At 41.7% G+C, this 115,343-nt stretch carries 97 protein-coding genes and 1 pseudogene (1 of these 98 running past the window's edge); 46 read left to right on the top strand and 52 right to left on the bottom strand.

Features of this window, described 5'->3' with window-relative positions; translation table 11 throughout:
• Positions 1 to 317, top strand: the 3' end of a protein-coding gene (locus G626_RS0111110; protein ID WP_022932861.1) for a DNA gyrase subunit A. Its footprint begins 2,200 nt before the window's first position; 317 of the gene's 2,517 nt are visible here — the last part of the coding sequence; its start codon lies beyond the left edge, outside the window; the stop codon is at positions 315 to 317.
• A 1,427-nt stretch (positions 318 to 1,744) separates the two neighbouring features.
• Here the strand turns inward: G626_RS0111110 and G626_RS0111105 are convergent.
• From G626_RS0111105 to G626_RS0111095, 3 genes are all read right to left on the bottom strand, one after another.
• Positions 1,745 to 2,242: a GNAT family N-acetyltransferase gene (locus tag G626_RS0111105; RefSeq protein ID WP_022932860.1), complete on the bottom strand. Its 498-nt coding sequence runs from the start codon at positions 2,240 to 2,242 to the stop codon at positions 1,745 to 1,747.
• Positions 2,229 to 3,788 (bottom strand): glycoside hydrolase family 43 protein, encoded by a 1,560-nt coding sequence (locus tag G626_RS0111100; RefSeq protein ID WP_022932859.1) that lies wholly within the window; start codon positions 3,786 to 3,788, stop codon positions 2,229 to 2,231. The genes G626_RS0111105 and G626_RS0111100 overlap by 14 nt, the downstream gene beginning before the upstream one ends.
• 189 nt (positions 3,789 to 3,977) lie before the next feature.
• Positions 3,978 to 4,625: an HAD family hydrolase gene (locus tag G626_RS0111095; RefSeq protein WP_022932858.1), complete on the bottom strand. Its 648-nt coding sequence runs from the start codon at positions 4,623 to 4,625 to the stop codon at positions 3,978 to 3,980.
• A gap of 65 nt (positions 4,626 to 4,690) precedes the next feature.
• On the opposite strand from G626_RS0111095, the gene G626_RS0111090 reads away from it, so the two are divergent.
• A complete protein-coding gene (locus G626_RS0111090) occupies positions 4,691 to 6,424 on the top strand; it encodes an ABC transporter ATP-binding protein (protein WP_022932857.1) in 1,734 nt (577 codons plus the stop codon).
• A gap of 10 nt (positions 6,425 to 6,434) precedes the next feature.
• Here G626_RS0111090 and G626_RS0111085 read toward each other — a convergent pair whose 3' ends face one another.
• The 3 genes from G626_RS0111085 to G626_RS0111075 form a co-directional block, all read right to left on the bottom strand.
• Positions 6,435 to 6,740 carry an AzlD domain-containing protein gene (locus tag G626_RS0111085; RefSeq protein WP_022932856.1) on the bottom strand — a complete coding sequence of 102 codons (306 nt, stop codon included), beginning with the start codon at positions 6,738 to 6,740 and terminating at the stop codon, positions 6,435 to 6,437.
• A 41-nt stretch (positions 6,741 to 6,781) separates the two neighbouring features.
• Positions 6,782 to 7,501, bottom strand: a complete 720-nt coding sequence (locus G626_RS0111080) for an AzlC family ABC transporter permease (RefSeq protein WP_196800485.1) — start codon at positions 7,499 to 7,501, stop codon at positions 6,782 to 6,784.
• A gap of 148 nt (positions 7,502 to 7,649) precedes the next feature.
• Positions 7,650 to 8,576 carry a DHH family phosphoesterase gene (locus tag G626_RS0111075; protein WP_022932854.1) on the bottom strand — a complete coding sequence of 309 codons (927 nt, stop codon included), beginning with the start codon at positions 8,574 to 8,576 and terminating at the stop codon, positions 7,650 to 7,652.
• A 190-nt stretch (positions 8,577 to 8,766) separates the two neighbouring features.
• Between G626_RS0111075 and mnmA the strand changes: the two genes are divergently transcribed.
• A complete protein-coding gene (gene mnmA, locus G626_RS0111070) occupies positions 8,767 to 9,942 on the top strand; it encodes a tRNA 2-thiouridine(34) synthase MnmA (protein WP_022932853.1) in 1,176 nt (391 codons plus the stop codon).
• Here the strand turns inward: mnmA and G626_RS0111065 are convergent.
• The 3 genes from G626_RS0111065 to G626_RS0111055 are packed head-to-tail and all read right to left on the bottom strand — an operon-like array spanning position 9,932 to position 12,133.
• Positions 9,932 to 10,714 (bottom strand): amidohydrolase family protein, encoded by a 783-nt coding sequence (locus tag G626_RS0111065; RefSeq protein WP_022932852.1) that lies wholly within the window; start codon positions 10,712 to 10,714, stop codon positions 9,932 to 9,934. The genes mnmA and G626_RS0111065 overlap by 11 nt on opposite strands.
• Positions 10,715 to 10,740: 26 nt before the next feature.
• The gene (locus G626_RS0111060; RefSeq protein ID WP_022932851.1) at positions 10,741 to 11,646 is read right to left on the bottom strand and encodes a hypothetical protein; all 906 of its coding nucleotides are present in this window, start codon (positions 11,644 to 11,646) and stop codon (positions 10,741 to 10,743) included.
• Positions 11,639 to 12,133: a deoxycytidylate deaminase gene (locus G626_RS0111055; RefSeq protein WP_022932850.1), complete on the bottom strand. Its 495-nt coding sequence runs from the start codon at positions 12,131 to 12,133 to the stop codon at positions 11,639 to 11,641. Before G626_RS0111055 ends, G626_RS0111060 begins: the two co-directional genes overlap by 8 nt.
• A gap of 130 nt (positions 12,134 to 12,263) precedes the next feature.
• Here G626_RS0111055 and G626_RS0111050 point away from each other — a divergent pair, with 130 nt between their 5' ends.
• Positions 12,264 to 12,638 (top strand): desulfoferrodoxin family protein, encoded by a 375-nt coding sequence (locus G626_RS0111050; RefSeq protein ID WP_022932849.1) that lies wholly within the window; start codon positions 12,264 to 12,266, stop codon positions 12,636 to 12,638.
• Between the two features lie 31 nt (positions 12,639 to 12,669).
• On the opposite strand, the gene G626_RS16435 is transcribed toward G626_RS0111050, so the two are convergent.
• From G626_RS16435 to G626_RS0111025, 5 genes are all read right to left on the bottom strand, one after another.
• Positions 12,670 to 14,931, bottom strand: a complete 2,262-nt coding sequence (locus tag G626_RS16435) for a transglycosylase domain-containing protein (protein ID WP_081647534.1) — start codon at positions 14,929 to 14,931, stop codon at positions 12,670 to 12,672.
• Positions 14,932 to 14,933: 2 nt separating this feature from the next.
• Positions 14,934 to 21,053 carry an alpha-2-macroglobulin family protein gene (locus G626_RS16430; RefSeq protein ID WP_022932847.1) on the bottom strand — a complete coding sequence of 2,040 codons (6,120 nt, stop codon included), beginning with the start codon at positions 21,051 to 21,053 and terminating at the stop codon, positions 14,934 to 14,936.
• A 33-nt stretch (positions 21,054 to 21,086) separates the two neighbouring features.
• Positions 21,087 to 22,211 (bottom strand): GGDEF domain-containing protein, encoded by a 1,125-nt coding sequence (locus G626_RS17620; protein WP_022932846.1) that lies wholly within the window; start codon positions 22,209 to 22,211, stop codon positions 21,087 to 21,089.
• Positions 22,212 to 22,295: 84 nt separating this feature from the next.
• Positions 22,296 to 22,805: a hypothetical protein gene (locus tag G626_RS0111030; RefSeq protein WP_022932845.1), complete on the bottom strand. Its 510-nt coding sequence runs from the start codon at positions 22,803 to 22,805 to the stop codon at positions 22,296 to 22,298.
• Positions 22,805 to 23,737: a DUF2156 domain-containing protein gene (locus tag G626_RS0111025; RefSeq protein ID WP_022932844.1), complete on the bottom strand. Its 933-nt coding sequence runs from the start codon at positions 23,735 to 23,737 to the stop codon at positions 22,805 to 22,807. Before G626_RS0111025 ends, G626_RS0111030 begins: the two co-directional genes overlap by 1 nt.
• A gap of 230 nt (positions 23,738 to 23,967) precedes the next feature.
• Here G626_RS0111025 and G626_RS0111020 point away from each other — a divergent pair, with 230 nt between their 5' ends.
• Both G626_RS0111020 and G626_RS0111015 read left to right on the top strand, forming a co-directional pair.
• Complete coding sequence (locus G626_RS0111020; RefSeq protein ID WP_022932843.1) at positions 23,968 to 25,140, top strand: type III PLP-dependent enzyme; 1,173 nt, start codon at positions 23,968 to 23,970, stop codon at positions 25,138 to 25,140.
• Positions 25,141 to 25,504: 364 nt separating this feature from the next.
• Entirely contained in the window at positions 25,505 to 26,236 is a 732-nt protein-coding gene (locus G626_RS0111015; RefSeq protein WP_022932842.1) for an epoxyqueuosine reductase QueH, read from the top strand.
• Positions 26,237 to 26,244: 8 nt separating this feature from the next.
• Here G626_RS0111015 and G626_RS0111010 read toward each other — a convergent pair whose 3' ends face one another.
• The 3 genes from G626_RS0111010 to G626_RS0111000 form a co-directional block, all read right to left on the bottom strand.
• Positions 26,245 to 26,547, bottom strand: a complete 303-nt coding sequence (locus G626_RS0111010; protein ID WP_022932841.1) for a hypothetical protein — start codon at positions 26,545 to 26,547, stop codon at positions 26,245 to 26,247.
• 59 nt (positions 26,548 to 26,606) lie between these two features.
• On the bottom strand, positions 26,607 to 30,107 hold the full coding sequence (locus G626_RS17960) for a DNA translocase FtsK (protein WP_231365114.1): 3,501 nt from the start codon (positions 30,105 to 30,107) through the stop codon (positions 26,607 to 26,609).
• Between the two features lie 84 nt (positions 30,108 to 30,191).
• Positions 30,192 to 31,589, bottom strand: coding sequence for an MATE family efflux transporter (locus G626_RS0111000; RefSeq protein WP_022932840.1), 1,398 nt, complete (start codon positions 31,587 to 31,589; stop codon positions 30,192 to 30,194).
• 103 nt (positions 31,590 to 31,692) lie between these two features.
• Here G626_RS0111000 and G626_RS0110995 point away from each other — a divergent pair, with 103 nt between their 5' ends.
• The 4 genes from G626_RS0110995 (at position 31,693) to G626_RS0110980 (ending at position 38,005) form a co-directional block, all read left to right on the top strand.
• A complete protein-coding gene (locus G626_RS0110995; protein ID WP_196800484.1) occupies positions 31,693 to 33,201 on the top strand; it encodes a hypothetical protein in 1,509 nt (502 codons plus the stop codon).
• Between the two features lie 155 nt (positions 33,202 to 33,356).
• Positions 33,357 to 35,426 (top strand): beta-1,3-glucanase family protein, encoded by a 2,070-nt coding sequence (locus tag G626_RS17615; protein WP_022932838.1) that lies wholly within the window; start codon positions 33,357 to 33,359, stop codon positions 35,424 to 35,426.
• A 134-nt stretch (positions 35,427 to 35,560) separates the two neighbouring features.
• A complete protein-coding gene (locus G626_RS0110985; RefSeq protein WP_022932837.1) occupies positions 35,561 to 36,928 on the top strand; it encodes an MATE family efflux transporter in 1,368 nt (455 codons plus the stop codon).
• Positions 36,929 to 36,991: 63 nt separating this feature from the next.
• Complete coding sequence (locus G626_RS0110980; protein ID WP_022932836.1) at positions 36,992 to 38,005, top strand: 2-hydroxyacid dehydrogenase; 1,014 nt, start codon at positions 36,992 to 36,994, stop codon at positions 38,003 to 38,005.
• Positions 38,006 to 38,166: 161 nt separating this feature from the next.
• Here the strand turns inward: G626_RS0110980 and G626_RS0110975 are convergent, their stop codons facing one another.
• The 7 genes from G626_RS0110975 to G626_RS18125 all read right to left on the bottom strand — a co-directional run bounded on the left by G626_RS0110975 (position 38,167) and on the right by G626_RS18125 (position 41,353).
• A complete protein-coding gene (locus G626_RS0110975; RefSeq protein WP_022932835.1) occupies positions 38,167 to 38,754 on the bottom strand; it encodes a hypothetical protein in 588 nt (195 codons plus the stop codon).
• 28 nt (positions 38,755 to 38,782) lie between these two features.
• Positions 38,783 to 39,658: a hypothetical protein gene (locus G626_RS0110970; protein ID WP_022932834.1), complete on the bottom strand. Its 876-nt coding sequence runs from the start codon at positions 39,656 to 39,658 to the stop codon at positions 38,783 to 38,785.
• Positions 39,659 to 39,686: 28 nt separating this feature from the next.
• Positions 39,687 to 39,872, bottom strand: coding sequence for a hypothetical protein (locus tag G626_RS0110965; RefSeq protein WP_156003311.1), 186 nt, complete (start codon positions 39,870 to 39,872; stop codon positions 39,687 to 39,689).
• A 14-nt stretch (positions 39,873 to 39,886) separates the two neighbouring features.
• Entirely contained in the window at positions 39,887 to 40,204 is a 318-nt protein-coding gene (locus tag G626_RS0110960; protein ID WP_022932832.1) for a hypothetical protein, read from the bottom strand.
• A 5-nt stretch (positions 40,205 to 40,209) separates the two neighbouring features.
• Positions 40,210 to 40,575, bottom strand: coding sequence for a hypothetical protein (locus G626_RS0110955; RefSeq protein ID WP_022932831.1), 366 nt, complete (start codon positions 40,573 to 40,575; stop codon positions 40,210 to 40,212).
• 90 nt (positions 40,576 to 40,665) lie between these two features.
• On the bottom strand, positions 40,666 to 41,157 hold the full coding sequence (locus G626_RS0110950; protein WP_022932830.1) for a hypothetical protein: 492 nt from the start codon (positions 41,155 to 41,157) through the stop codon (positions 40,666 to 40,668).
• Between the two features lie 19 nt (positions 41,158 to 41,176).
• Positions 41,177 to 41,353: a hypothetical protein gene (locus G626_RS18125; RefSeq protein WP_022932829.1), complete on the bottom strand. Its 177-nt coding sequence runs from the start codon at positions 41,351 to 41,353 to the stop codon at positions 41,177 to 41,179.
• 167 nt (positions 41,354 to 41,520) lie between these two features.
• On the opposite strand from G626_RS18125, the gene G626_RS17610 reads away from it, so the two are divergent.
• From G626_RS17610 to G626_RS0110930, 3 genes are all read left to right on the top strand, one after another.
• On the top strand, positions 41,521 to 41,841 hold the full coding sequence (locus tag G626_RS17610) for a helix-turn-helix transcriptional regulator (RefSeq protein ID WP_022932828.1): 321 nt from the start codon (positions 41,521 to 41,523) through the stop codon (positions 41,839 to 41,841).
• Positions 41,842 to 41,940: 99 nt separating this feature from the next.
• Positions 41,941 to 42,282: a type II toxin-antitoxin system MqsR family toxin gene (locus G626_RS16400; RefSeq protein ID WP_022932827.1), complete on the top strand. Its 342-nt coding sequence runs from the start codon at positions 41,941 to 41,943 to the stop codon at positions 42,280 to 42,282.
• Positions 42,275 to 42,748, top strand: a complete 474-nt coding sequence (locus tag G626_RS0110930; RefSeq protein ID WP_022932826.1) for a type II TA system antitoxin MqsA family protein — start codon at positions 42,275 to 42,277, stop codon at positions 42,746 to 42,748. The genes G626_RS16400 and G626_RS0110930 overlap by 8 nt, the downstream gene beginning before the upstream one ends.
• 126 nt (positions 42,749 to 42,874) lie before the next feature.
• Here G626_RS0110930 and pheT read toward each other — a convergent pair whose 3' ends face one another.
• Positions 42,875 to 45,187, bottom strand: a complete 2,313-nt coding sequence (pheT, locus tag G626_RS16395; protein ID WP_022932825.1) for a phenylalanine--tRNA ligase subunit beta — start codon at positions 45,185 to 45,187, stop codon at positions 42,875 to 42,877.
• 116 nt (positions 45,188 to 45,303) lie between these two features.
• Here pheT and G626_RS16390 point away from each other — a divergent pair, with 116 nt between their 5' ends.
• Positions 45,304 to 45,699: a NusG domain II-containing protein gene (locus G626_RS16390; protein ID WP_022932824.1), complete on the top strand. Its 396-nt coding sequence runs from the start codon at positions 45,304 to 45,306 to the stop codon at positions 45,697 to 45,699.
• On the top strand, positions 45,683 to 46,783 hold the full coding sequence (locus G626_RS0110915; protein WP_022932823.1) for a Gx transporter family protein: 1,101 nt from the start codon (positions 45,683 to 45,685) through the stop codon (positions 46,781 to 46,783). Before G626_RS16390 ends, G626_RS0110915 begins: the two co-directional genes overlap by 17 nt.
• Here G626_RS0110915 and G626_RS16385 read toward each other — a convergent pair.
• On the bottom strand, positions 46,780 to 47,904 hold the full coding sequence (locus G626_RS16385) for an FAD:protein FMN transferase (protein ID WP_022932822.1): 1,125 nt from the start codon (positions 47,902 to 47,904) through the stop codon (positions 46,780 to 46,782). The two genes, G626_RS0110915 and G626_RS16385, sit on opposite strands and share 4 nt — an antisense overlap.
• Positions 47,905 to 49,833, bottom strand: a complete 1,929-nt coding sequence (locus G626_RS17605) for a M48 family metalloprotease (RefSeq protein ID WP_022932821.1) — start codon at positions 49,831 to 49,833, stop codon at positions 47,905 to 47,907.
• A gap of 165 nt (positions 49,834 to 49,998) precedes the next feature.
• Between G626_RS17605 and G626_RS18300 the strand changes: the two genes are divergently transcribed.
• From G626_RS18300 to G626_RS16365, 7 genes and pseudogenes are all read left to right on the top strand, one after another.
• Complete coding sequence (locus tag G626_RS18300) at positions 49,999 to 50,664, top strand: SAP domain-containing protein (RefSeq protein WP_022932820.1); 666 nt, start codon at positions 49,999 to 50,001, stop codon at positions 50,662 to 50,664.
• A pseudogene (locus G626_RS18295) lies at positions 50,643 to 50,708 on the top strand (hypothetical protein); the annotation flags it as partial. The gene G626_RS18300 and the pseudogene G626_RS18295, both read left to right, overlap by 22 nt.
• A 27-nt stretch (positions 50,709 to 50,735) precedes the next feature.
• Positions 50,736 to 51,071 (top strand): MGMT family protein, encoded by a 336-nt coding sequence (locus G626_RS16370; protein WP_022932819.1) that lies wholly within the window; start codon positions 50,736 to 50,738, stop codon positions 51,069 to 51,071.
• Between the two features lie 9 nt (positions 51,072 to 51,080).
• Positions 51,081 to 51,623, top strand: a complete 543-nt coding sequence (locus G626_RS0110890; protein ID WP_022932818.1) for a DNA-deoxyinosine glycosylase — start codon at positions 51,081 to 51,083, stop codon at positions 51,621 to 51,623.
• Between the two features lie 96 nt (positions 51,624 to 51,719).
• Positions 51,720 to 52,166: a zinc ribbon domain-containing protein gene (locus tag G626_RS0110885; RefSeq protein ID WP_022932817.1), complete on the top strand. Its 447-nt coding sequence runs from the start codon at positions 51,720 to 51,722 to the stop codon at positions 52,164 to 52,166.
• An 86-nt stretch (positions 52,167 to 52,252) separates the two neighbouring features.
• On the top strand, positions 52,253 to 52,804 hold the full coding sequence (locus tag G626_RS0110880; RefSeq protein WP_022932816.1) for a ClbS/DfsB family four-helix bundle protein: 552 nt from the start codon (positions 52,253 to 52,255) through the stop codon (positions 52,802 to 52,804).
• Between the two features lie 16 nt (positions 52,805 to 52,820).
• On the top strand, positions 52,821 to 53,387 hold the full coding sequence (locus tag G626_RS16365; RefSeq protein WP_022932815.1) for a GNAT family N-acetyltransferase: 567 nt from the start codon (positions 52,821 to 52,823) through the stop codon (positions 53,385 to 53,387).
• On the opposite strand, the gene G626_RS0110870 is transcribed toward G626_RS16365, so the two are convergent.
• The 3 genes from G626_RS0110870 to G626_RS0110860 form a co-directional block, all read right to left on the bottom strand.
• Positions 53,332 to 54,285, bottom strand: a complete 954-nt coding sequence (locus G626_RS0110870) for a fructosamine kinase family protein (RefSeq protein ID WP_022932814.1) — start codon at positions 54,283 to 54,285, stop codon at positions 53,332 to 53,334. The two genes, G626_RS16365 and G626_RS0110870, sit on opposite strands and share 56 nt — an antisense overlap.
• 18 nt (positions 54,286 to 54,303) lie before the next feature.
• On the bottom strand, positions 54,304 to 56,760 hold the full coding sequence (locus tag G626_RS0110865; RefSeq protein ID WP_022932813.1) for a glycoside hydrolase family 2 TIM barrel-domain containing protein: 2,457 nt from the start codon (positions 56,758 to 56,760) through the stop codon (positions 54,304 to 54,306).
• A 157-nt stretch (positions 56,761 to 56,917) separates the two neighbouring features.
• The gene (locus G626_RS0110860) at positions 56,918 to 58,528 is read right to left on the bottom strand and encodes an alpha-amylase family glycosyl hydrolase (RefSeq protein ID WP_022932812.1); all 1,611 of its coding nucleotides are present in this window, start codon (positions 58,526 to 58,528) and stop codon (positions 56,918 to 56,920) included.
• A gap of 109 nt (positions 58,529 to 58,637) precedes the next feature.
• Here G626_RS0110860 and G626_RS0110855 point away from each other — a divergent pair, with 109 nt between their 5' ends.
• From G626_RS0110855 to G626_RS0110845, 3 genes are all read left to right on the top strand, one after another.
• Positions 58,638 to 59,843, top strand: coding sequence for an MFS transporter (locus tag G626_RS0110855; protein ID WP_022932811.1), 1,206 nt, complete (start codon positions 58,638 to 58,640; stop codon positions 59,841 to 59,843).
• Between the two features lie 282 nt (positions 59,844 to 60,125).
• Complete coding sequence (rsgA, locus tag G626_RS16360; RefSeq protein WP_051142230.1) at positions 60,126 to 61,214, top strand: ribosome small subunit-dependent GTPase A; 1,089 nt, start codon at positions 60,126 to 60,128, stop codon at positions 61,212 to 61,214.
• Positions 61,215 to 61,297: 83 nt separating this feature from the next.
• On the top strand, positions 61,298 to 62,212 hold the full coding sequence (locus G626_RS0110845; RefSeq protein ID WP_022932809.1) for a GNAT family N-acetyltransferase: 915 nt from the start codon (positions 61,298 to 61,300) through the stop codon (positions 62,210 to 62,212).
• Positions 62,213 to 62,243: 31 nt separating this feature from the next.
• Here the strand turns inward: G626_RS0110845 and G626_RS0110840 are convergent, their stop codons facing one another.
• Positions 62,244 to 63,104 (bottom strand): hypothetical protein, encoded by an 861-nt coding sequence (locus G626_RS0110840; protein ID WP_022932808.1) that lies wholly within the window; start codon positions 63,102 to 63,104, stop codon positions 62,244 to 62,246.
• 469 nt (positions 63,105 to 63,573) lie between these two features.
• Here G626_RS0110840 and G626_RS0110835 point away from each other — a divergent pair, with 469 nt between their 5' ends.
• From G626_RS0110835 to G626_RS16355, 11 genes are all read left to right on the top strand, one after another.
• A complete protein-coding gene (locus tag G626_RS0110835) occupies positions 63,574 to 63,927 on the top strand; it encodes an arsenate reductase family protein (protein WP_022932807.1) in 354 nt (117 codons plus the stop codon).
• Positions 63,924 to 64,439: a dTDP-4-dehydrorhamnose 3,5-epimerase family protein gene (locus tag G626_RS0110830; protein WP_022932806.1), complete on the top strand. Its 516-nt coding sequence runs from the start codon at positions 63,924 to 63,926 to the stop codon at positions 64,437 to 64,439. The genes G626_RS0110835 and G626_RS0110830 overlap by 4 nt, the downstream gene beginning before the upstream one ends.
• A gap of 25 nt (positions 64,440 to 64,464) precedes the next feature.
• Positions 64,465 to 64,896 carry a GNAT family N-acetyltransferase gene (locus G626_RS0110825; protein WP_022932805.1) on the top strand — a complete coding sequence of 144 codons (432 nt, stop codon included), beginning with the start codon at positions 64,465 to 64,467 and terminating at the stop codon, positions 64,894 to 64,896.
• Positions 64,897 to 65,038: 142 nt separating this feature from the next.
• Entirely contained in the window at positions 65,039 to 65,245 is a 207-nt protein-coding gene (locus G626_RS0110820; RefSeq protein WP_022932804.1) for a hypothetical protein, read from the top strand.
• 41 nt (positions 65,246 to 65,286) lie between these two features.
• On the top strand, positions 65,287 to 65,976 hold the full coding sequence (locus G626_RS0110815; protein WP_022932803.1) for an HAD family hydrolase: 690 nt from the start codon (positions 65,287 to 65,289) through the stop codon (positions 65,974 to 65,976).
• Between the two features lie 20 nt (positions 65,977 to 65,996).
• Positions 65,997 to 67,442 carry an NAD-binding protein gene (locus tag G626_RS0110810; RefSeq protein ID WP_022932802.1) on the top strand — a complete coding sequence of 482 codons (1,446 nt, stop codon included), beginning with the start codon at positions 65,997 to 65,999 and terminating at the stop codon, positions 67,440 to 67,442.
• A gap of 3 nt (positions 67,443 to 67,445) precedes the next feature.
• Positions 67,446 to 68,891 (top strand): TrkH family potassium uptake protein, encoded by a 1,446-nt coding sequence (locus tag G626_RS0110805; RefSeq protein ID WP_022932801.1) that lies wholly within the window; start codon positions 67,446 to 67,448, stop codon positions 68,889 to 68,891.
• On the top strand, positions 68,892 to 69,566 hold the full coding sequence (locus G626_RS0110800; RefSeq protein WP_022932800.1) for a DUF3261 domain-containing protein: 675 nt from the start codon (positions 68,892 to 68,894) through the stop codon (positions 69,564 to 69,566).
• Between the two features lies 1 nt (position 69,567).
• Entirely contained in the window at positions 69,568 to 70,860 is a 1,293-nt protein-coding gene (locus tag G626_RS0110795) for a beta-ketoacyl synthase N-terminal-like domain-containing protein (protein ID WP_022932799.1), read from the top strand.
• Between the two features lie 15 nt (positions 70,861 to 70,875).
• Positions 70,876 to 71,364 (top strand): hypothetical protein, encoded by a 489-nt coding sequence (locus G626_RS0110790; RefSeq protein ID WP_022932798.1) that lies wholly within the window; start codon positions 70,876 to 70,878, stop codon positions 71,362 to 71,364.
• Between the two features lie 82 nt (positions 71,365 to 71,446).
• Positions 71,447 to 73,780, top strand: a complete 2,334-nt coding sequence (locus G626_RS16355; protein ID WP_022932797.1) for a glycoside hydrolase family 3 C-terminal domain-containing protein — start codon at positions 71,447 to 71,449, stop codon at positions 73,778 to 73,780.
• Between the two features lies 1 nt (position 73,781).
• Here the strand turns inward: G626_RS16355 and G626_RS0110780 are convergent, their stop codons facing one another.
• Together G626_RS0110780 and fabG are read right to left on the bottom strand one after the other, a co-directional pair.
• Positions 73,782 to 76,190, bottom strand: a complete 2,409-nt coding sequence (locus tag G626_RS0110780; protein WP_022932796.1) for an HD domain-containing phosphohydrolase — start codon at positions 76,188 to 76,190, stop codon at positions 73,782 to 73,784.
• Positions 76,191 to 76,333: 143 nt separating this feature from the next.
• Positions 76,334 to 77,086 carry a 3-oxoacyl-ACP reductase FabG gene (gene fabG / locus G626_RS0110775; RefSeq protein ID WP_022932795.1) on the bottom strand — a complete coding sequence of 251 codons (753 nt, stop codon included), beginning with the start codon at positions 77,084 to 77,086 and terminating at the stop codon, positions 76,334 to 76,336.
• Between the two features lie 306 nt (positions 77,087 to 77,392).
• On the opposite strand from fabG, the gene G626_RS0110770 reads away from it, so the two are divergent.
• Positions 77,393 to 78,961 carry a putative bifunctional diguanylate cyclase/phosphodiesterase gene (locus G626_RS0110770; protein WP_022932794.1) on the top strand — a complete coding sequence of 523 codons (1,569 nt, stop codon included), beginning with the start codon at positions 77,393 to 77,395 and terminating at the stop codon, positions 78,959 to 78,961.
• 172 nt (positions 78,962 to 79,133) lie between these two features.
• On the top strand, positions 79,134 to 80,402 hold the full coding sequence (locus G626_RS0110765) for a beta-ketoacyl-ACP synthase (RefSeq protein WP_022932793.1): 1,269 nt from the start codon (positions 79,134 to 79,136) through the stop codon (positions 80,400 to 80,402).
• A 97-nt stretch (positions 80,403 to 80,499) separates the two neighbouring features.
• Here G626_RS0110765 and G626_RS0110760 read toward each other — a convergent pair whose 3' ends face one another.
• The 4 genes from G626_RS0110760 to G626_RS0110745 all read right to left on the bottom strand — a co-directional run bounded on the left by G626_RS0110760 (position 80,500) and on the right by G626_RS0110745 (position 83,925).
• On the bottom strand, positions 80,500 to 81,960 hold the full coding sequence (locus tag G626_RS0110760; RefSeq protein ID WP_022932792.1) for a competence protein CoiA family protein: 1,461 nt from the start codon (positions 81,958 to 81,960) through the stop codon (positions 80,500 to 80,502).
• Between the two features lie 126 nt (positions 81,961 to 82,086).
• A complete protein-coding gene (locus G626_RS0110755; protein ID WP_022932791.1) occupies positions 82,087 to 83,214 on the bottom strand; it encodes a hypothetical protein in 1,128 nt (375 codons plus the stop codon).
• Positions 83,215 to 83,284: 70 nt separating this feature from the next.
• Complete coding sequence (locus G626_RS0110750) at positions 83,285 to 83,722, bottom strand: type II toxin-antitoxin system HicB family antitoxin (protein ID WP_022932790.1); 438 nt, start codon at positions 83,720 to 83,722, stop codon at positions 83,285 to 83,287.
• Entirely contained in the window at positions 83,722 to 83,925 is a 204-nt protein-coding gene (locus tag G626_RS0110745) for a type II toxin-antitoxin system HicA family toxin (protein WP_022932789.1), read from the bottom strand. Before G626_RS0110745 ends, G626_RS0110750 begins: the two co-directional genes overlap by 1 nt.
• A 465-nt stretch (positions 83,926 to 84,390) precedes the next feature.
• Here G626_RS0110745 and asnB point away from each other — a divergent pair, with 465 nt between their 5' ends.
• From asnB to purF, 4 genes are all read left to right on the top strand, one after another.
• Positions 84,391 to 86,247: an asparagine synthase B gene (gene asnB, locus G626_RS0110740; protein ID WP_022932788.1), complete on the top strand. Its 1,857-nt coding sequence runs from the start codon at positions 84,391 to 84,393 to the stop codon at positions 86,245 to 86,247.
• Positions 86,248 to 86,404: 157 nt separating this feature from the next.
• Positions 86,405 to 91,075: a glutamate synthase large subunit gene (gene gltB, locus G626_RS0110735; protein WP_022932787.1), complete on the top strand. Its 4,671-nt coding sequence runs from the start codon at positions 86,405 to 86,407 to the stop codon at positions 91,073 to 91,075.
• 178 nt (positions 91,076 to 91,253) lie between these two features.
• Positions 91,254 to 92,873 (top strand): glutamate synthase subunit beta, encoded by a 1,620-nt coding sequence (locus G626_RS0110730; protein WP_022932786.1) that lies wholly within the window; start codon positions 91,254 to 91,256, stop codon positions 92,871 to 92,873.
• 2 nt (positions 92,874 to 92,875) lie between these two features.
• Positions 92,876 to 94,366 (top strand): amidophosphoribosyltransferase, encoded by a 1,491-nt coding sequence (gene purF / locus G626_RS16350; RefSeq protein ID WP_022932785.1) that lies wholly within the window; start codon positions 92,876 to 92,878, stop codon positions 94,364 to 94,366.
• 71 nt (positions 94,367 to 94,437) lie between these two features.
• Here purF and G626_RS0110720 read toward each other — a convergent pair whose 3' ends face one another.
• The 5 genes from G626_RS0110720 to G626_RS0110700 all read right to left on the bottom strand — a co-directional run bounded on the left by G626_RS0110720 (position 94,438) and on the right by G626_RS0110700 (position 102,536).
• Positions 94,438 to 95,004 carry an ANTAR domain-containing response regulator gene (locus tag G626_RS0110720; RefSeq protein WP_022932784.1) on the bottom strand — a complete coding sequence of 189 codons (567 nt, stop codon included), beginning with the start codon at positions 95,002 to 95,004 and terminating at the stop codon, positions 94,438 to 94,440.
• A gap of 79 nt (positions 95,005 to 95,083) precedes the next feature.
• Positions 95,084 to 96,292: a glutamine synthetase family protein gene (locus G626_RS0110715; RefSeq protein ID WP_022932783.1), complete on the bottom strand. Its 1,209-nt coding sequence runs from the start codon at positions 96,290 to 96,292 to the stop codon at positions 95,084 to 95,086.
• Positions 96,293 to 96,318: 26 nt separating this feature from the next.
• Entirely contained in the window at positions 96,319 to 97,920 is a 1,602-nt protein-coding gene (locus tag G626_RS0110710; RefSeq protein WP_022932782.1) for a CTP synthase, read from the bottom strand.
• Entirely contained in the window at positions 97,913 to 101,287 is a 3,375-nt protein-coding gene (carB, locus tag G626_RS18290) for a carbamoyl-phosphate synthase large subunit (RefSeq protein ID WP_022932781.1), read from the bottom strand. The genes G626_RS0110710 and carB overlap by 8 nt, the downstream gene beginning before the upstream one ends.
• Before the next feature lie 19 nt (positions 101,288 to 101,306).
• Complete coding sequence (locus G626_RS0110700; RefSeq protein ID WP_022932780.1) at positions 101,307 to 102,536, bottom strand: carbamoyl phosphate synthase small subunit; 1,230 nt, start codon at positions 102,534 to 102,536, stop codon at positions 101,307 to 101,309.
• A gap of 423 nt (positions 102,537 to 102,959) precedes the next feature.
• Between G626_RS0110700 and dapF the strand changes: the two genes are divergently transcribed.
• The 3 genes from dapF to G626_RS0110685 all read left to right on the top strand — a co-directional run bounded on the left by dapF (position 102,960) and on the right by G626_RS0110685 (position 107,425).
• A complete protein-coding gene (dapF, locus tag G626_RS0110695) occupies positions 102,960 to 103,895 on the top strand; it encodes a diaminopimelate epimerase (RefSeq protein WP_022932779.1) in 936 nt (311 codons plus the stop codon).
• Positions 103,892 to 105,094 (top strand): LL-diaminopimelate aminotransferase, encoded by a 1,203-nt coding sequence (locus tag G626_RS0110690; RefSeq protein ID WP_022932778.1) that lies wholly within the window; start codon positions 103,892 to 103,894, stop codon positions 105,092 to 105,094. Before dapF ends, G626_RS0110690 begins: the two co-directional genes overlap by 4 nt.
• A 225-nt stretch (positions 105,095 to 105,319) precedes the next feature.
• Positions 105,320 to 107,425, top strand: coding sequence for a glutamine synthetase III family protein (locus G626_RS0110685; RefSeq protein WP_022932777.1), 2,106 nt, complete (start codon positions 105,320 to 105,322; stop codon positions 107,423 to 107,425).
• Positions 107,426 to 107,510: 85 nt separating this feature from the next.
• Here the strand turns inward: G626_RS0110685 and G626_RS0110680 are convergent, their stop codons facing one another.
• The 5 genes from G626_RS0110680 to G626_RS16340 all read right to left on the bottom strand — a co-directional run bounded on the left by G626_RS0110680 (position 107,511) and on the right by G626_RS16340 (position 110,184).
• Positions 107,511 to 108,608: an acyltransferase family protein gene (locus G626_RS0110680; RefSeq protein WP_022932776.1), complete on the bottom strand. Its 1,098-nt coding sequence runs from the start codon at positions 108,606 to 108,608 to the stop codon at positions 107,511 to 107,513.
• A 278-nt stretch (positions 108,609 to 108,886) separates the two neighbouring features.
• Positions 108,887 to 109,024, bottom strand: coding sequence for a hypothetical protein (locus G626_RS18120; RefSeq protein ID WP_156003306.1), 138 nt, complete (start codon positions 109,022 to 109,024; stop codon positions 108,887 to 108,889).
• A gap of 49 nt (positions 109,025 to 109,073) precedes the next feature.
• Complete coding sequence (locus tag G626_RS0110670) at positions 109,074 to 109,433, bottom strand: RidA family protein (RefSeq protein ID WP_022932774.1); 360 nt, start codon at positions 109,431 to 109,433, stop codon at positions 109,074 to 109,076.
• Positions 109,434 to 109,529: 96 nt separating this feature from the next.
• A complete protein-coding gene (locus G626_RS0110665) occupies positions 109,530 to 109,835 on the bottom strand; it encodes a helix-turn-helix domain-containing protein (protein WP_022932773.1) in 306 nt (101 codons plus the stop codon).
• On the bottom strand, positions 109,804 to 110,184 hold the full coding sequence (locus G626_RS16340) for a type II toxin-antitoxin system RelE/ParE family toxin (RefSeq protein WP_022932772.1): 381 nt from the start codon (positions 110,182 to 110,184) through the stop codon (positions 109,804 to 109,806). The genes G626_RS0110665 and G626_RS16340 overlap by 32 nt, the downstream gene beginning before the upstream one ends.
• A gap of 245 nt (positions 110,185 to 110,429) precedes the next feature.
• Here G626_RS16340 and G626_RS0110655 point away from each other — a divergent pair, with 245 nt between their 5' ends.
• Positions 110,430 to 110,711 (top strand): DUF2442 domain-containing protein, encoded by a 282-nt coding sequence (locus G626_RS0110655; protein ID WP_022932771.1) that lies wholly within the window; start codon positions 110,430 to 110,432, stop codon positions 110,709 to 110,711.
• A 4-nt stretch (positions 110,712 to 110,715) separates the two neighbouring features.
• Here G626_RS0110655 and G626_RS17600 read toward each other — a convergent pair whose 3' ends face one another.
• The 5 genes from G626_RS17600 to G626_RS0110630 form a co-directional block, all read right to left on the bottom strand.
• Entirely contained in the window at positions 110,716 to 111,129 is a 414-nt protein-coding gene (locus tag G626_RS17600) for an NUDIX hydrolase (RefSeq protein ID WP_196800483.1), read from the bottom strand.
• Positions 111,130 to 111,321: 192 nt separating this feature from the next.
• Positions 111,322 to 112,173, bottom strand: coding sequence for a YARHG domain-containing protein (locus G626_RS17595; RefSeq protein ID WP_022932769.1), 852 nt, complete (start codon positions 112,171 to 112,173; stop codon positions 111,322 to 111,324).
• A 102-nt stretch (positions 112,174 to 112,275) separates the two neighbouring features.
• Positions 112,276 to 112,614 (bottom strand): hypothetical protein, encoded by a 339-nt coding sequence (locus tag G626_RS0110640; protein WP_022932768.1) that lies wholly within the window; start codon positions 112,612 to 112,614, stop codon positions 112,276 to 112,278.
• Positions 112,608 to 113,267 carry a hypothetical protein gene (locus G626_RS0110635; RefSeq protein ID WP_022932767.1) on the bottom strand — a complete coding sequence of 220 codons (660 nt, stop codon included), beginning with the start codon at positions 113,265 to 113,267 and terminating at the stop codon, positions 112,608 to 112,610. Before G626_RS0110635 ends, G626_RS0110640 begins: the two co-directional genes overlap by 7 nt.
• Before the next feature lie 841 nt (positions 113,268 to 114,108).
• Positions 114,109 to 114,966 (bottom strand): hypothetical protein, encoded by an 858-nt coding sequence (locus G626_RS0110630; protein ID WP_022932766.1) that lies wholly within the window; start codon positions 114,964 to 114,966, stop codon positions 114,109 to 114,111.
• Between the last annotated feature and the right edge of the window lie 377 nt (positions 114,967 to 115,343).

Genomic DNA, 115,343 nt, shown 5'->3' with positions numbered 1-115,343 from the left:
ATGCAAACATGATTTTGCTGACAGAGAAGGGTGTAGGAAAGAGAATTTCTTTCGACCTGTATTCAGTTCACGGACGTGGAACAGGCGGACAGCGAATCTTTGGAAACACAGAATCTAAGGGTGAAATCATCGGAGCTATCAACGTTAAAGATAAAGATGAAGTTGTCTGCATGACAAGCCAGGGAAAGACACTGCGCTTTAAGGCAACAGACATAAAAGAGCAGGGAACAGGAGCTTCGGGTGTAAACGTAGTTCGTGTTACCGAGCCAGACTTCATTGTTGGACTTGATAAGGTTCAGGCTGACGAAGAAGACTAAAGAATGTCACAGAGGCAAGCTGTGCTTGCCGACTAAAATCCGTCATCCTGAACTTGTTCCGGATCTACATTTAGTATTTAGATTCCGAAACAAGTTCGGAATGACACTAGATATAAATAACTAACGAAAGTTAGTAAAAACAACTAACAATCGTTAGTTAGAAAAAAATAAAATATTGTTGACAAAATATTTTTTTTGCTTAATAATAAAAGAAAGGGTATGAGCTATTAATAAAAGTTTTTAGTTCTAGGGTGATTACATATATACATCAGGCAGAAGGGCAGACCGAATTAATCGGTCGCCCTTTTTTTTGTATCTATTCTATTTTGTTCCACGTGAAACACAAAATATAGTTATCCACATAATCTACAAGTTATCCACAATTTTGATAATTAATGTGGATAACTTTGTTACTGTTGTGGATTAATAAAATTGATGCTGGTCAGTTCAATTTGTTTCATGTGAAACAATCAAAATCATTGAAGCATATATATTTCAAACCTTCGCAGCACAGCTGCTCGGAGATTCGCTTAAAATGCTCCACTGGAGCATTTTACCGGTCTTCGGCCGTCGCTCCCTATGTTTCATGTGAAACATAAAATTAAAATACGAAATCAAATAGTGTAGGGTAGGGGAGTGGGAATTACAATTACGTGTTTCACGTGGAACGTTATTTATAATTTGTTTTTTTGTAAATGGTTTTGATTTCAGGGAGATACTTGGTGTGTTAGAATGTTTCATGTGAAACATAATTCTTTTTAAGATTTTGTGAAAAAGTAAATATAAAGTAAAGTATTGAATAAAGAATGAGATAACTAAAAATTGTGTATTTATAAGGTCTCATCAAAAAAAATCTCAGACTGATTTGTAGAAATAATCTTGTTTCACGTGGAACAAATGTTTGTTTTTATTGAATCTCATTAAAAGAACTTTATAGTAAAATTTTTTAGTTTAATTATATATGTTTCATGTGAAACATTTGATGGAATAATAGAATGATTTATTTGTAAGTTGTAAATAAGAAATAATAAAGTTTTGTTCCACGTGAAACAAAGTTTAAACTGACAAACGGTTGTTAACTTTAAAAACTAATAACTGGTCGTTAACTTTAAAACATTACGACCGTTTGTATGTTAATATAGGCTGTTTGGAAGTAGACACGACAAGTTTTGCATTGATATTTGATTCAATTGTTTTTAGTTAGAAATAATATTTATATTGGGGCTATAATGTCATTTTTAGGAGAGAAGTGATCTGAAGGTCCAAGCTGGATATGAATAATATGGATTGCTTCGCTTTCGGCTTGCAATGACGGGGATTTAATGAGGTAATTATCTGAAAATGAATTATTTGCAATGGATTGCTTTGTCTTCTGCTCCCAATGACAGAATTTATAGTCATTGCGGGGAGCGGAGCGACGTGGCAATCTATTTTAATACCTTTTCCCGGAGTTCAAAGCGGCCTTTTCGCCAATCTGCGTATCCAGTAATGGAATATCCGGCTTTATCATATAATTTCTGAGAATATGGATTCTGAGTAAAACAATCCAGGCGAATGGAGTCATATCCCTGGTCTTTACATAGGTTTTCAATATATTTAAGGGTTTCTGCTGCTAATCCCTGATTCTGAAAGTCTGGAGATACACATAATCTGTGAATTACGCAGAATTTTGCATCAGGCAACAGCCATTTACCATTTTTATATTCTTCATCGAATTCTTCACTTAAAACAAAGCAAACTGCAGGCTTTCCATCCTTTTTACCAATATACATCTGGTTTTTGCTGATATCTTCTGAAATTATCTGCAAATCAGGATATATCTCGTCCCACTGGTGGATTTTCAGTTCTTCCATATGTTTTATTGCTGCAGAGAATATCGAGAATACTTTTTCAATGTCTTCTGTTTTTGCTTTAGAGTAAATCAAGCTTAAACTCCTTAAATGTGGCTTCTCCGCCAGCATTTTCTGTAGAATAACAGAATAAGGCAAATCGAACGCCTACAAACTGATCCAGAGTATATCTAAGCTTTACCGGGGCTCCAAAATCTTCGAAAGCAGCATTATCACCCAGATTTTGAGAAAAAGCAAACTGAACTTGCTCTTTTGTATGTTCCAGATTAAAAGTCGCCTTTAATTTGAGTTTTGGTGAAGAAATCTCCTTTTCTGCTTTAATAACAGGGTCTTCATTATCAAATACTCCCATAGACCATGGACTATATGGAATTTTGTGTTCTGCGACAATTAGTTTATATTTACCATTCTTTTTTGTGATTCCGATAAATCCGTATTCTCCTTCAAGTGCACAAAGGCCAGCAATATCACCTTCATTTATTGTAGATGCGTCAATTTCGACAGATCCTGCACAATGTTCTGTGAAAGTTCTTTGTGTAAGAGTGTTTGCGGCCTGAACTACGTTTTTACAGGTTTTTGCGGTTTTTACGGTGAAAGTATCAGAAGTCAGGGAAATCAGTTTCTTATCCGGAATATGATTCCACTGCCAGGCCGGATTTGTAAAGTCATTACTGTAAAGCGGCTTATACTGATAATCCGGGCGCAGATCCGGAACGTTTACTTCTCTTGGCGCAAAACCTGCAGCTCCGAATACAGGGAAGTCATCTACAAACTTTACAGGAACTAAAACCGGTATTCTTCCCAGCGCTCCATGGTCCTGGAAGACGATTGAATACCAGTTTCCGTTCGGAGCCTGAACAATTCCGCCTTGGGCAGTTCCGCTATTCCATCCGGCTAAATCTGAACATAAAACATCTTTTCCAGTGTAAGGTCCATCAATTCTATCAGAAACATAGCAGGCTTCCGTACGCATCTTTCCTTTTGGCATATGAATAAAGAAGATGTAGTATTTTCCGTTAATCTTATAAATATGGCATCCTTCGTAGCCTAAAATTACATTTTGTGGATTATCGTGGATTATTACTTTATTAATTCCTCCAGCTTTGGGTCCAGACAGATCTGCCTCCATTTCTGTAAGAGTTATATTCATATTTCCGCTCACACAGTAAACACGGCCATCATCATCAAAAAGTAGCGACATATCATGATAAAAGCCTTTTATTTCTGAACGCTGCCATGGACCTTCGATTTTTTCAGATGTAAACAAATAGGTCTTTCCTGTGTCATTCGCAACAAAAGAGATATAGAATTTGCCATTGTGATGACGAATACAGGCAGCCCACATGCCTTTACCATATGCACCTTTATTGTCTGCCAGAGTCTCTTTTTCTGTGGCTTCAAGTTCATCGTAAACGTAAGCTGCATGTTCCCAGTCTACAAGATTGTGAGAGCGTAGGATAACGCAGCCTGGCATAAAGTGCATTGTGGTGCTGACCATATAGTAGGTGTCATTTACACGGATAATATCGGGATCCGGAAAGTCTGCTGGGATGATGTAGGAGGAGGATTTCTTCATTGTGATAGGATTCGATTCGGCAGATTTTATGGAATTGTTTTTCATTTTTTGATTCCTTACAATTGTTAGTATAATAAGGATTGTGATGACTAAAATTATAACTAACATTCGGTAGTTTTTAAAGAATTTTTTCATTATTTAATAAAAGAATACAGTTAAATTAAAAGCTTGTAAACTTACTAACGTTAGTTAAAATTTGTTAAATTGATTTCCAGTAATTAGTCTTAGAAAAATTTATTGTCTGCAGATTTTGTCTAATCGTGAAACATTTTCTGCAATAAAGTCGGCTCCGGCTTCTTCGAGTTCTTCTCGGCTTCCATAGCCAAAGAGAACTCCGCAGGATTTGAGGCCGATTTTTTTTGCGCCCAGAATGTCGTGTTTGCGGTCGCCAATCATGAGGATTTTTGATTTGTCTGATATATGATTGCGTTCTATGGCGTAAGCGATAACTTCGTCTTTTTTGCTGCGGCTTTCGTCCATAAGGCTGCCACAGACATTTTCGAAATATTGTGCCAGGCCAAAGTGTTCTATAATGCGGACAGAATATTCTTCCGGCTTTGAAGTAGCCACGACTAACTTTTTACCTGCCTGTTTAAGCCCGGCAAGAAGCTCCGGGATTCCAGGGTAAACTGAATTTTCTAGCAGGCCTTTTGTTGCAAAATATTCTCTGTATTTTTTTACACCTTCTGCAGCTTTCTGGTCATCAAAGCCAAACTGGGTTTTAAAAGTATCAGGTAATGGCGGTCCGATAAATGAGCAAAGCTTTTCGTAGGATGGGATTTCTATTCCAAAATATTTTAGTGCGTGAATAAAAGAATTGGTGATTCCCAGGGCCGGGTCTGTTAATGTGCCGTCGAGGTCAAAGAAAAGATAATCGAACATAAGGTATTATAGGTGCTGTTCTGGTAAGTTGCAATACTTAGATTCCTTCTGTTATTATTGTAATAATGGACTTTTCTAAAAAACCGCTTAAGATATTTTTCTCTTATTACAAACCGCACATCGGGCTTTTTATTGCAGATATGCTCTGTGCTTTTTTTATGGCCGCTATTGATGTTGCTTTTCCTATGTTTTCACGATATGCACTCAATACACTCATTCCAAATCATCAGTTAAAAACTTTTTTGACGCTTGTTGGGATTCTGCTCGTAGGCTTTTGTATTCATAAAATGTGTAACTGGTTTGTCGCCTACTGGGGACATGTTTTTGGAAACCGCGTTGAACAGGATATGAGACGGGATGTTTTTGATCATCTGGAAGAATTGCCTTTCAGCTTTTATGACACAAACCGCACGGGGAAAATCATGTCTCGGGCAACTACTGACTTATTTGAAATTACAGAGCTTGCCCATCATGGACCTGAAGATTTTTCAATTGCCATGCTGAATCTCATTGGTTCTTTTATTCTTCTTCTGACAATTCGTTGGGAGCTTGCAATTATTGTTTTCATCATGCTGCCTGCAATCTTCTTTATTGTTTTCACTTCCCGACGTAATCTTTCTAAAGCATCTGCAAAGGTAAAAGAAACAACTGCTGAAGTAAATGCCGGTCTTGAATCCAGTATCTCAGGTATTCGTGTAACAAAGGGTTTTACTAACGAAGATTATGAGCGTAAACGTTTTGCTCTTTATAATCAACAGTACAGTGCTGCAAAGCAGAGCCGCTTCCGCTATATGGCAAGCTTCTTTTCAAATGTTGAATTTTGTAATAATTTACTTTCTCTTCTTACACTGGCTGTTGGTGGATACTTTATTATGAAGGGTAAAATGACTCTGCCAGACTTAGTTGCGGCAAACTTGTTTATTGCAAGCTTTGTTGGACCTATTAAAAAATTGAACAATTTTGTTGAACAGTTTGCAACAGGCATGGCTGGTTTCAATAGATTTATAGAAATCATGAGAACTGAGCCTGAGCCTGCGGATAGTCCGGATGCTGTAGAGATTCTTTCTGCTCGAGGTAATATCAGTTTTAAGAATGTTGATTTTTCTTATACTCCTGATTTTCCTGTTTTGAAAAATATAAATCTTGATATTCATTCAGGGGAAAAGTTTGCTCTAGTCGGGGCCAGTGGCGGTGGAAAATCAACAATTTGTAATTTGATTCCACGTTTTTATGAAATTACAGGCGGTTCAATCAGCCTTGATGGAATTGATATTCAAAAGATAAAAAAGCATTCGCTTCGCAGTCAGATTGGAATTGTTCAGCAGGATGTATTTTTGTTTGCCGGAACAATCCGGGAAAATATTGCTTATGGAAAGCCGGATGCTACAGATGAAGAAATTATACTTGCTGCTAAACGTGCCGAAATCCATGATGACATTATGCTCATGCCTGACGGCTACAATTCTGTGGTGGGCGAGCGCGGAATAAAACTCAGCGGTGGTCAGAAACAGAGAGTGTCCATTGCACGCTGTTTCTTAAAAAATCCACCGATTCTGATTCTTGATGAAGCAACTTCTGCTCTGGATACTGCAACAGAAATTAAGATTCAGCATTCTTTTGATGCGCTTTCGAAAGGACGAACTACTCTTGTCATTGCACACCGCCTTTCTACAATTAAGAATGCCGACAAGATTGCTGTAGTAAATGACCATGGAATTGTGGAGCTTGGAACTCACCAGGAGCTTATGGCAAAGCAGGGTGAGTATTATAAGTTACAGAGTGCACAGATTACAGAGTAATTAAATCCGCTTATAAAAAGAACTCTGCAATAAAAACTACTGCACAGCAGGCGCAGGCTACAGGGAAGAGGCCAAGCCCGAAATAAGATAAAAGGATACCAACAATCAGTGCAATAATTCCAGCGACAGGTGACTGTGTTGCTTCGATGATTGCAGGAAAAGTCATTACTGCGAGTGTAATGTAGGGCACATAATAAAGAAATGATCTTATAAATCTGTTTTTAATTGGTTTGCGGATTAGAGTAAGAGGAAGTACGCGAATCAGATATGAAACAAAAAAAGCAGTGAAAATAGATAAGTAAATATATGTATTCATAATTTAATCTCCAAAAAGGTGATTTCGATTTGCCCTTCGGGCTACTCAATCACCGAATCATTGTTTTCATCTGGAATTGGTTTAATCAAAGCAACAATACTTGAAATTACAACTGTAAGGATAATGGTTCTTGTTCCACCCGAAAGTTGGCTAACTAACGGTAGTTTGGTAAAAGCAAAGCTTGCTGCAAAGCTGATTAAAACAGAAATCATAATTACAATATTCTTCTTAGCAGGAGGAACAATAATTGCAAGGAACATTCCGTAGAGAGCAACTGAGAGGGCGCTCACTACGCGTGCCGGTAAAAAGTTTCCGGCAATGATTCCGAGAGAAGTTCCAATAGACCACAATGGAACCGCAACAAAAATTGCTCCATAATTATAGATTGGATTTATATATCCCGGGCGGGCAATTGTAATTCCAAAGATTTCATCTGTAATACCGAAGCCTATAAGGAAGCGGTGAATCAGGGAAGTTTTCGAATCAAAGCGCTGGGTAAGGGCTGTACTCATAAGAAGGTAGCGGGCATTTACTACAAGTGTAATTAAAGCAATTTCGAGAAAGCTTGCTGCGGCCTGAATAGATGTAAAGAGAGCATATTCACCAGCAGAGGCTACACAGAAAAAGCTTGCAATAAAACCCTGAATTGGAGTAAGTCCTGCATTACGTGCAACAATGCCTAATGAAAAGGCAACTGCAAAATACCCAAGACCTATAGGAAGGCCGTCGCGCATGCCTTCGAGAAAGACTTTATTTTTCATATTATCCTTTATTGTCATTGCCGCACTTGATGCGGCAATCCAGCTATAAAAAAAGATTGTCGGGTCAAGCCCGACAATGACACGAGAAGTTAATCCCGAGAATGATGTTTGAGTTATACTATCATATTATTGATTTTTTGCCAAATAACTAAGCGTTAGCCATAGCCTTCAGTTCAGCAAGCATTTTTGGCAGGTCACTTTCCATGTTCTCATTTGTGAACTGGCAGGTACCTACTTTTTCGTGTCCGCCGCCACCGTATTTAAGCATAAGACTTCCGACATTTACTTTGCTTGTCTTGTTGAGGATGCTGTAGCCTACTGCTGCAGAACAGCCCTGACCGCCGCGTCCGCTTACAATCCATGCAGAAATATTCTGTTCAGGATACATAGAGTAAATCATAAAGCGGTTTCCGGTATAAATAGGATCTACGCCGCGCAAATCAGAAATAATAAGATTTCCTTCAACAGTGGTATGAGCCTTAACCATCTCTTTGAATTTCTCTGTCTGCTCGTTGTAAACTTCGATTCTTTCTTTTACATCCGGCATTGAAAGAATTTCATCAGTTGATTTATCGCGGCAGGCAACCATAAGCTTTTCCATCAGCTGGTAGTTAGAAACTGTAAATTCACGCCAGCGGCCAAGACCAGTACGTGGGTCCATAAGGAAGCCTACGAGTATCCAGCCTTTTGGATTCTGGATTTCATCGATTGTAAGATTTCCTGAATCGACTTTATCTACAGCTACCATAATATCATCAAAGTTAGGGAATTTTTCTTTTCCGCCGTAATATTCATAAATAATGCGCGCGCAGGAAGGAGTAATGCGGCTTTCTCCTTTGTATTTTCCTTCAAGCTGATTTCTTTCAAATTCACTTGAGTGGTGGTCGAACCAGAGTCCGCAGCCTTCTACAAAAGGAACGTTAGCAAGACAGTCGTTGCTGTCAATTGGAACGAGTCCATCCTGTAAATCTTTTGGATGAGCGAATTTCCAGTGATCTATAATTCCTGCTTCAAGAAGTAAAGCACCACAAGCAAGACCATCAAAATCAGAACGTGTAACAAGTCTCATTGCCATATTTTTTTCCTCGAATATAATTTTTTGTTTTCATATCTATTTTAACCCATAATTGTTAAAAAAGATATTTTTAAATTTACTTTTATATTATTTAACCTTGTGATATAGTAGGGAAAAGAGTTTAATAAGCAGGTGGTTTCGATACGGCTGTCGCCTACTCAACCACCGTGTGATTTTATGTAGGTTTTTTATGAATTACGTTATGCAGGAAATGCCAAAGGCTGGCGATACAGTTGTTGTTGGAATGTCGGGCGGGGTAGATTCTACGCTCACAGCTCTTCTTCTTTTACAGAAGGGATGCAAGGTTATTGGAGCAACAATGTCTCTTTGGGATGGAAGTCTCCCGGAAATCAATACTGGAACAAAAACCCGTGAAGCCTGCTTTGGTCCTGGCGAGGAAGAAAACATTGAAGAGTGCCAGCGTTTCTGCGATGCGCACGGAATTGAATATCATGTTATTGATGTAAAAGAAACCTATAAGAAAGAAATTCTCGAATATTTTAAATCTGAATATAGAAGCGGCCGCACACCAAATCCTTGTATCCGCTGTAATATGCTGATTAAGTTTGGTGCCCTCCTGGCCGGAATTGAAAAGCTTGGTATTAAATATGATTATTTTTGTACCGGCCATTATGCAAAAATAGTTCGACCGGATCAGGGCCTTTTTGGAACTGATGCCCGTCCCTGCATGATTTCTACTGCTACTGATATTTCAAAAGATCAGACATACTTTTTGTATCGTGTTTCATCTGAAACTCTGGAAAAGGTTCGTTTCCCTCTGGCGGCTATGAAAAAGGCAGATGTTATTGCTCTTGCAAAAGAGGCAAATCTTGAAGCAGCAAACCGCGAGGAAAGCCAGGACTTTGTAGGTGAAGAATATTTTGATGTTCTTTTTGCAGATAAGCCAAGTGTTCCTGGAGATATTATTGACCTCGACGGGCATGTACTTGGTCAGCACAGAGGAATTGAACATTACACTGTTGGCCAGCGTCGTGGACTTGGAGTTGCAGTAAATTATCCGGTTTATGTTCATTCGATTGATGCAAAAAACAATGTTGTAGTTCTGGCTCCAAATGAGGCACTTAATTCAAATGCACTGATTGCTGATGATTTTGTGTGGCCTGGAAACATTGAGCCAAAAGAAGCCTTTGATGCTATGGTAAAAATCAGACTGGCAAGTAAACCGGCCGCAGCACGTATTGAGAAATATATTCCTGGAGAAGATGATAAAACTGAATACCGCGGCCAGCCGTGGAAGATCACTTTTGAACAGCCACAGCGGGCTGTGGCACCGGGCCAGTCGGCAGTGCTTTATATTGATGGTGTGATTGCCGGTGGCGGTGTGATTTATAAAGCTATATATTAAGGAGTTTTTCTGCGTTCTTGTGCAGAATCATTTCGCGCTCTTCGTCTGTTAAATCCAGGCGGTTGAAGCGTTCCAATTCTTCTTCGTGATCCCACATAGGAAAATCTGACGCAAACAAAAACTTTTCAACGCCGTGGGCACGAATCATTTTGTTAGCTTTTTCTAACGGAAGCCATTCCAGTGTACTCGAAGTATCAAAATATATGTCCTGGCCAACAAGCCATTTCATAGATTCATCCCATTCAGTGTAGCCGCCAAAATGTGCTGCAATTAAAGTCAGTTTTGGATGCTTTTTATGAAGATTTAAAATTCGTTTGGGACCTGAAAAATCATAGCGGTAATCACCGGCATGCATAATCAAAGGTAAGTTCAGGTCGGTCATTATGTCATAAACATTGTCCATGCGGGCTGCATCTATCTGAAATTTCTGGAAATCAGAATGGAGTTTAATTCCGCGAAGTCCTGCATCTTTTATTCTGTGGAGTTCAGCTTCATAATTATCATAATCCGGATGCATGGTTCCAAAGCCAATAAATTCCGGATGTTCTTCACATTGTTCGATAGTAAAATTATTGGAAGGTTCAACCTGCATTGCTTTGGTAGCAACCGGCAAAATTACATATTTTGAAACACCGATTTTTAAACCGCTTTCAAGAAGCTCTTCCGGGCTTCCGTGATATTTCATTGGATAGTTGTAAAAATCTCCTACACTTTTAGAAGCTTTTTCGGCAATTTTTGCAGGATAGATGTGGCAGTGGAAATCAATTATCATAATGAAAAAAGAATAATGATTTAGACTTATTGTGTCAAATATTCAGCAAATTCTTCATTTTCATTTACAAATTCTTTAGCGGCTTCAAGATAATTAGACCAGGTAGAATAAAAGAGTGGAGTCATGCCTGGAATCAATGAAAGATCTGTAACATTGAGATAATCATATTTGATGTTATGCTCGTCAAAGAATTCGGCTACGCTTTCAACATTATTATAAAGTACATAGCCTATGAAAGTAGAACAAACAAATCTATTTAGATAAGATTTTTCATCATCCTGATCAATTTTTACATTTTTTGCACTTCTAGGATATTTTTGTGTTGAAAACTGTTTATGTTCTTTTGAAGTAAAAAACTTTTTCTTAATACTGAATAGAGCCAATTTAACGTTTAAACCTGAAGCGTATTTGACTTTTGTTGACTTCAGATAATGATCGACAAATTTCTGTGTGTTATTGTATTCTTCTTCGGTAACTTTGAGGGCGTAAGTAATCTGTTCTGATTTTTCAGGATTACAATGTTTCATGTATTTATGACCTTCTACAGTCAGACAGTTTTCTTCAGCAAAGTTGTATTTTCCGCCTAAGGTTAAGCCATAAAAAGTATCATTCAAATTAAAATTGATAGCTGAATGACTTAAATCTGGTACGTCTTCTGTTTTAGTAGCAGCAAGGCCATTCTTTAAAATATTTGCTATATACACAGGACTGTTATAAACAGGATTATATAAACGTATAAAAAGATATTTATAATCTCCTTCAATTTCCTGAAATTCTACATCTGGTGCAAGAACTATCTGGGCATCTGCAGGAGCAGAAGGTGAAATTGATTCTTTTACAAGAGAGTTTGTTGTTTTACAACTCTGAAAAGAAAAAGCGAGAAGAAGAAGTAAAAGAAGAGGAAAGTATTTTTTAAGAATTCTATTAAACATTTATTTCCAGCTTTTTACCTGTCGGCTGATACTGGTAATAACGTACGCCGGCTGCATTCATTAATTTTTTAGAGGCTTCGACAGATGGGGTTCCGTCATATTTATTTTCTGCAAAAACAACTGTTTTTATACCGCTCTGAATAATTGCTTTTGCACATTCATTACATGGAAAAAGAGTAACGTAGATTTTACAGTTTTCAAGAGAGCCGCCACGGTAGTTTAAAATTGCATTGAGTTCGCTGTGTGTTACATATGCATATTTTGTTTCAAGGGTATCTCCTTCGCGTGCCCATGGAAATTCATCGTCAGAACAGCCGCGGGGAAAACCGTTATAACCCATAGAAAGAATTTTGTTATCAGCATCAACAATGCAAGCCCCTACCTGGGAATTAGGGTCTTTGGAACGTAAACTTGCAAGTTTAGCAACACCCATAAAATATTCGTCCCATGAAATATAATCAGTACGTTTTTTTATGATTTGTCCCATCTTTTTCTCCTGTTATTATTTTATAAAATATTTGCAAAACTGTCATTAGATACAATTAAATAAAATTTGTGTAAATAAGAAATTTGACAAAAGAAGATTGTTTATGTACCCTTTATAAAGGAGGCAAAAAATGGAAGTTAAATTTTTTGTTTGTAAGCATTGCGGAAAAATTATTGTTATGGTTAAAGAGTCTCTTGCACCAACTGTATGTTGTGGTGAAGATATGGTGGAACTTGTTCCGGGAACTACAGATGCAGCTGTAGAAAAACATGTTCCTGTTGTAAACGTTGAAGGAAACAAGGTTACAGTAAGTGTTGGCTCAGTTACTCATCCTATGCTGCCTGAACATTTTATTGAGTGGATTCTTCTTGTAACAGATAAGGGTATTCAGAAAAAACAATTGAAGCCAGGTCAGGAACCTAAGGCAGAGTTTGCTTTGCTTGATGGTGAAAAAGTTACTGGAGCTTATGAGTTCTGTAATCTTCATAAGCTGTGGAAGTGCTAGATTTCGAAACCAGTTCGGAAAGACAGTTTTACTATTTTACAGTAAATGAAATTGTGATTTCTTCTTTGCCGCATAGCATGTGGCAGGAATGTTCGCCACGATCAACTGGAATAGAAAAAATAAAAGGCCGGTTGATTGTGGCGAATTTTTTTTCATCATAATAAATTTCAAGTTGATTTGAAGAGCCACCGGTAACTTCAAAAGGTATAGCCTGCTTTTGTGAATTTAAATTACTTATAAAAAATAAAGAATTATCTTTTGGAGTAATAAGCTTAAGTGGAGAATTAGAGTATTCGATAAAGCCTGAATCTGCTTTTCTTCTAAGCCATTGCTGATATTCCGCAGGATAAATTGTCTGATTTTTTCCATTGATTTTTTGATGCCAGGAACAGCTTTCTAATCTGGTATCGTTTCTGACATATTCGTAAACTGTTGAATTACAATGGGGGCCTGCTTTTAAGCCTGAAAGAGAACAGATTTTTTCTTTGTGATAATTTTCAGGTTCTGGGAATGATTGTGATGTGGAAAAATCTGAAGGATCTGTGATGTTATCTAAAACATTTTTTGCAACCCAGGCAGGAAGAGAAGCTCCGGTTTTTCCAATTACAGTATTTCCAGAGAAGTTTCCCATCCAGACACCAATTGTGTATTTTTGTGTTGCTCCAAGGGCAATAATATTTTGAAATTGATTTGATGTGCCAGTTTTAAATATTGATGGGTAAGAGGTCTGAAAGGTTTGTGTATATCCGAAGCCAAGAGCCCGTGCCCCCTTATCAGAAAGGATTGAAGTTATTATGCGGACTGTGTCAGAGGAATATAGCTGACGAACGTTAGTTAGTTTTTGATTTTTAGTTAATGAGATAGGAATATAATTTCCATCTCTGACAAATACTGAAAATGCAGGTACAAGTTCATAAAGCGAAACTGCACCGGCACCGAGAGCGAGTCCCAAATCTGCTTTTAATCCGGTATCGTTTTCTTTGAGTGAGTCGAAACCAAGCTCGTAGAGTTTTTCCAGATAATTCTGGACGCCGACTTTATTAAGAGTTTCTACAGCCGGAATATTGAGGCTGGAGGACAGGGCTATGCGTGTACGTACAGGTCCGTTATAACGGTTGTTAAAGTTTTCAGGGATGTAGAGTTTTTCGTTTCCAAATTCAGAAGGAACATCTGCAAGTACTGTTGAAGGACCAAGAATATTCCGGTCAATTGCGAGGGCATAAAGAAAAGGCTTCATTGAAGAGCCGGGCTGATTTTTTACGAGTACACCATCAATTTGTCCGCTGTTATCATCGTCAAAAAAATCACCATTTCCAATCCAGGAAATTACAGAAGCATCTTCGTTATTAATGAGGAGGAGAGAGCCGTTAGTAATACGGTCATTTCCAGCCTGCTCAAGTGCCTGACGTAAAAAGCTTTGAGACATTTCAGAAATTTCTAAATCAATTGAAGTATGTATTTCATATTCAGAAGTTCTATATGACATTAAATAGTTTACGAAATGTGGAAGCTTAAAAGGGTAATTATAGTATTGTGCCTTTGAGGCAGCATCATAAGCCTCTTGAGAAAATTTAAGAAAACGCTTGCTGTGTTCAACAGGATTATAATAAGCCGGATTTCGGAGAAGCACAGAAAGAACTCGGATTTGTCCGGAGATAAGGTTCTGGAGATCCGAGCCAAAGTAAGTTCTGGCAGCAGAAGTAATTCCATAAGAGTTTTTTCCAAAATAAATTGAATTAAGATAAAGCTCCAGAATTTGTTTTTTTGATAATTTAGCTTCGATTCGGTATGCATAAAAAGCATCTTTTATTTTTCTTGTAATTGTATGAGTTTTATCTTTATTCATAGCTTTTGCAAGCTGCATTGTTATGGTTGAAGCACCGCTTACAATTTTGTCTGCTTTTTTATTTTGAATTAAAGCCCTCAAAATAGAAAACCAGTCTAGGCCATGATGAAAATAAAACCGGCTGTCTTCCTCTTGAATAAAGCTTTTCTGGATTTGCTTTGGGATATTGTTTATTGGTGTGAATTCGCGTCTTCCGCCGCCCTTAATCGCCGTAACCTGAATCAACTCGCCGTGGCGGTCGTAAATCCTGCAGCTGTATTCCTGAGCGCAAAACTCTGTAAGTTCCGGAAAGGGCAAAAGGCGCATGGTAATCGGAGGCAGGAAGACGATAAGTAGAATTATTAAAGCAGTTAGAATGGGTTGCTTCGCTCCGCGCTTCGCGCGGAGCTCGCAATGACGAGGCTTTAGTTTTTCTCGGAGCTCGCTTAGATGTTCTTTCAATTTCATTATTATTCGATTATAAAGAGATAACCGTCACTTCTACCAAAGACTTCCGGCTCATACATACATTCGCCCTGTACAGGCGGAGTTGGATAAATACCACGACGTGCTGCGCGGAAGGTAAATTCCACAGTATGACGTCCTGTGTGCATTTCGTCCCAGAAGAATTGAACTTCGTTATCTGTTACATTTTTATGACTCAAACCATTGTAAGAATCAAGAATTTCTGCACCAGAAGGAATTGGAGCTCGAAGAGCGACATACTCTTTAGTTCTGCTTGTTTGAATAATAATCTTTGCTTTATACATTTTTCCACTTTGCAATGTAATATCACTTGTGTCTTTAGAGACATTAATTAATTCATCGTTTTCAAAATCACGAATTTCATATGTGATATTCAGACCTTCATTGCGTGCGGCCTGGGCTTCATCCGGAAGAGCATACTTCATTTCTACAGTATAGAAGAGGTAACCATTTCCATCTTTTTCAAAAACAAGAGGAATTGTTTTATCTCGTGGAAGAGAAGAAACAAATTCATCTTCAAATGGCAGAGTAAGAGTTTCCGGTTTTGCAGAAGCTCCCTTAAAGCTTTTGTTTAATAACTGGCGTCCATTAAGAGATGCTGTTGCGGTGTAATCACTTGCATCGAGATTACGCTTCTGGATGTAAGTATAAATAGAATCCAGTACGGATGCAGTTGTAATGGTGTTCTGCCAGTATCCGCGTGATTGCTTTTTGAGCAGCATATAAAGCAGTCTGTCTACCATTTCGTCATCAGGATTTACTGTTACAAATGCAGAAAGTATTGCGGCATATTGTATAGTTTCATTTTGATAACAGAACCAGTAGCCGCTTCTTGCTTTTTTAGAAAGCGAAACTCCACGCTGATCCGGCTGCAGATATGGACGGATTTTATTATTGATTAATTTTGCTTTTTCAAAATCCTGCTGACTACCGGTATTTGCATATGCTAAAGAAAGACAGGCAGCTGCATCCAGAGTAATTGAATCTACTTTTGAATAAAGCTCATTGCGAACTGAATCCAGAGAGTTATCTTTTAAAAGACTGAATATGTAGCAGGCAAAGGCTTTATCGTAATCATAATAGTTTGAAGCCTGATAGCGTGTGTTGTAGTTCTTTATTGCAGAGGCAACATATTGTTTCAGGTTTTCAATATTAAGAGGAATATCTTCCGGACTATAACCTCGCTGCATTGCAAGTGCGTAGATGTAAAGAATACGCATGCTTACAAAATCAGAAGAATTAAGAGATTCCGGCCAGTAACCAAATCCACCGTCTGCATGCTGATAGTCTTTCCATTTTTTGGTCCAGCTTGTAACACAGTCTTTAATATTTCCGACTTTAGAATCCATACCAAAGACATTTATGTATTTATCAAAACTAACTAACGGTAGTATGCGAGAGCTCTGCTGTTCCAGACAACCGTAAGGATAGTCAAAAAGATAATTTACGGAAGAACCGAGTACTCCAAGTCTTGTTGCATCAAGAATGAGTTTGATATCTCCACGACCTTCTTTTGCAAAGCCTGGAATTATCAAAGATTCTTTTTCTGTTCCGGAATCTTTATCAGAAATACTTCCGGTCATAGTTACACTTTCATAAACAAAGGTCTTTTCAATTCTGACAGGGGAAATCAGTTTTTCATTAACAAGATTTGATTTAATTGTGTATACAAGATTTATGGTTCCCTGTTGAGAAGCACCAACATCAAAATATACAACGGAAGACTGGCCGGATGGCACTGTAACTGTGTGGGAGCTTGGTCCATCAACAAAACCCTTTCCTGGAACTGTTCTGCGGCCTTCAAGTTTATCCTGTTCAGTATCTTTATCTGGAGAAAGAACTTCGAGATTAACAGTTACCTTTTCACTTTCTTTTCCGAGATTTGTAATTAAAACTCCACATTCTGCTGTATCGCGTTCGCGCAGACGACGTGGTTGTACCGCCTGAATGTTAATAGGGTTTTGAACTTTTACTTCATTTTCCTGAATTGCAAAGAGATCATCTTTTGCACCAAGAACAGAAATACGGTAGGTTGTAAGATTATCCGGCATCTTAAATGTAAGGCTTGCTTCGCCATTCTGGTCTGTAATAATAACAGGTTCAAAGAAAGCTGTAGCGCGAAAATCTTTTCTAACTGCTTCTGTGTCATTTGCTGCTAATGATTTTTCCATCAGCATATCTTTTACATCTTCGTCTCCGCCTATAAGATTTTTTACACTATAAGTTACAGGATCCATAAGCAGAGAACGTGAGTCGCCGCCCCAGACTCTCAATGGGAAGTTTTCACGGTTATAGAAGAAGTCAATTGGATTTGGAACATGATATCCGATGAGATCCAGAACTCCGCGATCAACAGCAAGTGCAGTAAGTTCTGCTCCGGCATAAGGCTTACCACCCTTTGTTGCCTTTAATTTGATTGTTGCTGTTTCACCAGGTTTGTAACTTGGTTTGTCGCATTCTATAGCAATAGAGAAAGAACGAACGTATGGATTTATCAAAAGCGGAGTAACTCCGTAATAACCTTTTGGCTTATCAAGATCCGGCTCTCCATAATTGTGAGATGGCTGACCATGTCTTTCTGAATATGATGAAACAGAAACGTATACCACTGGGAGATAATTACCGGCAATAGGAATGTCGATTACTTCTGCACCATTTTCAAAATGACGGAGCTCTTCTGTAAAGATTCCTTCACGTTCAACAGTAATCAGATAGTTGCCAGCAGGTAGAGGACTTTCTAAAAGAAGGTGTGCTGTTTCTCCAGGATTATACTGCGACTTGTCTGGTGTAAGCTTAAGTGAATCTGAGTTGTACTGATCGAACCAGCTGGAACCGCTGCCAGTTACATAGAATTCGTATTTGCTTATAACCTTTCCACCCTGATTATCGTAACCGGTTACGGTAAGTGTGTACCAGCCGGAAATTTCCGGTTTAAGTGTAAGAGTGCTTTTTGTCTGGGCAGTGATTTTACCTGCTGCATCTTCAACGTCTGAACGTTCATAGCGGGTATAGATTGTATCATCTACACTCTGTTCATGAACCATAGTCCAGACTTCATGAGTGAGTTTATATTCGAGGCCGGAAACTTTAAGAGCAAGCTCATTGTCTTTCATAAGGCTTCCGTCAATGTTTACAAGAAGATAAGGTATTTCAATCTTTTCACCAGACTTTGCAAAGCCGCGGATATTTTTAGCTTTCGCAAGGCCGATATAGAATTGGGCCGGATGAACTCTGATATTATTTTGAGCTGTAATACGCTGATTTGAAATATCTGTAACAGCTGTTTCTATATGATAAATATATGGTGCACCATCTGTGATTTCTTCAGACTTACAGGAGAGAGCTGCTTTACCGTCCATTGAAAGAGAACCGGTATCGTTTGAATAATAATATCTTGAAGGATAGACTCCTGAATCAAAAGTATATCCATTAGCAGCAGGCTCTGAGGTTTTAAAAGTTGTTGCTTCTTTATACCAGGTTACTTCATAGTTAGAGCCGCCTAACGAACCACCTGCAAGATAAGATGCAGAAAGATTTGCAGAAAGTTTATCTCCGCTATAGTATGAAATGTCCGGAACAGAAATTGATGATTCGAATTTTACTCTTTCAAAATCTGCAACCGTAAATTGAATCATTGCTCTTTCATCAGAATTATCTCCACGAGTATAGATGAGATTATAAGTTCCGCGTTTTAAATCATCCGGGATTTTAAAGGAACCATAAAAACCGCCGGATTCAGAAAGCTGGCCGGCAATTGGTTCAATTATATCTTTTGAATCCCACCAGGCTCCTTTTGCGTTTATTGAGTACCAGCCTGTATGGGTAGTAAAGCTTCCGAGAAGCTGGTCACGGTCAATTCCGCGGAAGGTCACAGTTTCACCTGGTCTGTAGATTCCACGGTCTGTAAACATAAAGGTTCGCTGCTGAGGCTTTCTTGCATTCTGGCTTGAATCTGTACTTACTCCTTCGCGCCAGGTGTTATGAGAAGCAGGTCCGAAAGCAGCTTTGTCTTTACCATTGATGACATAGACAAAAGCAGTGCTTGTTTCTCCCTGGATTTTATCCATCTGCTCATTTGTATAATTGATTACGGCTAAACCATTTTTATCTGTCTTTCCCTGTGCATAAAGTTTATCGTAAGTATTCTCATCACCGGGTATAAAAATTTCTTTAGGTATATAATTTGAGTCCTTCCATTTTTGATAATCATTTAAATCATGAACAATATATACATCTGCATTTTCTACGGGCTTTCCTGTAGAAAGGCTTCGTACCATTATAACTGCTTTATTGAAGCCCATACGTGCAGTAATACCAAGATCAGTAACCTGTACTACACCGTACATTTTTGGTTCTTCATCTTCATACTCTTGTCTCCAGTGATTATATGTTTTGTATTTGGCATTTGCTTCGAAGCGGACAAAACCGTATCCGTCATCCAGGAAAGGTTCTAAATCCATTTCTGCAAATTGTCTTTGATTTTTTATGCTGACATCAAGATCATGGTAAACAGTTTCATTTTTATTAAATTCATAAATTCCGTTGCCTGTAGGACGATTTGTTTTTTGAAGTCCGTATTTTCCCTGTATAAGATTCTGATATTCGAAAATCATTTTATGAGGGAACTGAGCTTCGAGCATTTTAGTTCCGTAATTCTGATATCTTACATAGGCAATTTCCATTGGGGTTTTAAAAGTATAAGAAGCTTTTGCTCCGGTTAGCGGCTGGCCAAATTTATCTTTTAAATCTTTTCCAAAGCTTAGAGTATGAGTCTGATTATAATTGAATGGAAGATTGCATAACTTTATTGAACGGCCGTAGAAAAGAATATTGTCTTCGGTAATTTTCGGGCCATTGTCGTAAGTTAAATTGTTGAGTAAAGATTCTTTGTCTGGTTCCTGGGTAAAATAAATGGTTAAAGGCCAGCTGTATTTTGAAGAAGAATAATCTGTCATGCTGTAAACTTCATCAATTTCAAAAGGGCGTAGAGTTTCGTAGCTTTGAGATTCTCCTGCTGAGTTTATAACTTCAACTTTTGTATTATGTGGAAGGGGGCTTTTGATTTCTACGAGCCAGGTATTGGTACGTTCTGCAGCCTGGTCAAAATCAGCTTTGTTATACCACATATCAAAAATTTCTTTATAGACAGGTGTAATGTCATATTCAGCTTTCTTTCCGTTTACGACGATTGAAAGATTCTGCTGTATTGCCAGGAGACTGGTGGTGTAATTTGTGCGCATTACAAAACGATTTTCATAAGGAGGAAGAGCTCCTGTATACCAGCCGTAAGCACATTCGCTGTCTTTTATATAGCCACCCCAGATATTTGTAATTTCTACGGGTTCAGCCTGAGTTTTAAAAACTGTGTCTCCGGTAAGTGATTTCCCGCCGGATGATTTTGTATTTGAATTGATGGTGATTGTATATTGAACAGCCGGGTCTGCGCTCTGGTCAGCTTCGAAGCTTAAATGTCTTGTTCCATACCAGCGGAAGGTACCTGAAAGTGGAGGTGTAATCTGCATGATATCTGAAGTTTTTTCTGGCTGGTCGAGAGCCTGAAGAGAATGAACCGGAGATGAAAATATGACATAGAAAGATGGATAATTTTCGCCGCCAGGAATTTTTTCCTGAGGTCCCCAGTCTTCAATAAAGAAGTCTTTTGTGCTGTAGTCTTCTTCGACTTCGTCTGCAGGTTTATATTCAGCAAGGCTTGTTTTTTTTGTTGAATACTTAGTTATGTAATCTGAAAGCTTTCGGATTCCGGGAATAACAGAGTTTCCCTTGTCATTTTTTTCAGATGATTTTTTTGTTTGCTTTTTTTGTGAAGTTTTTGTTTTTACTTCGTTAAAAGCAGAATCCGGATATTCAGGTGTGAAATCAAGGGTAAAGAATTTTTTTACGGAATCAAAATCTACAAGATTAGTAGTGTCCGTTTTTAATAGAAGGGAAGGACGCTCCAGATATTCCGGTTTTTCTTCGGAGTAGGCCTTTGATGTTGAGAAGACTGTGGCTATACCTGAGCTCTGAACATCAGTTTTTTTACAACTAACGAACGTTAGTAAGGAAATAAAAAATACAGAAACTATAAAAGCAATTTTTTTCATGAGAACCTCGAAATATTTTATATTGATTTAGAATTATTTTTCTGCGCGAAGAACTTCCAGTTTTCCGTCTGCTCTTGCGTTTATGCGTTCTGCTTTTTTCATGCGGGCTTTTTCTTCATACATTGCCTTATCTGCATAAGAAATAAGCTCTTCTACACAGTTTCCGTTAGTCGGATAAACTGCGAGACCAACTGAAGCTGAAATATCTGCCAGAACATGGGCCGAGAGTTTTGCCGGAACATTGAGAACGGCTTTAATGCGTTCTACGGTACTGGTATAGTCTGTACCGGTGTTTTTTCCACGGAAGATGATTATGAATTCATCACCGCCAAAGCGGGCAACAATATCTTCCGGGCGAACAGATTCCATCAGGCGTTTTGCAACTTTAGAGAGGGCAGTATCGCCTGTTGTATGACCGAATCTGTCATTAATCTGTTTAAAATTATTCATATCTATAAAACACACAGCAACCTGACTTCCGTTACGGTTTGCGTAATCAATTTCTTTTTTTAGTGTAAAAATTGCCGTTTGTTTTGTATAAAGGCCTGTAAGCTGATCCAGAGTGGCAAGCTGGGCAAGTCGGATATTGCTCTGGCGGAGTTTTAAGAAAAGAAGAGTAAGAATTGTAAAAGCTGCAATCAAAAGAAGTGAAAGGGTTGTAAGTACAATTACAAGATGAATGTTTACCCAGTGACCGGAAGGTGCAACAGCGAGCTCATAATGACCATCCGGAATATCAAGGCGTACAGATATTGGTTTATTTAGCTTCTTGATGTCGGAACCAAAAACGGTAGTGGCTTCATTTGTATAATTGCTGACTTTATAGATAGAAAATTTGTAGCCGCGATTCTGTAAACCGGAAAGGTTGAAGTGACCGTAAAGAATATTTCTTAAAGTTTTTTCATTGTGGTCTGAAGCGTTATCATAGTTTTCTTTTATTTCATTTGCATATAAAAGGGCTAGATTCTGGGCTTCGAGTTTTCGAGAGCGTACGGAGCCAAAGGCTTCATAAACACTGATGTCTGCGAAAATCATAAGCAGAAAAAGAAAAACAGCAATTACAAATACGAAGTCTTTTTTTAAAAGTCGAGTAAGGGTTGAAATGTCGTAAACTCTTTTTGTGTTTTGCTCCGGAGTTTGAGACAGATTTTCATCCATAACAATATATTATAATGGATAAAGGAAAAATCCGCCATTATTTTGTTATTGGGACTGTTTTGTGACAGACTTGTGCTGTCCGGGCTATTTTAGCGGATAGATGATGTTTGAAAGGAAGTCTGAGGCTTCTTTAATTATATCCGGGTGTTCGGTTGCGTAGTCGAGAATCTGCTGGCCAAGGCCTGAAGCGGCAAGTTCACGGACGCGATCGAGAGGAACTTTGTTGATGGCGGGGCAGGTTGGGGTGAGGGCGACGGCGATGCTGTTGTCTTTCTGGCGGACGGCGCGCAGGGGCCAGATTTTGCATTCAAATGGCTTGAGGTCCTGTGGGAGCGTGCAGCCGCGAGATGGATCCAGGAATGGGCAGGCTGCTTCTTCGGATGGGTCGTCTGTGTGATAGGCATTGCGGAGGTCGAAGGTGAAGGACTTTCCTGACTTGCCCGCTGGGCGGAACTTTGCGTCTGGCTTGAGGGCCTGGAATTTCGGGAGGTCCGCCTCGGGGAAGACTGGGGTTTCCCAGAGACTGGTGCGGCGGAAGCTGCAGCAGAACTTGCAGGCGGCACAGTCTGATTTTGCGAGGATAGATGATAACATTAGAGGACCTCTCCATAAAATTTTTCTAAAATAATTTCGGGCTTGTAGGAAAGCTTGGCCTTGCGAAGACCTTCTACGCCCATATCCTCTTCGCGGTTCAGATAAAGGAAAGACTCGCAGCGGCGGGCGAACTGCTGGTTGATGACGGCAAAGGCTCCATTGCGGGCAAAGTCACCAAAGGACTTTTCGTAAATTACATCGAGGACGTCACCGGAAACAGGGGCGGCCAAGGTCATGGCAGCGGGCTGTTCGTTGATGTAGAGGACGCCGCCGCGGAGCCTGAGCAGCTCTGTATTTTCAAGGGCGATTTTGATGCTTTCGTGTTCCAGACGGAGAACTTCTTCGGAGTCGCCCTGGTTTTCTTCGTACCACTTTTGGGAAACGATAAGGATGTCGGCGGCGATGTCATTTTCGGGATAGGCTTTGAAGTCCCAGTTTGTTCCCTGGGCGCCGTAAATTCGGTTGAAGCGGGAAATGTGGTTTCGCTTTTTCTGATATTGGGAGCCGGGGAGGTCGGCCAGGTTGCTGCGCAGATAAATGTAGTCGCAGTCGTCGCGGTTGGTTTTCCAGTTTATGCTGCGGCCGGGGAAGTGGCGGGCCAGGCAGTCGTTTATGAGGGCTTTCTGCTCGCTTGTAAGAAGACAGAAGGCTACAGGGCGCTTTTGGGCTTTTGCATCTTCAAAAATATATTCGAGGGCTGTTTTTAGCCAGTCTTGCGGCGGATTTTTCATTGAAAGGGGAAAGCCGTAGCCTGTGCGGTTTTTTGAATCCTGTGAGCCATGATAATAGCGGAAGAGGATATTTTTCTGGATTTTGAGTTCTGTATTGTATTTATCCTGCAGCAGAAAAAGATTTGCGATTGAAGTGTCGCTGCCGAAAAGTCCGGAGCTTTCTAGGTTGCTGCTGAGGTATTCAAAATCCTGTATGTTCATATATTAAAGTTACTGATTATTGATGTGAAAAACAAGGAAAAACATCTAAATAAATTGTACAAAATTGAATATATAACAATTTTTTTAATTTTAGAAAAATGTATTAACTATATCAATGTTTTTTGCTATTATTTGCCGAACGTTGAAATAAACTAAGTTCCTTAGACATAGGCAGCGTGACGGCGTTGACCGTATTTTTCATTTATATCATTTATGTACAGGTGATTTGGATGTTTAATCGTAACGACTATGTCAGTGATAAGGACTGGCAGCGTTTTCTCGACTTTTCTAAAGATTTGGAAACCCCAAATATCGTAATCAATCTCAACACTATCAAGCAGAATTTTATTCGTCTTAGAGATTCTTTTCCTTATGCCCGCATTTATTATGCGATGAAGTCTAACCCTGGCGAGCCGGTTCTGGAAATGCTTGCAGAAATGGGTTCAAACTTTGATATTGCTTCCCGCTATGAGCTGGACATGATTTCAAAGTTCAACGTTTCTCCGGATCGACTTTCTTACGGTAACACAATCAAAAAGGCTAAGGACATTAAATACTTTTACGACAAGGGCGTGCGCATGTTTGCTACCGACAGCAAGGACGACCTCAAGGCCATTGCTGAGAATGCTCCTGGTTCGCGCATTTATGTGCGTATTCTCGTAGAAAACTCGGTAAGTGCTGACTGGCCGCTTTCCCGCAAGTTCGGCTGTCACCCTGATATGGCTTATGATTTGCTGGTGCTTGCCCGCGACCTTGGCCTTACTCCTTATGGAATCAGCTTCCATGTTGGAAGCCAGCAGCGCGATATTGGTCAGTGGAACGATGCTATTGCTAAGGTAAAATATTTGTTTACTTCCCTCGAAGAGGAAGAGGGTATTCGCCTTTCGATGATTAATATGGGTGGCGGTTTCCCTGCAAGTTACATTGAACCTACAAATGCTTTGTCTGAATATGCTTCGGAAATAACCCGTTATATTCAGGAAGACTTTGGTGATGATATTCCGGAAATTATTCTTGAGCCGGGACGATCTCTTGTTGGCGACAGCGGTATTTTGACTTCGGAAGTAATTCTGACTTCGCGCAAAAACAACACAGCCCTGGCCCGCTGGGTTTATGTTGACGCCGGAAAATTCAACGGCCTCATCGAAACCCTCGACGAATCAATCAAATATCCTGTGGTAACCAGCCGCGACAAACCTGGTGAAAAAGAAGGCATCGTAATTATTGCAGGCCCTACCTGCGACTCTATGGACATCATGTACGAGGATGCAAAGTACAAGCTGCCGATTTCCCTCAAAGCCGGTGACAAGCTTTACTGGCTTTCAACAGGTGCTTATACTTCAACATATGCCTCGGTTGCCTTCAACGGCTTCCCGCCGATAAAGACTTACTTTATGCGCTAAAATCGAAGAACCGTTAAAAACAAAGCGCGCAAGCGGTTTTTCCGACAAAAATGAAGAAAAATAGAGTTTTTGTCGGAAATACAAGTCTTTAAAAATAGGGATTTTCCGACAAAATATAACAAGAATCTTAAATTTGTCGGAAAAAATACCTTATTAAAGTTCTAAAAATCAGATAATTTATGTTTTTTCTGAGGAAAATTCCGACAAAAAGCAATTAATAATGGCATTTTGTCGGAATTTCGCACTCTAGGGTCATTCTTTTTTCCGACAAATTCGAAAGATTGAGAATTGTTTGTCGGAAAAATCATTAAAATCGATAACTACTTGCAGAAATAGAGCAAAAATCTCATACTAAATATATCTTATGGAAAAAAAGATAAACTATCAGAAAATTCTTGATGAATTACTGGCTGGACTTGAGAGTGAACAGAAACAAGCCGATTTCTCGCAGCATGCTCCAAAACCTAGTCTTCTTCTCCATGCCTGCTGTGGACCTTGTTCATCTTATGTTCTGGAGTATCTTTCTAAATATTTTCAGATTACAGTTCTATATTACAATCCAAACATTTATCCTCAGGAAGAATACGAAAGGCGTCTTGCAGAATTAAAAAAGCTCTATGAAGTTTTTCCGCCTGCACTGGATACTGGAGTGAAGGTTGTTGAGTACGAGTATCAGCCGGAACAGTTTTATGACGCTGTTGGTGTGCGCGAGGAGCCTGAGCTTGCCAACGAACCCGAAAAAGGAGAACGCTGTCGTCGCTGTTACAAGTTCCGTCTAGAGCGCGCCGCCGCCTATGCCGCTCAAAATCATTTTGATTATTTCTGCACATCGCTTTCAATAAGTCCCTTCAAGGATGCTGTAAAAATCAATGAACTCGGAGTTGAGATTGAAGGCCGGCTACTGGCCGCTACAGCCACAAATGCTGCTACTGCCGCTACTGTCACCGAGACCTCAACCTCCCCAAAATGGCTCTTCTCAGATTTCAAAAAAAAAGGTGGATTCAAACGCAGCCTTGAACTCAGCCAAGAATACGGCATGTACCGCCAGACCTACTGCGGCTGCGTTTATTCGATGAAGAATAAAGAGAAATTGTAAAGAAAAGATTATTTATACATCACAAGAAGCACGCTGACGGCGGCGAGTAAAAAAATCATGTAAACGAGTACAAGCGGCGATGCGATTTGCGGGAAGCTCAGCAGCATAAAGGCGAAGACGAGAGTTAGTGCGCCGAGGCTGAGTGCTACGTAGCCGCTGGATTTTGCGCGGAGCTGATTTTTGCGGAGGTTTTCCGGCGACTTGTCTGAGGCAGCTTCATTGAGTTTATCGAGATATCCTGGTAAGAGAAAATATACGCCGGCGGCGAGGAAGGCCAGGCCGGCGATAAAGCTAAGAATTATCAAAATCATTTTATATTACCTTTATGATTGAACATGAGATGCTGAAACAAGTTCAGCATGACCTCATTTTAAGATGGAATGTGAATTACCTCGCGAGGTTTACTGCCGTTCTGTGGGCCGACAATTCCGCGCTCTTCCATTTCCTCAACGAGACGGGCTGCGCGGTTGTAACCGATTTTGAGACGGCGTTGGATGTAGCTGGCGCTTGCCTTGCCGCTCTGAACAACAATTTCGAGAGCCTGGTCGTACAATGGGTCATCGTCGTCCATTGGTTCGCCGAAGAGGTCGCGGGCTCCTTCTTCGTCATCATCTTCAACGAAAATCTCTTCGTCGATGTAGTCAGGCTCGCCGTAATCTTTTACAGCGGTAACTACGTTTTCAACTTCCTGGTCGCTTACAAAGGTTCCCTGGATTCGGATTGGAGCAGGGTCCACTGCAGAAGCGTAAAGCATATCACCGCGGCCGAGCAGCTTTTCTGCACCGACTGTATCAATAATGATGTTAGAGTCTGTTCGGCTGGCAACCATAAAGGCGATTCGGGTCGGGATGTTAGCCTTAATCAAACCTGTGATTACGTTTACAGAAGGTCGCTGAGTTGCGAGTACAAGATGAATACCTACGGCACGGCTCATTGCTGTAAGGCGGGCTACGATATTTTCGAGTTCCTTTCCACTTGTTGCCATAAGGTCTGCAAACTCATCAATAATAACAACGATGTAAGGCAGCTTTTCTGTACATATTTTCTGCTCTTTGATTTTTGCATTATAATTTGAAATGTCACGTACACCCATGCCATCGAGCAAAGCGTAGCGGCGTTCCATTTCACAGAGACACCACTGAAGCGCTTGAAGGGCTTTCTTTGGCTCTGTGATTACAGGAGTCAAAAGATGTGGAATATTATTGTAAAGTTTGAGCTCGACAACCTTAGGATCAACGAGAATCATCTTCACGTCTTCGAACGAACGTTTATACAAAATCGAAAGAATCAGTGAGTTTACACAAACAGATTTTCCGGAACCTGTTGCACCGGCAATCAGCATATGAGGCGTTTTTACAAGGTCAATGAGCTGGGCCTTTCCGAGAATGTCTTTTCCAAGTACAACAGGCACAGCCATCTTCTTCCACTCTGGAAGATCCATTTCTATGATTTCGCGGAAGCCAACTACCGATCGGTTGCGGTTTGGAACTTCAATACCAACGGCCTGCTTTCCAGGAATAGGAGCTACAATGCGGACAGACTGAGCTGCAAGGCTGAGGGCAATGTTATCTTGAAGAGCAACAATCTTACTGAGTTTTACGCCAGGTGCCGGAAGGATTTCGAACATTGTAACAACCGGACCTTTTTTGATTCCGATGATGTCGGCTTCGATGTTGAATTCGGCGAGGGTCTGCTTGAGGTTAAGCGAAGCCTGTTTAGTTGCATCGTCGATAATCCAGTACTGGTCATCTTTGTAGGCTGTGAGTAAATCTGATGGAATTACATAAGGGCCTTTCTTTGTGGCACGATTTGTCTTTGGCGGATTTGCGGCAATTTCTTTTGTCTTAGGAGTGTTTTCTTCCTGCTGAGCATTGAAGAAATCTGAAAGTTCATCTTTAGTGAGGTTTGTTGCTCCGCCGTGGGCCGGGCCATGTGAACCGGCTGATGCTGCTGCTGCTACCAATGCTGCAGGGGCCTTTTCTTTAGCAGGCATTGTTTTTCTGATGTCTGCATCCATGTCTTTGAAAACACTGGCTGCTGCAGTCGAAATATTTACTTCGTCATCTTCTGTTGCGTCTTCATCATCAGCCTGCTCCTGCTGTTGAGCCAGCTGATCGAAAATCTGAGGATTGTCTTCTACATCTTCAACTTCATCAGTATCTGAATCTGAGCCTTTTTCAGCCTGATATGGATCTTCGATTTTTGGAGAAGTTTTCTTTTTATCTACGTTCTCAAAATAGTTATAGAGATTTTCTTTTGTTGCAATCTTAGGTTCGTCTATATCATCTTCAAAATATTCACCTACCGAACGTTCGTTAGTAACATTTTCACTAGCAGATGCATGTGGATTATGATTTTCCTGTTTTGCTAAAATTGCAGGCTTTGTATTGATGGCCGGTTCTTCAATATCAAAATCCGGGAAAGGAAGAGTTTCATCTTCTACATATCCATCATCAGCTTCAGAAACTTCCGGCTCCTTTTTGCTTTCGTATACAGCTTCATCTTTAAGCTGAATGCGGGTTGGATACTTAGGTTTTTCAGTTACCGGCTGAGCTGGAGTTTTTTTTTCCTCAGACTCAGGAGTATCCGAATCATCGCTGATTACAATTTTATGAGGATAAAGAGGATTTTCTACAACCGAGTCGATGTAGCGTGTTGTTGCATATGGGTCGTTTGGATTAACTGCTTTTGGGGCTTCTTTGGTGGTTTCGATACACTCGCTTCGCGAGCACTCAACCCCCGCATTTGGTGTATCTTTTGGAGGGAACTCAAGAGCAGGATCATTTTCATCAAAATCTGCATCATACTCTGGAGGAAGATTTTTTGGCTGAGGAGGAAGATCCGGCCATTCGAGTTCATCTGCAGGTGCTTCTGGAGTTGTAAGCGCTGCAAATTCTTCCTGTGTGAGCATAGAGCTCTGAGCGGCTGCTTCCTCTGCTGTTGCAGGAGGAATTGTAAATGCAGGCTTTGTAGCGGCTGCTGCTGCGGTTGCAGCGACTGTAGTAGCAGTTGCTGCAGCAGTGGCAAGGGCTGCGGGAGCCTGCTCAGTTACGGCAGTCTCTTCACTTTCTTCCGGAACTGATTCTTCGTAAGGCTGAACATCATCGAGGATGGCATCAAAAATTGTGCTCTTCTTAGGGCCTTCGACATCATCATCTTCTTCTTCAGCATCAGCCTTTTTGAATTTCTTTTTAAGCTTAGAGAAAATAGATTCTTTTTCTTCTTCAGGCTCTTTGAATTTAGAAAGCTTCTTAAATTCAAGGAGATCGTTTTCATCTTCATTTGCAGAAGAATCATCAGCTTCTACAGCGTCGTCAGAAAGCACTCCAACCTCTGTAAAGCCATCAGCAGATTCTGTTTCTGTAAGGGTGGAAGAGGTTGTCGGGGCTTTAGCTGCTTTTTTCAAAGGTCTTCTAAGATTTTTAAAGCCACCATGGTTAAGTCTGTCTGCAATAATACCTGTTCCCAGATATTCAATAACTACAAGCATAGCGCCGGTAACAAGGGCAATAAGAATTTTAGCGATTGCAAAAGGAGAATGATCAACCTTTACTATAGAACGAACTATGCTTTCTGTTACAACACAGGTGAAAAACGGAATAAGCGCAGTAAGCAGGCGGAGAGTTTTGCGGGCAGTCCACTTAGAAGCAAAGCAGGAAAGTCCCGAAACCAGCAGGAAGGCTGGAATCAAAATGCTGCAAAAGCCGTAAACAGAGTACAGCATATCTCCGAGTAAATACAAAATATTATTATGTCCCGGACCAGAAACGCCATAATCCAGGGGTAAAAGAATCAAACTGATTGTAAAAAGGGCCGCCAGCGCAAGCAAAGCGACTCCGGTTATGATACTAGACTTATTAGATGCTCTCATACTTCCATTATCGGAAAATAAAAAAAAGATTTTAGAGTTTTCTAATAAACTTAGAAGGGGTTAAGATTTTCTGATTTTATAGATTTACTCTGAAATTTCCGTCTTGGGCAGTTTTCTGAAGAACCAAATCATGTAAGGAATTGCGGTAAATGTGCTGAACAAATCTGCTACAGCCTGGCTGATTTCTACACCAAAAAGCCCGAATAGCTGAGGTAAAATCAAAATAGCCGGAATAAAATAAATGCCCTGGCGGTTCATTGAAAGGAAGGTTGCAGCTTTTATGTGGCGGGTAGACTGCATAAGCATGTTAGTTCCAACTATCAAAGCGTGAAGCGGTAAGAAAGCTGCCTGCCAGCGCAGGGCAACACTACCTACGGCAATTACATCCGGGTCATTGCGGAAGGCGGCAATAATCTGAGGAGCGAAAATAACGGCAGCAGCGGCAAAAACAGACATAACTGCGGCTCCACTGCATACGAGGAAAACATAAGCTTTTTTTACACGATCGTAGCGCTTTGCTCCGTAATTGTAGCCGCTGACCGGACTAAAGCCCTGGCCGATTCCAATCATCATGCTGGCAATGAACATTATGATTTTTCCAACGATAGACATTGCGGCGATTGCAGAAACTCCAAAAAGGGCAGCGTTACGGTTAAGCAAAATAGAAGCGATGCTGGCAAGTCCCTGGCGTGCCAGAGAAGGAAGTCCTGTTGCGGTAACCTTGCCCAGCAGGCGGATATCTTTAGAAACATTTTTAATGCTGATGTGGCAGATAGATTTTCGTCTCAGATAAAAAGAAAAGAGCAGCCAGAAGCTGGTAAACTGAGTGAGCAGGGTACAAAGAGCCGCACCACGAATTCCAAGCCCAAAGCCTTTAAGAACAAGAGAGCCTCCAAAAAGCGGCATTTCCTTAAAAATAAAAAATGGGTCCAGAATCATGTTGAGGACTCCGCCGGTGGTTAAAGCAATCATACTGAAAAAAGCTTTTCCTTCGGCGCGTAAATCATTATTCAAAACAAAAGAGGCACACATAAAAGGAGCACCCCAGAAAATATAAAAAGCATAGTCACGGGCAAAAGGCAGAACAGAATCATCAGCTCCGGCAAAACCCAGAACTACACGGGCAAAGGAGTTACCAAAAATTGTGATGAGAAGGCCTACACCAAGCGCCGCAAAAAAAGCGGTAGAAGAGATTATAGAAGCTTCTTCGTTGCGCTTTTGTCCAAGACGGATAGAAACCAGACTTCCCGAACCCATACCAAGTGTAAAACCACAGGCCTGGATAATGGACATAATCGGGAAAACAATTCCAACAGCGGCACTGGCCTCGGTACCCAGCTGCGAAACAAAAAAGGTGTCGGCCATATTGTAAAGCGAGGTAACCAGCATAGAAATTATTGTAGGGATTGCAAGTTTGGTAATCAGCTTCCAAACCGGGGTGTTTACCATCTTGTTGTATTGTTCGTCTGCGTTCTTTTCCATAATTAATATTTTAATTAAAAAATGGGCTCTTGTTCAATGAATAAGTTGAATTGAATAAGTTGATATGCTTGACATCTAAAAAAGAATCTTTTACCGTTTCTGTATGTTGAGTTTTAAGAAAGGGCTTTTACAAAGAATCCTAATTCTATTTATTTTCCTGATTTGTTTTGAGGGTCTTTTTGCAGAGGAAGAGCATCCTTCTATGGAGCCGCTTTTTTCTGTTTTTTCTGTCTTAGGTTCAAAGAGTGAAGCAGGTAATACAAATTATACGGCCGATGAAGTTTTTGAAATGGGGCTTTTGTTTTCTGAGTGTGAGCGGGGAAGCGAAGTATGGAAGCGATGCTGGAATCAATTTGAAGATATTAAAAAAGAAGTGACTTCCCATGAAATTATGAGTCTCTCAGAAGAAGAAAGGGGAAGGGCAATTCTTAAGCTTCTTTATCGCGATTATCTTGCAGCTTACAGTCTTAATCAAACAAAAATTGATCTTGCTATGGATAAAGGTTTTTACAATTGTGTCTCTTCAGCGGTTTTGTACATGGCTGCAGCAAAGGCAGCAGAACTTGATGTACGTGGCCAGAGGACTACACAACATGCATTCTGTTCAATTTATGTTCCTGTGACTGATGGCAAGCCTGGCCAGCTAAAGAAGATTGATGTTGAAACAACAAATCCTTATGGCTTTAATCCGGGAAGTAAAGAAGAAATTGAACATGAAAGCCAGATAAGAAAATATTATGTTGTACCGAAAAAATATTACTCCAATAGAACAGAAGTAAGTGATGGCGTTTTTACAGGACTGATAGCGGGAAATCTCTGTTCAGAGTATATAAAGTCAGAAAATTATAAAAAAGCTGTACCGCTTGGGGCTGCCCGCTGGGAAGCAGCTTGTAAGGAAAATTCAAAGTCTGTAGCTTCTGTAAGAAATGAATTTGATATTCTTGCAGCAAACTACGTGAATCTGATTCCAAGCTCCGCCGCGGCTTACTCGTCCACACTAGACTGGTTTTCCACTTTTATAGACCGCTGGGGAAACACTGCATTTCTGCAGAAAAATCTGGACAGCTCATTTATAAATCTCTTAGTTCTTTGTAACAAAGAGCAGGATTATCCGCTGGCAAAATCAGCTTACGAAAAATATAAGGAAAGAATATCGCCTGCTCAGATTACAAAATCAGAGGAAATCATAACTGATATAATAATCTTGTCTGCTACAGATGCCCTTTCAACGGAAGAAAAGATAGTTGAGACTAACAGATTGCTTACGACAAAAGACTTTTCTAATCCTGTTCGCCAGAAACGTGCCCAGCTGCATCTTGAAAGCTTCTGGCTCGATAAGTTGAACAGTCTTATGAATTCGCGTGAATACGAAGAAGGCTACAGGGCTGCGGCGCTTGCTCTGAATCAGCTTCCAAAGAGCACAAAAGTAAAAGCAATGCAGAATAATTTCTATAATAATTCAATTGCGATTATTCATAACAATTTTGCCCGTCAGGCTAATGGCGGAAACTTTGATGAGGCTCAGGCTATTCTTGAAGCAGGACTCGAAAAATTTCCGGAGGACAGAACCTTAACAAAGGACCTTTCAGATTTACAGAAAGTCCGAAACTAATCTCTAACCGAAATAAATCATAACATACCGAAAAAACTAAGACTTTACGGCAAGGAAAAAGGGTGAGAGCATTATAATAGTTTAATCCTTTATGTTTTTCGGAGGGGACATAGATTAAATGAAAAACTACCCTTAGAAAAACCGGAGGTTTTTTCATGAAAAAAGTAAGAACTGCCATCTGTGCAGGAATTACAGCCCTTGCCTTAAGTTTAAGCGGATGCTCAAACTTACTTAGTGATGTTTCACAAACAAGTTCCTTTTCAGCTTCAAGAAGTGTTGTAGTAGACGGATCTCTTTCGATTGATTCTTCTATTCCAATTCCCTTTGGACTCGTAGCTGATGTTAGTCAGGACAATCTTATTCGTCTTGCCTGGGGCTGTCCTTCTGTAAAGCCTGATGCCTGGTACATTTATCTTGATGGACAAAAGGTTGATGAAACATCTGTTTTGAAACAGGTAGAAGTTGAAGCTTATTCTGGAAATCATGTGATTGCAGTTGCTGCTGTAAAGAACGGAAGACGTTCAGAAGCAGAAGGTATTGAAGTAAATGTAAAAGGAAGGCCTGCTCCTTCAGGAAACAGCTCAGGACTTGTTTCAGGTGCTACTTATAAAATTATTGCAAAATGTTCAGGAAAATCTCTGGACAATGACAACTGGCAGACAACCCCTGGTTCAAATGTTCATCAGTGGGGATATGGCGACAATCAGGCAAATCAGCAGTGGATTTTGCGCCAGAATTCTGATGGCAGCTGGAAAATCATAAATCTTTATTCAAAGCTTGCTCTTGATGCTGCTAACTGGGGTACAACTGACGGAACAAATGTTTTGCAGTGGACAGACCTTAACAACAGAAATCAGGACTGGTTTATCACAAAAGAAGGTTCTTACTACAAAATCATAAATGCTTATTCTGGACTTGCTCTTGATGTTAGTGCAGCCTCACAGGAGGATGGAGCTAATGTTCAGACCTGGACATGGAACGGCACAGATGCTCAGCTTTGGGAACTTACAAATCTTTCTGGTTCAAATGGAGTAGAACCTGGTAATCCAAATCCGGGAGATCCAGAAAATCCTGGTAACCCTGTTAATCCAGATGACAGAGGAATTCCAATCGATACAAATGATACCCTTGTTCCACGCAATAACGGAATGAAGGTAACCTATCAGTTCCAGAATCATACACGCGGAGCTTTTGCTGATAATCAGATTTACATTTACATCATCTGTATGAATCAGAATAATGTATGGTGCTATGCCCGCCCGGATGGAGCACTTATTCCTATCGGCTCTTCATCATCTGACACATGGCAGTACACTCTCGCTGATGTAAAGAACTCTGGTTTCCAGATTCCGCTTTCACACTCAGGACGTATTTACTACTCTTACGGTAAGCCTCTTGTAATGTGGGGAAATGGAAACGGTGTTGTTCTTCCTTCTTTGAGCAATCCAGCAGATCCAAACTATGAAACATATTTTGACTGGCTTGAGTATACAGTTGCAGAACATGGTTTCTGGGTAAACACAACTCAGGTAGACCAGCTTGGTTTCCCTGTTCTTATGAACGTTTATGATAATGATGGCCGTGTTCAGCAGACTGGTATTTCTGTAAAACGCGAAAAAATCTGGGAAGCTTTCCGTGCCGAAATGCCAAACGAATTTAAAACTCTCGTAAGTGATTACAGAATCTTCGCTCCATGTAAGGGTGCTTTTGATAACAGAACCGGCGGAGCTTATGGAAATTACTTTGATGCTTATGTGACAGAAACCTGGAACACAATTGCCTCAAAGAGCCAGACTGTAACACATCCACAGGGTAAGTTTATACTAACAGGTGATGGCAATAATCTTTATTTCCGCTGTATCGAAAAGTATGGTGAAATTGCAACTGCAGGAGAGACTTACGTAATCCGCGGTAAGCCAACAACAAGCGAAGTATTCGAAGGCTATGGAGTTCTTGCTTCTGGTAACCCAATGGAGCTTGCTCTTGAAGCCTGGATTTGTGCGGCTCTTAACCGCCACGTTGCTCACCTTGAGCCGGATGCTTACTGGAACAATGCTGCTGCATATTATAATGCTGGTCCATGCAACTACTTCTCAAAGTTCTGGCATGATCACAGCGAACGCGGTGGACTTGCATACGGTTTCTGCTACGACGATGTAAACGACCAGAGTGCTACTACCTTTACAACAAATGCACGTGGTGTGGTTGTTAGACTCGGATTCTAAAATAATCAGTTAAAAAATGATAAACCGTCTGATGCGAATCAGGCGGTTTTTTTATGACTGCCGGCATTTTTTAAACCTTTTTTAAAGCCTTTATTTACTTGAAACTTCTATGACGTTTCACTATTGTCTTTAGCATGCTTAAGGTAAATAGTGAAAGAAAAGCAAAGACTTCTTACGAACGGGACTTAACTACAGGCCCTCTTTTTAAGGGAATCCTTTTTTACAGTATCCCTCTGATTTTTTCAAATCTTCTTCAGGTTCTTTTTAATATTGCAGACATTGCGGTAGTTGGTCGTTTTGCTGGTTCTCTGGCTTTGGGCTCGGTGGGTTCAACTTCTCAGCTGCTCTTTTTATTTACAGGTCTTTTGATGGGCCTGGGCGGTGGTGTAAATGTCATCGTTGCTTTTTATATCGGCTCAAAATCTAAAAAGGATTTGGACCAGGCATTACATTCATCTTTTATAGTTTCCATGATTGTCGGTACTATTTTGATGATAGGTGGATATCTGCTTGCAAGACCTGTGCTGTCACTAATCAGGACTAAACCTGAATTGCTGGATGGAGCTGTAATCTATTTTAAGATTTATATGCTGGGTATGCCGGGAGTTGCACTTTATAATTACGGAAACGCTGTTTTGAGTGCAGCCGGTGATACAAAGAGGCCGCTTTATTATCTTACATTTGCCGGTATTATCAATATTATTTTGAATCTTTTCTTTGTGATTGTATGCCAGCTTTCCTGTGCCGGGGTTGCCCTTGCCAGTGTAATTTCTCAGTATGTCTCTGCAATCCTTGTTATGATTCCCCTGATTCGAGGCCGCGACCTTGGAGATATAAAGTTTAGCTTTAGTCATCTTCAGTTGCACCGCGAAAAAACAATCCGAATACTAAAGGTGGGAATTCCTTCGGGCATGCAGAATGCAATCTTTGCAGTTGCAAATACCTTTATTCAGGTGGGTGTAAATTCCTTTGATGCAACAATGGTTGCGGGAACTGCAGCCGGTGCGAATCTTGATAACATTATCTACAGTGCCATGAATGCTTTTTACATAGCCTGTGCAACTTTTATTGGTCAGAACTACGGGGCTGGCAATAAAAGCCGTATTCTTCGCAGCATGCTGATTGCAAACCTCTACGCCTTTTTGCTGGGAGCGGGCATGAGCAGCACAATGTTTATTTTTGGACCTCAGTGCCTTTCCCTTTTCACCGGCGATTCTGCGGTAATTCAGGCCGGAATGCTTCGAATGTCAATCATGTGGTTTTCATATCCAGTGGCAACCTTTATGGATAACACCATAGCCGCCAGCCGGGGTCTCGGAAAAACTTCTGTGCCTACGGTTATTGTTTTGCTTGGTTCCTGCCTTTTCCGGATACTATGGGTTTACACAATCTTCGCCTGGTTCGGAACAATTCAGTCTCTCTTTTTGCTTTACATTTTCTCCTGGACAATTACTGCTCTGGCAGAAATTATTTACTTTGTGCGCGAATACCGTAAGATTTAAATTGTTGACGATAGGCTTGCCTCTGTGTTAACTTATTTGTGAGAGTTAGAGGAGACAAACATTATGAAGATTGCATTTTTTGATACCCGTTCTTACGACAAGGCTTCGTTTACAAAAGCGAATCAAGGCGGAGCTGACGGTTCACATCCATATAATTATGAAATTGATTTTCGTGATTTTAAGCTGAATGAAAACACGGCAATGACGGCACAGGGCTTTGATGTGGTCTGCGTTTTTGTAAATGATGTGGTGAATGCGGAAGTTATTGATGTGCTGAAAAAATGCGGCATAAAGCTGATTGCCCTGCGATGTGCCGGTTTTAATAATGTTGATTTGAAAGCAGCTGCGGCGGCAGGAATTAAAGTTGTGCGAGTTCCGGCTTATTCGCCTTATGCGGTTGCTGAGCACGGGGCGGCTTTACTGCTTTCCCTTACCCGCCATATTCCACAGGCATACCTGCGTACAAAAACTGCTAACTTTAATATTGATGGCCTTACCGGGCGAGATTTGCACGGGTTGACCGCTGGTATTTTGGGCACCGGAAAAATCGGCCAGATTATGGCTGGTATATTGAAAGGCTTCGGTATGAAGATTATTGCCTATGACCCATTCCCAAATGAAAAATGGGCAGGCGAGACCGGTGCAACTTACGTGAGCAAGGATGAAATCTTCCGCCAGAGCGATGTTCTCAGCCTGCATTGCCCGCTCACCGAAGAAACAAAACACATCGTAAACCACGACACAATGAAAATGATGAAGCAGGATGCGGTGATTATTAATACCGGTCGCGGCGCCCTGATTGATTCAAAGGCTCTTGTTCACGCTCTCAAGCATGGTCACATCGGCGGCATCGGCATGGACGTCTACGAAGAAGAAAGCAAATACTTCTTCAGCGACTGGTCTACAGATATTATGACAGATGATGTACTGGCGCGACTTTTGACATTCCCGAACGTAATCATCACCGGGCATCAGGCTTTCCTTACGACAAATGCATTGAAGAATCTGGCGGATACAACGCTGGAAAATATAAAGGCGTTTGCGGGTGGGGAAGAGCTTGTGAATGAGGTGAAGTAAAATATTTTATATATGGGCGTTTCCCTTCATTCACTCACTTCGTTCGTTCATTTCGGGTCGCTATGTTACGGGTTCCGCTTTCGCTCCAGCCTCCGCACTCGCTCATTTCATTCGTTCGCTTGCGGTGGCCGCCTTCGGCGCCCTTCACAGCGCTAACGCATTTACCATTCGCTAAGTTCCGTATAATCTTTCAGTTGTCCCCCATTAAAATAAAATTCATAAACGTAAGGTTCTGTTAATGTTAGAACAGCTGATTCATTTTCGTTTGCGCCATTCTTAATAAGGATAGAAATTAAATCATTATCGTCATCAGTCATTCCTAAATGAAAGGAAACTGTTTTACGTTTAGGATATTGTGCAGTAACTTCGTTAAATAACTTTTTAACTTCAACAAATGAGGCATCTATTGTTGGATACATTTCAATTATTGAAATTTTCTGTTTTGAGTCATACAAAAAATTCATTTTGTCAAAAAACATATTGTTCCATTCAACTTCATAGACTATTGTTGCTCCACCACCAAATCGATTGAACCTTGTATCGGCTATCCAGTTTTCTTCATCGGAAAAGTATTGTTCATATTCAATATTTGAGTCTTTTAATGATTGTTCGACTTCCATTCGTGTAGAGTTTTTATCAAAACCGAGAATAGATAAAGGTTTATTAGAATAAGTTTGTTTTGATTGGGCGGTCAATAACAAAGTATTTGCAATAAAAAGAATTAAAATTGCATAAGAATTTTTTTTCATTTTAAGCCTCTTAAGTTATTTGCTTTTATTATAGTAAAGAATTAATAACATCTGCTAATGAAGAATTTGACATAGAAAGTGAAATTTTATAGTTTTGGGGAACGGTGTATCGTGCCTTACATTCATTTTCAATCATTGAAATGGTATGTTTACTAATTTGTCCTTGGCTTCTTTCTTTATTAAGCATGTAAATTATGTATTCATAAGCAGTATCTGGTAATGGATTTCCAAACTGATCTTCTGTTTTTGTGCCTCGTTTACCGGCATTTTTAGTAATTTTTAGATTTTCATAAAATTTATCGCCTGCTGTGCTTTTTCCGTTTTTATTGAGCTCTTTTACTATTTCCTGAATGAAAGTTTCGTAATTATTAACAGAATTATTGCTAGTTGAGACTTGCGATTTCTCTGTTTTTTTTGGGTCTATTTTTGCCCGGTCAGCTTTTGTACCGTAAAAAACATAAGTTGTATAAAGATTTGAATCACTATCATAGCTGTTTACGCAAATATAATCAGATTTACCATCTTCTGTTTTTACTAAAGTAATGCTCACATCACTGTCAAAATCTTTCATCAGTTTTTTTACAGAGTCAGCTAAACTATTATTTGGAGAAGTAACGTTATAATCTTCTACAACAAAATAATCCATGCTCTGAAACCATTTTGGAACAATTTCAAAAACAAGTTCAGAAATGTCTCCGTCATGGTATAAATAGGAATCATAAAGCCAGTAATGGAGATTTCTTCCTAAAACAAGAGCATAACCTTCACTTTCGCACCATGATTTTTTTTCTTCTTCGGATTCAAGTACAGAAAGTGGTGACGGTTCTTTACTTACAGGCTTTCCTGCAAATACATTGAATGACAAAACTGATAAACAAAATAAAATGATGATTTGTTTTTTCATAAGTACCTCTTGCACAAATTTTGATTTATTATTTCACATATTTTTCCAGGGCATAGGCTCGACCTTTTGCATTATATATTCCTGCAATTTCAAACAACAAATTCAAGTCTGTGCAGTCATACTCGATATGTATATATTTTGAACCGTTTTCAGACTGCTGAACACTGTAATTTTCCAGTTCACAGCATGGAGCTATATCACAAATATCTTTCATATCGGCAAGGTAAACTAAAACCATGCTTTTATCAAAAACGCTTTGCTTGCTTCTATTGCCTTTGAATACTCGCTCGGATTTGTGAAGAAATTTGAAAAAATGTAATATGTGGTAGGTAAATCTGAATCATAAAATGTTACACCGGTTCTATTTGTATTTTTATTATCTGACATAATCAGACACAGAATGCAACCATCGTCATCGCTGAGTTCTACTAATTCAAAAGTCTGACCGTACACGCCGGTACGATAAAGTGTTTTTGTCTGAATGTTTTGAGCAAAGGAATTTGTTGTTGCTAACAAAGCTAAAAACGCTATGATTATTTTTTTCATAAAAATTATATCTCAAAATCTTGATAATATTCGTTAAGAAGTTTTTGTAAGCCTGGATGATTTTGTTTTTCGTTAATAAGATATAGTTGCAAGGACTTTAAGGCTTTCCTAAGAATTTCATCGCCATAATCATTTTCAATATTTTTAAAATAACAACGAATATCCCTTTCGCTCATATCATGAACAAGGGGCGTACCAACAATCATATTGAAGAAGCAATTAATATAATCTATAGCAGAACCTTTTTTCATTTCAGTTTCTTCTGAAATACGTTTTGCTAATTCATTAATTTTTTCTTTGTGTGGATAAATATCTTTTGCATATTTATAACAAGCTTCCGCCATTTCCAATGTAATTTTACTTCTATTCATAAGTTCTGTTCAAAAAAACACCGCCATAAAATTACTGCTATCACTTTGATTACCATATTCGGCTTCACATCTATTTATCATGGATTGTTTTCAGTAAAGAGAATACGGTTTAAACATATCAAGCGAATATCTATTTTTGCTTTTATCATAGTTTACTACATATCCCCAACCTAACATGAGATAAATTGCAACATCACAGTTTCGTTGTTTCATTAGGGTTTTTACAACATCAAGAACGTCATAGGAAGTTTCTTTTTCCCATACAATATAACATCCGCAACTCTTAAAAAACTCAGGTATATATTTATTATAAATTTCACTGCCATCACCATTATGATATGTATAAGTGTCATAAAGCCAGCAATCAACTTTCATTCCAATAATCGTATCAAAGAAACCTTGCTGTTCTCTATAGGAATCGGCCACATGGTAAAACTTCTTTCCATTCAGCACTGCGCCATTCGTATATTTCCAACCTAAATCTCCTATATATCCACCATTCACAAAAACGAAATCATATGCGGAAAGTTTTAGGGTTGTAATTACACCTAATACAATAATCAATAAATTTCTCTTTTTCATAAAGCTCTCCAGTATAATCTTATTTTGATTTTATATAATCATTATTAGTGCTGATTCTTTCAAACATTCCACAGTTCTTACCCATACATGGAATGTCATTTTCAGAGTGATTTATTTTCTTCATCTCTTCATTTTTACAAATTTCATGCACAGTTCTATATTCCATTTTGTCATTGTTATATATACACTCTTTCATTTTCTTCCTCTGTAGTTGTTATCCCATACCTACTTTTACTACAAAATTATCAATACGCACTTAATTTTAATACGCAGATAACCTATTGTCAATGTGTAGTTAATATATATTTGTATTCTCGATAAGTTTCAAAATAATGCGGTAAGGTACAAACTTATACTTACAAGATGGAATCACAAGAATTAAGAGAATGTTTGAGTTTGAACCTCAAAAAATACCGAAAGATAAAGGGCTGGTCGCAGTTCGAACTGGCGGAAAAAGCTGAAATTTCGGAGCAGACTGTAAATTCAATAGAAGGTTTAAGGCTCTGGCCGAGCGACAAAACCTTGGCAAAGCTGGCAAATGTACTTGAAGTTGAAATGTACCGTTTGTTCGTTCCTCAGACGCTTGCAATGCAGTCCGAAACTATTTCTGAATTAAAACACGCAGTTGTAAAAACTGTTGAAACGCTTGTTCACGACACTTTACAGGATTGGGAAAGGCAGTAATCACATATTAAAATCAATAATTGAATTTTTAATTGACACATTTATTCTTTTGTTTTATATTGGTATTGAAAAGTTGTGGTATAAAAGGATTGTTGGGTAATGAACAATAGTTTGGCGGCATCTGTTTTTATTATGAGGTTAAAGAAACTGATTGATAAGAACAAATTATATTTCAAACCTCGAAACAGGCAGAAGACTATGCAGTTTTTGTTTGATGAAGGTTTGAGCGTAAAAGATGTTATGGACTATGTAAAAAATCTGACGCCTGAAGATTTCTACAGCGGGCCTACGGAAGATGATAATGGAAGTGCCGGTGATGTAATGGTGTTCTTCAAGCCATACAAAAACACGAAGTTGTACATCAAGTTGAAAATTTGGTGTGATGCCGCAGGTGATGCAGGAGTAGTAATGTCGTTCCATAAGGAGGGTCAATATGATTAGTAAATTATCTTGTCCGGATTGTGAAAAGGTTGTTGAAGTTTCTGAAATCAAAAAGGAAACAAACGTTGTTATTAATGGAAAAAATGTTTCTTTCCTCGCACCTATGTATAAATGCTCTGTGTGTGGATGCGAATTTCAGACGATGGAACAACTAGAAGAATCCTTAAAACTCGGGAAGTCGGCTGCAGAAAAACAGTCTGACGAGCTGACTCCCGAAAAGATAATTTCCATCCGCGAAAAATACAATGCCAGCCAGAAAGCTTTTGCAATAATTCTTGGAATGGGTGAATTGACAATTAACAAATATGAACAGGGGGAAAAACCTAGTTCTTCGAACAGGATGCTGCTGCTTCTTTCTGATGATCCGGCCTGTTTTTATAAAATGTATGAAATCAATAAATACAAAATAGGAGCTCTCCAAAAAGAAAAAATAGAACATTCTGCTGTTTTGCAGAGGTTTATGTAAAAGAAAAGACCGTCCGAGAAATTTTCGGGCGGTCTTCTATTTAACAAGTGGTTTCGATACAACCGGTGCGTTCGCGCGCGGTCACTCAACCACCTCGTCATCCTGAACTTGTTTCAGGATCTATTTTTAGCAAACTTCGCAGTTGTCGGCTTTGTTTGTTGTAACAGGTTTTCCTGCGGCGAGGGCCTTCTGGCCTGCGATTGTGAAACATTTGCCACTTACGCGATATTCAATTTTGCAGAAGTGGTCGATGTCGATTTTGGCTGGCTTTTCGCCGGTGTATTCGGCACCTTCAATCTGGATGATGGTTCCAGGTTGCGCCCATGGAGCAGTGAGGAGTTCAACCTTTTCTTTGCCGTCTTCTGTGTAGTCGCAGGCTAGGAGCATTCCGCAGCTTTCTACGCCCTTCATCTTACGTGGAGCGAGGTTAGCAGCGATGATTACGTGCTGGCCGAGAAGTTCTTCTTCTGTGAGGTATGGGCGGAGGCCGCTCTGAATAATGCGTTCTGTGCCAGTGCCGTCATCCAAAGTTTCGATATAGAGCTTGTCGCCCTGTGGGTTTGTTTCTACCTTTGTGATTTTTGCAACGCGGAGCTCAATGTGCTCGTTGAAGTATTTTACAGGGTTTGTTTCTGCTTCGGATTTCTGATTGTTGCCAGCGGTGGTTTCGACAGGCTCAACCACCTTCTTATTTTTTGCCTTTTCAGCATCAGTCTTTGTATCTGCAGTAGCCATCAAGGTTTCCAAATCGAGTTCGCCTGCTACACAAGGAACTGTAATTCCCCAGTTTTCGAGAACCTGTGGATGAACTTCACCAAATACACCGGCTGGCTGTCCATCAACAATCAGCTGAGCCTGGCGGCCAGGAATAAAGCGTGGGTCTTCGCTTTCAACAACTTTGTATTCGTGGTCGAGGAAGTAAACAAGTGAAGAAACTTCGCTGGCCAAAGTATTGAAGTTAGCGTTAGCACTTGCAGTTAAGAAGCCAAGGTGCTGGCGTGTAATAGTTCCGGTGTTTTCATCTTCCTTAAGATATGCAACCTTACCAATTTCAAAAATCTTGTGAGGATACATAGCGTTGGCTGAACCGGCCTCGGCACGGCAAAGGCTAGACAAAATCTCAGGGCGGATAAACTGATAGTTTTCGCTCATTGGGTTTGCAATTTCAATAACCTTTGAACCGTCAATCAGCATATTGTCGATGTAGTCTTTCTTGCTACCTACATAGTTGAAAATCATTTCCTGATAACCAAGACCAACCATCAAAGTCTTTGCCTTGCGGCTGAACTCTGTAAGTGGAAGAAGGCGTCCAACTGTGAAGTCCTGTGGAGTACGTGGCTCAAATGCGGCTACGTTACAGCCAATCATAACATCTTCAATAATATCAACTTCGTGGAGGAAGTCGTTTCGGTAAGGAGCTGGCGAGAGAGTAATTTCCTCACCCTTAACTTCAACTGTGCTTCCCATGCGTGTAAGAGCATCAACAACCTTGTTCATATCAAAGTCGCTTCCAAGAAGCTTGTTGATTGCACCGAGAGTTGTCTTTGTAGTTGGCTGGAAGTAGTAAGGAACCATAATGTCCTTTCCAAGGCCTGTATCATAAGGATGCTTTACAAGAATAGGCTTGATTTCATAACCCTGATCAGCAAAATCACATGCAACAATGTTAGCTGACAAAATCAAGTTTTCAATATTATCACCAGTGAGCTCAACCATCAGGTCTTTATCACCAACCTGAACTGCACCGAGGGTAGCTGAATTGATAATCGGTGCCATAGAAAGCACTTCGTTTTTAGCATCACTCAAAAGAGGGAACTTTTTCATATCAGCGAGAATCCAGCCGAAATCTTTTCCCTTTGGATGGTCAGTAAGAATCTGGCGGCAAGTCATAGGAGCGTCGCACTGGAGTGGAACGAAACTAGTCTTGTCCGGGTCAACAGCGTGGTAGCGAACAGGGAACTTAATCTGGTCAACGCGGTAAACGCCCATAGAAATAGACTTACGCTTGCGGCCAAAGTTCCATGCCAGCTTTTCCTGAGTCTGGATAATGTCCTTAAGCATAGGATCATCAATTGCCTTACCGGTAATCATAAAAGCAACCATGTAAGGACGGATATCCTTAAGCTCAGGGTCAACCTCAACAATGCGGTCACCGTAGTCGTTGTTGCCGTGGTTAGACATCAGCTTCATATAGTCAACAGTTTTTCCGCCTTCGTGCAGCTTAATCTGACGAGCAACACCGTTTGTAGACCAGAGGTCAGGGCGGTTAGTATCATTCAATTCAATTTTTACAACGCGCTCATTTTCAGGCTGGCTCATATCAGGCTTTTCGTCCAGTTCAGCCTTAGCGCAAGGAAGTACATCTTCCAGAGCATCATAAGTGTATTTTTTTCCGATAGCATCAAAAAACAGTTTTTCGTTACATTCGATCTTAGGCATTTTTTTCCTCGAGTTTTTCTGATTCGGGCACAATGACCCCGTAATTTTAATGCTCTATTATAGAAAATTTCAGCGATATATTCAATTAAGGGGGATTTTTCTGATATATTTAAGGTATGCGGAAAATGAGCTTTAGGGCATTAGACATTCTGATAATAATTCTCGTTGCGGTGGCCGGCATATTTCTAACAGTGCACAGCCTTGGTCAGAAGGGCTCGCGGGTTGTCGTGAATGCGGCCGGCACCCGGTATGAATACTCCGCTGAGTTAGCTGGGACTTACACCGTTCCAGGAGAGCTAGGCCCAACCACTTTTGAAATCAAAAATGGTCGCGTGAGAATAACAGATTCTCCCTGCCCAAATAAAACCTGCATAGCACAGGGCTGGCATAATCCGCTGGTATGTCTGCCTAACAAGGTGATGATTAGTGTGGAAGGAGAGGCAAGTGTGAAGGCCGGGCAGGGTCGTGGTCGCGAAAGTCAGGAGGTGGAGTTTGATGCAGTCAGCCAATAAAAATCAGATAGCCCGCCTGGCCGCTCTCACTCTAATTTTCTCTTACGCCGAACTTCTGATTCCCCGCGTGCTTCCATTTTTCCGCCTGGGCTTTGGGAATGCGGCTCTGCTCATGGGCCTGGCGGCCGGTTTGACTTTTCCCACCTTTATGCTGCTCAGCGTCGTGAAGGCGGTGGCTGCAAACCTCATGGCCGGCACGCTCTTTTCGCCTTTCTTTCTTGTGTCCTTTGCGCAGAGCCTTGTGAGTGCCCTGATTATGTTCGGGCTTTATCGGGCGGGACGGCCGGGTTTACGCAGAACAGATGAGGGCCTGTCAGATGCGAGTCAGGAAGGCATCAGATGCAGCCTGCTCAGCCTTTATGGCATTTCGGTTTGCGGTGCTGCTTCGAGTGCTGTGGTGCAGATTGCGCTCACTTCTTTTTATCTGGGGCAGGGCACCTGGAGTCTTCTCGGCCCAATGCTGCTTTTTAATCTGATCAGCGGAATTATTACGGCCTGGATTGCGGAGTTTTTGGGAAATACTAATGAAGGAGGGGAAAGCCTTCCCCTCGTTCGCACTTCGTTGCTCACTACCCCTTCTAGCGGGGGCCACCCCCGCAACGCCCCCGGCGACATTCCCGGCTCACACCCACTTCCCCGCATCCGCAATCTCTTCTGCCTTGCCATCCTCCTCGCCGCGGCGGCTTCCGTCTTCTTCATAAAAAACACCGCGCTTCTTTGCGGCATCCTTCTGCTTTCCTTCCTCGCCCAAAAAATCAGCGGTAGGAAAATCCTGCTCCTGCCTCACATCTCGCTCTGGCTATTTGTTCTGCTAACGTCAGTCTTAGTTCCAAACGGCCGGGTCATCTTTACCATCGCAGGCTTTTCAATCACCGGGGGCGCCCTGCTTACCGGCTTACAAAAAGCTCTCCGCCTTTCCATCGTGAGCGCCCTCAGCCAGACTGCCGCCACAATCAAACTGACTTCCAACCCCGACTCACTGCTTGTCCTCACACTCGGCTACTACAGCAGGATGCTGGAAACTTTCAGAGAAACTCAGGGTTCAATCATTACAAAAATTAAAGCGGCCCTCAGGGAGTATTAATCAACAACTCGAACCGAGTCAAAATCAAAAAGAAGAGAAATATTTTTTTCCAGCGGCGCTGAATAAACAAGGCACTTGTCTTTAGTGATAATCACAAAATCAAAATCTCGGGCGCTGCTTTGCCAGAACGCAACGGCTTTATCCAGTCCCATTACAAAAAGAGAAGTGCTGAGGGCATCGCCGTAAAGTCCTTCACGGCAAATTATTGTAACGCTCTCAAGATTATTTTCCACAGGGCGTCCTGTGCTTCCATCAAAAATATGAATATACTTATGACCATCCGGTGCAGTGAAAAATCTTTCGTAGCCGCCGCTGGTAATCATGCAGGCATCGCGTAGTTTTACAGCAGCAACAGGTTCGCCACCCCATGGATTTTTTATTCCAACAGTCCAGTCGCTTCCATCTGGTTTTGTCCCCAGCACCTGAATGTTGCCGCCAAAATCAAGTAAGGCAGAACTAACACCAGCCTTTCTTAGAATTTCAATAGCCTTGTCTCCCGCATAACCTTTCCCGATTGCTCCAAAGTCCAGCTGCATGCCGGCAGGGCGGTCAATAATAACCAGAGGTGCAGGATCAGCTATATCATAGTCCGCCGGGAGAAGTTCAGATGAACTTACTTTTTCAGAAATTGTAATTTTAGAAAAATCAGTGTATTCAAGCAGCTGGCGGATTCTTTCTTCGGAAGGTACTTTATATTCTCCAGTCGTAAACCCCCATTCTTTAATTACTGGATAGAGTGCAGGATTAAAAGCACCACCGGTCAGGTCATAAAGCTCGTGGCTTCGGGTAATCAAATAAGCGGTTTCAGAGTGTAGGGAATTTTCTGTGATACTGAAATTATCATTTTCCGTGGACTCATTTAATTTATAAATATCGCTGCCTTCAATTGTGGTAGAAAGAATAGACTCAAGCCACTCTATTTCCTGCTGAACAAGGTAATTTGCAGCGGCTAATATTTTTGTATCTTTTCCATAGGACTTTACCGTCATATAAGTATTCATTGCAGTGAAGGAAGTTACTTCAGCCTTTACCGGGTGTCGCTTCGAGCAGGAAGGAAAAGTCACAGCGCTGCATGAAATGAGAAAAGTAAAAATCAAAAAAGAAAATCTTCCGGCTTTCATTTACAACTTCTTCCTGAAAATATATGTCATATAATCTTCGTCTTCGCTGCTGAAGGGTTTATAAACATCTTCAGAAAGAAGTTCATAATCATGTTTTGTGTACCACTGCCAGTCGCATTCGCAGTCGGTCCAGAGATAAAGATTTTTCCAGCCCTGATTACGCAGGCGATCGCAAAGTTCATTAAGCAGTTTAGAGCCGCAGCCTTTCTTTCTGCTTACATAAAGAGTCAGCTGAATGTCATCATCATTCATATAAGCACGGACTTTTTTATCCATCAGCTCAATATAAGCTTTTCCGATTTTTGTAGAAGTTAATAAGTTTTCCGGATATTTTTTTGATTCAAGATCATACCATTCATCAGCTTTGCAAATATCAGTTTTACGGGCAAAAAAAGCCGATGTGCAAAAACTACCATTTTCAATCAGTTCAAAATTTAAATCATTTTCAAAAAAATTATTACGCACAATGTGTTCAACGTAAAAACGGCGGAAGCTCATATCCTCAACAGGAGGGCTCCACATTGGAACTACGACATCAAGAATCAGGGGAATATTTTTCATTTCAAAAGGACGAATAGTATAGATGTCTCCGCAGTCACCTGCAACACTGTTTCTGCTTTTGAGTTTTTCAATTCGTTCAACGAGGGTAGGGTGAGAATAATTCCAGAAGACGTAAAGTTTTGGAGGAATCAGCTCAGAAAGATTTTCACTGTTAAGTTTAATAAGACCTGTAATGAGATGGTCTGGTGTTCCACAGGCCTGGGCACCAAAGGCATCAGCCTGATATTCCTGCTTGCGGGAGAAGATATTTGAAATAGGACTTACAATTTCACTGACCGCACTCCAGAGCATTGATGCGAGGAAGATTCCTATAAATTGAACGCTGGCAACATTTTGGTGGGTGATGTTCGTAAAACCAAAAGCGTTATACAGTCCGGTGAGATGAGCCATTTTATACAAAAGATAGGTCACAAGAAACTCCATCGGAATCATTACAAAAAGACGCTTTGTGATATGGTGAAGCTTGAAATGTCCGAGCTCGTGACCAAGCACAGCGGCAAGTTCATCCGGTGTGAGAGATTTTAAAAGTGTATCGTAAAGAACAATTCGTTTAGTTTTTCCAAAGCCGCTGAAGTAGGCATTGCTGTGACCGCTTCGCTTTGAGGCGTCCATCACAAAAAGCCCGCCGTTTTTAAATCCGACTTTATCAAGAATCGACATGATTTTCTCTTTAGCTTCTCCGTCTTCCAGCGGACTGAATTTATTAAAAAGTGGTGCAATGAATTTCGGGTACACAACCTGCATGATGAAAGTAAAGGCAATCAAAATGGCCGCAAGAATAAACCACCAGCTGTTCGCGAATTTAACAAAAGCCACTGCTGCTATAAAAGTTAGAAGCGACATTAAAATCAAACCAAGAATCATGCTTTTTATTGTATCAATAATCCAGAGCTTCCAGGTCATGTTAGAGAAACCAAACTTTTTTTCCAGAACAAATTCATCGTAAAGTGAAAAAGGAAGAGCCAGAATAAAAGAAGGTATAGATGTGATGAAAGTAAATAAAAGAAAGGAAAAAAAACTGTTTCCAATGGTAGATGGAAATCCGGTAAGGCCACAGATACAATTAAACACAAAAGGATAAAAACCAAAAATCACAAGTGTCAGATCCAGTATTGTTGTAAGTACAGAAGAGATGCACCATTTAAAATATTTTGCATCTTCATAAGCACTGATATTTTTTAGCTTTTCAGTATCAAAGGTTTCTGCCGCAAGTGGAATCTTCTGCAAAAGGTCTGGAATGCGGCCGCCATTTTTCACTCTTGAACGAAAATCAATAAACTCAAGAAAATGGTTAATTAAAAAAGTAGCAGCAGTGCCACAAAGGAAAATTAAAACAAATGGATTAGAAAGATTTACAGATATGTTCATATTTCAATTATACTGAATAGAGTATTTTTATCCAATTTTATTCACGGCATATTATTTGAATGACCTCTGGATTGATTCCAATGCTATGAAAAATGAAACCTTAAATTCTGAACTGATTTTAAATATGACATGATGGTGTCATATTTTCTGTGTTATGATTTTTGCATGGGAAGAAGACCTGCTTTTGAGGAAATTAAAACATATGAAGAGTTCTCAAAATATTACTGGTACCGTGAAGAGCTTGTGGTGATTTGCAAAGGGCTTGGGATTTGTGCCAGTGGTTATAAGGCGGAGTTGAATGAGAGGATTGAGGCGTATTTTAAGGGAAAGCCTTCACAAATAAAAAAATGTCGTCGAAAGAGAGTTGCAAAGAAGACCGTCACTGAACTCTCACTTGAAAACGGTTTGATTGAATGCGATTTTCGTTTTAGTCAGCGCTTCCGCGATTTCTTTTCTGAAGAGACCGGAATTAAAAACTTTAAGTTCAATGCCGACATGGTTGCCAGTGCAAGAAAAGTCCGTGAAACTGGAGATAATGCTTTTACCCTTGGAGATCTGCTTGATATTTATTACGGGCGAAAAAGTTACGCCCAATATGACAAGATTTCACTTCAATGGAATAAGTTTGTAAAAGACTTTTGTGCAGACCCGTCCACAGCACAATTTCCCAACAAACTGAAAGTTGCTGCCCGCCTCTGGAAAGAAGTTCGGGAATCAACAAGAGAAAAAGTCTACAAGCATGAATTACTGGAAGAGTTTGGAAAGACGCTGATATCGCACGCAGAGGGAAAAACTGGTATTGCACAGTCGGCGGCGGCATTATTACAGTAAATGCTTACAGCTACACAATCATCACTGCGCATAAGCTGAACTAAAATTAAAAAATCTGCTAATGTAATTACATGGAACTTGCAGAAAAAATCTATGTGGCGGTGAGACTCATTCCACGCGGAAAAGTTGCTACTTATTCTCAGATTGCAGCACTTGTGGGAAATCGTAATCTTCGCCGCTACGTTGGAAATGCTTTGCACAAAAATCCAAGTAATGCAGTTACGCCCTGCCACCGAGTTGTAAATGCGAAGGGCTTTTGCTCCGGAAGCTTTGCTTTTGGTGGACCTGATATTCAGCAGGAAAAGCTTGAAGCTGAGGGAGTTCTTTTTGTTGACGGCCATGTTGATATGGAACGCTTTGAAATTACTCCCGATGATTTTGAAATGATGAGGGCCTCGCTGGCTTAAAATAATCTTATGAAAGAAAAGTCAGATTCACAAAAGATAATTCATCAAATCCCGCCGGTCTGGGACTCAGAAAGCCGAGTTTTGATTCTTGGAACTATGCCTTCGCCCAAGAGCCGGGAAGCCGGTTTTTTCTACATGCATCCTCAGAACAGATTCTGGAAGGTACTGCCAGCAGTTTTTGGAGAAGAACTGGCTTACCCAAACAATTCGCCTGACCGCGAGGCTGCAATTTCTGAACGACGAGATTTTCTTCTCCGCCATCACATAGCCCTTTGGGATGTGCTTGCCAGCTGCGAGATTTCTGGAGCCGCAGATTCTTCTATTAAGAAGGCCATTCCCAACGACTTTGAGCAAATCCTGAGTAATTCAAAAATCAAACGCCTTTTCTGTACAGGAAAAACCGCCTGGTCTCTCTGGAAGAAAACTTGCGCAGAAAAATACGAAGAGCCTTATCAGCTGACTGTAGAATGCCTGCCCAGCACCAGCCCTGCAAATGCCGCCTGCAGCCTCGAAAAATTAATTGAGGCTTATAAAGTGATTTATAAATTTTAAAGGCTCTCGACCGCTTGCCGAAGGCAAGCGGGCACGCCTTATAAATTTTCTAAAAGCGTGCTATAATTATTCTATCCAACAAAAGTGAGGCATTCGATGGAAGTTTTTGAAATACTTAAAACCCTTCGCGAAAAAAATAATCTTACTCAGGAAGAAATGGCAAACCGCGTAAACATTACAAGGCAGGCTGTGAGCCGATGGGAAACTGGGGAGACCCAGCCCAACCCCGAGATGCTCAAAGTTCTTTCACGCGAGTTCAACATTTCTATAAATACTCTGCTTGGGTCGCCACGCCAGCTTTACTGTCAGTGCTGCGGAATGCCTCTTACCGAAGATTCTATGATCAGCCGCGAGCCGGACCAGACCTTCAACGAAGATTACTGCAAATGGTGCTACGTGGACGGCGAGTTTATTTATAAGCAGAAGGATTCCCTGATTGATTTTCTTTTGCAGCACATGCCTAATCCGCAGAATCAGAGTGATGATGAACGCCGTAAACTCTTTGATTCCATGCTCTCGCAGCTCAAGCACTGGAAGGCCTAGTCCGCCGCCGCCCCCCGAAAAAGCAACAAGCTGTTTCTTTTTGCCCGGCACGTCCCGTGTTATACTAAAATCATCAGGAGGACAAAATGCCAAGACCACACAACAAAGAAGATCTGCTCAAAGCAGCACAGGAAAATTATGAATCACTTATGAGCCTCATTGACGGGCTTAGCGAAAAGGAACTTAACACCCCATTTGATTTTTCGGGACAGCCAAGCAAAAAAGAAGCCCACTGGAGCCGCGACAAAAATGTGCGCGATGTTCTGATTCATCTTTACGAATGGCATCAGCTTTTGCTGGACTTCCCAAAGAACAATAAAGGCGTAACCGACAAGAAAGCCGCCATCGCTTTTTTACCAGCCGACTATTCATGGAAAACTTACGGCGCAATGAACCAGATGTTCTGGAAGCGACATCAGGAAACCAGCCTCGAAGCAGCAAAAGCAATGTTCAAAAAAAGCCACGCCGCCGCCATGAAGCTGATTGAAGGCTACACTAACGAAGAACTTTTTACACAAGCCTACTTTCCATGGACAGGCAATGCGGCCCTCGGGGATTATTGCGTAAGCGATACCTCAAGCCACTATGCATGGGCTATCAAAAAAATTAAGGCTCATAAGAAAAACTGCGGGAAATAAAATAAAGAGTAAAGAAATGCAGATAGAAACACAACGCCTGATTTTACGCGAATACACAATGGATGATTTTGATGATCTCTATGAAATCATGTCTGACCCGGAAACCATGCAGCACTATCCCGCTCCTTTTGACGAAGCCCGCACCCGTCGCTGGATTGAATGGAATCTTGAAAATTATCAGAAATATGGCTGGGGACTTTGGGCAGTTGTCTTGAAAGAGACCGGCGAGTTTATAGGCGACTGTGGAATCACTTTGCAGGATATTGATGGCCAGCTGCTCCCGGAAATTGGTTATCACATTCATAAAAAATACTGGCGCAGAGGATTTGCAAAAGAAGCTGCCCGTGCCGTCCGTGACTGGGTTTTTGAAAACACAAAGTACGACACAATTTATTCTTACATGAAATATACAAACGTAGCATCTTATTCGACGGCCCTTGCAAACGGCATGAAAAAGGTAAAAGAATATCCCGACCCAAAAAATGAAATTTCCTATGCTTATGCAATTACCCGCATAGAGTGGGAAACTAAAGCTGGTCTACATATTCATCAACAATGCTTAGAACAGGTCCCAAGTAAGTAGGTCCAAACAAGTTCAGATGATTTAAAAGCTGGTACAAATTATAAAGGTCCCGTCTGTCTTCATAGCCTGCTTCCAGGGGATTTGCCTGCATGTAGGCATCGTAAAATTTTTGAGGAAAGCCTCCAAAAAGCTGTGTCATTGCAAGGTCTGCTTCTGCGTGACCGATGTATGCTGCGGGATCAATCAGCATTGCTTTACCTTCAGGACCGCACATTACGTTTCCACTCCAGAGGTCGCCATGAAGCAGACTGGGGTGGGCTGGTTCTAAAAGAAACTTATCCAGATGGTCCAGGAGCTTTGTAATTTTATTTCTGTCGTCCGGACTAAAATATGAATCTGCAGTCTTAAACTGAGGAGTAAGACGATTATCGCGGAAGAAAGAAATCCATGAAGGACATGGAGTGTTTATTTGTGGGCGGGCGCCTATAAAATTATCCTGAAAAAATCCAAAGGAGCCGCTACTGGCACTGTCTGGCCATAGAGTTTTTGTGTCTGCCTTATGAAGGGCTGCCAGTTCCTGACCAAGGATTTCCCAATAATCTTTGCGGGCTTTGGCAGATTTAATGAATTTTAAAAGTAAAAAACTGTAGCCCACATCTTCGCCGTCGTCAGTTCCTGTGCAAAGAATTTCCGGGGTCGCGATTGTGCCAGTGGAAGCAATAGCTGAAAGCCCTGCGGCTTCGGCAGTAAAAAAATCTGCATTAGCCTTGGAGTTGGCTTTCATAAAAATGCGGTCTCCGGTGTTCAGAGTCAGTGCGTAAGCTTTGTTAATATCTCCACCAGAAAGTCTGTCGGTCTGGGCAATTGAAACAGAGTTTCCAAAAAGAGAAACCAGAGCCTGAGCCAGAGAAGTATAATGGGGCGGAAGGGAAGTTTTGATGTTATTCGATTTATTCATTTTGGAATCCTCGGTAAATCAGTCCAGAATTATAGTTTTATCTTCAAAGCCCTGCGTGCTGATTGTAAGTTTAGTTTGCCCTTTTTCATAAGTCGAACGTAAAACCGCACAGGCGTGTCCCTTGTAACTTACGGTCTGATTGTCAGTGTAGTCTTCATCAGTTATCGGATTTCCTGAACCAAAACCTGCAAGACAGCCAGTTCCCTCAATCTTTGCAGTAAGCTTTATTTCTGCATCCGGAAGAAGCTGTCCCTGTTCGTCAAGAACATCAATCATTACAAAGGCGGCATCGTGACCATCCGGAGTCAGCGATTTTTTAGAGCAGCTTAGATTTATCTGAGCAGGCTGACTTGCTGTGCAAAGTAAGTCAGAACTAACTTCTTTGCCGCCCACGTAACTTATGGCTTCAATTTTTCCGGGCTGGTAAGTTGCTTCGAACTCGGCCAGATTTGGCATTGGTGCCTCGAAAGAAATTTTTTTTCTGCCAACAGATTTTCCGTTAATTAAAACTTCAACTTCTTCTGCGCGGGAAAAAACTGCAATCTTAACAGGCTTTCCTTCAAAACCGGGATATGTCCAGTTTTTGTTGAATTGCGGGAAGCCCCAGAAGGTCATCATTTCTACTTTGTCGAAAGCTTCCGGATGTCTTGTGTATAAATGCGTTTTCTCAGATCCCCAAACGACACTGCGGTATTCTCCCTGAGGAAGCAGCACTCCTGTAATATCATAGTCCGCATCCTGGGCAGTTCTGTATGGAAAGTGTGAAGTCTGCTGGGGCATAATTTCCCAAGGCTTTTTGTTTACAATAGGATCGTCTTTGTCTGCATAGAATGCTTTACCAAGGCCTGCTTCTCCAAGATAGTCCCAGGCGGTCCAGGTAAAGTCTCCGATTACATAAGGATGTTTTTCTATAAAAGGCCAGCGGTATCCAATCTGATTCGGGAAATTTTCTGAACCAAGAATTACGCGCTGAGGAAACATTTCGTGGTCTTTTTCGTATTGGTCTTCCATGTAGTTGTAACCTACAATGTCCAGGCCGTTGGTAAAAGGCTCCGTTGCCCGTTCCCATAAGTTTTCATAAACGCCAATGTTTACATTCTGTGCCTGGTACTGGCCTTTTGCAAGTTTGTCATCAAGACCGCTCCAGAGAGAACAGATTCCGTTGCTTACAGGCCGGCTGGCATCCAGCTTTTTGATAGTCGTGGCTAACATAGTTGCTCTTGTATATCCTTGTGCAAGTCCGGCACGTTCAGGAATCTCATTTCCGGTAGACCAGATGATTACAGCAGGACTGCTGCGATCGCGTTTGATAAATGCAGTTAAATCTTTTTTCCAGTTGGCTTCAAAATACTGACTGTAGTCTCCGGCGCGTTTTCCAATCCACCAGGCATCAAAGGCTTCGTCAAAAATATACATGCCAAGTTTTTCGCAGGCACGAACCAAAGCAGAAGAAGGAGGATTATGAGAAGTTCTTATTGCATTAAAACCAAGCTCCTTGAGCTTCTGGATTTTACGCGCCTCTACTTCATAAAGAGAAACGGCTCCCAAAAGTCCGTTGTCGTGATGCAGACAACCGCCCTTGAGTTTTATGCTTTTTCCGTTTATCAAAAGTCCGCGTACTGCATCTGCAGAAATTGTGCGGACACCAAAAAGGATTTCACTTTCATCGGCAGGCAGATCATCTTTTTCTTCAAGACGGGTGCGGTATTCTCCCTGACTTTTTACTGAGGCTTTGAGGGTGTAAAGATTTGGATTATCACTATCCCAGAGCTTTGGATTTTTCAGATTGATTGATAAATAAGCTGTTTCACGAGAGTGGGCTGCAACAAAAACAGAAGTTTCTGAGTTTGCAGCAGGGGCGGCCTTATCTTCACAAATCAGACTTGCGCTAACTTCCACAATTCTGTTTTCATCTGTATCATTTGCCACCTCTACCTGGGCCTTAACAAAAGCAAAGCCGTCAGCAACTTCAGAAGTGTATGCATAAATTCCATCTTCAGGAATATAAACTTTTGATGCTCTGCAAAGCTGAATCCCGCGATAAAGCCCCAGCCCTGTATACCAGCGGGAATTACTTGCAGAGCCTGTATTAAGATTTACGGTAATTCTATTTTCCTGACCAAAAGCAACATAGGGAGTAAGGTCCACATAAAAAGGCGCATAACCATAATTCTGATGAGCAACCTTGCAGCCGTTAATATCAACCGAAGCGTTCATCATGGCACCGTCAAACTTGAGTCCGATTTTTTGATCCTTCCAATCCTCGGGAATAAAAAGAAATTTTGTATAATTGCAGATTCCGCCATTAAAAAATCCGCTGTCGCAGCCGGCAGGACAATCTGCAGTAACCTTAGTTCCAATCATTGCATCATGAGGAAGATTTACCTGCACTCCGGCATCATTATCGAGTCCGCCAACAGAATCAAGATACCCCCATCTGAAGGTCCAGTTCTGGTCAAGAGAAATTGTTTTCATAAATCAATTCTAATGTGGAATATCTGCCATTTCAAGTGAGAGGAAAAAGAACGACTGCAAGCTTTTAAAAATATTCCCAACATAAGCATATAGCACACAGTCTTAGAATTTTAGAAGAAGCACAATTCTAGAAATTATACAAGCTATTACGATTGTTCTAGCTCAGTTTAAAGAATCCCGCGCTCTTTCCAGTAACAATTATCTTTTTTCCGTCAAAATTGATTTTTCCGCCGAAAGAGTAAATTGCATTTTCGAGTGCATTGGCTCCAGCACCCAGCTTTTTCAAATCACAAGGGAAGGACACTTCTTTCTCCGACGGATTTATAATCACAAAAATCTTTTCGCCAGGCTGATTTTTGCCCGCGCAGCTTCTTAGATAAGCCAACGGATATTCATTTTTCTTTGCATAGATAAATTCAATCTCGCCACGACTCTGCAGAGCCTCATGTTCCTGCCTGATTTTTATAAGCTTCTGGATTTCGTGATAAAGTGATTTTTTATTTTGCTGCTGAGCCTGAACTGTCGGGCGTTTAGTACCAGGGTCCAGCGGAATATAAAGTTTCTCCTCCGGTGCCGAACTAAAGCCCGCGTTTGTAGAAGAGTCCCACTGCATAGGCGAACGAGAACCAGTTCTTCCATAACCACCTTCGACAGAAACAAGATTTTCTACATAGTTCATGCCAATCTCATCTCCGTAATAAATAAAAGGCGCACCCGGCATAGAAAGCAAAAAGGCAAAGGCAAGCTTAAGATTGTCACCCTTGATGTGGCGGGCAAGTCTGTCCATGTCGTGATTTCCGGACGGAATACAGATTAGGCCCATGTGCTTAGAATCCGCACGAGCCTTTTGGTAGCTTTCTTTATATTTTTCTACAAACTCAAAAACATCACCCTTGCCGCTGGCCGCAAAAAAAGGATTCTCGCAGCGGAACAAATCGTTGTAATGTGATGGCCCAAAGTGCAAAAGAAAATCCATATGAAAGCCACCCTGCAAAGATTTATCGGGCTCGCCCCATTCAGAAACCATGGCAGCCTCAGGGAATTCCTTATCCAAAAATCCGCGGACATTTTGCCAGAGCTTTATTGTGCCCTTTCCGTTTTCATCATGCTTTACAAGGGAGCCGGCCATATCAACTCTAAAACCATCGCAGCCCATCCCAAGCCAGAAGCGCATAATGTTTTTCAACTCATCAAGTGTAGCCCTTGGCCCTGGCGCGTCCATCGGCTGCTGCCATTTTTTTGCAGGGTCCGGTTTATAAAAGCCATAATTCAAAGCCGGCTGATGAGAAAAAAAGTTTACAGCGCAGGAACCATCTCTGTCTGAAATTCCTCGCAAACTTGCCATACCATCAGGTTCAACCCAAATTGAATCAGTCCAGACATAACGGTCGGTGTATTCATTTTTGCTGGCCTTCATAGATTCCTTAAACCACTTGTGCTCGGTAGAAGTATGACCCGGAACAAGATCCAGCAGAATATGCATATCACGCTTGTGAACTTCTTCAAAAAGCTTCTTCAAATCTTCATTAGTTCCATAACGAGGAGCGGCAAGATAATAATCAGAAACATCATAACCGGCATCACCGAAAGGAGAAGCAAAACAGGGATTCATCCAGATTGCATTGCAGCCAAGCTCTTTTATGTAATTAAGCTTTTGAATTATTCCATTAAAATCACCGATTCCATCCCCGTTTGAATCACAGAAAGACTGAGGATAGATTTCATAAAAGATTGCATTATCAAGCCACTTAGGATTTTTATCTGCCATATTTTCTTCCACACAAATTATTTGATTTTCATAATTTTAACTCATACTGTACAATTTATAAAGAAAAACGTAATAGAAAAGATTTGTCCTTCATGTTATGTTGAGACATATGACAACAACATCAAAACCAAATTACAAAAAAACTTTACGAGCCTGCTACTTAGGTTTTATTACTCAGGCAATTGCCGCAAACTTTGCACCGCTTATTTTCTTAAAGCTTCATAATGATTATCAGATTCCGCTTGGAATGATTGCCCTTATTCCAACGGCCTTCTTTTTTACCCAGCTGATTGTTGATGTTTTCTGCGCTAAGTTTGTTGACAGAATCGGTTACCGGGCCAGCATTGTTGCGTCGGAAATTTTTTCTGCGGTGGGACTTGTTGCCCTGGCTTTTTTGCCTGAGCTTCTGCCCTCTGCCTTTGCGGGCATTATGATTAGCGTTGTACTTTATGCTATTGGAAGCGGTCTGATAGAAGTTCTCTGCTCGCCGATTGTGGAAGCCTGTCCTTTTGAAAACAAGGAAAAAACTATGAGCCTTCTTCACAGCTTTTACTGCTGGGGCTGGCTTGGCGTCACTGTAATTTCCAGTTTGCTTTTTACGGCCTTTGGAATTGATAACTGGAAGTACGTTGCCTGCTTCTGGGCTCTGATTCCTCTGTACAACATTTACAACTTTGCAACCTGCCCGATTGAAAAGCTTGTTGATTCGGGCAAGGGCATGACTATCCTGCAGCTTTTTAAGTCGCCGCTTTTCTGGGTGGCCGTTGTGCTCATGGTTTGTTCCGGTGCCAGCGAGCTTTCTATGGCTCAGTGGGCTTCGGCCTTTGTTGAGTCGGGACTTGGACTTTCTAAAACTGTTTGCGATTTGGCCGGCCCTTGTCTTTTTGCGGTTACCATGGGAATCTGTCGCGTCTTCTACGGTAAGTTTGGTGATAAGGTGGAGCTGACAAAATTTATGATTGGCTCGGGTCTGCTTTGTCTTATCTGCTATATCATGGCGTCTTTGTCGCACAATGCTGTGGTGGCTCTTGCGGGCTGTGTGCTCTGCGGTTTTTCTGTCGGCATCATGTGGCCGGGAACTCTGAGCATTTCTTCAAAAAAAATTCCGACAGGTGGAACTGCAATGTTCGCTCTGCTGGCAATGGCCGGGGACCTGGGCGGTTCTATTGGTCCAAGCGCAGTTGGTATGATTTCTCAGAAGGCGGGAGATAATTTGCAGCAGGGGCTTTTCTTTGGAGGAATCTTCCCTGTGCTGCTGGTTGTTTTTCTTATCATTCTGAAGTTCATGAAAGAGAGTGAAAGTGAAAAGAATTGATTAACCCGCTGCCTTCCAGAATGTCGTCTGTCACATAATTGACACACATTGACTAACTTGCCGTATTTTGTTATTTATTAATCATACTTAATATATCAGGAGGTTGAGATAAGATTTATGATTTTTATGACTAACGATTCGACCTCCGCTATTCACGCCTAGAACATTTCTTGTCCTGAAAGCGGAGCTGCATTGGATACAGAGCTTCCGAAACTGTCATTTTGAACTTGTTTCAGAATCTGCTTGTGCTCTTTATTAACTCTAGCAATCAGGAAATTCAAATTGAAAACAAATAATATTATTACTGCGCGCGTATCCTGTGTGCAGAAGAATCTTTATACTCTGCTGCCTTGTGCAGAGGATGGCACTGTCTGCGTTGGGGGTGACGCTGATGGTGATTGCAGCGGTGGCGGCATTTGCAATAACGGCGAAGTTTGCCTCCCCGAAATGACCGGCAAACTCAAAGGAAAATTTTACAAGCTTGGACTCGAGCCGCCAGTTGTGGGCGACTATGTAAAAGTCTTCACCAACGAATACGGCGACGCCTTGATTGACCAAGTGCTTCCTCGCAAAACTGTATTCAAGCGTCCTAACCGCAGCGGTCACTCAGAAGCCTATGTGAAAAATCTCTTAGAGGAAACTATCGTTTCTAATTTTGATTATGTTTTCATTGTGACCTCTCTTAATCAGGATTACAGTGAAAACAGAATTGCGAGATACGTTTCGATAACGCTCAACACCGGAGCCAAGCCAGTTGTGATTTTGTCTAAGGCGGATTTGTGCGACGACGTTGAGCTCAAGGTAGAAATCACAAAGGCTGTTTGCGACAAGGCAGATGTAATTGCAATCAGCTCGCTTACGGGTTATGGGCTCGAAGGGTTGCAGACCTATCTCCAAAAAGACAAGACAATTGCGATTGTTGGTTCTTCCGGGGTTGGCAAGTCTACACTGCTCAATACTCTGAACGGTGCAGATTTGATGAAGGTAAACGCAATCCGCGACGAGGATGGAAAAGGGCGTCACACCACAACTTACCGTCAGCTCTTCCGTTTGCAAAATGGGGTCTGGATTATGGACACTCCGGGCCTGCGCGAAATCGGCGTGCTCGACATGGAAGAAGGAATCGACGAAACTTTTTCTGATGTAGTTGCGCTGTTTGATCAGTGTAAGTTCAACGACTGTTCACACACAAGTGAGCCGGGCTGTGCAGTCCGCAAGGCGCTGGAAGATGGAACTTTAAGCGAAGAGCGCTGGCAGACTTATCTTCAGCTTCACTCCGAAAACGAATGGGGTAAAGCCAAGATGATGCAGATTGCAAAATTTACCCGCGAGTATCAGCGTAACAGATACAGCGGATGGAATATAACCTAGTGTCATCCCGAACTTGTTTCGGGATCTATAAAAGTAGATGCTGAAACAAGTTCAGCATGACAGTGATTTAAGGAGTTATAAATATGAACATCACAACAAAACAATTTCAACTTTTATCAGATATAAATCTCGTATGGGATTTTCTTGTAGAAACTTATGACTGGAAAAATGACTGCGGCCGGCCTGCGCCATTTTTTGAATATGCGCTTACATCTTCGTGGATGGATACATCATATTCATTTTTAGACAGACTCTGGTTTGACGGAGACAAGGTTGTCGCCTTTGTTTATTACGAAGCGCCGATTACAGACATTTATTTTAATGTCCGCAAGGGGTATGAGTTTCTGGCAGATGAGCTTGTTAATTACGCAATTTCAAATATGCCTCATTTCAACAATGAGCAGCAGTTTGTTTTATTCGACGGTCAGCAGTTCATAAAGGATGCTGCAGCAAAACGAGGTTTCAAGCAGGTTTATGAATGGAATGAAGGCATTTTTGACTTTAAGAACGAACTGAATTATGAGTTGCCGCAAGGCTATCACTTTGTGGATTCCAAGGATATTGATATTGTAAAATGTTCAAAGCTCTGCTGGTATGGTTTTGGACATGGAGAGCGTGGCGATTTTTCTGACTGGGATAAATACGATGACTCTATGGACTGGACTCCCGCAAAATCTCACAAAGGCGCTTTGAGTCGAATCCTCTCTCCATCTCCACATGATAGCTCGCAGTACAACATTGTGATTGCAGATAAGAACGAAGAATATGTCTGCTTCTCGGGAATGTGGTGGGTGCCTCAAAATCAGCTTGCCTACATGGAGCCGCTTTGCACACATCCGGAGCATCGAAAGCGAGGCTTAGCTGCGGCAGCTCTCACAAAGCATTACCGTACACTCAAACCTCTTGGTGCAACTCACATGACCGGCGGTGGCGACCCCTTTTATCAGAAGCTGGGTTATGAAAAAGGCTACCACTGTACAGTCTGGAAAAAAGAATAATATTGCGCCTAGCCTCAGTGTTAAACTTGGCTTACAGCAGATACAGCTTTGCAGTTTTTTCAATCTGCTTTGGCGAGATAGGCCAGGTAGAAGTTTCCATGGAAATAATCAGATTCTTTCCGGGATAGATTTCGTTCTTTTCGTAGAGCTTGAGTTTCTGGGCGGCGCTGGCTGCGTATTCAGCGTCGTCCATTTTGCCAAAGTGCTCCCAGAGAAACTCTTGGCGGGTACGAAGATTCAGGCAGATGAAATCTGGGTGGAAAATACGGCGCACGCCTTTTTCTGTTGTGATTTCCAGCGGGTACTCGTAGCGGTATGGAATATTGAGTCGGTGCAGAGTATCTGCAATCATGATTTCAGATTTAGAGCGAACGCGTTCGCCACGGGATGTATAGAGTTCTGGTGAGTCTTCTGAAAAAGGCTTTCGTGTGTATGGAACAGACTGCCAGAGTTCTGCAAAGTCTTCGGCAGGAAGGCAGGCGGGATTTATAAGCGGGCGTCGAAGTTTATTTAGTTTTGCAAAAATCTGTGCTGCGGGAGTCGCAGACTTTTGCAGCCACCTGTATGAGCGCAGAGTCTTTTGCAAAAACTTTAATTCTTTTTTAAGAGTGGCAAGAAGCTTTATGTCGTAGTCTTTTTGGGCAAGGGCCTTTGCAAGCTTATAGTTTTTCGTATGAATGTATTGGCCGTGTGTGTCGCCGGCTTCTGTAATCTGATAATACTGAATTGTTTTTCCACTTTTAGAAATGCGCAGAGAACCGGCCGGCGCCTTTTGCAGTTCATTTTCTTTCTGCTCCAGAAGTGTGCTCACCTCAGAAAGCCTTGCAGCCAGAAGCGGCTCGAGGAAAAATGGAGAAAGCTCTTCGTTTTCAATGCATTTTGTGAACTGCATACTATAAAGGTAAGTAATTTGACTTGCGCCGGCAAGAAAAAAGTGAAAAATTTAAGAAAAAAAGAGTTTTTTTAATGATTCCCAGGGGGTGGCTACGGATAAAACAGAGTAAGTAGTGATTTTTATCCGTATGAGAACAAAGTTTTCCAATGGAGATAAAACCTGAAACACGGATAAAAAGAGAGTAGGTGGCTCGATTTATCCGTAGGTAGCACAGTTTTTCATAAGAACTCACATCGTCTTGAGGCACGAGATACGGATAAAATTGAGTGTTTGCTGTGATTTATCCGTATCACGCCAGATTTTTTCCATGAAATTCGGCTTAATATACGGATAAATCGCGTTAATCAGCGTATTTTATCCGTACCACCAGCCGATTTTGCGCCCACACACTTCAAATTATTCTGAAATCCCGTTGCTTTTGAGCTATAATTAATTCATATTCCAAACTTAAGACAAGGAGCTTCCTATGATAAAAGTATATTGTTATTCCCGCTGTTCAACCTGCAAAAAGGCTCTGGCCTGGCTGGATGCTCACGGTTACAAATATGATTTAATAGACATTAAAACTCAAAACCCGGATGAAAAGACCTTGCGCAGCCTGCACAAAAAATCCGGCCTGCCTTTGAAAAAGTTTTTTAATACCAGCGGCATCCTTTATCGCGAAATGGAGCTTTCTAAAAAGCTTCCTTCGATGCCCGAGGACCAGCAGTTTGCGCTCCTTGCCTCCGACGGCATGATGGTGAAGCGGCCTCTCTTAGTTACCGATTCTGCGGTAATTCCCGGCTTCAAAGAAGACCTCTGGAAGGTGGCACTAAAGTGAAAATAATTGAAAAAATCTTCGATTCTGTTTTACTCCTTCAGCCGGATGGCAGGGAAGATTCCCGCGGTACAATGCAGGTTTTCTTCAGTAAAAAAACAACAGAGCTGCCAGACGGCTTTAATATCACCGAGCAGCGGATTTATAAAATTCCCCAAAAGCATACCTTCTTCGGCATCCATTATCAAAAAGCAGAAGCCGCAAAGGGAAAACTAATCAGCGTTATTCAGGGAAAGGCACTCGATTATATAGTAGATCTCCGCCCGGATTCTAAAACCTATAAGAAATATAAAAGTTTTGAACTCAATGCAGACAGACCGCTTCTTGTTTTTATTCCTGCCGGTTTTGGGCATGGTTTTCTGACTCTGGAAGACAATACAATTCAGGCTTTTGCCGTGGATGCTGATTTCGAAAAAGACAGCTCTGGTATTGTAAATTATAAAGACCCGGAAATTGGGCTTAAGCTTCCGGTAGAAGATATCATAATTTCCGATTATGATAAAAATGCAAACTAACGTTAGTTAGGAGAAGAAACAAAATATGGAATACGAAATCACAAATACAATTACACCAGAAGAGTACTTGGAAATGCGCGCTTTGGTTGGCTGGGGTGGCTTTCCTCTTGAGCAGGCAAAGGCAGGCCTTGAACATACTACCCATATATGCACTTTCCGAAAAGATGGAAAAGTAATTGGTCTTGTAAGACTTTTATGGGATCACGGTTATGTAGTTTATATTGCAGATGTAATTGTTCGGCCGGATTTCCAAGGAAAGGGAATTGGCCGTGAACTTATGAACTACGCAATGAATTATATCAAAAGTAAACTCAAACCTGGCTGGCGCATAATGGTGAATCTCCAGGCCGCCAAAGGTAAAGAAGGCTTTTATAAAAAGTTTGGCTTTATCGAGCGACCCAACGAAGATTTTGGGCCCGGCATGCACCAGTGGATATGTAGCGAAGAGGAAAATTAATCTGCATGAAAGGGGGCTCGGGGGGACAGCATTTCGTGCACGATTTTTTACGATTCATGAACGTCTTTAATTTTGTTACCAAAACTTCATGCTATAATAAATCAACAAATTAAGACAAAAACTCAAAGGAGGCTCAAGCTTTATGGGAAATGAAATTATAGAAGAAATTGAAGAACGCCCGGACGGCTCAAGAAAGATTGTAAAACGCTCTGTGGAGAAGGGGATTTCTTTTGGCTCTGCGCTCGCAATGGTAATCAGCTTTGTGACCTGGAAATCAATTGGCTGGGCAATTGTTCACGGCGCTTTGGGCTGGGTTTATGTTGTCTATTATTTTATAAAATACAGATAGCAGGGGGCAGCCAGCACAGTCACTGGCAGCAGGAAAACAAAATGATTAAAGCCGTAATTTTCGATATGTTTGAAACGCTCGTAACACTCTTTACGGGACGAACCTATTTCAGTGAGCACATAGCTGCGGATCTCAATCAGCCAATGGAAGCCTTTCGCAAATGCTGGCACGAAACAGAAAAAGACCGCACACTTGGAAAATATTCCATGGAAGAGGGCCTGACAATAACTCTCAAAAACCTGGGCGCCTGGTCCCCGGAAAATGTCCAGCTTGTTTGTCGCAAGCGCCGCGAAGCCCTGGGCGACACCTTCGGCGCCATCCCGCCTGAGTCACTCTGGTTTCTGCAAACCCTCCGCGCAAAAGGCCTCAAGACTGGCCTCATCACAAACACCTTTTCCGACGAGCGCGACATGATTCTTTCATCTCCGCTCTATCCCCTTTTTGACGCAGCCATGATTTCCTACGAACAGGGCATTTCAAAGCCGGACCCCGAGATCTACAAGCGGGCCGTACAATCCCTGAACGTCACACCCCAAGAATGCCTCTACGTTGGCGACGGCGGTTCCCACGAACTTCAAGCTGCCCGCGAGCTTGGCATGCAGGCAATTCAGTGCACCTGGTTCCGCGATCTTGCCTATGAGCCGCACATCCCGAGTCCTATCTTTGAAGACTTCCTTCACGCCGCTACCCGGCAGGACATCATAAATTTCATAGATTCCCTAAATTCCTGATTTCATAGTATAATGGAAGTATGAGAATAGTTATTGTAGGCGCAGGGTTCACAGGAATCCAGCTTGCCAAACTTTTGATTAATGAAAAAAATCAGGTTGCTGTTGTAGATAACGACGAAAATACAATCCGCCATGCTTCAAATCAACTGGATTGTACAGTTATGTGTGCAGATGGAAACAACCTCGAAACGCTGGAGGAGCTTGGAATTGCAAAAGCCGATGCCCTTGTCTGCGTTACCTCTTCTGATGAAGTTAATATGATTACCTGCTCACTTGTTGATGCGGTATATCCTGATATTTTGAAAATTGCCCGCGTTCGAAATTACGCTTATTACGTAAACACAGCCAAGGCAGAAAAAAAGCATTCAAACACCTTTGCCGGCAAACACCGTCCGCTTTATGGAATCAACTATATGATTCACCCGGATGTTGAGGCAGCAGATGCAATTGTACAGGCAGTAGAAAACGGCGCGGTTGGAAATGTAATCACTTTTGATAATTCTGATCTTGAGATTGCCCGTATCACAGTTGCAGCAGGCAGCCAGTTTGACGGCGCCCTTCTCAAGGAACTTCGCAGCAAAACTGATGTAAAATTCCTGGTAGCCTATATTGAACAGAACGGCGAGACCATGCTGCCTTCCGGCGACACAAAGCTCGAAGCCGACACAATAATCGGAGTTCTTGTTTCAAAAGATGATATTGCAAAACTGGTTGAGCTTTGCGGCGCCGAGCAGAAGGAGCTCCGCAAGGTTTGTATGATTGGCGCCGGCCGCATTGGAACCATTGTTGCTGAAAAGCTGATGGGCAGTGCTCAGAAGGCCAGCGGAATTGCCCGCCTCTTTACAAATCTTAAGGCTCGCCGCAATTTTGATTTTGTGATTATCGACAGCAATGATGAGCTCACAAAAGCCGCCTCGGAAAAGTTTCCGGATGCGCGGGTAATGAGGGCGGATGCAACAGATGAAAACTTCCTCCGAGATGAAGGAATTGTAAACTTTGATCTTGCAATTTGTACAACACATAATCATGAGATGAACATGGTGCTTGCAGCTTACCTCGAATCGTTGGGAGTAAAGCAGACAGTGAGCCTTGTAGGCAGTTCGGCCTTTGCAGAGATTTCACGAAAACTTGGAATCGACGTACCGGTTCCTCTCCGCGACGCTGTAGTTGATTCCATCATGAGTCACCTGCGCGGAAAGTCTGTAAAAGAGATTCACACCGTAACAAACGGTCAGCTGGAAATTGTTGAATGTGAAGTTACTTCTGATTCTAAAGTCAGCGGCAAGGAGCTCAAGGAGATTTCAAATCCGGGAACCTTCCTTGTTCTGCTGGATAAAAAATCAGGCACCGACCAGTATCAGATTGTAAATGGAAACACACGCATTACTGCGGGTGATCATATAGTTCTTATTACAGTTGCTGAGAACAGTAAGAAGGTTTTAGCATATTTTGGCAGCGGAGAGTAAACTTTGTTCATAATATCATTCTTAAAAATATCTTCCATTCTCCTTGCAATAACCGGCGCACTTTTTGCGATTCCGCTTGGCTTTGCATTTTATTACGGTGAAAGTTCGGTTTATCTTTCCTTTATAATCCCAATGCTTGCAAGCTTTGTTTTTGTGACTGCAGTAAACATACCAACACGAAAATTCAAAATCACAATGAATACCCGGCAGACCTTTTTGATTGTTGCCCTTTCCTGGGTGGTAATCAGCTTTATGGGCGCCATTCCAATGTATGCCAGCAAAAGCATTCCCCGCTTTGTCGATGCCCTTTTTGAAAGTGTCAGCGGATTTTCTACAACCGGTTCAACTATTTTATCCGAAATAGAAAGCCTTCCAAAATCAATCAACATGCTTCGCTGTCTTACCCACTGGATCGGCGGTATGGGAATCGTTACCCTCACCGTGGCCCTTATGCCTCTGCTGGGGGTGGGCGGCTTTCAGCTGATTAAGGCAGAAACCACCGGCCCTGAAAAGGGAAAAGTAACTGCCCGCATCACAACTACTGCAAAAATCCTCTGGCTCATTTACCTTGGTTTTACCGCTGCAGAAACAATCGCACTCAAGCTTGCGGGCATGACTTTTACCGACGCCCTTTCTCACGCCTTTGCAACTTTGGGAACAGGCGGATTTTCTACACGCAACAGCTCAATCGGTGCCTACAATTCTGTTGCAATTGACGTAATCATAATGATTTTTATGTTCCTGGCCGGAATCAACTTCAGTCTTTACTTTTATATTTTCACAAGAAAGTTCAGCGACATCACAAGCAACTCTGAGTTTAAAGCCTACCTTGCAATTGTTGCGGCCCTTATTGTTGCAGTTACAATTTCTCTCAAAAATTTTTACGGCAATTTTGGCGACAGTCTTCGCTACAGCTCCTTCCAGGTTGTTTCTCTTATGACCACAACCGGTTTTTCTACCGCAGACTTTATGAAGTGGCCGGCTGCAACTCAGTTCCTGCTTTTTGTTACTTTCTTTATAGGCGGATGTTCGGGCTCAACCTCGGGTGGTGTTAAAGTAATCCGCTGGCTGGTTCTTGGAAAACAGGTTCAGAACGAAACCCGCAAGATGCTGCATCCGCACGGAGTTTTTGCAATCCGCTTGAACGGACGCCCTGGCCGCAAGGATATTGTTTTCAACGTTGCGGCTTTTATGGTTGTGTATTTTGCCCTGGTATTGATTACCACTTTTGTAGGTTGCCTTGGAAATCTTGATGTGTGGTCAAGCTTTACCGGAGCCCTCAGCATGGTCGGAAATATTGGTCCGGGTTATGGTCTTCTTGGGCCTGCAGAAAATTTCGGCTTCCTTCCTGATTTTGTAAAATACTGGTATAGCTTTGCAATGCTTGCAGGCCGTCTTGAATTATACACAATGATAATTTACTTTCTGCCGGTTTACTGGGAAAAATAGATGATGAAAAAAGCAAGACCGGTGGTTGAGTGCCTGCGAAGCAGACGAGTGTTGAGCTTGTCGAAACACGAAACCACATTTATAATAATTATCCTTTCTCTTTTTCTGGTTTCCTGTGCCTCAACAAAAAAAGTGGCTGATGGAAATAAGACTTCTGCAAAACTCCGTTCCGTTTATGTTACAAACACAAAAAAAGTAAATCTTCTGCAGCCTGCCGCAGCGGGTGGAGTTTTTGAAGGACTCCAACTACTGAACGGTAGTTTTGGCAACAGCAGTTTTTCGCTTATGTCTTACAGTCAGATTGATGCTCAGGGAATCAGTCTTTCTCTGATGAATGATTTTGGCACAGATATGGGCAATGTTTTTTATGACGGCGACAAGGTGATTTTTGATTCGGCCTATTTTCCAAAAAATCTTCCCGGGGAATATATAATCTGCGATATTCAAAATGCATTTTATGAGAAAGCAGCACTCAGAGAAAATTATGAAAATGCCGGTCTGGAGTTTGAAGTTTGGAATGGCAGTGATGAAATTCAGGCAGCAGGGGTGAGTGAAACTCGTTTAATTAAAGATGGTAAAAAACTGATAGAAGAAATCGTAATAAAAAAAGATACTGTCAAAATCAAAAATTATCTTCGCGGCTATGAATATAGTCTGACGAAGCTTGAGGAATAGAATGAATTTATATCTTTCAAAGCCAGGAGTTATGAGCTGTGCCGGCAACAATATTGACCAGCTTTGGGATGCTGTAACTACTGGCAGACAGGACAATATCAAAAAAGTAAAAGCCTGCAACGGCGAAGAATATTTTGCAGCTAGAGTAGATGAGGCTAACTTAAAACCAAGTGGTGCCCGTTATGATATGAAGATTATGCGGATTGAAAATGCAGCCCTTGAGCAGATAGCTGATGATATTGCAGCAGTTCGCGATAAGTATGGTGCAGACCGAGTTGCAGTCTGCATCGGCTCCTGCGATAATGGAACGGAGTTTTCACTGGCCGGTCACAGAAAATATTTTTCAGACGGAGAATTTCCTGCCGACTACTCTCTGGAAATCCAGGGTGCAGATTACGTTTCAACTTTTGTTGCAGAAAAGTTTGGACTAACAGGCCCGGCAATTACTTTTGCGACCGCCTGTTCTTCCAGTGCAGGTGCAATCATAAAGGCAGCCGAAATGATTATGGGCGGCGTAGCTGATGCGGCACTCGTTGGCGGAATTGATATTGCTTCTGATACAACACTGATAGGTTTTTCTGCGCTCGAGGCGGTTTCTTCAGAAATCACAAACCCGTTCAGTAAAAACAGACACGGAATTACTCTGGGGGACGGCGCTGCCTTTTTTGTTTTGACGAAGGAGCCTCTTTCGGTGGTTGAGTGCCCGCAAGGCGGGCGTATCGAAACCACCAGTACCACCACCGTACGCCTCCTAGGCTGGGGCGAAAGTGCCGACGCATATCACATGACTTCACCGGACCCGACAGGGGCGGGCGCCGAAAAGGCAATCCGCCGGGCTCTGGAAAATGCCGGCCTTGCCACCAGCGACGTCGGCTACATCAACCTGCACGGAACAGGAACAAAGTTTAACGACAGCATGGAAGCAAAGGCCGTGGCGGCAATTTTCGGCGAAGCCCGCGAGGCCGGAGAAGCCGGCGGCGCTCACGCAGCTTCGGTTCCAGTTTCCACAACAAAGCCAATCACCGGTCACACCCTTGGTGCGGCGGCAGCTCTCGAGGCAGCAATCTGCTGGAAGGCCCTGGTGGAAAATAAAGGAAAGAAAAATATCAAATTACCTGTACAGGTGTGGGATGGCGAACGAGACGAGGAGCTTCCGGCCCTTAACATAGTGGACGGAAAATCCGGCGTGGACGGCGAGGATGAGGCCGCCGGCACAGGCGGAGAACTCAAAGTCTGCCTTTCAAATTCTTTTGCCTTTGGCGGTGCTAACGCCTGTTTAGTATTAGGAATATAAGGAGAACAATAATTTATGGAAATCCAACAACTTATCGAACACGACGAGCTTATCAACTATCTTCCTCACAAGGGAAAAATGTTTCTGCTCTCACGCGTTACACAGCACGATGTAAATAATCATACAATCACAAGTGAATACGATATTACAGAAAACTGCATTTTTTACGAGCCGGAGTTTGACGGCGTTCCAAGTTGGGCTGGCTTTGAGTTTATGGCTCAGTGTATTTCGGCTCTTACAGGAATCACAAATACTATCAAGGGCCGCAAACCTCTTCCGGGCTTTATCCTCAGTGTAATGGAATTTAAGGCTGATGTAGGCTACCTCAAAAACAACACAACAATTCAGATGAAGGCTGTAGAAGATTTCCGCGACGAGGAAAATCATGTTTACCGCTACATCTGCGAGCTCTACGCAAACAAGAACGATGAAAAGCCTGTTGTTACAACAAAAGTTTCTGTAATGGAAACCGAAGACGCCGAAGCCCTTTTTGGTGACAAATAATAATTATATAAATCGATAAACTATTTGGTCTTTTACTAAAACTAATTTATAATTATCTGAATTATTTTATTTGAGGATATTTATGAATGCTGATTTAGAAAAACTGACTAAGGATGAAAAAATACGGCTTTTCAATGGGGTGGGTAACTGGAACTCTTTTGATGCCGGCGGAAGGCTGCCTTCTTTTACTATGAGTGACGGACCGCACGGGCTTCGTAAGCAGGATGCTGTGCAGGAGACTGAGGCCTATGCTGATATAAACCGCAGCCGGCTTGCTACCTGTTTTCCGACTTCGAGCTGTATGGCTGCCAGCTGGGACAAGGCTCTTTTAAGCGAAGAGGGAAAATCGATTGCGGAGGAAGCTCAGTGCCAGGAGGTGGATCTTGTTCTTGGTCCTGGTACAAACATTAAGCGTTCTCCTTTGTGCGGCCGTAACTTTGAATATTTTTCTGAAGACCCTTACCTTGCGGGAACTCTTGCGGCCAGTTACATAAACGGTATGCAGGCTCTTGGAATTGGTACTTCGCTCAAGCACTTTACCTGTAACAATCAGGAAAAACGCCGCCAGACCTCTAACTCTATCGTAGACGAAAAAACTCTTTCGGAAATATACCTGCGTCCTTTTGAAATTGCTGTTCGCAAGGCTCAGCCGGCCAGCATTATGGTTTCGTACAACAAGGTAAACGGCGAGTATGCGGCTGCCAGTAAGTTTTTGCTAACAGAAGTCCTCAGAAAAAAATGGGGCTTTAAGGGAATGGTGATTTCTGACTGGGGTGCCTGCATTGGTGCGGCAAACTGTCTTAAGGCCGGAATGTCTCTTGCCATGCCTGATTCCAACGGATATTTTTCTCACCAGCTTTCGGCTGTTTATGATGAGGATTCTGTACTTCGTGATAAGTTAGACGAAGCTAACAGTCTTGTTGTGGAAGCGGCCAAAAAATGGAATGGCGGCCACAGGCAGAAGGCAGATAATTCTAAAATTGATTTTGTGGCTCACCATAAGGCGGCTCTACGATTTGCGACAAGCTCGGCCGTTCTTTTGAAAAACGATGGGGCTCTTCCGCTTGCGCCAAAGACAAAGCTTGCTGTGATTGGAGGCCTTGCTGCCACAATGAAATTTCAGGGCGGCGGTTCAAGTCATATTAATGCGGCTGAATATCCGAGTGCGCTGGAAAGTCTTAAGGCCCTTGGTTATGAAATTGATTATGCAGAAGGCTACCCGACAGATCTTGGCAACGTCAGTGAAAAAGGATACGCCCAGGCTCTGGAGCTTGCGAAAAAGGCGGCAAGCGAAAAAGTGCCTCTGCTTTTCTTCTGTGGCCTTACAGAGGAGTTTGAGGGCGAAGGCTTTGATCGCGAAACTATTGCCCTGCCTCAGGTTCAAACAAAGCTGCTTGACCAGATTCTTGAGACAGGGGCTGAGGTAATTGCCGTAACCTTTAGCGGCGCCCCGATTGATATTTACTTTGCAGACAAGGTTCGCGCTGTGCTTCACATGTATCTTTGCGGCGAGGCTTGTGGCGAAGCCTGTGCCCAGCTTTTGAGCGGAAACGTAAACCCAAGCGGAAAGCTTGCCGAGACTTTCCCTTTCTCAGAAAAGGACACTCCATGCTACGGAAACTTTGGCGGTGAGGATGACAACATTGAATACAAGGAAGGCTGCCTTGTGGGCTACCGCTACTACGAAGCAAAAAAGATTCCTGTGCGCTACGAGTTTGGTTTTGGGCTCAGCTATACTACTTTTGAATATTCTAATCTTGAAGTTGATGCAGCTGCCCGCCGGGTTTCTTTTGATATTAAGAACACCGGTACAGTAAAGGGTGCAGAAGCGGCTCAGGTTTATATTCAGAGGGCTGGGGCTGAATATCCTGAGCTACGCGGCTTTGAAAAAGTGGAGCTTGAGCCGGGCGAAACAAAGCGTGTAAGTGTTGAGCTCGACGAAAATGCTTTTAAGTCATACGATACTTCTGCTCACAACTTTGTTCCGTTAGTAGGAACTTACAAAGTTATGGCTGCTTCTTCTGTTAAGAAAATCCAGCTGGAAAAAGAAGTTGAAGTGAGCGAGGGAGACCTGGCTGGACAGGCTGCAGATGCTTACAGCCCGGACGTCACCCTCTACAATGACTTCTTTACAAACACCTTCTACGAGCAGCATCACCGCGGCACCTTCACCACCGCCGACAATCTTGGCGACATGGCAAAGGAAAGCTTTGCGGTGCGCATGATTCTTCGCTTTATAATCCGTGCTATGCTTTCAACTATGAAGGGAAAATCAAAGGATGATCCTTCTGTAAAAATTGCAATCAGTGCGATAGAAGAAAATCCGCTTGAAAGCCTTATAAGCATAACAAACGGAGTTTTGTCAGAAAAGAGAATGCAGGGAATTCTTCGCCTGGCAAACGGAAAGCACAAGTAGCTTAGCTTATGTGAATGTTTGTAATTGCAACCTGATCACCGGTGAGCGAAACATAAATCTCCGGTGCATCAGCTTTTATAGTTGTAATACTCTTTATTGCAATTCCACTGTTTTCGGTAAAGACTGTAATCTTGTTGCCCTCACGCTGGAGTTCTATTTTACAGTCCATACCGGCTTTGTTCAGAGCCTTCCAGGCCTCCCAGCCGTTAAAATCATCATTCTTACTGATAAGCATTGTGTTTTTAGCCTGTTGATTTTCTTCCCAGTTTTCGCCGTCTAATCTTACAACAACAAATTCGCGGTAGCCTTTGCCGTTCACCTCTTTATCATCAGAATAAAAAAGGCAGATAAAAGGACAATGCCAGATAAGGCGGGCTGTCGGCAGACTCATTGAGTGGAAGGTAATGGTCATCTTATCTTTTACAGGAATGCCTTGAGTTGAGGCAGAACGCCAGCCGTCAATCTGGATGTTAGGCAGGTCACCTTCCGGTCCGTCAATATAGCTGATTTCTTCGGCAATTCGTGGAATATAATCTTTTGTGATTTCTACATCAGACTTAATAATTTCTACATTGCTGATAAGGCAGTTCTGGCCGGTGAGCGAAAGATATGCATAGCGGGTACTGTCTTCGAGGGCAATTGTAATTCTAACTATCTGAAATTTGTTAGTGATAACTATCAATACGTGGTCTTTATATTTTACAGAATTGATTTCATAGTTCAGACCGTTTTTATATTCTGCAAAAATCTCTCTGCGGGAAGGTGCATTGTCTTTGTATGCCTCGGCTGGAATAATTTCTTTTTTGATTTTTCTTGCACTACCTTCTGTAATTGTTCCGTCAAAACGAATGATTGCATATTCATTATAAAGCATTTCTTTTCGTTTAGATTCTGTTTCGTGAACACGGGCATCGAGGGAATCAAAAACAATGAGTGAAGGAATAGTATTTTCAGCTGCGTCCTCGTATTCGCTTCGGCTGTGGGCCTTTATCAGGAGAGGAGAGCGGGTAAGAAGAATGCCCTCTGATTTTTCTGAACGGAAGTCTGCACAATGGAGTACATCTTTTCCGCCAAGCTCTTTAACTTCCTCGTGCTCTTTCATATCATACTCTGTATCAAGGTCGATTAAATGAAGCATAAGTTTTGCAAAGGCAGGATCAAATTGAGTACCCATTCCTTTTACAATTTCTTCTCTAACCTTATCCTGAGGAATTGGATCGCGGTAACTTCGTTTTGAAGTCATCGCATCATAAGCATCTGCAACGGCAATGATTCTGGCAATTTCCGGAATATCTTCGCCCTTGAGTCCTTCGGGGTAGCCGTGGCCGTCAAAGCGTTCGTGGTGAGAGTTGGCACCAATTGAAAGATAAGGTGATTTTGAAATGCTGGAAAGAATCTGTTTTCCGATAACGGGGTGTTTTTTGATTTCGGCAAATTCTTCGTCTGTGAGCTTTCCATTTTTATTGATGATGTTATTCGGAATTCCGATTTTTCCTACATCGTGAAGGAGTCCTGCAAAGTAAATATCGCGGCAGAACTTTTCATCTTTGTCTGCGAGAACGGCAATTTTATGTGAATATTCTGCAACTCGCATTGAGTGACCATGAGTATATTCATCCTTGGCATCTATTGCGTTTGCAAGAGCAGTTGCGGTCTGCTCGAACATAATCTGGGTTGTCTTCTGTTCTTCCTTCAAAAACTCAATTTTAAGATTGTTAGCCTTATCTACCGTTTTGTTCATATCTGTCAGAACGAACATAAAAAGCAGAATTGTTTCACCAACGAGGGTAATATTTATCAGCGAAAGTCCGTAACAGAAAAGCTGAAGTATAGCGGCAAGAAGAGGGAAGAGGGTAAAGGTAATAAGAAGAATAGCGATTGTTTTGCTGATTCTGTGGGCATATTGAAAAATTACATCGAGCTGAAGTAAAAGACAGCCAAGGGTAAAAAGATAACTTAAAAGATAATATGGCGAACGCTGGTAGCGGTTATATTCATCGAAGGTATAATAAAGGCCGGTGAACTGAGAAATAATCAGCATCAAAACGCCGGCTACGCATAAAATCTGAACTGCACGTAAACGACGGGGCACCTTTTTAAGCTGGCCTTCGTTAATCATTAGGTCTATAAGAAAGCTGTTGAAATGAAAGATGATTGCAATGGAAAGAAAGAAAACTGCAAAGTTAGAAATGCGAACCATCCAGAAGCCGAGGCTAGAAACGTTTCCGCGGTACTGGTAGGCAAAGCGGTCCATTATCAAAAGCAGGGAGGCTACAAATTCCAGAATTACAAGTGCCCGTCTTCGTCTTTTATTTAATGTATTTGTAAGAAAGCTGAGGATAGCAAGAACAAAACAGATGCCGCTTAAAAAAAGCATGATGTTCTGCTGATGCAGCCGTAAAAACTCCATGATTTTTAGAAACTCCTGTATATTCTTATATTATAACAGAGGATTTTGTATAAGTAAAAAAAAATCCCCGAACATGTCGCACGTGTCGGGGACTAAAGACAGTCGGCAAGCACAGCTTGCCTCTGAGCCGTTATTTCAGTGGATTACATTCCTCCATCAATCTCAATAACCTGTCTTGTGATGTATGCAGCGCCTTCGCTTAAGAGGAATACTGCGGCAGCGGCGATTTCTTCAGGCTTACCTGCTCGTCCCATTGGGATTGTCTGCATGATGATGTCGTATACTTCCGGGCGGATAGCCTTAGTCATATCAGTTTCGATTACACCAGGTGCAATTGCGTTACAGGTGATTCCACGGCCTGCGAGTTCAACTGCAAGTGCCTTTGTAGCACCAATAATACCTGCCTTAGAAGCAGAGTAGTTTGTCTGTCCGCGGTTTCCATCAACACCACTTACAGAAGAAATTGTGATGATACGGCCACCGCGCTTGTTTTTGCGGCTTGCCATTGGCATCAAAAGCGGATTAATAACGTTGTAGAAACTGTCGAGGTTAGTGTGAATAACCTTGTCCCAGTCGTCTCCGCTCATAGCAACAAAAGTATTATCGCGGGTAACACCAGCGTTATTTACGATTCCCCAGAGAACTCCGTGCTTTGTACTCAATTCGCCGAGCTTAGCTTTACAATCTTCGCGGTTAGAAACATCAAACTGAATCAGTTCTCCGTCTCCACCGGCTGCCTTAATCTGTGCGAGAGTTTCCTCTGCCTTTCCCTGGCTTCCGTTATAATGACAAATTACATAATATCCGGCTTTAGCAGCTTCAACAGCAATAGCGCGGCCAATTCCACCACTGGCACCAGTTACAAGAACCTTCTTATCAGCGTTTAAGTTTTCCATCTTTCTTTACTCCTGTGAAAGGCCATTACGGCCGTTGATATTTTGATTTTATCATAGAGAATAATCTTTTGCTAGACAAAATTTGCTGAAATGTCAAAATCACTTTTTCTTGTTTTTAGAAATCTTCCGTGTTAAAATTAAATAATATTTAAATTCCTTCTTATCTAATAAAGTCCTGTATATACAAAAGTTGTTAAGTATTTTTGGAGGACTATATTGAAATTCATTAATCGAAAAAATATCCTGATGTTTCTCCTGACCCTTTTTGGTCTTACATGTATTGTGGGAGTAACTAGATTAGCAAGTATGTCTGGTCAAATTATACGTTACGGTAACTTTGTTTTTCCGGTTTCTTCAATCCAGGGAATTATTGCGGCCTTAAACTCTTTGAGCTGTGTAATACTGGTTTTTATTGATTTCAGAAAGGGAAGCAAGCTTGCCATGGGTATAATGGCTCTGAGTATACTGGCGGCCTTGAATCCGATTATAGGTTCTCACAATCTTGCTCCTCTTCCTAGTGTGGTAACATCTTTAGTTTCCTTTATAACAGTTTTAATTATTTATTCCTTTTATAAAAAATCTACAATCAACAGTCTTACAGATTTTATTACCGGCCTTCCAAACAGACGTTACTATGTAAAATATGCAAATCAACAGCTTGAAGCAAAAAGTAACTTTATTCTTGCCTGTATTGAAATTGAAGATTTTAAGAATATAAATGATGTTTATGGAATTCAGGCGGGAGATTATCTTCTTAAAGAAATTGCGCCAAAGCTTAAAAGCATGCTTGGAAAAGATGAAATGCTCTTTAAGATTACTGGTGGAATTTTCGCAATGATTCTTGATGAAAATAATTATCCGGAAGAAAAGCTTAAACTCATTATCCGCTCTGAAGTTATGACACTTCCGCCAAAACATGGAGAAGATCCTACTATAAAAAAGACCTGTAATGTATCACTGGCGGCCGGTATAGTTCATATCAATCAGGATTATGATAAAGAAAGAAATGCGTCTGGTATTCTCCGTTATGCAGAAATGGCTCTTGCAGAAGCACGAAAATCAGAAGAACAGAAAATCTGTTTTTATGATGATTCCCTTTTGAATTCTGATTTTGAACAAAAGGAAGCAGAGTTCCTTATAAAAGATGCAATGGCTCACGACTGGTTCTTCCTGGTTTATCAGCCTCAGTATATTACCGAAGGAAAAAAGCTTCGTGGTTTTGAAACTTTGATTCGCTGCAGAAAACCGGATGGTTCAATTGTAAGTCCTGCAATGTTTATTCCGGCTGCAGAAAAAACAAATCTTATAACAGAAATTGATGATTATGTTTTGCGTCGTGCAATGACAGAAATGAAGCCGGTACTCGAAGCCAGCGGAAACAGTTTTGTTGTATCTATCAATGTGTCAGCAAAAAATATTGCAACAGAGAATTTTGCCCAGAAGATTAATCAGCTGATTGAAGAAATTCAGTTCCCGGCGGAAAATCTTGAAATTGAAATTACGGAATACTCTTTTGCCGAATCCAGAGATATTACAATCGACAATATTCTTACTCTGCGAACTCTTGGTGTTCAGATTGCCCTTGATGATTTTGGAACGGGTTATACTTCTATTGCCCAGCTTATGAAGCTGCCGGTAAGTCTTTTGAAGATTGATAAGAGCCTGATTGATGAGCTTGAAAGCGACCCTGTTATGAGCGACATGGTAGATTCAATTATCTACATGGGCCACATTATGGACTGCGAAGTTATTTCTGAAGGTGTTGAAAACGAAAATCAGCTGGAAATTCTCAAAGACCACAAATGCGACTTTATTCAGGGCTTCGTCTGGGGCAAACCGCTGCCGTACGAAGAAGCAAAGGCTCTGTGTAAGTAGTTTTCTCCAAAGTGTCATTCCCGGGCTTGACCCGGGAATCTAGACAGGACAGTGATGTCTAGATCTTCGGGTCAAGCCCGAAGATGACACGAAGTTGTAAATGATTGAATTAAACCCATTTTTCTTATATTCTTACTATACTCTAGATATTGATTTTAACTGAGGAATTGGTATGGAATTCACAAAACCTAATGGAAAACGCCGCGTTGTTGTAACTGGAGGCGGCATGATTTCGGCACTTGGCCGCGATTGGGAAACTGCTTACGCAAATCTGAAAACCTGTAAAAATAAAATCCGCTATATGCCGGAATGGGAACGCTATACTAAAATGAATACCCGTCTGGCTTGTCCTTACGACGGCGAGATTCCAAGCTTCCCTCGCAAGAAGGTTCGCGGAATGGGACGCGTTGCAATTCTTGGACTTCTTTCTACTCATGATGCTCTTGCCATGGCAGGGCTTCTTGCAGAAGACGGCGATGATGTAATTGAAGAGCTTAAGAACGGCCGCACCGGTATTGCTTACGGAACCTGTATGGGAAGTATGGATGCTATCGGTGACCTTGCAAAAATGGTTGAAACAGGCGACTCTTCTCACCTCAACAGCCAGACCTACATCAAGGCTATGCCACAGACAAATGCCTGCAACATGAGCGTTTACTGGCAGATTCGCGGCCGTGTAATCATTACTGATACTGCCTGTACTTCGGGCAGCCAGTCTATTGGTTACGGCTACGAAGCAATTGAAGACGGCCGCCAGGAAATTATGATTTGTGGTGGCGCTGAAGAGCTTTCTGCTCCGGATGCTGCAATTTTCGATACTCTTGGAGCGACAAGCTGTCTGAACAAAACCCCGGAGCTTACACCAAAATGCTTTGACAAGGACCGCGATGGTCTTGTAATTGGTGAAGGTGCCGGTACTCTGATTCTTGAAGATCTTGAACACGCTGTAAAACGCGGTGCAAAGATTTACTGCGAGATTGCAGGCTTTGCAACAAATATGGATGGTTCACACATCACATCTCCTAACAGCGAAACTCAGGCAAAGTGTCTTGAAATGGCAATTGAAGATGCAGGTATTTCTAAGGACCAGATTGCTTATGTAAACGCTCACGGAACTGCAACTCCACACGGAGATATAAGCGAGACTCAGGCAGTTTACAAGGCATTTGGCCGCGCAGTTCCAATCAGCTCTACTAAATCATACATCGGCCATATTCTTGGTGCCTGCGGTTGTGTAGAAAGCTGGCTTACAATCAACATGATGAACGAAGATTGGTTCCATCCGAACGTAAACCTGGTAAACATCGACCCTGAATGTGCTCCACTCGACTACATCACTGGTGAAGGCCGCAATATTGATGCAGAGTATGTTATGGCTAACAATTTTGCCTTTGGCGGGGTAAATACTTCGCTTATCTTCAAAAAGTGGCATGATCAGTAATTGACAGGAGGGAGGAGCCCCTCCCTCGCGCCCACTTCGTTGGTCGCTACCCACCCAGCGGGGGCTGCCGCCCCCGCAACGCCCCTGCTATTTATTCTCAGAAACCAAAGTCCCCACTTATGGTTGATTCAGGATTCCAAGTATTATTACCTTCAAAATGATTACAGTTTTTACAATGCCAGTTATTACTATTATTACTTATAAAATAATAAGTACCACATTTCTTACATTGAACTAAGGATGATTCCTCATACGAAGAAGAATCATTTTCATGAATCAAATTAAATTTTCCATCATCAAAACCTAAAACTATTTCCAGTCCAGTTTTTGAAAATAATTTGTTTGCCTTATCCTCTTCTTTTTTTCGTATTTCCTCATATTCATAATGTCTTCTTGCTCTTAATAATTGTTGAGATTTAGTTAAGAAAAAAACTGGAAAATGATTAACTTCTGGAAATCTAAATCTTTTTGGATTGTATTCATATTCAATGTTATGTGCTTCTAAAAACTGGGCCCACTTTTCTTCTGCATGATTTTGGAATTGCTGTCCCTTATATATTATTATATTGTTTTTTCTTCCATGGCAGCTTTGACAATAATAACCGAGAGGATAAGTCTGTTTTTCTTGTATATCTGATATTGGAAATTTTAATACAGCTTTGCATTCTTCGTTCGAACAGATAAATTCAAAATCTTCGTTATATAATAATCCATGTGAATCAAGAATATTTTGTTCTACAATTGTTGTGTATTTATTAAAATGATATTTTATTTCTTTTCCGTCTTTTGTTGTCATTGAAATATATGCAACACGATTTTGCTTCTGACAATGATTGCATTTTACTTCGAAAAGGTTTATGTAAGAAAAATAAGCAGTATCTTTACAATTAGGATTTTCACAAGTTCTTTCTTTCCAGATTGTTTTATCTTTTTTCGGATCGGGAATATAGGAGAACGAGGTAGGATGTTCTGCAATTTCAGAAATTGAATCCAGTACAGATAAATCATCTTTATCTAATACTATTTCATAAAGAGTTATTCCTTTTTTGCTATAATATTCAAGTTTATTTCTGGAAGGTTTATTTGAAACAACAATTTCAATTGCAGTATAAAGATTTCCATTTTTATCATATAAAGAGATATCAGGTTTTAAGTCAGATTCAAGATGCCCTGCTTTTTCTTCAATTTTTACTTCGCCTGCAATTCTTAGCAGATTTCCTTTTTGCTGACCAAGATTACTTGCATTCCAGAAAATGGGAAATTCTTCTTTACCAATTTTGGCTTTTAATATTTCATAAAAGCCCTCTTTAAATGTTTTATGTAAATAGCCTTCATTTGTTCTGACACATTCTGCCGCAATAATTCTTTCTTTTTCGCTTAATTCTGTAGTTGAGTTATGAGCAAAATGATGTTGCCTAATATTACCAAGCCGGGGAAAAACAGGTAAATGACAATTTGCACAATAGTAATCTTTTCCGCGTACAGTTGAATTAACATGTATCCAATGACCATTTTCATCAAAGGCGTATTTTCTGAGTTTTTCGTTGTCTTTATTCATTTTTATCTGTTAATAAATTATAACATTGTTTAGATTACACTGCTAAGATATTTTTTTTAAACGAAAAATCACGAAAGAAAACATTGCTAAAAAAAGCTGCTGAAACTTGTTCAGCAGCTTTTTTATTTATTGTTGTAAAGTATATTCATCAAATGCTGTGGAAGTAGTAAGAGTTATGCTTCTTGCCATTAATTCTTCTGAAAAGAATCTATTTGTTTCAACATCTGAACCTGATAATAATATGATAAGATTATTGTCGTTTCCCAAGCTTAATGAATAATTCATTTGCAATTGTGGAGCATTTTCTACATATTCCCAGTCACTCTCAACATTGGATGGGTTATCTACAATAGGAGTAGCCTCCTTTGCAAATATTTTATTCGCAGTTACATTTGATATAATGTAAATTGTGTCATTATTTTTAAAATAACTTATATCTCCTCCTCCAACGTTTACATATGTACGAATTTTTAATGAATAGGGAGAACTGCTAAAAGTAACAGTTTCGATATCAGGCAATTGAGATGGGACTGTGTTAGTTTTATAGTACTTTGTTCGAATTTTTAACTTGTGAGTATCATTTTCGTCAATTACATCTTCTGCTTTATATACATATAGTTTTTCAAAGGCTGCTTTTAGCTGGTCCAAATCATATTGAATGAATTGGTTAAACTGTGTTTCAGTCATAATTTCTTTTCCTTGTTCATTTGCCCAAGTTACATAATTTGTATATGAAAAATTAAAATAAGTATTCCTATACTTTTCAATCATCTCACTGTATGTGAACCAGGACCATTCACGATTCTCGTTTCTGCTGGACATATGAGTTAGTTTTAAACTAAGTTCTTTAGTAGTTTCGTTGTAGGTGTATTGATATTTCTTGTCATTTCCTGGATCTCCATGTGTATATGTAAGAACTCCTGGAGTTCCATCAGCATGACTTTCAAATGCATATCCGCTTCTGCTAGTTGAAGAAAGTTTATAAGTCTTTCCATTAAATGGATCTTCTCCTACATTGTCTGGTAACCTTGGTTCTGTATATGTTGAAGAAACTGTTATTCCATTTGTACCAGAATTTGTGCTTGCTTCTTCGCTTGTATTATTAGTAGTATCCGAATCCGAAGTCACAGTAGTTTCTTCGGTTGTAGTTGTGGAAGTCTCTTCAGGAGAAGAAGAGTTGCTGCAACTAAAAAACAAAGTTACTGCTAAACTAAGTCCCATAAGCATTACTGATAATTTTTTTATAGTTTCCATAGTAAACCTCCAATAGTTATTTATACTATTATAGAATACTATAAAAAAAAACAGTATTTTCAATAATTTTTTATGCAATTCCAACAGCAGAAAATGTTCGTGGTTCTTCAACCCCAAGGAAGTTTTTAAGTGCATCCTGGAAGATTTTTGAGCAGTTTACGTTCTTTTCATCTGCGAGTGCTGCCAGCCATGCTGGAAGAGAAAGAGTTTTCTTTACAAAAGAAGTTTTTACAGCAGCTCGAACTGATGGCATAAAAACATCAATTACAACAGGAACACAGTTTTTCTTAATTTGGATTTTATTTAGAGATGTCGCTTCTGGAATTGTTTCAGAATCCTGCTCCATACCGAATAAATATAAACCGAGTGCTTCTTTAGCATTTTTAAGAGCTTCTTCTGTATTATCCACTTCAGCACAAGAGAGGCAGCCAGGAAGATCAGGAAAACTGATATTAATACCATCTTCAGCATATTCAAAAAGTGCAATAAATGCATATTCATTTTTCATTATTTTGACTCCTTGGGATTTATTCCCGCTTGATTAAAAATGTTTCTAGCAGTTCCAATAGGAATATTACGTTTTGGATGTGGAACTGTTACTCGTCCTGGCTTTACAGGATGCTTGAATTGATGATGACTACCAACGCAAGAAACCTCATACCAGCCATCTTTTTCAAGCAGTTTAATGATTTGTTTCGAAGAATATACCATCCTTCCTCCTTTTAGGATACATAATATATTACGTATTGTCAAATTGTTTGGTGTGTTAGTTCTTACATATATAATTGTCTTAACTTATTCATTTTTGACAAAATTTTTGGAAAAAATTATGAAAATATTCTGTCTAACATTGCTAAATAAATAACCGAGATGAACAGTGAGACGCTGCTATTCTTGACATTGTGACAAGATTTGAAGTATAAATATTTTAACGACAAAGAGGTCGTAGATATAATCCTTGTTTATCAGGGGTTCTGTCTACGACCTCTTTTTTTATTTTCAGAAAGGAGGAAAAGGACCGTCCAAAATTAATTTGGAAGATTCTAAAAAGTTGCTCCAAGTTTTCGCAACTTTTTTTAACGAATCTTCGATAGACCGCATGAACATTTTCTGGTTGAAACTTAAAATTGCTTCACAGCGGTTCAGCAATTTTTTAACGGTTTCTTCGATAAGAGTATGTGCGGTTTTGTAGGTTGTTTTGACTTAAACAGTGGAAGTGCCCCGATTGCAGAGGGTTTGAAAGAAGAATTGCGCGCTCAGGTTCTGGAGATGTCTAAAAGAATCCGTCATCGTGGGCCAGACTGGAGCGGGGTTTATACTGGCGATAATGCTATTTTGAGTCATGAACGTCTCTCAATTGTAGACCCGCTTTCCGGTAAGCAGCCTCTTGTAAGTGATGATGAAAAAATCATTCTTGCCGCTAATGGTGAAATCTATAATCATAAATCAATTCGTGCTGAATTCCAGGATTCTTACAAGTTCCGCACAGGAAGTGACTGCGAAGTTATTATTCCGCTTTATAAAAAATATCGGGAGACAGGTGACTTTTGCAAAATGATTGAAGAGCTCTCTGGAATCTTCGCCTTTGCTCTTTACGACAGCGAGCACGATGTTTACCTGATTGCCCGTGATGAAATTGGCGTTATTCCGTTATATCAGGGCTGGGACAAAGCCGGCCGCTACTACGTTGCAAGTGAACTTAAGGCTCTGGAAGGCGACTGTGTAACAATAGAAGAATTTCCGAACGGAAGTTACTTGTACTCAGGAAAACAAAGTCATGCTGAACTTGTTTCAGCATCTAAAGATGAGACCCCGAAACAAGTTCGGGGTGACGGTGCTTATTTAAAACCAATTAAATGGTATCACCGCGACTGGGAAGCTTATGATGCGGTAAAATCTGCGCCTCGTGCTACAGACGACAAGGGCGAAATCATAAATCCGGGAGTAATTGAAAAGGTTCGTAATGGACTTGAGAGTGCTGTAAAAGCCCAGCTTATGTCTGATGTTCCTTACGGAGTGTTGCTCAGCGGTGGTCTGGATTCTTCAATCATTGCTGCCATAACTCAGAAATACAGCAAGAAACGTGTTGAAACAGATAGTAAAGAATCTGCCTGGTGGCCTCAGCTCCACTCTTTTGCAGTTGGTCTCGAAGGTTCTCCGGATCTCATTGCAGCCCAGAAAGCTGCAGACTACATTGGCACTGTTCACCACGAAGTTCACTTTACAATTCAGGAGGCCTTAGATGCTCTTCCTGATGTAATTTATCATATTGAAACTTATGACATTACAACCGTTCGTGCCAGCACTCCAATGTACCTGCTGGCCCGCGTAATTAAATCTATGGGAATTAAGATGGTTTTAAGCGGCGAAGGAAGCGATGAGCTTTTCGGCGGTTATCTTTACTTCCACAAGGCTCCTAATGCTCAGGAGTTCCACGAGGAGCTGGTTCGAAAAATGAGCAAGCTTCATCTTTACGATTGTCTCCGCGCAAACAAAAGTCTTATGGCCTGGGGTGTAGAAGGCCGCGTTCCTTTCCTCGATAAAGATTTTATTGATATTGCGATGGGGCTGAACCCGAGCGATAAGATGAGCATAAAGGTTACTGAGCCGGTAGAACAATGTGGTTTCGACAAGCTCAACCATCAGCGTATTGAAAAGTGGATTCTCCGTAAGGCCTTTGAAGACCTGCTTCCGGAAAGTATTGCATGGCGCCAGAAGGAACAGTTCTCAGACGGTGTAGGCTACAACTGGATTGATACCCTTAAAAAGATGACAGAAGAAAAGGTAAGCGATGCAGAGTTTGCCCGCCGAGAAAACCGATTCCCGGTAAATCCTCCAAAAACAAAAGAGGAATACTACTACCGCGAAATCTACAGCAGACTTTTCCCAAGCGACAGTGCAGCACGTGCAGTTCCTCATGAAGCCGGAGTTGCCTGCTCTACTGCAAAGGCTCTTGAGTGGGATGCAGCCTGGAAGAACATGGATGAACCAAGCGGTAGAGCAATTGCTGGAGTTCACGACAAGGCTTACTAATTATCAAAAATAAAATAGTAGTTCCTTTTAGAACTACTTGACTATTTTTACAAAAATTCATTATTATTAAAGAACTAAAAACGGCAAAGAGGTCGTAGATAAAGTTTCGTTCAAGGCGAAATTTTGTCTACGACCTCTTTTTTTTTCGAGGTTGAAAATGAAGACATTATACGAACCAAGTTTTGAACATGATAACTGTGGAATTGGAGCAGTTGTAAATATTGATGGAAGCAAATCACATAAAATTGTTGATAATGCGCTTAGCATTGTTGAAAAACTTGAGCACCGTGCCGGAAAAGATGCCAGCGGTGAAACTGGTGACGGTGTTGGTATTCTTGTTCAAATCAGTCACGAGTTTTTTAAGAAGGCAGCAGGTGAATTGATTGGCGGGCTTGGTGAGCGTGAATACGGAATAGGCCAGTTCTTTTTTCCAGGTACTTCACCGGTGGTTGAGTGCGAGCAAAGCGAGCGTATCGAAACCACCTGCGATTCTGAGAAAGCCCGGTTCGAAGCCTGCGTAAAAGCCGAAGGTCTTCATTTTCTGGGCTGGCGTAGGGTTCCTGTGAATACCGACGTACTTGGCAAAAAGGCCCGCGACTGTATGCCGCAAATCTGGCAGGGCTTTGTGGAAAAGCCTGTTGACTGTGAGAAGGGAATTGATTTTGACAGAAAACTCTATATTTTGAGACGTGAGTTTGAGAAAGTGGTTTCGATACGTCCTTCGGACTACTCAACCACCGGTACAGAAGAGGATAAGGTGGTTGAGTGCTCGCGAAGCGAGTGTATCGAAACCACTGCGAGTACCTACGTTTGCTCCCTCAGCAGCCGCACCATCGTTTACAAAGGAATGTTCCTGGTTCACGAACTGCGTACCTTCTACGATGACCTGCAGTCGCCGGAATACCAGTCGGCACTTGCAATTGTGCACTCGCGCTTTTCTACTAACACTCAGCCAAGCTGGCAGCGTGCTCACCCGAACCGCTTCATAGCCCACAACGGCGAAATCAATACAATCCGCGGAAACGTCGACCGCATGCTGGCCCGTGAAGAAACAGTTAGTTCAAGCAAACTCGACAAAGTTCAGATGCAGAAAATTCTGCCGGCCGTAGATACAAGCGGTTCCGATTCTGCAATGCTGGATAACACTCTCGAGTTCCTTTTGATGAACGGTATGCCACTTCCTCTCGCTGTTATGACCTGTATTCCTGAACCATGGAAACACGACGAAAACATGAGCCAGAAGAAAAAGGACTTCTATCACTATTGGGCAACAATGATGGAAAGCTGGGATGGACCTGCCGCAATTCTTTTCAGCGACGGTGATCTTCTTGGTGCAACTCTGGACCGCAATGGTCTTCGCCCGAGCCGTTACTACATCACAAAGGACGGTATGCTGATTTTGTCCAGCGAGGTTGGAGTTATCGACATTCCTGAAGAAAATATTAAAATCAAATCCCGCTTGCAGCCGGGACGTATTCTCCTGGTTGATACTATTCAGAAAAAAATCATTTCTGATGAAGAATGCAAGGCACAGTATGCTTCGCTTTATCCTTATGGAGAGTGGCTGGATATGAACCTGGTTCACCTTGCAGATTTGAAAATACCTAATAAGAAAATTCCTGTTCACACTCTCGAGGAACGTAACATGCTTTACCGTGCCTTTGGCTGGAACTACGAAGATGTAAACGAGATGATTCTTCCTATGGCCCGCAACGGTGTTGAGCCTACAGCATCTATGGGTGTTGATACTCCGCTTGCCGTTATGAGCGAAAAGCATCCGAGCCTTTTCTCTTACTTCAAGCAGCTCTTTGCTCAGGTTACAAATCCGCCTATCGACAGCCTTCGCGAAAAAATTGTTACAGACACAACAGTTTATGTTGGGCGAGATGGAAATCTTCTTAAGCCCGCAGCCGGCAACTGCCGTGTCCTCGAAATCAACAATCCGATTTTGACCGGAACTGATTTGATTAAGATTGCTGCTTTGAATCAGCCGGGGCTTAAGGCAAAGACGATTTCGATTTTGTTTGAACAGAATCTGGCCGCTGCCCTCGACAACCTCTTCGCTCAAATCGATGCTGCCTACGTCGAAGGCTACAACATCATCATCCTGAGCGACCGCGGCGTAGATGAAAATCACGCAGCCATTCCTGCCATTCTCGCAACCTCTGCCGTTGAGCAGTACCTGATCCGTACTAAAAAGCGCACCGCCGTTTCTATCATTTTGGAAACCGCCGAAGTCCGCGACGTTCATCAGGCTGCAATGTGTCTTGGCTACGGAGCCCGCGCAATCAATCCTTACCTTGCTCACGAAGCAATTGCAGAGCTCATAGACCAGAAGATTCTGGATAAGGATTATCACACAGCAATCGACGATTACAACAAGGCGGTAATCAATGGCATTGTAAAGATTGCCGCAAAGATGGGAATCTCTACAATTCAGTCTTATCAGTCTGCTCAGATTTTCGAAGCAGTCGGAATTGCGGGCGATGTAATCGAAAAATATTTTACAAATACAGTAAGCCGTGTTGGCGGTATCGGCCTCAAGGAAATTGAAGAGGATGTGCGCTACCATCACGACCAGGGCTTTGACCCGGCTGGCCTCACTGTAAACCAGCACCTCGATTCCTTTGGTAAGCACAAGTTCCGCCGTGGACCTCAGGCAGAAAGCCACCTTTATAATCCAGAAACAATTGTGGCTCTTCAGCAGGCAACCCGTAACGGCGACTATTCACGTTTCAAGGAATATACAGCCTTAGTTGATGATAACAGTCACCCACATACCCTCCGCGCTATGCTGGACTTCAACTTCCCTGCAGACGGGGGAATCAGCATTGACGAAGTTGAGCCGGTTGAAAAAATTGTTCAGCGCTTCAAAACTGGTGCCATGTCTTACGGTTCAATTTCCGAAGAAGCCCACAAGTGCATGGCAGCCGCAATGAATCATCTGCACGGAAAATCAAACTCCGGTGAAGGTGGTGAAAAGCCTGAACGTCTGGGAACAGAATACAACTCCGCAATCAAACAGGTTGCCAGCGGCCGTTTTGGTGTTACAGAAGAGTACCTGCTCAGCGCCAAAGAAATCCAGATTAAGATGGCCCAGGGAGCAAAGCCTGGCGAAGGCGGACACTTACCAGGCAAAAAGGTTTACCCATGGATTGCAAAAACTCGCTACGCAACTCCTGGTGTAGCCCTTATTTCGCCACCACCACATCACGATATTTATTCAATCGAAGATCTGGCCCAGCTGATTTATGATTTGAAAAATGCAAACCGCGCTGCCCGAATCAGCGTAAAGCTTGTAAGCGAAGCAGGAGTCGGTACGATTGCGGCCGGTGTTGCAAAGGCCGGCGCTCAGGTAATTTTGATTTCCGGCCACGACGGTGGTACCGGTGCAGCACCTATAAGCTCAATTCACCATGCCGGACTTCCTTGGGAGCTTGGATTGGCCGAGACTCACCAGACTCTGATTCAGAACGGACTTCGTGGCCGCGTAGTAATTGAAACCGATGGTAAACTAATGAGCGGTAGGGACGTTACAATTGCTGCCCTTCTTGGTGCAGAAGAGTTTGGTTTTGCAACCGCTCCTCTTATTGCAATGGGCTGTTCTATGATGCGTGTCTGCCAGCTGGATACCTGTCCGTTTGGTGTAGCAACTCAGAATGAAAAACTTCGTGCTAAGTTCCCTGGAAAGCCTGAGTATGTAAAAAACTTTATGAGGTTCATTGCTCAGGAAATGAGAGAGCTTATGGCAAAGCTTGGAGTTCACTCTGTTGAAGAGCTTTGCGGCCGAACTGATTTGCTCAAGCTCAAAGACAAGCAGGGCTTCAAACGGGCCGGTCTGGTTGATATGAGCCGTGTTCTGGCTTCGGTGGTTGAGTGCGAGCGAAGCGAGCGTATCGAAACCACCGCCGCCCTCGATGCCTGGAAAGAAGACCGCTCCCTCTTCGACTTCAAGCTTGAAAATACAATTGATGAAAAGACTTTGTTGCCATGGCTATCTAGTCATGCTGAACTTGTTTCAGCATCTATTCCTATTCAGTCAACCGACCGAACGGTAGGAACAATTTTGGGAAGCGAGATTCAGAAGCGTTACGGCAATACTCTTGCCGACGACACCTTTGTTGTTAATTTCGAAGGCGGCGCAGGTCAGAGCTTTGGAGCCTTTATTCCACGCGGACTTACTCTCCGCCTTACCGGCGATGCCAACGACGCTTTCGGAAAAGGACTTAGCGGCGGTAAGCTTGTAATCAAAAAGCCTGCCAGCTTCGAAGGCGCTGCCGACAGCAATATCATTGTTGGAAACGTAGCCCTATTTGGAGCAACAAGCGGTACAGCCTTTATCAACGGTGTTGCCGGCGAGCGCTTCTGTGTTCGTAATTCTGGTGCAACTGTTGTAGCAGAAGGCTGCGGCGACCACGGACTTGAATACATGACAGGCGGTACAGCAGTAATTCTCGGCGGCACTGGTAAGAACCTTTGTGCCGGAATGAGTGGCGGTGTGGCTTATGTACTCGACGAAAATCATGACCTCTATAAACGCCTCAATCATGAGCTTGTAAAAATGTATGCCCTTGATGATGAAACAAGTACTCTGCGTGACACTACAGATGAAGAAAGACTTCATGCTCTTATCGAGCAGCACGCAAAGGAGACTGGCAGCGAGCGCGCAAAAGCAATTCTTACTGACTGGGATTCTTACAAGCACAACTTTAAGAAGATTATTCCAAATGATTATTTGAGAATTATGACCGAGATTACTGTTCAGGAAAAAACAGGCTTAGGTCATGAAGAAGCTGTACTCGAAGCGTTTAGAAAATGTAGTGCATAAAATGAAAGGGGGTAAGGGGCAAAGCGCCTTCGCAGCATAGCTGCTCGGAGACTCGCTAAAAACAGTCCACCGGACTGTTTTTCCCCTGCTTCGCAGGGGCGCTCCCTACCTAGGAGAGAGGGTAGCCCGCAACAACGTGCGGGCGAGGGGGAGACCTCCCCCTTCTAAGGAGATAAAAATGGCAAAACCAACAGGATTTATGGATTATAAAAGAGTTGAAAATGGAAACGTTCCTCCGCTGGAGCGAATATGTAACTTTAAGGAGTTTCACCCCAAGCTGGATGAGAAGGCTCGACGCGAGCAGGCAGCCCGTTGTATGAACTGCGGTGTGCCTATGTGTCAGAGTGCCATTAAGCTTGCCGGAATGGTAACGGGCTGTCCGCTCCACAACTATATTCCGGAATGGAACGACGCTCTTTTCAACGGACAATATGATATGGCTGCCTGGCGTCTTTTGAAGACTTCCAGCTTCCCGGAGTTTACTGGTCGCGTTTGTCCAGCTCTCTGCGAAAAAGCCTGCAATCTAGGTAATCCGGTGGTTGAGTGCCCGCAAAGCGGGTGTATCGAAACCACCTTTAACGGTCCTGTAACCGTTCACGACAACGAGCTTTACATAATTGAAAAAGCCTTTGAAACTGGTTATATGAAACCCGAGGTTCCTGCTCACCGAAGCGGAAAAAAGGTTGCCGTAATTGGTGCAGGTCCTGCAGGACTTGCTGCCGCCGACTGGCTCAATCGTCGCGGCCACAATGTTACAGTTTTTGAGCGTGAAGACAAGGCTGGTGGCCTTTTGATGTATGGCATTCCTAACATGAAGCTGGATAAGAAAATCGTTGACCGTCGTATTGAGCTGATGAAGGCAGAAGGTGTGGAGTTTATCTTTAATGCAGATGTTGGCCGCAGCTATTCTGCCAGCCAGATTATGCAGGACTTTGATGCAATTGCCCTCTGCTGCGGTGCGAAAAAAGCCCGTGCGCTTGCGGCTGCCGGTGTAGACACAAAGGGTGTTATGTTCGCCGTAGACTTCCTCAAGGCTGTAACAAAAAGTGTAATTGCAACCAGCGGTGCTTTGGAAAAAATCGGAATTGAACCTGCCAATAAACAAATCAGTCAGATGCTGGTCCAGGATTTTGGAATTGAAGTTGAAGGAAAGGATGTAGTAATTGTCGGCGGTGGAGATACAGGAAATGACTGCTGTGGTTCTGCAATCCGTCTGGGCTGCAAATCTGTAACTCAGATTGAAATGATGCCTTGTCCTCCTGTAGAACGTGCCGCAAATAATCCATGGCCTCAGTGGCCTAAAACACTAAAGGTTGATTACGGTGCAGAAGAATCAATTGCAAAGTTTGGACACGACCCACGCGTTTATGAAACTACTGTAAAAGAAGTAATCAGCGAAAATGGCCACATTACTGCGGTTCGTACTGTTGAAGTAGAATTCCAGACAGTTGACGGAAAGCGTCAGCTGGTAGAAAAAGCGGGCACAGAAAAGACCTTACCTTGCGATCTTCTTCTTGTTGCCGCAGGTTTTGTTGGATGCGAAGAATACACAGCCCAGGCTTTCGGTACAGAACTAGGACCTCGTGGAACAGTTCTTACACCAGAAGTGGTTTCGATACGCCCTTCGGGCTACTCAACCACCGCGGATTACAGTGCAAGCCCTAACGGTTATGCCACCAGTGTTAAAAAAATCTTTACAGCCGGCGACATGCACCGTGGCCAGTCACTCGTTGTCTGGGCAATTGCCGAAGGCCGCGAGTGTGCCCGCCAGATAGACAGCTTTTTACTGGAGAAATAAAAATGGGCTTACATGATGAATGTGGTGTAGTTGGAATTTTCGGTGCAGAAAATGCAGCCGGACTTTCATATTTTGCCCTTACTGCCTTACAGCACCGTGGACAGGAATCTGCAGGAATTGCAGTAAGCGACGGTTCAAGAATTAAACTGCGCAAAGACATAGGCCTTGTAAGTGATGTTTTTGAGCAGGATCATTTTGAAAAGCTTGAAGGCAATATTGCTGTAGGACATGTGCGCTATGCAACTGCAGGTGGACGCACAATTGAAAATGCCCAGCCATTTATGAACTCCTTTAAGATGGGTTCGATTGCACTTGCTCATAACGGCCAGCTTGTAAATTATGAAGAGCTGCGCGAAAGCCTGGAAGATGGTGGAAGCACCTTTTCCAGCTCCAGCGATACAGAAGTTATTCTCAAGCTGATTGTAAGAAAGTTTGTTGAAAATGGCGGAAAGCTTGGACACACCCGCGAAGAGATGCTGAAACAAGTTCAGCATGACTTGTCTAGCCAGCATGACTTGTCTAGCCAGCATGACAGCAACCTCTTTGTAACTGCAGTAGTTCAGGCAGTAAAAGAAATAAAGGGATCTTTTGCTCTTTGTATCATGACCGAAAATATGCTGATTGGAGTAAGAGATCCGAATGGAATACGTCCGCTGTGTATTGGACAATTACCGTGTGGCAATATAATCCTTGCTTCTGAGTCCTGTGCGATAGACTCTGTGAATGGGCATTTTGTTAGAGATGTAAAACCTGGCGAGATTGTTGTAATAAACAAAGACGGTCTTAAGAGTATACTAACTAACGGTAGTTCGGAAAACTCAAAAGAGCATTGTGCCAGCTGCTCTTCAAAGCAGACCTGTATTTTCGAATACGTTTACTTTGCCCGACCCGACAGTGTGATAGACGGAATAGCTGTTCAGGAAGCTCGTTATAAAATGGGAGAAGTTCTGGCCAAGGAATCTCCTGTAGATGCTGATATTGTAATCGGTGTTCCGGATTCGGGACTTGGTGCTGCCCAGGGTTATGCAAGGGCAAGCGGAGTTCCTTATGGAATGGGAATTATCAAAAACAAATATATAGGCAGAACTTTTATTGCGCCGACTCAGAAGGAACGCGAGAATATGGTTTTTGTAAAATTAAATGCCATAAGAAGCGACCTGGAAGGAAAGCGTGTTATTGTAATTGATGATTCGATTGTGCGTGGAACTACAAGCCGCCGCCTGGTTCAGATTTTAAGACGTGCCGGTGCGAAAGAAGTTCACTTCCGCGTAAGTTCTCCTCCGGTAAAATTTCCATGCTACCTCGGAATTGATACCCCAAGTAAAAATGAATTGATTTCCAGTACTCATGAACTCGAAGAAATCCGTAAGGAAATTGGTGCAGACTCGCTGGCCTTTATTAGTCTTGATGGAATGATTGAAGCGCTGCGAAGCTGTAAGCCTGAAGCTGATGGATTTTGTAAGGGATGTTTCAGCGGAGAGTATCCGGTGTAGGCTGTCATGTCATGCTGAACTTGTTTCAGCATCCAATAAAAGATCCCGAAACAAGTTCGGGATGACAGTTATTAGCCGTAGGTCTTTATTATTTCTTCGGAAATAGCCGTTTTCTTCATGCCGCGGTCCATTGCTTCTTTTTCTATGTAACGGTGGGCTTCCTGCTCTGTCATTTTCATATTCTGCATCAAAAGCATTTTTGCGCGGTTTACCTGTTTTATTTCTTCCATCTTTACCTTGAGCTTTGTCGTCTGGCTTGAAAGCACCTGTACCTTGTACTGAACGGCAATTGCAATCTTCATCATATTGTAAAGATAAAAAGGTTCAAAAGGTTTTGTGATTGTGAGGATTCCGTAGCCTTCTACCCGGTAAGAGATTTCATCAAAATGCTCGTTAGGCACGAGTAACAAAATGGTCGAGTAAGAATCGGCAAGGTTGATGGCAAAGTCTGTATCGTAGCCGTCGCCGGAGTCTGCAATAATTATGTTGAAGCTGCGCTCGGTTGCGAGGCGGCGGGCTTCGTTAAAGTCGCTGGTTGTTGTGAGCTCGAAGAGGGGAGGCACAAGAAAAGCGGAGATTTGAGAAACTATTTTACTGTCGCGCGAAACTAAAAGTACGCTGTGGCTTTCTGCTTCCATTTATAAAACACCTGTCATTCCGAACTTGTTTCGGAATCTATTACTGAGATCCTGAAACAAGTTCAGGATGACTTCTTTTTTATGCAATTAAGTCCCCTAAAACCTTTTTTACAAAGTCGCTGTTTTCTGCAAGACGTTTTGCTTCTGCCAGAGATTTTGGCAGAGCTTTGAGAGAAGCTTTTTTTGCTATTTCTTCATCAAAAAGATTTTCTACAGTTTCTGCAGGTGGCTGAATTTTGTTTTTGATTCCATCAATTGCTGCTTCAATAAGAAGGGAGAGTACAAGGTATGTATTGCAAAGTGGATCTGGAGAACGCAGTTCGAGGCGTTTTGCACTTGTGCTTGAAGGAACTCGGATAAGGGTAGAGCGGTTTTCTTTACCCCATGAAATATATTCCGGTGCCTTGCTTGCACCAAGACGGTTGTAAGAATTATCTGCAGGATTCAAAAAGTATGTGATTTCTTCGATATGCTTAAGGATACCGCCAAGAATATTTGGAAGAAGATTTTCTGCATCTTTTCCGGTATTTCCTGCAGCAGGACGATATGAAATGTTTATGTGCATTCCGTTGCCTGCCTGGCCTGCAATTGGCTTTGGAGAAAAATCTGCATAAAGGCCATTGCTTGCAGCCTTTGTATTTACAATCCATTTGAAGGTTGCAACATTGTCTGCGGCAGTAAGCGCATCTGAATAATGGAAGTCGATTTCGTTCTGACCCGGACCTTCTTCGTGGTGGCTTGCTTCCGGTGACATTCCCATCTGTTCAAGTGTGAAACAGATTTCACGGCGGATATTTTCCCCGTGGTCTTCAGGAGCAATGTCCATGTAGCCGGCCTTGTCGAAGGTCTCGCTGGTTGGCTGTCCATTTTCGTCGAGCTTGAAGAGGTAGAACTCAACTTCTGTTCCAATCATCATTTCAATTCCGCACTCGTCTTTTAGACGCTGGCAGGCATTCTGCAAGATTGTGCGGCTGTCTTTGAGGTAAGGTTTTCCATCAGGAGTGAGGATATTACAGAACATTCGGACAACCTTTCCGGTAGCAGGTCGCCATGGAATGATTGCCAGTGTAGAAGGATCAGGCTTAAGATAGAGCTCAGACTTCTGTGGATTTTCAAAGCCTTCTATGGCAGAGGCGTCGAAAGGAATGCCGCCTTCAAAGGCACGTCCCAGTTCGGTCGGCATAATCGAAATATTTTTTTGTTTTCCTTTTAAATCAAAAAAAGCAAGGCGAATGAACTTTACATCCTCTTCTTCAATAAAATCTATAACTTCGTCTTTTGTATACATTTAAATCTCCTGTTTTTTATTATAGCTTAGGCATCACATGCACGCAAGAATTCCACAAAGAGTGGACCTGCATTGTTTGGGCGGCTCTTAAATTCCGGATGGAACTGAACACCGACATGGAACTGGCCGGCAACCTCTACGGCTTCTACAAGAGTGCCGTCCGGACTGGTTCCGCTGATTGTAAGGCCGGCCTCCTGCATTTTTGTGCGGTAGTCGTTATTGAACTCGTAGCGGTGGCGGTGACGCTCGTTGATGTTTTGTGTGCCATAAGCCTTTTCAAGAATACTTCCCGGAGTCACTTTACAAGGGTAGCTTCCCAAACGCATTGTGCCGCCCTTGATTACACCTTCCTGATTTTTCATCAGGTCTATTACAGGGTGCTCGCACATTTCGTCGAACTCGCGGCTGTTGGCATCTGCGTAACCAAGTACAGAGCGGGCAAACTCAATTACTGCAATCTGCATTCCAAGACAGATTCCAAAGTATGGCAGCTTGTGAGTGCGGGCATAGCGGCAGGCAGAAACCATTCCTTCAACTCCGCGGTGACCAAAGCCGCCCGGTAAAATAATTCCCTGGCAGTCTGCAAAAACCTCAGGGGCAGTTTCATCAGTTACGCTGTCGGAATCTACCCATTTAATTTTGATATTTTTACCTACCACAAAACTTGCGTGGTTGAGCGATTCTACAATGCTCAAATATGAGTCGTGAAGCTTTACGTATTTGCCAACAAGAGCAACCTGAATCTCACCCTTGCGGGCATGAATTGTTTCTACCATTTTTGACCAGGCCGCAAGCTCAGGGTAATGCTGGTCGCCGCCGGCACAGTCAAGGCCAAGGTCTCGGCAAACTACATCGTCCATATTCTGGGCATGAAGCATGAGAGGCACTTCGTAAAGGCTCTTACAGGTTGTATTATTGATTACACAATCTTCTCCAACGTTACAGAAGAGGCTGATTTTTCTGCGGATATCTAGAGGGATTTCTTCGTCGCAGCGGGCAACGATAATATCCGGATGAATACCAACGGCCATGAGCTCCTTAACTGAGTGCTGGGTTGGTTTTGATTTAAACTCATCTGAACCGGAGATGTATGGCACAAGACAAACGTGAATAAAAAGACAGTTGCGGCGGCCTACTTCCAGAGCCAGCTGTCGGATTGCTTCGAGGAAGGGCTGACTTTCGATATCACCGATTGTACCGCCAACTTCTACGATGCTTACATCCGCACCGCTAACCTCGGCATTTTTTAAAATAAAATCTTTGATTTCGTTAGTAACATGAGGAATAATCTGAACTGTTTGACCAAGATATTCACCCTGGCGCTCCTTGTTAAGAACGTTCCAGTAAACGCGGCCGCTTGTCATGTTGGAATACTTTGTAAGATTTTCGTCGATAAAGCGCTCGTAGTGACCAAGATCCAGGTCTGTTTCGGCACCGTCTTCTGTTACAAAAACTTCACCATGCTGGAAGGGGCTCATTGTACCAGGGTCTACGTTCATGTAAGGGTCAAGCTTCTGGCTGGCAATTTTGAGTCCGCGGCATTTTAAAAGACGTCCAAGTGAGGCAGCGGTAATTCCTTTTCCAAGTCCAGAGACAACTCCTCCGGTTACAAAAATAAATTTACTCATATCTTTCTCCCATAAAATCTGAATTGATATCTACAAGACTTAAGTTGTCCAGCGTATAGTCACTGGCAAGACAATCAGCAAGTACGTTAGCGGTGTCTAACGCGGTGAGGCAGTCTATGTCGCGTTCTACGGCCAGGCGGCGGAGCTTTACGCTTTCGGCTACCGGGTCGCGGCCTTTTGCCGAGGTTGAAATAACATAGGCTACTTTTCCACTTTCGAGGAGTGTCATTACGTTGTTATTGTAATCTTCGTGAACCTTGGCCACGTGAGTTACTTCCATGCCGCTGCGTTCGATTGTGGCGGCGTTGCCGGTTGTTGCGTAGAGGGTGAAGCCAAGGTCTGCAAACTTGCGGGCCAGGGCAGGAAGCTCCGGTAGGTCAGACTGGCGTACAGAGAAGAGGACTCCGGGGTGCGTTGTACGTTCGCTTTCGCTCACTATCGAGTTTGCTTCGCAAACTCGCGGGGAACTTTGTGGGGTCTTAGGGGCGTCGCCCCTAGGAGAAGGGGTAGCGGAAGCCACCGCAGGCGAAGCCGAGGAGGCTGGAGCGTGGGGAAGGCCTTCCCCCTCTGGCTTAATCATCTTCCAGCCGGCGGCGACCATGCCCTTATACAAGGCTTCTTCACGGGTACTGGCAATTCCAAGAACTTCACCGGTAGACTTCATTTCCGGTCCCAGATGCGTGTCAACATCCATCAGTTTTTCAAAACTGAAAACCGGAACTTTTACGGCAAAGTAATCTGGCTTGCGGTAAAGACCGGTTCCGTAACCAAGGTCACGGACTTTTTCTCCCAGCATGGCACGGGTAGCAAGTTCAATCATTGGAACCCCGCTCACTTTACTAAGGTAAGGAACAGTTCGGCTGGAACGAGGGTTAGCCTCAATAATGTTCAGCTGGCCCTTGTAGAATAGCCACTGAATATTTACGATTCCTTTTGTTCCAAGGGCAAGAGCCATAGAGGTAGATTTTTCTACAACCTCTTTTTCCATTTCCGGAGTAAAGCTCCAGGCAGGATAAACAGCAATTGAGTCGCCCGAGTGAATACCGGTTCTCTCTATGTGCTGCATAATTCCAGGAATAAGAACATCTTGGCCATCGCAGATACAGTCTATCTCGAGCTCTGTTCCTTCCATATATTTGTCGATGAGAACCGGGTTTTCAATTCCCTGTCTCAGAATGATTGCCATATATTCTTTTACGTCTGCACTGTTGCGGGCAATGATCATGTTCTGTCCGCCAAGAACGTAGCTTGGGCGCATAAGTACCGGATAGCCGATTTTTTCTGCGCTTTCCAGAGCTTCAACTTCTGTAAAAACGGTGAGTCCGCGTGGGCGGTTTACGTGAAGATTTTCGCAAAGCTCTTCAAAGCGTTCGCGGTCTTCGGCCAGGTCAATGGCATCAGCAGATGTTCCGAAAATACGAACTCCCTGTGAGTCCAGAAACTTAGCAAGTTTAATTGCTGTTCCGCCTCCAAAGGCAACCACAACGCCAAGCGGTTTTTCAACGGCAAGTACGTTCATAACGTCGGCAGGTGTGAGCGGTTCAAAATAGAGTCGGTCTGCAGTATCAAAGTCTGTGCTGACAGTCTCCGGATTGTTGTTGATGATTGCAACCTCGTAGCCCAGTTTTTTTAGGGCGCGGATACACTGAACCGAAGAGTAGTCAAACTCAATTCCCTGACCAATGCGGATTGGACCAGAGCCGAGAACCACGATTGTGCCTTTGCTTGAAGTGTGGCGTTCTTTGAGGAAGGCTTCGGCTTCGTTGTCGCCGCCGGTGGTCGAATAAAAGTATGGGGTTTCTGCATCGAACTCGCTGGCACAGGTGTCTACTATTTTGAAGGAGCGTGGTGGGTACAAGAGGTTTTCGCCACACGGATTGGATTTTGCTAACGCAAAATCATTTTTATTTTTGGAAACGTCGTTAGACGTTTCGAATCCGTGTGGTTCCCCTTTTTCTAGTAGTACGATATTTACAAGTTTATTTAAGAACCATTCATCAATCTTTGTAATATTGTGAATTTCTTCAACAGTCATAAGGCCGCGCTTAAGTGCCTGATAGATTGCGAAGATTCTCTGGTCTGTGCACTGACCAACCCGCTCGCGGATTTTTGCATCGCTTTCTTTTTCAAAGGCAGGCAGGTTCAAATCCTTTACGCCGATTTCAGCTCCGCGGGCTGCCTTTAAGATTGCTTCTTCAAAGTTCTGGCCTATTGCCATAACTTCGCCGGTTGCCTTCATCTGGGTTCCAAGCTTGCGGGCTGCGTACACAAATTTGTCGAAAGGGAATTTCGGCATTTTTACAACTACGTAGTCGAGGACAGGTTCAAAGCAGGCTTTTGTTTTCTTTGTTACGAAGTTTGGAATTTCATCCAGAGTAAAGCCTACTGCTATGAGGGCTGCTACCTTTGCGATAGGGTAGCCGGTTGCTTTTGATGCCAGAGCAGATGAGCGGGAAACACGAGGGTTTACTTCTATAACCGCATATTCAAAGCTGTCCGGATTGAGGGCAAACTGGCAGTTACAGCCGCCTTCAATTTCGAGGGCGCTGATAATGTTGAGGGCTGCCGAGCGCAGCATCTGATATTCTTTATCTGCAAGAGTTACGGTTGGTGCAATTACGATTGAGTCTCCGGTATGAACTCCAACCGGGTCAAAGTTTTCCATTGAACAGACGGTGATTACGTTTCCGGTGCTGTCGCGCATTACTTCGAACTCAACTTCCTTCCAGCCGGAAATACATTTTTCTACAAGAATCTGATGGATAGGCGAGCGGTGAAGTCCGTTGTGGGCAATCTCGTCTAACTCCCGTTCGTTAGTTACAATTCCACCGCCGGTACCGCCAAGGGTAAAGGCCGGGCGGATAATTGCAGGAAAGCCGATTACGTTGTGAACGAAGTCTGCGGCGTCCTCGTAAGTTGTAACTACCTTGCTTGGAATGCAGGGTTCGCCGATTGCTTCCATTGTATCCTTGAACATCTGGCGATCTTCGGCTTTGTCGATTGTGGCAGGGCGGGCACCCAGCAGCTGAACATTGTGGCTTGCAAGAAAGCCGGACTTTGCCAGCTCCATACTGAGGGTAAGACCTGTCTGGCCACCGAGAGTGGAAAGCAGGCTATCCGGTTTTTCTTTTTCGATTATTCGCTCAAGAGTTTTAAGGGTAAGTGGTTCAAGGTAGATTTCATCTGCCATGTAATGGTCTGTCATCAGAGTTGCAGGGTTTGAGTTTACGAGGCAAACCTCAAGACCAAGAGATTTAAGTGCTTTGCAGGCCTGGTTTCCGGCATAGTCAAATTCTGCCGCCTGTCCGATGATGATTGGACCAGAGCCGATTACCATTACTTTGTGGATATTTTTATTTAGTGGCATAGCAGTTTATTTCTCCTTGTCATTCTGAACTTGTTTCAGAATCTACTATCATTTTCAAGAATCTGTCGAACAAAAAGTTTGTGTCGTGAGGGCCGCCGCAGGCTTCCGGGTGGAACTGAACGCTGAAGACCGGAATGTCTGTGTAGGTGATGCCTTCAACTGTTCCATCGTTTACGTTGAAGAAAGACATTTTTGCATAAGACGGTAGAGATGCATTTTCTACAGCGTAGCCGTGGTTCTGGCTGGTGATGTAGACGCGGCCAGTTTCGGTGTCTTTACAAGGGTGATTGCCGCCACGGTGTCCGTATTTGAGTTTGCAGGTTTTTGCTCCACGGGCCAGGGCCAGCATCTGGTGGCCAAGGCATATGCCGAAGATTGGGATAACTCTGGTGGTTGAGTCGTCAGCGGTGGTTGAGTAGGCCGAAGGCCGTATCGAAACCACCTGCTTGTTGTATTCACACAGTTTACGGATTTCTTCAATAACCCCAGTATTTTCTGCCGGGTCACCAGGACCGTTACTGAGCATGATGCCATCTGGTGACATTTTGATTACTTCTTTTGCAGTAGTGTTATATGGAACGACTGTGACTTTACAGCCACGTCTTTCCAACTCGCGCTGAATGTTGAGTTTGGCACCAAAGTCGAAGAGAACGACGTGGGGGGCGTTGCGGGGGTGCTCCCCCGCAGAGAGGGTAGCGTAAGCCACCGCAGGCGCAGCCGAGGAGGCTGGAGCGCAGGGGGAGGCTTCCCCCTCCTTATTTGTTTGTACCATCTGCACGGCGTTGGTTATCTGATAATCTTTGATCTTTGTCAGGAGATCTTCAGGGTTGAAGTTTTCTGCGCTTTTGCCGCTTACAATCATGCCGTTCATTACGCCGGCTTCGCGAAGACGCTTTGTGAGGGCGCGGGTGTCGATGCCGCAGATGCCGATGATGCCCTGTTTTTTAAGGAAGCTGTTGAGGTCTCTTTCGCAGCGGAAGTTTGAAGGCTGATCGCAGAGCTCGCGGACTACATAGCCGCGTACCCAGGATTTTGCGCTTTCGAAGTCTGCAGGCATTACGCCATAATTTCCGATGAGGGGGAATGTCTGTGTAACTATCTGGCCGTAGTAGCTTGGGTCAGTGAGTGTTTCGATGTAGCCGGTCATTCCTGTGGTAAAGACTGTTTCGCCGATTGTGGAGCCGGTTGCTCCGATTGAGCTTCCTTCGAATAATGTGCCATCTGCCAGAATAAGATATGCAGTTTGCATAAATTGACTTCCTCTATGGGTTAGGCCGCAATCAAAGATTGTCGGCCTGAAGCTGATTTATAAGGTGCGAATGCATCCTTATATGATTGTGTTATACTGCAGCAGATTGACTGTTGTCAGCATGAACAAAAAAAAAGACGTTCATTCCATTTGGGGACAATAATTCCTCAAATCGAATGAACGTCTTTGTTCTTATTAGTTATACAGTGTTTACAAATTGTGGTCAAGAGTTTTAACTTAAATAGTAGTATTAAATAGAACCACTATTGACACTTTTGAATAAAGTGGCTACAACGTACTTAACGACAAAGAGGTCGTAGATATAAATCTCCATACGCAGAAACGTGAAAACGAGGGTGCGTAGGGTTTTATGTCTACGGCCTCTTTTTTTGCTCCGCTTTTACAGCCGGGGCAGGAGGTTGTATGAAGTTTACAAAAATGCATGGCTGCGGAAACGACTATGTTTATTTTGACTGTACAAAGGTTGATTTCCCGGGCGGGGTCCAGGGCGAAAAGCAGGCAGCGATAAAGTTGTCAGACCGACATTTTGGAATCGGTGGTGATGGAATCATTCTCATTAAAAGAGGAACTAAAGCTGATTTTGAAATGGTTATGTACAATGCCGACGGAAGCCGAAGTCAGATGTGTGGTAACGGTGTGCGCTGTGTTGGTAAACTTGTTTACGATGCGGGCTACACTAAGGGCCGCGAGTTTACCGTTGAATCTATGGGGGCCGTTAAGGTTTTGACTGTAGTTGAAGGAGAGCGGGGCGACAAGGTTGCTAAGCTTTCTGTTGATATGGGTAAGCCGATTCTGGAAGCAGGGAAGATTCCTGTGTCGGTGGTTGAGTGCTCGCGAAGCGAGTGTATCGAAACCACTGGTGACTCTGAGGTGGTTTCGATACGACCTTCAGTCTACTCAACCACCGTAATATCTTATCCTCTTACAATCGGCAGTGTGGAATATAAAACCACCTGCGTGTCTATGGGAAATCCACATGCGGTTGTGTTTATTGATAAAAAGCCTGCTGAGTTTCCTGTGTGCGAGGTGGGCCCTCTTTTTGAAAACAATGAGTTTTTCCCGGAGCGAACAAATACTGAGTTTGCATACGTAGAAGACCGCCGCACAATCTGGATGCGGGTTTGGGAACGCGGAACCGGAGAGACTCTTGCCTGCGGAACCGGAACCTGTGCAACAGTAGTGGCTGCAATTTTGAACGGCCTGGTTGATGCGGGTGAGAAAATCACTGTGCACCTGCTGGGCGGCGACCTGGTGATTGAGTGGAGTGGTGATGAGAACGACAGTGTTTTCATGACCGGTCCTGCTGAAACTGTATTTAATGGAGATTTCGAAATATGAAAATTAACAAGAACTTTTTAGACCTTGAGGCCAGCTACCTCTTTTCAACCGTAAACAAAAAGACCCGCGAGTTTATTGCGGCTCATCCGGAAGCAGACGTAATCAAGCTTTCGATTGGTGATGTAACAAAGCCTCTCTGTCCTGCCGTAATTGAGGCAATGCATAAGGCAGTTGATGAAATGGCCGATGAGAAAACCTTCCGCGGCTATCCGCCTGAGCAGGGCTATGACTTTATCCGCGAAAAGATTCTCGAATGGGATTACACAAAGCGAGGAATCAATCTTCAGCTTGATGAAATCTTTTTGTCGGACGGTGCAAAATCTGATTGTGGAAACATCGGTGACATTTTTGCGACCGACAATACTGTTGCAATCTGCGATCCTGTTTATCCGGTTTACATCGACACAAACATCATGAACGGTCGTAAGGATAAAATCATCATTTTGCCTTGCAGCGCGGAGACTAACTTCTTGCCAGCCATTCCGGGAGCTGGCGATTCGGTACCTGATATCATCTATCTCTGTTTCCCAAACAATCCGACTGGAACTGTTGCGTCAAAAGAATATCTTAAAAAATGGGTTGATTATGCAAATGCACACCACAGCCTGATTCTTTTTGATTCAGTCTACGAAGCATTTATAACTGATGGAAAATATCCAAAATCAATTTATGAGATTGAAGGAGCAAAGTCTTGTGCAATTGAACTCCGTTCCTTCTCAAAGACTGCGGGCTTTACAGGTCTTCGCTGCGGCTACACAGTTGTTCCTCATGACCTTGTTTTCGACGGCACAGAGCTCAATACCTTGTGGTTCCGCCGCCAGTCTACAAAGTTCAACGGCGTTTCATACGTTACTCAGCGCGCAGCTGAGGCAGTTTATTCAGAGGAAGGCCAGAAAGAGATTCAGGAAAATCTTTCTTTCTATCGTGAAAACGCTCGCATCATTTTTGAAGGCGTAACTGCGGCAGGCTTCAAAGCATTTGGCGGCCAATATTCTCCATACGTCTGGCTGCAGATTCCTCAGGGCTTTACAAGCTGGACCTTCTTCGACGAGCTTCTGGAAAAGTGCAACGTAGTCGGAACTCCGGGAAGCGGCTTTGGCAAGATGGGGGAAGGTTATCTGCGACTAACAGGCTTCGGTAGCCGCGAAAGAACCATTGAAGCTGTAGAGAGAATTAAGAAAGCTTTTGGAAAAAAATAGTTAAGAATAAAAAAACTTATTGACATTTTTTTTCAAGAAGAGTATAAAAGAATTATCAAACGACAATGAGGTCGCAGAAATGGTATTTCTGCGACCTTTTTTGTTTTAAAACATTTCGGCTGCCGTTGGCATGTCCGGAGAAAAATCAATCGGCAAAGACGCTGCGTTTTCATTTTGACCTACACAGAATGAAAGTGCGGCGTTTTTTTATATAGGAGAATTTTAATGGACGAAGTAACACCTATTTTTGGCGAGAACGTTTTTAATGAAACTGTTATGAAGGCTCGGCTGCCAAAGGAAACTTACAAGCAGCTGATGAAGACTATTGAGGGCGGCGAAAAACTGGACGCTTCAGTTGCCACTGTTGTTGCGAATGCGATGAAAGACTGGGCGATTGAAAAGGGAGCTACTCATTTTACTCACTGGTTCCAGCCGCTTACCGGAATTACTGCGGAAAAGCACGACAGCTTTATTACTCCAACAAGCGACGGAAAAGTTATTATGGAGTTCAGCGGCAAGGAGCTTGTGCAGGGTGAGCCTGACGCTTCCAGCTTCCCGAGCGGAGGAATCCGTGCGACTTTTGAGGCCCGCGGTTACACTGCCTGGGATCCTACCAGCTACGCATTTATTAAAGACGGAACTCTCTGCATTCCAACCGCTTTCTGTTCTTACACAGGAGAAGCTCTTGATAAAAAGACTCCGCTTCTTCGCTCTATGCAGGCAATCAGCAAGCAGGCTGTGCGCGTACTCAAACTTTTTGAAGGCAACGAAGCTGTTACTTCTGTAAAAACTACAGTCGGTCCTGAACAGGAATACTTCCTCGTAGATAAGAGCGTTTACGATAAGCGTGAAGACCTCATCTACACTGGCAGAACTCTCTTCGGTGCAAAAGCTCCAAAAGGTCAGGAGCTTGAGGACCATTACTTTGGTATGATTAAGCCTCGCGTTCAAGAGTTCATGAAGGATTTGAACCGCGAACTCTGGAAGCTTGGTATTCTTGCTAAAACTGAACATAACGAGGTTGCGCCTGCTCAGCACGAGCTTGCACCAATCTTCTCTACAACCAACATGGCCTGCGACCACAACCAGCTCACTATGGAAATGATGCGAAAGGTAGCAGCCCGCCATGGTATGGTTTGTCTTTTGCACGAAAAACCATTTGCTGGTGTAAACGGAAGTGGTAAACATAACAACTGGTCAATCAGCACTAACACCGGTAAGAACCTGCTTGACCCTGGTGCCACACCTGATCAGAATGCGCAGTTCCTCCTCTTCCTCTGCGCAATCATCAAGGCTGTGGATGAGTATCAGGACTTGCTCCGTATCTCTGTAGCATCGGCTGGTAACGACCACCGTCTTGGAGCTAATGAGGCGCCTCCGGCAATTATTTCTATCTTCCTGGGTGATGAACTTTCCGCAATTCTGGATTCGATAGAGAAGGGCGTTCCATACGGAAAACACGAAAAAGAAAAAATGCAGATTGGTGTTACTGTTCTGCCTGACTTCAATAAAGATACAACAGACCGAAACAGAACTTCGCCATTTGCCTTTACCGGCAACAAGTTTGAGTTCCGTATGCTTGGTTCTAACGAGTCAATTGCCTGCGCAAACGTATTCTTGAACACTGTTGTTGCTGAGGAACTTTCACAGTTTGCAGACATTCTCGAAAAATCTGTAAACTTCAAGAGTGACCTTCACGACCTGATTCTTAAGACAATCAAAGAGCACAAGAGAATCATTTTCAACGGAAACGGATATGATGATTCATGGGTTAAAGAAGCTGAGAAGCGCGGACTTTACAACCTTAAGTCTACACCGGAAGCACTCCCTCACATCCTCGACGAAAAGAATGTAAAGGTTTTTGAAAAGTTTGGAGTCTATAGTAAGGTTGAACTAACAAGCCGATTTGAGATTCACAACGAAAACTACTCAAAGATTATCAACATCGAAGCTGAAACTATGTTAGAGATGGCAAACAAGTTTATACTTCCTGCTGCAAGCAAATACGCTAATAAGTTAGCTGAGACTATCGGTTTGAAAAAAGCTGCCTGCGGCGAGTGCGATGCAACTTACGAAAGTTCAATGCTGAAAAAAGTTAGCTGCCTTACAAGCTGCATTTACAGCAAAACTGAAAAACTCGAAAGCGAAGTTCTTGAAGCAAAGAAAACTGCAGAAGCAGGTGATTCTAGTAAGACAGCTTTCTTCTATCGCGAGCATGTATTTGCCGCTATGAACGAACTGAGAGCCTGTGTTGATGAGCTTGAAACAATTACACCAAAAGAGCTCTGGCCATTCCCAAGCTACGGTGACCTGCTATTTAGTGTACGTTAACATAAAATTATAGAAAAAATCTCCTTTTGGTTTACTCCAGATTTTTTTCGGGCTTCTCTCGCGTCGCGGGGGAAGCCTGTTTTTTTTAGGCGGGATTCGATTGCTGTGCTTCGATTTTTTTCAGCCTTTTTATTCCCAAAAGAAAACTTGTTACTTTGTTTCTTCGGAAAATTTCATAAAGGCCAAGGGTAATAACAAAGGAAACAAGAACTAATAATATATACTGAAGAACATAAGGAATCATTACGTATTTTGCAGCAAAGAATCCTAAAATTACTATTACTGATTGATGAAGAATATAAAGAGGATAAGACGCCTGTGAAAAATATTTTGTAAAAGCGCTGTTAAAGTTCAAAAATCTTTTTCCAAGACCAAATAATGAAAGTATTCCACTCCAGGTAAAAATATATGTTAATAAATCCCAATAAGGTCCAAAAACCTGTATTTTATACATTACGCATCGGGTAATTAAAAGAATTGCAAAGATTGGAAATGTTACTAAAGACCAGGAAGCAGTTTTTTCCTGGAAAGCTTCATTTGAGAAAACAAAGAAGCCTATTAAAAACCAGGCCATAAATTCTGCAATGCTTTTTCCACCCAGATTAGCAATTGGTTTAATAATGTAAGGTATTACCGCGATTAAAAGGAGTTTAAGAATAAGAAAGCGGGAAAGCTTTAAATCAAAATTTTTATTATAGGCCAGTTTTAATAGGGGCAGGGTAATAAGAGAAATCAGGAAAAGATACAAAATAAACCAGGTATGAGCAGGAGTAAAATGGCCATCATAACCGGTAAAATCTGTAAAAACAAGAAATTCCTTAAAGTGTTCAAAATAGTTACCGGAATAATTATTGAAATAAATATCTGCCAGATAAGGCTGAACAGGAATTACAAAAATAAGAGCTGCTGTAAGGGGAATATAAAGCTTTAGAATCCGTTCTATAATGTACTGCTTTGCTGTCCGCTTTCCAAAAGCATAAAAGGTTGAAGCTCCGGCTAGGACAAATAAAAGCGGCATCCACCAGGGGAATGTGCTGATATTCAATAATGAGGCTGGAATACAGTCTGCAATATGAACATAAAATCGTTCCCCGAAATCATTGTAAAACATTCCCACATGAAATGGGAAAAGCAGCAGGATACAAAGAATCCTGAGATTGTCGATAAAATACTTTCTTTCCATTTTTAACTCCTTTTTTTTTACTGTCGGCTATGATGCATCGTGCGCGCAAGCGCAATAGATAATAATTTCCTTAAATGCAAACGACCGAAGGTCGAAACCTTTTAGGTTGCATTCTATACAAGTTTTTCATAATCACGTTTTGCATTGAATATATGCATTATTGTGACAACCTTTTTATTTTCTTCGTCTTCAATAAGATATAAAGCAATATAATTTTGTTTGAAGATAAATCTGTGATATCCTTTATTTTGGAGACTTATGAATCAGTAATTCTGACTTTATAAGCCATATTTTTTCCTTATGTCATTCACTGCATCATCAACATCAGAAACTCTGCCGGCTTTTAAATCTGCCTCAGCAAGTGCAAGTTTTTCATATAAATTATTGAAGAAATTTGCCTTTTCGTAAGTTTCCATGCTCATTATAACCATGTCACCGTATCCATTTTTCATGTTATGTATTCGGTTACTTTTCTCTGAATGCAACTGCATCAATTTGAAAAAGAATTCCTTCTCTTATAAATTTTGTTTCATATGCTTTTCGTGCCGGATACTTTCCGTTAGTAAATCTTTGTTTTATTACTGCAGGTAAAAAGTTCAAATCTTGTATATTAGCAAAAAGACAATCCATTTGTATAACGGAGTCCAATGTTAATCCAATTTTTTGTAATCTTTCTTCAAGAATATCAAAAGCACCGTTTATTTGGTTTTCAATAGGCTGACCTTCATTTTTCATGCAATAACTTGTATAAATATAATCTCCAGCTTCTACTATAGTTGCGTCAGCCCAGAATTCATCAATTTCTATTCTATTAATTTTAGCCATTTTTACTCCAGTGGCGCAGTGCGCCATCAACCTAACAACTGGCTGTTCCGCAGCGGGCTTGACCCGCTGTCGGCTACGAATCTTTGTTAGGTTTTGCTACACTTTTAACAGTACTTTTTCCTGTTTCTTTGAAACAGCAAGTTTCGGGTATGTAATTATTTCCAAGCCCATTCCAAGACTGTCGAGATAATCTATTAAAGTAGATATTTTCATATCCTTTCTTTTTTCTATTTTTGAAACTGACGACTGTGTGAAATTTGCCATTTCTGATTGTTTTATATTTTTTTCTTCTCGGAGCTGTGCAAGGCGGATAGACATAATATCCTGCTCGGCTTTTATGTGAGCTCTTCTTACAGCTTCGGGAGACATATTACTTTCCATCATTTTGATTGCATCTTTCATTTTCCAACTCCTTTTCATGTTTCTCTATGATTACTTCAGATTCAGTAATTAAATCTTTGTAAAATTTCTTCTGATCTTTTCCTTTCTTATCTCCGCCGGTAAGCAGAAATGCATGTCTTTTTCTATCAAAGTAATAGGCAACTCTCAGAACATGTTTTTCTGTCTGATTTCTTAATTCCTTCAGATTCGTGTATTTTTTAGAACCATGAAGAGTATCTGAATATGGGCGGGGAAGTTGTGGGCCATACTGTCGGAGTAAAAGAACTCTTTGTAATACAGCTTCCTTACTTTCTTCGTCCAAAGTTAGAAACCAGGCATCATATTCATCGGATGAATCAACATTCCACATGATTTTATTATATGAACTAAAGTGAATATTTGTCAACACAAATAATGGCGGACTCGACCCGCTGTCGGCTACGAACCTTTGTTATGCTTTTTATTATAGTTGATATTGATTTTTTTTGATATATTAATTTTGGGATCAGGCAATGCTTGTTGTTAGTGAATTTGAAGGAATAGATGCCTTTATTTTGATGATCATTTACCACCTCATTTTCATGAAAATAGATCCACTAAAATAAGGAGATACAAATGGAAATTGTACAGGTTTTGCCTAAAGACAATTACAATGTTTTCGTTTACTTTGTAGACGGAAAGATAAAAAAATATGATGTATCTCATTTAGTAGGCAAAGGCGTTTTTTCTAAACTAAATAATTTAGATTTTTACATGAATAACTGTACTGTACTGAACGGAACTCTTGCATGGACATTGGATGGTAAATACGATAAATACAATTGTATCGATATTGATCCTTATACAATTTACGAAAAAGGAATTGATGTAGAAGATCCTTTGGCGCATATTGCCTGATCAGCTACTTTATACTCTTAAAACCTATTTTCAATAATTCAACATCACCAGGACAAAATTCAAAATCGTCTATTTCGTTTTCAGTAATCCATTTGATTTCAGAAATTTCATTTTTATTGAAAACAGGTTCTTCTAATATTTCGCCATAATAAGCAACTGTAATATACATCAAATCATTAAGATACATTGTTCGTGAATGTAAATGTGTCAGATTTTTTATATTGCAGTTGATTTCTTCTTTCACTTCTCGGATTACACAGTCTGTAAAATCTTCCCCAAATTCAAGATTTCCGCCAATTACTTCCCAATAGCCCGGAAAATATTTTTTATTCATGCTTCTTTTTGAAACTAAAATTTTTTTGTTGGATTTATCTATTGGCAAAAAAGCCGTACCAATCATTTGAATTTTATCTACCATAATTACTTTTTTATTTCCTATACCACGCCAGTGGCGTGTGAGCATAACAACTGGTTGTACCTGCCTACAATCGAAGAGCCGTTAAGAAAAATGCGAAAGCATTTTTCAGACTCATCGAAATAAAGGCTGCGGAACAATTGATTGTTCCGCAGCGGGCTTGACCCGCTGTCGGCTACGAACCTTTGTTATGCTTTAATATTTATCATTTGGATCTTCAGACATTTTATAATAACTAAATGATCCGAGCTCTATATAATCTTTTGTAAATTCGACATCTTCATTTGTCGAATAATTTCTTTGCTTCCAGGTTTTATTCAATTCAAAATTTTTGATTGGGAATTTAAATTCTATTGGATTTTTAAATGTTATAGTATTTCTGTTATTTGGTATGTAATCAAGTTCATACATATTTATTTTGTCATATTCGGGTATATAAGAATTATAAATTATTTCTTTTATTTTAAGAATTAATACATTTCCCTTTACTTCGTAAGTTCCGTGCATTTCTTGAGCCAATGGAATATAACGCATCTGACTGAAAATAAATTCTGCATTTTTATTTTCATAAAATACAAATCTATTTGACCAGCCGGCAGCCATAATAAAATAATCCTGCCATACGCCTTCCATATTTTTTAGAATTACATTCTTTTTTATTTCATCTCTTGTTTCAAATAATTTTATTCTTTCTATCAGTTTTAATTCTTCTTCTGTTAAATCAGAGTCTTTAACTTTCTTTGCAGGTTTATACCAATTAAAATTAGAATAATAATTTGTAAGATCTGAAGAAGAAAAAATATTTCCGTGTTTAGCATAAATCATATTTCTTAATATTCTTAAATCTGAATTATTTAAGACGGCTAAATCAAAGTCACTTATATATTCTGAGAATAAATCAATGTTTCCCAGAATAATTTTTTTTGCTGTATTTGGAATTAATTCATTTAAAGAATAATTATAATAATCTGTAATGGATTCCTTTTTTTCTGAAAATAATGGGAAACAAAGGCTTATCAAAAATAATAATATAAATACTTTTTTCATTTTCTCTCCAAGCACCCCAGTGTGGGTGTCCGCCTAACAACTGGTTGTACCGCAGCGGGCCTGACCCGCTGTCGGCTACGAACCTTTGTTAGACTGTCTTTGTTATAAACCAAGTTTATTACACAACCAAGCTGCAAAAATATTGATAATCAATGGAAGAAGTAAATATACAAAAAAAGTTATACCTAAATGGCTTTTTGATTTGTTTTCATCGAACTTTTTCTTCGTATAATCATTTAAAATTATCCAAGAAGTATTATTTGATTTACCTAATAAATTAAATAAACTTTTTCCAATAAATTCTGCAAAAATTTGTGTAAATAAAAAAAGTATAAATGATATTGAAAACAATTTAATGATATAATTGTAATCATTCGTATTAAAAAATATAAATGTAATTGGAATTATAGCACTAATTTTTAGTAATATTTCAATTAACATTCCAAGTCTTCTTCTATTTTTTTAAAGAAACTTTCATTATTTTTTGATGTTCCACTAATTCTATCAACATAATCACTGACATGTTGTATAATTTCATCTGCAAATACTTTATTACTGTGATTAACAGAAACTTGTATTATGCCATTACTATCAACAGGATATCCATTAAACATATAAAAGGCTTTATCCGAAAAATTTTCTGGGGGTACTGAAATAGTAACATTTATAGAATGCTGTTCACCAATTTTTGAAATTAAAGGATTTCTCCCTTCAAAAAATATTTTCATTTCCCATGATAAACTGATATTTTTTGCACATATTGGTTTTACTTCATTGTCATTAAGAAATTCATCAAATGATGGAAACTTCGTATATGAACCATCATTATACAATACAGAAATTTCGAAACTTTTTTCATCCGATTTATAATCACGAATTTTTGTCTCAATCGTTTGAAATAAGTCAGAAAGATTATTTTTGTCAATTACAAAATTTGCGGGAAACACCTTTTCTTTTGTTGTAGGATGATTCAGTATTTTATTTGTTAAAGAACTCATTTCTTTAATTAAAGACAAAAAATCTTTATCAAAGCCTTTCACATTCAATACTTCTTGACTTGATGGTTTGTTTACATCACTTAAAACATTTTCCATTTTAAAATCTCCTTTTTTTTGTATTTTCACGCCAGTGGCGTGTCAGTCTAACAATATTTTAAACCGCAGGCAGCTTGACTGCCTGTCGGCTACGAACCTTTGTTATAGCATATTCTATCAATAAAACAGATTTCCTTTCTAGTCTAAGTTTTCACGATTATTATTTTTTTCGCTTCCTGCTTTGCCCGAATTTTATTGCCCGCCTGCGAGCCTGAGCTACAACCGCTTCTTCGTTTTTCCCTAACTTTTTTTGCTTCTGAAAATTCCTGTAGACGATTTTATACTTGCGATTTCAGAATTATTATATCTTTCCCGGAAAACAAAAAAGACTGCGAACCCGAACAAAATTGCTTCTTCTGCTTTTATAAAGACAGAAAGTATTTGCGATTAAGCTGAACTTCCAAAATAACACAGGATTTCTCTAACCTGCGAGCTCAATAATTATTTGCTACTTTGAATTTTAAATTAGTCTTATCTGTGATTGCGATTTCGATATAACTGAAATAAAACGATGATAATTTTTTTTTCTGCTTCCGTGCGAGCTCATATTTACAACCGCTTCTTCGCCTTGCCCGAATATAAACCTGCCTGCGAGCCCGAATTATTTTTGCTTCTGAGATTTTCAGATTGATTTTACATTTTGCGATTTCAATAAAACGGGTAGGAAACGGAAAACAAAGAACCTAAAAAAATCTAACGTGCGAGCCTGGATAAAACCGCTACCGTGCTTCGCCCTAAAATTTTTAAAACCCGGCAGGCCATCAGCCTGTCGCCATAACTACTGGTTGTACCGCAGCGGGCTCGACCCGCTGTCGGCTACGAACCTTTGTTATGCTTTTATTTATTCTTTTTCCAAAATGTCTTTTTCAATTGCACTTTGGATTAATTGTTCTTCATATTCAGGATTTTTAGGATTTTCGATTTCTGATAAATATCCACCAAAAACCCAAAATCTCTGTGGCCATGCACCTTCCTCACTATTGTCTTTCAGTATGATTCTATACCATGGTGCTTTGATTCCATCTATTGTTTGTTGATTTACTGTAACAGCTTCATATTGTACTGTCATACCTTTCAATAATAATGGATAATCAGTAAATGAATTTACTTTATATCCTTTATATGTATAGCGGCCAGTTCGAAAAGATTCTGCCGTACCGAAATATGACTGATAATTGAATCCTACTGTAGAGGCCTGTAAATCTGGTTTTTCACGTAATCTTAAATTTTCTTTTGCTAAAACAAATTCTTTACCACTGTGTTTGATAACCTTTACTCCATCTATTGAGCATTCCTTGCCAATTTCTGTTTGATTTTTAAAATTTCTTAAACAAACATTTTTATTTTTGAATAATTCTTTGCACCAAAAATCATCTGAATTATCTTCGTAAAAAAGAATGGTTTTATTCCCTTTTGGAAACAAAAGTTTATTCATTTTGTCATCATAAAATGGTTTGCCGTTTTCACTAATTAATGTAAGTTGATTATTTTCTAAAGTATATTTAAGATTTTTTCCACTATATCCTCCATAAGGATAATGGAAAGTAAATTCTGATTCATTTAAGAATTCAATAAAATAAAAAGTTTCATTTATTTGAAATTGATTATCTTTTCCAATTAATTCTTTTTTTGATATTTCTGTACAGAATAAATTTATACAGAAAAAAAATATTGATACAACAATAAATACTTTTTTCATTTTTCTCTCCTAGCACCCCAGTGCGGGTGTCAGCATAACAACTGGTTGTACCGCAGCGGGCCTGACCCGCTGTCGGCTACGAACCTTTGTTATGCTACTAGATATCTTTTAGCGCCGGAGGGCGCGTAAATTAAGATAACTAACTGCAAACTATTTTTTTTATTTTCTCGTAGACTTCGGAAATTTTGAATGTCCACGAAAAATAAAATTCTAAAATATTTATTTCTTCATGCAAAAAGCTTGAGACAGTGCGAATGCACGTGCGAAAGTTTTTTACATGAACCAACGCCTTACTTTTATTTCTAAAAAAAAGGCAGGCCAGTGTGCCTGTCAGCATAACAACTGGTTGTACCGCAGCGGGCTTGACCCGCTGTCGG

Origin of the sequence: Treponema bryantii NK4A124 (assembly GCF_000421345.1) — a bacterium.
Classification (GTDB): domain Bacteria; phylum Spirochaetota; class Spirochaetia; order Treponematales; family Treponemataceae; genus Treponema_D; species Treponema_D bryantii_B.
The sequence above is the reverse complement of the archived record's forward strand: the minus strand, read 5'-3'. Positions and strand labels throughout refer to the sequence as shown.

Coding starts and splice junctions, on each gene's coding strand:
- G626_RS0111100 (WP_022932859.1), bottom strand. CDS start 3,788: ATGAAAAACAATTCCATAAAATCTGCCGAATCGAATCCTATCACAATG.
- G626_RS0111095 (WP_022932858.1), bottom strand. CDS start 4,625: ATGTTCGATTATCTTTTCTTTGACCTCGACGGCACATTAACAGACCCG.
- G626_RS0111090 (WP_022932857.1), top strand. CDS start 4,691: ATGGACTTTTCTAAAAAACCGCTTAAGATATTTTTCTCTTATTACAAA.
- G626_RS0111085 (WP_022932856.1), bottom strand. CDS start 6,740: ATGAATACATATATTTACTTATCTATTTTCACTGCTTTTTTTGTTTCA.
- G626_RS0111080 (WP_196800485.1), bottom strand. CDS start 7,501: ATGAAAAATAAAGTCTTTCTCGAAGGCATGCGCGACGGCCTTCCTATA.
- G626_RS0111075 (WP_022932854.1), bottom strand. CDS start 8,576: ATGGCAATGAGACTTGTTACACGTTCTGATTTTGATGGTCTTGCTTGT.
- mnmA (WP_022932853.1), top strand. CDS start 8,767: ATGAATTACGTTATGCAGGAAATGCCAAAGGCTGGCGATACAGTTGTT.
- G626_RS0111065 (WP_022932852.1), bottom strand. CDS start 10,714: ATGATAATTGATTTCCACTGCCACATCTATCCTGCAAAAATTGCCGAA.
- G626_RS0111060 (WP_022932851.1), bottom strand. CDS start 11,646: ATGTTTAATAGAATTCTTAAAAAATACTTTCCTCTTCTTTTACTTCTT.
- G626_RS0111055 (WP_022932850.1), bottom strand. CDS start 12,133: ATGGGACAAATCATAAAAAAACGTACTGATTATATTTCATGGGACGAA.
- G626_RS0111050 (WP_022932849.1), top strand. CDS start 12,264: ATGGAAGTTAAATTTTTTGTTTGTAAGCATTGCGGAAAAATTATTGTT.
- G626_RS16435 (WP_081647534.1), bottom strand. CDS start 14,931: ATGAAATTGAAAGAACATCTAAGCGAGCTCCGAGAAAAACTAAAGCCT.
- G626_RS16430 (WP_022932847.1), bottom strand. CDS start 21,053: ATGAAAAAAATTGCTTTTATAGTTTCTGTATTTTTTATTTCCTTACTA.
- G626_RS17620 (WP_022932846.1), bottom strand. CDS start 22,211: ATGGATGAAAATCTGTCTCAAACTCCGGAGCAAAACACAAAAAGAGTT.
- G626_RS0111030 (WP_022932845.1), bottom strand. CDS start 22,805: ATGTTATCATCTATCCTCGCAAAATCAGACTGTGCCGCCTGCAAGTTC.
- G626_RS0111025 (WP_022932844.1), bottom strand. CDS start 23,737: ATGAACATACAGGATTTTGAATACCTCAGCAGCAACCTAGAAAGCTCC.
- G626_RS0111020 (WP_022932843.1), top strand. CDS start 23,968: ATGTTTAATCGTAACGACTATGTCAGTGATAAGGACTGGCAGCGTTTT.
- G626_RS0111015 (WP_022932842.1), top strand. CDS start 25,505: ATGGAAAAAAAGATAAACTATCAGAAAATTCTTGATGAATTACTGGCT.
- G626_RS0111010 (WP_022932841.1), bottom strand. CDS start 26,547: ATGATTTTGATAATTCTTAGCTTTATCGCCGGCCTGGCCTTCCTCGCC.
- G626_RS17960 (WP_231365114.1), bottom strand. CDS start 30,107: ATGAGAGCATCTAATAAGTCTAGTATCATAACCGGAGTCGCTTTGCTT.
- G626_RS0111000 (WP_022932840.1), bottom strand. CDS start 31,589: ATGGAAAAGAACGCAGACGAACAATACAACAAGATGGTAAACACCCCG.
- G626_RS0110995 (WP_196800484.1), top strand. CDS start 31,693: ATGTTGAGTTTTAAGAAAGGGCTTTTACAAAGAATCCTAATTCTATTT.
- G626_RS17615 (WP_022932838.1), top strand. CDS start 33,357: ATGAAAAAAGTAAGAACTGCCATCTGTGCAGGAATTACAGCCCTTGCC.
- G626_RS0110985 (WP_022932837.1), top strand. CDS start 35,561: ATGCTTAAGGTAAATAGTGAAAGAAAAGCAAAGACTTCTTACGAACGG.
- G626_RS0110980 (WP_022932836.1), top strand. CDS start 36,992: ATGAAGATTGCATTTTTTGATACCCGTTCTTACGACAAGGCTTCGTTT.
- G626_RS0110975 (WP_022932835.1), bottom strand. CDS start 38,754: ATGAAAAAAAATTCTTATGCAATTTTAATTCTTTTTATTGCAAATACT.
- G626_RS0110970 (WP_022932834.1), bottom strand. CDS start 39,658: ATGAAAAAACAAATCATCATTTTATTTTGTTTATCAGTTTTGTCATTC.
- G626_RS0110965 (WP_156003311.1), bottom strand. CDS start 39,872: ATGAAAGATATTTGTGATATAGCTCCATGCTGTGAACTGGAAAATTAC.
- G626_RS0110960 (WP_022932832.1), bottom strand. CDS start 40,204: ATGAAAAAAATAATCATAGCGTTTTTAGCTTTGTTAGCAACAACAAAT.
- G626_RS0110955 (WP_022932831.1), bottom strand. CDS start 40,575: ATGAATAGAAGTAAAATTACATTGGAAATGGCGGAAGCTTGTTATAAA.
- G626_RS0110950 (WP_022932830.1), bottom strand. CDS start 41,157: ATGAAAAAGAGAAATTTATTGATTATTGTATTAGGTGTAATTACAACC.
- G626_RS18125 (WP_022932829.1), bottom strand. CDS start 41,353: ATGAAAGAGTGTATATATAACAATGACAAAATGGAATATAGAACTGTG.
- G626_RS17610 (WP_022932828.1), top strand. CDS start 41,521: ATGGAATCACAAGAATTAAGAGAATGTTTGAGTTTGAACCTCAAAAAA.
- G626_RS16400 (WP_022932827.1), top strand. CDS start 41,941: ATGAACAATAGTTTGGCGGCATCTGTTTTTATTATGAGGTTAAAGAAA.
- G626_RS0110930 (WP_022932826.1), top strand. CDS start 42,275: ATGATTAGTAAATTATCTTGTCCGGATTGTGAAAAGGTTGTTGAAGTT.
- pheT (WP_022932825.1), bottom strand. CDS start 45,187: ATGCCTAAGATCGAATGTAACGAAAAACTGTTTTTTGATGCTATCGGA.
- G626_RS16390 (WP_022932824.1), top strand. CDS start 45,304: ATGCGGAAAATGAGCTTTAGGGCATTAGACATTCTGATAATAATTCTC.
- G626_RS0110915 (WP_022932823.1), top strand. CDS start 45,683: ATGCAGTCAGCCAATAAAAATCAGATAGCCCGCCTGGCCGCTCTCACT.
- G626_RS16385 (WP_022932822.1), bottom strand. CDS start 47,904: ATGAAAGCCGGAAGATTTTCTTTTTTGATTTTTACTTTTCTCATTTCA.
- G626_RS17605 (WP_022932821.1), bottom strand. CDS start 49,833: ATGAACATATCTGTAAATCTTTCTAATCCATTTGTTTTAATTTTCCTT.
- G626_RS18300 (WP_022932820.1), top strand. CDS start 49,999: ATGGGAAGAAGACCTGCTTTTGAGGAAATTAAAACATATGAAGAGTTC.
- G626_RS16370 (WP_022932819.1), top strand. CDS start 50,736: ATGGAACTTGCAGAAAAAATCTATGTGGCGGTGAGACTCATTCCACGC.
- G626_RS0110890 (WP_022932818.1), top strand. CDS start 51,081: ATGAAAGAAAAGTCAGATTCACAAAAGATAATTCATCAAATCCCGCCG.
- G626_RS0110885 (WP_022932817.1), top strand. CDS start 51,720: ATGGAAGTTTTTGAAATACTTAAAACCCTTCGCGAAAAAAATAATCTT.
- G626_RS0110880 (WP_022932816.1), top strand. CDS start 52,253: ATGCCAAGACCACACAACAAAGAAGATCTGCTCAAAGCAGCACAGGAA.
- G626_RS16365 (WP_022932815.1), top strand. CDS start 52,821: ATGCAGATAGAAACACAACGCCTGATTTTACGCGAATACACAATGGAT.
- G626_RS0110870 (WP_022932814.1), bottom strand. CDS start 54,285: ATGAATAAATCGAATAACATCAAAACTTCCCTTCCGCCCCATTATACT.
- G626_RS0110865 (WP_022932813.1), bottom strand. CDS start 56,760: ATGAAAACAATTTCTCTTGACCAGAACTGGACCTTCAGATGGGGGTAT.
- G626_RS0110860 (WP_022932812.1), bottom strand. CDS start 58,528: ATGGCAGATAAAAATCCTAAGTGGCTTGATAATGCAATCTTTTATGAA.
- G626_RS0110855 (WP_022932811.1), top strand. CDS start 58,638: ATGACAACAACATCAAAACCAAATTACAAAAAAACTTTACGAGCCTGC.
- G626_RS0110845 (WP_022932809.1), top strand. CDS start 61,298: ATGAACATCACAACAAAACAATTTCAACTTTTATCAGATATAAATCTC.
- G626_RS0110840 (WP_022932808.1), bottom strand. CDS start 63,104: ATGCAGTTCACAAAATGCATTGAAAACGAAGAGCTTTCTCCATTTTTC.
- G626_RS0110835 (WP_022932807.1), top strand. CDS start 63,574: ATGATAAAAGTATATTGTTATTCCCGCTGTTCAACCTGCAAAAAGGCT.
- G626_RS0110825 (WP_022932805.1), top strand. CDS start 64,465: ATGGAATACGAAATCACAAATACAATTACACCAGAAGAGTACTTGGAA.
- G626_RS0110820 (WP_022932804.1), top strand. CDS start 65,039: ATGGGAAATGAAATTATAGAAGAAATTGAAGAACGCCCGGACGGCTCA.
- G626_RS0110815 (WP_022932803.1), top strand. CDS start 65,287: ATGATTAAAGCCGTAATTTTCGATATGTTTGAAACGCTCGTAACACTC.
- G626_RS0110810 (WP_022932802.1), top strand. CDS start 65,997: ATGAGAATAGTTATTGTAGGCGCAGGGTTCACAGGAATCCAGCTTGCC.
- G626_RS0110800 (WP_022932800.1), top strand. CDS start 68,892: ATGATGAAAAAAGCAAGACCGGTGGTTGAGTGCCTGCGAAGCAGACGA.
- G626_RS0110795 (WP_022932799.1), top strand. CDS start 69,568: ATGAATTTATATCTTTCAAAGCCAGGAGTTATGAGCTGTGCCGGCAAC.
- G626_RS0110790 (WP_022932798.1), top strand. CDS start 70,876: ATGGAAATCCAACAACTTATCGAACACGACGAGCTTATCAACTATCTT.
- G626_RS16355 (WP_022932797.1), top strand. CDS start 71,447: ATGAATGCTGATTTAGAAAAACTGACTAAGGATGAAAAAATACGGCTT.
- G626_RS0110780 (WP_022932796.1), bottom strand. CDS start 76,190: ATGGAGTTTTTACGGCTGCATCAGCAGAACATCATGCTTTTTTTAAGC.
- fabG (WP_022932795.1), bottom strand. CDS start 77,086: ATGGAAAACTTAAACGCTGATAAGAAGGTTCTTGTAACTGGTGCCAGT.
- G626_RS0110770 (WP_022932794.1), top strand. CDS start 77,393: ATGTCTGGTCAAATTATACGTTACGGTAACTTTGTTTTTCCGGTTTCT.
- G626_RS0110765 (WP_022932793.1), top strand. CDS start 79,134: ATGGAATTCACAAAACCTAATGGAAAACGCCGCGTTGTTGTAACTGGA.
- G626_RS0110760 (WP_022932792.1), bottom strand. CDS start 81,960: ATGAATAAAGACAACGAAAAACTCAGAAAATACGCCTTTGATGAAAAT.
- G626_RS0110755 (WP_022932791.1), bottom strand. CDS start 83,214: ATGGAAACTATAAAAAAATTATCAGTAATGCTTATGGGACTTAGTTTA.
- G626_RS0110750 (WP_022932790.1), bottom strand. CDS start 83,722: ATGAAAAATGAATATGCATTTATTGCACTTTTTGAATATGCTGAAGAT.
- G626_RS0110745 (WP_022932789.1), bottom strand. CDS start 83,925: ATGGTATATTCTTCGAAACAAATCATTAAACTGCTTGAAAAAGATGGC.
- asnB (WP_022932788.1), top strand. CDS start 84,391: ATGTGCGGTTTTGTAGGTTGTTTTGACTTAAACAGTGGAAGTGCCCCG.
- gltB (WP_022932787.1), top strand. CDS start 86,405: ATGAAGACATTATACGAACCAAGTTTTGAACATGATAACTGTGGAATT.
- G626_RS0110730 (WP_022932786.1), top strand. CDS start 91,254: ATGGCAAAACCAACAGGATTTATGGATTATAAAAGAGTTGAAAATGGA.
- purF (WP_022932785.1), top strand. CDS start 92,876: ATGGGCTTACATGATGAATGTGGTGTAGTTGGAATTTTCGGTGCAGAA.
- G626_RS0110720 (WP_022932784.1), bottom strand. CDS start 95,004: ATGGAAGCAGAAAGCCACAGCGTACTTTTAGTTTCGCGCGACAGTAAA.
- G626_RS0110715 (WP_022932783.1), bottom strand. CDS start 96,292: ATGTATACAAAAGACGAAGTTATAGATTTTATTGAAGAAGAGGATGTA.
- G626_RS0110710 (WP_022932782.1), bottom strand. CDS start 97,920: ATGAGTAAATTTATTTTTGTAACCGGAGGAGTTGTCTCTGGACTTGGA.
- carB (WP_022932781.1), bottom strand. CDS start 101,287: ATGCCACTAAATAAAAATATCCACAAAGTAATGGTAATCGGCTCTGGT.
- G626_RS0110700 (WP_022932780.1), bottom strand. CDS start 102,536: ATGCAAACTGCATATCTTATTCTGGCAGATGGCACATTATTCGAAGGA.
- dapF (WP_022932779.1), top strand. CDS start 102,960: ATGAAGTTTACAAAAATGCATGGCTGCGGAAACGACTATGTTTATTTT.
- G626_RS0110690 (WP_022932778.1), top strand. CDS start 103,892: ATGAAAATTAACAAGAACTTTTTAGACCTTGAGGCCAGCTACCTCTTT.
- G626_RS0110685 (WP_022932777.1), top strand. CDS start 105,320: ATGGACGAAGTAACACCTATTTTTGGCGAGAACGTTTTTAATGAAACT.
- G626_RS0110680 (WP_022932776.1), bottom strand. CDS start 108,608: ATGGAAAGAAAGTATTTTATCGACAATCTCAGGATTCTTTGTATCCTG.
- G626_RS18120 (WP_156003306.1), bottom strand. CDS start 109,024: ATGGAAACTTACGAAAAGGCAAATTTCTTCAATAATTTATATGAAAAA.
- G626_RS0110670 (WP_022932774.1), bottom strand. CDS start 109,433: ATGGCTAAAATTAATAGAATAGAAATTGATGAATTCTGGGCTGACGCA.
- G626_RS0110665 (WP_022932773.1), bottom strand. CDS start 109,835: ATGAAAGATGCAATCAAAATGATGGAAAGTAATATGTCTCCCGAAGCT.
- G626_RS16340 (WP_022932772.1), bottom strand. CDS start 110,184: ATGTGGAATGTTGATTCATCCGATGAATATGATGCCTGGTTTCTAACT.
- G626_RS0110655 (WP_022932771.1), top strand. CDS start 110,430: ATGGAAATTGTACAGGTTTTGCCTAAAGACAATTACAATGTTTTCGTT.
- G626_RS17600 (WP_196800483.1), bottom strand. CDS start 111,129: ATGGTAGATAAAATTCAAATGATTGGTACGGCTTTTTTGCCAATAGAT.
- G626_RS17595 (WP_022932769.1), bottom strand. CDS start 112,173: ATGAAAAAAGTATTTATATTATTATTTTTGATAAGCCTTTGTTTCCCA.
- G626_RS0110640 (WP_022932768.1), bottom strand. CDS start 112,614: ATGTTAATTGAAATATTACTAAAAATTAGTGCTATAATTCCAATTACA.
- G626_RS0110635 (WP_022932767.1), bottom strand. CDS start 113,267: ATGGAAAATGTTTTAAGTGATGTAAACAAACCATCAAGTCAAGAAGTA.
- G626_RS0110630 (WP_022932766.1), bottom strand. CDS start 114,966: ATGAAAAAAGTATTTATTGTTGTATCAATATTTTTTTTCTGTATAAAT.